Raw genomic sequence first — 115,343 nt, 5'->3', positions numbered from 1 at the left:
ATGTGTTCACCAAAGAAGTTGCGGCCTGGGCCGGCATCGATCATGCAAAGATCCACGATGTCAAGGAACTCCCCGTTGGGGATAAGATGGAGCCGGAGTTTGGCTCTTTGCTCCATGTAAGGGGAATACCCCTGATGGTTATAAGAACGCTGGATCGCGCCCAAGGGAGTCAGTACATAGTTGTTCCAAGGCGAATCAGCTACCGGGCGATTTGTATGCACGAGAGACTGACTGGAGGATATCGGCTCTTGAACCGACTTCGGCATGGCCCCCGTGACGATGGCGAGGGAATCACCGTCAGGATGAAGCATCTGCGCCAACCGCGTGGCGCCATCGGTCCTTCCCGCATCGACAAGAAGGATGAGAAACTTGCGCCAGAAGGACCCGATATAGGTTTCACTCGATTCCAAATCCCCTGGTCCTGGGCGCATCCCCAACGCCAGCGATTCAGCCTCGTTAGTGCAGCCTACACGGACTAATGCGGCAAGGTAGTCCTGCACTCTGAACAGGGGGGGATTTCCATACGGCAGTTTTATAATGCCCTGATGGTGCCATTTTACCGAATCAATCGATCCCTCAGGCGGGAAGGTCTTATTTAGAACCTTGTACTGGGCCTTGATAATGATGGGAGCGACGGGCAGTTTCTTACGCTCTTGGGAAAAAGGTGAGAATCTCACCTCAAACAGCCCAGCCTGGGAGGTGGTCGACTGGTGGTCTTGCGGCAGCCCTCGCCCCAGGATCAATCCAAACACCGCATTTTCGCCTCTCATCGTTATTCGGCAAGGGTTCTCGAGGGGCATCTCGTCAGCCATGATGGAGGCCAAGTCAACGGCAAGATCGACTTCAGGCCTGGCCAGATCGCCAAGGCTAGCTGTGAATCCGAGCCGCTGCATAGCAATCACTCCATAGCAACACACCATGCGCAACAACGGATCTTTGCTCCCGTGGAGATGCCGCAGGTAACCAACGTAGGCCGCCACGCATGCGGGTGTGGATGTGACGGACATATAGACAGGTGATTGAACGGTGGCAATCACCGTCTCCACTGATTCAGGACAGATCCACTTATTTGTGGCCAACCGTGCGACGAACTGATCCACGGCCTCTGTCAACAAGGCGGCCTGGGCCGGGGGATCATCCGGCCGGAACGACTCGAAATGCTCGACACGATCCAACCACGTACCCCAGTAGTACACCGCAGGACAGCGCACCTCTCCACCCCCGTCATAGCCCTCCTTGCTCAACGGAGGAAGCGGGGAATACAACGCATCAAAGGCGTGCAACCTCGTCCTGAACAAGTCCTCCTCCTGGTCCTGTAGAAGTTGCCATGCGGATTGATCACCGGCATTGGCTACTGAACTCCGACTTCGCCCATGATAAACACCGTTCGGAAAATACCTCCATGCTTGCAGGACTGGCCACGTGGAGCGGTCATTCACATTGGTAACCGGAATCGAATGCCAATATGGAAAAGAGCGCTCAGAGGCAATGACCTGATAGTACTCCGCCAACACTTCCGCCGCGCGTCCCAGGGACTTCGGGTTGTCGGGTTCGGCGCTCGCGAGTATTCCTGCCAACTGAAGCCGGTTGTTCTGGCTTCGCTGAAGGGCATACGCGCCCTCGGCCAGTTCAAGCGCCCTTGCCCATTCCCCCGAGGTCACCAGTGCCTGCGCACGGGCGGATAGGAGCGCCGCCTCATCTTCGGCCCGCGCCGGTGCGCCGACTGCCCCCTGCAGAGGTCCCAGCATAACAGTTTGGATGTTCTGTGCCATCGTATGCGCAACAGCGGACAGGTTGGTCAGTGACACCCGCATCACCAGACTTGTCACGGACGCACCGCTGACGCGGCGCATCTGCAGCGAAATGTCAGCATCACCGGAGGCCCCAGCACGACGGACGCTCGCCTCCGCAATGACCACCGACAACCGCAAGGCTTGATCAAGGCCGCTGACATGGCTTTCGTCGCCCAGCGTGGCTAGGTGCGCACGGTCCAGAACGGCAAGTCGGGGCGATGCCAGGAGATCAGGTCCGACCAGCACCGATAGGGCTGCCGCCTCATACGCCAGCCGTCCCTCAGTCTCTTCCGTCCCCGCGCCCAACCATGCCACATAGTGCGCCGAACTGCCCAGCGTCACCTTCTTCTGCAGTGCATTGGTCAAGGCCACTTCAATCGGCAACGATGACACTGCCTTCGTGTCCGCTGATGCCACAGTATCGCACAGCACAGCGCCGCTCCGCGCTTCAGTGACTCGCAACCTTATCGCCTTGGGACTTATCAAACCCGGCTCCACAAAGGCGAAGACATCCGCAGGCAACGCCATCTGGATGCGAGCGGCATAACTTTCGGAACTTCCCGCGTCCAGCGCCTTCTCGTGCAGGATATTCGCCAAACTGGTGCGGTCCACCGTCTCGCAGCCCTGCCATTTCGCCACGCGCTCAAGCAACTCAGCGGAAACCAGTTCGACATGGGCACTCCTGCCGACCGGCACAATCGCTATACGCACTGGTGATGCCATGCTCCGCGAAACGGTAAACGCCATGAATGCCATCAAGGCAGCTCGAAGACATTTCCAGAATCGGAAATTTCTAGGGATGCCAGCTATGTGGATGTGCATGATGATCCTTCCCGACCATTGTTGTTACGCAGCGATCCTTCGCATGGAACAACGGTTGTTCGTCGATTTACTTCTTCTCCAACTTCGGCAACAACCGCTCCGCGATCTGGGCGGCGGCTTCTTGGAGGGCGGCTTTGCCGGCGATGAGCTCTGTCAGGTCGACCGTCACGACCGCCTGGCGATCGGTAGCGATAATCTTATCGGTGGCGCGGTCGATGGCCTTGATCTCCACCCGGGCCTTGACGCTGACGATGTTGCCGCGGCGGGTGGCAAACTCGCTGAAGCCTTCACCCTCGATCACTATGTCCGCCTTGTTTTCATCCGACTTCGAATCAAGTACTGTGAAACCTGTTTCCTTGCAGAACAGAATTAGTTCCGTCTCTGCCGCAGGGTCAATCGTAGCCAGTCCGACGTGGCGTTCGTGGACCCTTATGATGACCGTGGGACGTTTGGCGTCACCCAACGCCTTGTTCACGGCGGCAATACGGTCGGCAATGGGAACTTCCTTAGCCACCAATTTATTGGCATTACTAACGATCGAATCTCCCACCTGCTTGGCCAGTTGTTCAACAAGCGGCCCGATCTCATCACTGGTCCGCCCCTTCACGGATTCCCCCAGAACCCGACTGGTCTCCGTACCAATGATCTTGGCCACCAAGTACATGGTCTTGTCAGCTTCGATAATGGAACCCGTCACCAGAATCTTTGCCCCGGTCAGTTTCCCAACCTTGACAGCCTGATCCGGCGAGACCATGCCAGACATATTTAGTTCATGTTCATCGAGTGTCTTCCGGAGATCTTGCCGATCCACCAGATAGAGATCCGGATTGGTCACCAGTTTGGCAAAAAGGATGTCGCTCACCTTTGCGCCGTAATCCTTGACTCCCGCGCCCCGCTCCTCAAACGCAAAGATAGCCGTGGGGTAAATTGCGGGCACATCGGCCGCAACCGCCACCAGTCTCAACCCAAAAACTGCTGCCACAAGAATTAACCATATTGATTTCATAACTTTCTCCTATTCCTCTATCAGTTTGTTGCCAGATACCCGTTCCAAAACCTTTACTATCAGAAACCGTGGCGTGGGCGATTCCACCCACGAACTCATCATGCTGAACCCACAGACTACAAGTCTTCCACGCTCCTTGGCGAAGGTAAATTCAACCCAAGGCCAGGCGCGCTCTCCCTTGGCAACTTCCGCGACTACCGGACCCCGATCGCCTCTGAGTTTCAGTCCGCTAAGGACCACAGTCCCTTTAGTTTTCCACGCGACCGCATCCAGCCGCTTATCCAATTCTGTAATGATATCCGCGTGGCGGAACATCACACTGTCGGGCTGCTGCAGATCGGACGCCTCAGTCATCGGTAACGCACATTCGCCGTCCAGCGGTGCGAGGCATAGAATACGCCAACCAGTACTTGCCGCTTTAAGCAAACTATCCACCAATCCCCGGTAATCCCTGAATGAAACGCCTTCCCCAATCACCAGAAGGCCAGGGTGTGCGCCCGTCAAGGCGGCTACATTCCGGATTTCCGTGAAAGGAATCTTGGCCTCAGTAAACAACTTGGCTGTTAACCCCGTCGGATCAAACAAGGAAATATCCAGCGTCTTGAACCATTCCTCACGGCCGAAGAACGTCTCGGGGAATATCCATATGGGTTTCTCGACACGTACAATTTCCCGCCCGGCCTCAATTGCCATAACGGAGAGTCGGCTCTGAATGATCACTCCCGGCTTGACCACCGGCATGGATATATGAATTTCAATACTCGCAGGAATCACAGGAGTGACATTTACGGCTGATTCACCCCTTGCCACTGTTCGCCCTTCAACCGAAAGCTGCCATGCAAGCCGACCATTAAAGGTTTCCGCCCCGGAAACGGTTAGATGGAAAACACTTTCACTACCTCCAAACACATTCGACCAGGGTTCCTCCACAGCGATAGAGAGGCCATAGGGAGCCTTCTCGGACGCCACCGAGACGAGGCCTGCGGCTTCACCCATATGGCCGATAGTTCCAAAGGAGACCAGAATTAGCCAACAAGTCAGAGAAAGCGATTGGAAGTTCATGATTTACGCCCTTTTACTCTGCACAACGCTTCAACCGTCTGGAACACCTTTGTCTCTTCATTGCCCACCCGGGAATATGACACCTCAACGGGCTCACCCATGCCGATGACTGTATCAAACCTTGAAGATATCACCGTAGGCTTTTCAAGCATGATTGAGGTATCCACCGCCACTTTTCCGTCAGCCAGTGGATACACCCACAGGGTTAATTTGTTGTTCGACTGACGGCTGGGCGTAACTTCAACAAGGTCCTCCCCTCGGATAACCACATCCGTTGACCATGCCCGCCTCCATGTCTTTTCACCTCTTACCCGCGTGACCATGACCAACCTTACCAGCATGGCCGGAGTATCAGGAACCGGGCTGTTATCATCCTGCTCCACGCCTAACCCCACCTCGCCGTTGGATTGGGTGATCCATCGTAATTGTTTGGGGAATAGCCGCGATGTTTCTGCAAAAAGTTTCCGTATAGCATCTACCTGGGAGGAGCTGGGCGTCACCAGCTGTGCAATCCCGGTCACGCCAAAGCCCTCGGGAACTGGAGCCTGCGAACGACCCGCCCATATGGCAATTCCAAGCACCGCTATTAACGCGCCCGCCAAGGTGTACAGGGCTTTTCCCCACAGAGAGGCAACAGACGAAACATCCGCCTGATGCGCGAGATAGCGGGTTTGGGCCGTATTAACGGCAATCTGATTCGACAGGCGCTCGAGATGTTCCACCGGGGGGGTATGGCGTGCCGCCCAGCTTTTCAATAAATTATTAAATTCAGATTTCATGTATTCCATCCTCTTCAGACAACATCTTGCGCAATAGTTTACGCGCATGGTGAACTCGCCAATACATTGTAGCCATCAGGCAATGGTCAACCTGGGCGGCCTCCTTAATGCTGAATCCCTGAATGGCCGTCAGGGCTATGGCCGCCCGTAATGGCGGCGACAGGGATTCCAGCGCTTTCGTGACACGGGCATCGCTTTCCATTCCCATGATGGTTTCCGTCGGACTCCAACTCTTGCCTCCTGGGGAATCAGGTGGGTTTTCACGATGTTCCACCGGATTCCGGGTCCTCCGTTTCAGGAAGTTGTGAGCTATATTCATGGCGATACGGTATAGCCAGGTCGAAAACGCAGACCGCCCCTTAAATCTATGAATATTGCCTACGACCTGCTGGAATACGTCCTGGGTCAGTTCGTCCGCATCCGCATCGTTGAGCACCATAGGGTAGATCATCGCCCTCACCTTACCAACGTACCGACGGGTCAATGCATCGAAATACCGCAATTCTCCGGATTTCACATACTTTTCAAGCAATTGTTCGTCAGCGATGTCGTCCATATTCATTCCTGATAACCTATTAGACAATCAAATCACATAAATATTTGAAAGAAATGCAAGACCGCGAAATAAAAGGCCCACGAACGCATACGCGTGGGCCTTCTAATACCTGCGGATGACCAAAACACGATTACAAGGGTATCCACACAGGGTCGTTCCTTACAGGCCTGATTCAGCATGGTTCCAACGGAGCGGAACCCTCCATTGCTACCGCCAGCACGGCGGTTATTACATGTGTTTCGCGTGAATTTTCGATGGACAATTTAAACCTTTTTCATCTTTACATCGCAACTTGCTAAAACTCTGTTTATAGGTTTTAGCACAGGATCAGTCATTGGATTTTTTTACTTTATTGACAGGTGGCCGAGTGGGGACCTTCAAAGCCGAAATAGCTCCCCTCGCCTTCCAAAGCGCCGCCGGCATTGGTTGGGACAGGCACCTGCGGCGCGGCTGTTGAGCTGTCAGATTGTTGAAACGAAAAGAGAAAGGCCCGCGTGTACGCGCGTAGGCGGGCTTTCGGTTATAACCCGGACCACGCAAGGATCAACTCCTCATAGCTACTCTCCCAAAATGGAGGGCGCTGCTCAGTCAGCGCCAGCGATCAGGGCGACACAAGCAGGCAACAACACCGGAGTCCAGGATGGACTCAAGATGGGCCGCTATAACGACACCGGCGCTGACAGAGCAGCGCCCTCCATTGAGGAGACGCAAACCCAGCAAACCTCTCACAGCCTTCCTGGGAAAGCGGAAATCCGGGCAGATTGAGCGTTGCTGTCTTGAGTTGATTGGACTACGCACCTGTCCCCGGTTTTCCTGAAAAGTAGTCTTTTATCATGTACCAGACATGTTAAATTAACGTCATGATTACGAGGGTTATAAGCAAATCAGGATTGAAGACTGCGTCCCCACACCAGGACTTATCCTATTGGCTTGGCAAATCCCGGGATGAGCGCGTGAGCACGGTCGAAGTATTACGACGGCAATACCATGGAAATTCAGCCAGACTTCAGAGATTTGTTCAAGTTGTTCAGCGATCACGGGGTTGAATATATCATCGCGGGCGGTGCTGGGTGAATGTTGATAACGAAAAGCACCGGCTAAGGGGACGGCTGAGGGCGATCCTGCGAAAGCGAGCACACCTGAAAGGGCGGGGTCGTGGACGCGATCATCAGCGATGGAACAATGCCTACTTTACGGAACATGGGTACTTCAGTCTATATGATGCCTATGTGAAAACACGCCAGTCCGCAGGCCTGATTCAGACTTGCTTGATCTATTGCTAAAACTCTGTTTGCAGGTTTTAGCATATGATCAATCCTCCTCGATATTCCGGCGGTCAACGCTAAGGCACACCAGGGCCTAATTTCCAGCGGCGAGACGCCGCTGCCACTTTGGCGGCCATGAAAGCACACAAAGACCGCGAAGGGAGCAATAGTTTTGTCTGCGGCGCTAACACTAGGGCATTGAATTTCAATATTTATCAACACCGCGGCTGCGACGTACTCGTCACAGCCGCCTTTGCGAGCTTTGCGGCCTTCTGTTCAAATTCTTAATCTTTCGGTTTCACTCGTCCAAAGGGTGATATCCAACTGGTTCCGACGGAGCGGACCCCTCCATTAGATGAAAAAGGTATCGGCGAAAATAGTGTTGTTCAATCCCCCGTTCGCGAACTATCATGCGCCCCGCTTATGAAAGTATTACTAGTAGCTGGAGTCGGTGAACGCCCGGAAGCCCACCTCTTTCCTGAATTGGCCGCCCGGGGAGTTCAGGTGGACCTCCTGTGCGACACCACGTCCCCTTACTTTGATCCCCTCAAAGCGGCCGGCTTCCCGATGACCCACAAGAAAATGAAGGCCCGGCTGGATCTCGCCGCCATCCGGACCATCCGCCACCTGCTCAAAACCGGCGGCTATGATATTGTCCACGCCTTCAACAGTCGCGCCCTCTCCAACAGCCTCATTGCGTCCATAGGCATCCCCGTCAAACGGATCGGCTATTGTGGCACCATGGGCCACCTCCGGCGCTGGGATCCCTCCTCCTACCTGGCGATCTTGAACCCCCACGTGGATCGGATTGTCTGCGTTTCCAAAGCCGTTCAAAGCTATCTCAGCTCCCGGGGAATCCCCCAGACCCGCTTAAAGCAAATTTACAAAGGCCAGGATCCGTCCTGGTTCAAGGCGGCCCCCCGTTCCAGTCTGCAGGAATTCGGCATTCCCGACGGAGCCGTGGTCATTGGCTGCATTGCCAATATGCGCCCCATCAAGGGCGTGCCGGTGTTGATCGAAGCCTTGCGCCAGCTGGCCCCGACCTTGCCCGTTCATCTGCTGCTGGTAGGCCAAACGGGAGACGCCGAAGTCAACCAGCTGATCGGCAACAGCCCCGTACGCGAGCGAATCCACCTGGCGGGCTTCCGCATGGATGCCCCGCAATTGATGGGGGCCTGTGATTTATTCGTGATGCCGACCCTTCAAAATGAAGGCTTTTCAAAAGCCGTGATCGAAGCCATGTGCATGGGGGTCACCTGCATCGTGTCCGCCGTCGGGGGCATGGTGGAAATGATTGAGCATGACCGGACGGGAAAGATCGTCCCGCCCGGGGATGCCCGCGCCCTGGCCGACGCCATCCAAACCTATGCGGTTGACCGCCCCCTTCGCCACCAGCATGGCTTGAACGGCCGCCAACGCATTGTGGCGCAGTTCCCGTTTTCCAGAACGGTTGATGAAACCATTCAACTTTATGAATCACTCTGCTTGCCTTCAACGAGGCGCTTATGACACAAATACCGTCTTTATCAGGAGATTGAACAATGGAATTTCTTGCGTCACTGTTTCAGCTGAATGTCGACATCATTGAACACATGGGGTATCCCGGCATCGTGTTTCTGATGACACTGGAAAGTTCTGTCTTTCCGATCCCCAGCGAGCTGGTTATGCCCCAGGCGGGCTACCTGGTCTCAACCGGCGCGATGAGCATGCCGCTGGTCATCTTCCTCGGGGTGTTGGGCAGCTGGCTCGGGGCCCTGCTGAATTACAGCGTGGCCATGTGGCTGGGCCGCCCTTTCTTCCTGAAATACGGGAAATATTTTTTCTGCCCGCCTGACAAATTCGCCATGGTGGAACGTTTCTTCCACGCGCACGGGGAGATCAGTACCTTTACCGGCCGGTTGATTCCCGTTGTCCGGCACCTCATTTCCATTCCCGCCGGCTTGACCCGCATGAAAATGTCCCACTTTCTGCTTTATACCGGCATCGGCTCCGCGATCTGGGTCAGCATCCTGGCCTATATCGGCTTTCTGTGCGGGAAGAACCTGGATCTCATCAAGAAGTATTCCCACATCTGCACGATCAGCGTCATCCTCGGCTGTGCCCTTCTCATCGCCATTTACGCCTGGCTCCACAAACGACGCCAGGCCAAGTATGGAAAGGCGACGCCGCCCCAATGACCCCCATCGGCCCCAGCCTTACCAATGAGCAATGCCAGGACCTTCACACCGCCCTGCGCACAGAATGGCTGGAGACCAATGGCCTCGGGGGATACGCCTCGAGTTCCATTCATAACTGCAATACCCGGAAATATCACGGCCTGCTGGTCGCGGGGTTGGCAGACCCGGCGGGCCGCTTTACCCTGCTTTCCAAATACGAAGACTCCATTGTCACCGACGCGGGTGAATTTGCGCTTTCGAGCAATTGCTATCCCGGCGTCATGCACCCTGACGGACACCGGCGTTTGATCGGATTCCATCTGGCGGAAGGGCCCGTGTTCCACTACCAGATCCAGGGGATGATGATCCGGAAACGCATTTTGATGGTGCAGGGACAAAACACCGTGCTGGTGGAATATCAGCTGGAGCAGGCCGAGCACCCGGTCACCCTCCGCCTGAACCCGTTACTGGCCTTTCGCCGTCATCACGAATTGAAGCAGGAGGATGCCTATATCCACACCGTCCCGACCCTGCTTGCGGACGGAATCCGGATCCACCCCTACGATGGCTTACCGCCCCTCTTCATCCAGGCCAGTCACTCCCCGACCTTTGCCTCGCGCCCCGTCTGGTACCGGAATCTCGAATACTTCCTGGAAGCGGAGCGGGGTTATGATTATCACGAGGACTGCTTCTGCCCCGGTCCCCTGGAGATCACCCTGCACCCTGAGCAACGGGTCATTATTTCGGCGTCACTCTCGAGCCAGCCGGACTTGCACGCCCTGTGGGAGACCGAAACCCGCCGCCGTCTCGCCTCTACGCAGGCGGCCGAGGCCGTTGCCCATCACGTGGGAGACACCGATATCACCCAGCCCCTGCCGGCCCTCATCCGCAGTGGCCTGCCCTTTACCATCCGCACCCCGGGTACCGCCCGGGCCACCATCATTGCCGGCTATCCCTGGTTTGATGATTGGGGTCGCGATACCCTGATCAGCCTGCCGGGCCTCACCTTCTATTCCGGCCGGCCGGAACTCGGAATTGAAATCCTCAAGGCGGTCGCCCCGCATGAACGGGACGGCCTGATTCCCAACTGCTTTGCCGCTGACCCGGAACACCACGCCTACAATTCGGTGGATGCCTCGCTGTGGTACTTCTGGGCGGTTCAGCAAATGCGGGAATGCACTCAGGACCGGAAAACGCTTCAGGAGATCCTCTGGCCGGTGTTGAAACGCATTGCCACCCGTTTCATGGCCGGCACACACTATGATGTCTTTATGACGCCCGAAGGGCTCCTGCACGCCGGCAACCGCCACACCCAGCTGACCTGGATGGATGCCACCTCCTATGGCGAACCGGTGACCCCCCGCTACGGATTGGCCGTTGAACTGAATGCGCTCTGGTATAACGCCCTGGTCTTTTGCGAGGCCCTCGCCAAAGACTTCAACGAAAAACTCCCCTGGCCCAAAGATCTCACCAAACGGCTCAAGGCGGCCTTCGTCGCCACGTTCTGGTTGGAAGGACCCGGCTATCTGGCCGATTCCCTTGCCGACGGCATTCTCAACGAAGCCATTCGCCCGAACCAGATTTTCGCCGCCTCGCTCCCCTTCTCCCCGTTGAGCGCCCCGCAGCGCAAGCGGGTCGTCGAAACCGTCTGGAGGGAATTATTCACGCCCTACGGACTGCGAACCCTCTCCCCGCATGATATTGCCTACCGCGGCCGCTATGAGGGCGACCAGCCCACCCGCGACGCCTGTTATCATCAAGGTACCGTGTGGCCCTGGTTGCTGGGCCACTACGGTGAGGCGGTCCTGAAAACCAGCCGCAGCCCCGCCAAGGCGGCCCGGGAGCTAACCCAAAGCCTGCAACCCCTGCTGGACTACAGCCTGACCGGGCGGGGATTAATCAATGTCCCTGAAATTTTTGACGGGGACGCTCCCCAGCGCCCCAACGGGTGTCCCGCCCAGGCCTGGAGCAGTGCCGAATTAATCCGGCTTTTTACGCTTTGCGGACGCGCCTGTTCCCGATAAGATGCCCGCACATTTTTATATAAAGGAAAAACGAGATGAAGACGGTAAAATCCAAAACGGCCATCAAACCCAAAGCCAAAGCCCCTGTCGCCACTGCGAGCAAGCCCAAAAAAGCCACGCCCGCGGCAGCCCCTGCCAAGGCGGCCCCTGCCAAGGTCAAAAAATCAGGCATGGACCTGGCCGACATCAAAGCGAAAGCCCAAGCCATGGGCGTGAACCCTGGCAAGTTGAAAAAGGCAGAACTTATTTTAGCCATCCAGTCGGCTGAAAAAAACACCCCCTGCTTTGGTACAGGCACCCCTGCCTGCCCCCATATGGTCTGCTGCTGGAGAATCGACTGCATCATCTGAGGTATCCACCCGTATGCGAATCTTGATGTTCGGCTGGGAGTTTCCACCTCACATCAGCGGAGGTTTGGGGACAGCGTGCTATGAAATTACACGCACGCTCTCCCATCACGGGGCAGAGATTGTATTCGTGGTTCCCCGTGCGGAAGGGCCCGCCACCAAGACGCATGTGCAATTGGTGGCCGCCTCTGAGTCCACCTTGGAATACCCGCCCACCACGGATGAATTTTTCGAACGCCTCAACATCAAGCCGTTCGACTCCATTCTGCGTCCATACCTGAATGACGCCGAATACCTTACCGTCCTGAACGCCGCGACGGAACGGGCCGTTGAGCACCCGGCCCAGCCCAGCGTCATCGTGCCCCCGGCCCATTATGGCCAGAACCTCATGGCCGAAGTGGCGCGCTATAGCGAGGTCGGGGAGGATCTTGCGGCGGGCGATGATTTCGACCTGATCCATGCGCATGACTGGATGACTTTTCCCGCCGCCATCCGGGCCAAACGCGCCACGGGTAAACCCCTGGTGGTGCATGTGCATTCGCTGGAATATGACCGCAGTGGGGACCACCGCAACCAGGGCATCTTCGATATTGAAAAGCTCGGGATGCAGGAGGCCGACCACGTGATCGCGGTCAGCCATTACACCCGCAACCTGATCCTGGACCAATACGGGATTCCGCCCGAAAAGGTCAGTGTGGTTCATAATGCGGTCTCCCGCCGGAACATCGGCAAAGTCTATCATGTCGCCCGCCCCCGTAACGAGAAGGTCGTCCTGTTCCTGGGGCGCATCACTTCACAAAAAGGGCCGGACTTCTTCATCGAGGCCGCTGCCCGGGTTCTGGAAAAAATGTCCAATGTCACGTTTGTGATGGCCGGTTCCGGCGACATGCTTCCCCGTATGATCGAGCGCGTCGGGGAACTCCGGCTCGGGCGTCATTTCCATTTCACAGGCTTCCTGGGTGGCCATGATGTGGAGCGGATGTATGCCATGAGCGACCTGTATGTCATGCCCAGCGCCTCTGAACCGTTCGGGCTCTCGCCCTTGGAGGCCATGCTTTATGATGTGCCTGTCATCATTTCAAACCAGGCGGGGGTCAATGAAGTCCTGCCACATGCCCTGACCGTAAACTTCTGGGATGTCGCCGATATCGCCAATAAGATCCTGGCCGTCCTTAAATACCCCGTGCTGTCCCACGAACTTCTCCGTAACGGCCGCAAGGATCTCAAAAACATCCGGTGGGAAGTGGCCGCCGCGCGCATTCAACTCATTTACAACAAGCTTCTCAGCTAACCCCCATCATGCCCTCCGTCTGCCTCATCCTGAAAGTCCATGAACCGCCCCGGCTGCGGCATTATTCCTTTTTTGATATCGGTGAATCTACCAACTACACCGATGAGACGGCCACGTGCGCGCAGCTGGATAAAATCGCGACTCAATGTTACCTCCCGGCCACCCGGATCCTGCTGAAACAGATCAATGAATACCGGGGTGATTTCCGTCTGGCCGTTCTCCTGTCCGGAGTGGCCCTCACCCACTTTGAACGGTTCCAGCCGGAGCTCCTCACCCAATTCCGACATCTGGCCGAATCCGGTTGCGTGGAATTCATCTGCGAGCCAAGCGCCCATTCCCTCGCCTTCCTTTTCTCCAGGCCTGAATTCCGCGAACAGGTCAAATTGCACCGGCAGCAACTTCACGCGCTGCTCGGGGTAACCCCCGGTACACTCAACTGTCATGCGCTCAACTACAACAATGATTTTGCCCTTGAAGCCGATGCCTTGGGGTTCAACGTCATTCTGGCCAATGGGACGGAGGGGCTGCTGGACGGCCGCTCACCCCATCGGGTTTATCAGCCGGCCGCCTACCCGAATCTCAAAGTGTTGTTTGAAACCAACCTGCTGGCGGACAATATCGCCCGGTTTTCATCTGCTTCCAACGCCTCGGATAAACCGCTCTCTGCCGGCAAGTTCATGAGTTTCCTTTCCCAGAAACAGGGGGATGTGGCGGCCCTATCGGTTAACCTGAATACCCTCGATGAACATCCCTTAGGGGACGCCGGGGCGCTTGAATTCCTGCACGATTTCCCCGGTGCGTTGCTGGCCTATAAAGGGTTCACCTTTGAAACTCCTGCGCAAACGGCTCACTCCACCCCGCCCTGCGGGTCCATCTCCATCCCGGGATTCACTTCATGGGAAGCGGCGGAACAGGAATCCCACGACTTGATCGGTAATGAGATGCAAAAGGATGCCCTTCACGGTCTCTACCTGCTTGAGAAAGAAGTGAAGACCCATCCCGATCCCGCCATTCTTTCCAGTTGGCGGCAGTTACAGGTGTCAGACCATTTCCGGTACATGGACACCAAACAGCTCAGCGAACCTCATGGGAGCGCCCCCTCCAACCCCTATCACTCTCCCTACGACGCCTATATCAACTTCATGAACATCCTGACTGATTTTTCCGAGCGCCTCAGCGTCCGCTAGTGTCTTGTCTCCGCTCTTTCACAACCCACTTGACTCTCATCAACTAAAGTAATAATTGTATCGTTACTAATTAATGCCTGAGCAAAAAAGGACCCCTATGAAAACGTTAATCAAGAGTGCGTTATTGGTCGGGATTTCACTGGCGGCCTCCATCAGCCAGGCGGGTGGGTTTGTCTGGCTGGAGGGCGAGGCCGGGAAATCAAATGTCGCGGTCCAGAGTGGTGAAACGGGAATCGGGATCCTCTCAGGCGGTCAATGGCTGCAATACTCCGTTGAAGAAGGCAAAATTGAAAAAGACATTCCTGCTGAAGGGATTCTGATTCAATACCCCTTCTCGATCACCCAGGCGGCCTCCTATGAAATCTGGAACCGGATCGGCTATGAATTCGTCCGCTCATCCTTCGACTGGAGCCTTGATGGCGGTGAATGGAAAACCGCCCATCCTGACGACCTCACCACCGATCTGATGGAAATTTCGTTCTTCCGCGAAGTGGCCTGGCTGAAACTGGGCGACCTGAGCCTGCCGGCGGGACCGCACACCCTGACGATCCGGCTCCCCAAAAACAAAAAAGAGAATGGCAAGTTCAACCGCATCCTTTACGCCAGTGATGCCATTTGCCTTCACGAGGGCCCCTTCCACCCCAACTCCAAATTCAAGCCGGATGAAACCGGGCGCACCGGGCAAGATGAAGCCGCTTCCCGGAATGTCTTTGTTCTCCCCGATGCCAAACCCGGCGAACGCTCCAGTATTGCCTTGGGCGGCCAATGGGAAGTGACCCGTGATGACGAACAGATGCCCGGTGAGGTGGCCGAGCCGATCAAAGGCCTGCCCACCCACACCGCCTTTACGGCCATCCCGGTTCCCTCCGACAAAAACAAAAGCCGACCGGACCTCGTTTTCGCCCACCGGCTCTGGTACCGGACCCGTGTCAATGTGCCGGCCTCCCTGGCCGGGCGGAGCTTCATGATTGATTTTCCGCTGAACAACCTGAACACCACCGTCTACGTCAACGGGACCTACTGCGGCTTCGAGAAGAACCCCTTCTGCCGGTTCTCGGTGGATGTCACCCGGGGTATCAAGCCCGGTCAGGTGAATGAAATCTGGGTGGGGATCCGGGACACCTGGTATGCCCGGTCTGCCGATCCCGCCCGCCCCCTGAAACTCCGCAAGACCTTCAATGTCCCCATCCGATTCTTTTCCAATGGGTTTCAGGATCTCGATTATCCCGTATGGAACTGCCCGCAAGCGGGCATCCTGGCCACTCCCACGCTCAGTGCGGCGGGCCGGATTTACGTGTCAGACCTTTTCGTGAAGCCCTCGGTTGCACGGAAAACGCTCGATACCGAAGTCACCCTCAATAATACCACCGACACCGACCAGACCGGTGAAATCCGCCAGGAAGCGCTTGACGGGGAGACCGGCAAGGTGGTCAAGACCTTCAAAGGCCAGCCTTTCACCCTGCCTGCCGGGAAAAGCACCACGCTGACCCTCAGCGGCTCCTGGACCGACCCCCATCTCTGGTGGCCCGACTCCCCCACCCTCTACCGGCTCCGTACGACCCTCGTGAAAGGGGCCACCCTTATCGATACCCATGAAATCCCCTTCGGGTTCCGCGAGTGGGTCATCCAGGGAACCCAGTTCACGCTGAACGGAGTGCCCTGGCGGATGTGGGCGGACGTCAGCCCCTCAGGCTCAACCACCAACCAGTGGCTGGCCAGCTTCACCAACCGGAATATGCGCACTCACCGGTTTTCCACGGCGGGTCAGGCCGCCAATGACCCCCATTGGTACGGGATGGAACCCCACACCGCCCTGGATTTCTTTGATCGCAACGGGGTGGTTATCCGCCGGAATGCCACCCTTGATGGCGAGACCATCGGCTCGAATTTTATTGAAAGCGACCCGGTTACCGTCAAGCAGCAGGGAGGTTCAACCATCAAGAAAGCGCTCATGAAAAACTGGCTTGAGCAGTGTGTCGCCCAGGTCAAGGGAGAGCGCAACCATCCCTCCATCCAGATCTGGAGTATTGAAAATGAGTTTGCCTTCATCAACCTGATCAACCTGCTCGGGAACAGCCCGGCCATGGATGAGTATGAGCGTGAAATCAAGAAAACCCATGACGCCGTCATGGCCATTGATCCCACGCGAAGCGTCATGACCGATGGTGGCGGCGCGATGAAGGAGAATACACTTGGCGTTTGCGGCGACCACTACCTGGCCACCCTGGACACGCGCTATCCCGACCTGGCCTATGAGCCCTTCGTTGAGGGAGCGGGCCGCGGCCGCTGGCAGTGGGACATGAAACGCCCCCGCTTCATGGGTGAGGATTTCTTTGCCACCGGGATGGATCCGGCCGACTTCGCCGCCTGGGGCGGCGAGGTTACCTTCCAGGGTAAAGCCGCGATCAAGGATGCCGTGGCGACCTGCTATCGCATGCTGACGGAGGGGTACCGCTGGGGTGGCTACTACGCCGCCTGGCACTTCTGGCTTTTCGGCGAAGGGGGCGAAGCCCAGTGGGTCGCCAATGCGCCCCGCGCCGTTTTCTGCCGCCAGTGGGACTGGACCTTCGGTTCCGGACAAACCATCAACCGGACGTTTGGAGTGTTCAATGACACCCAGTACCCGGACCCGCTCACCTTTACGCGAACACTGACCGTAAAGGGGAAAACGGTCTACTCCAAAACCACCACGCACAAGATCGCCCCGGGCTCGGTCGAGAAATTTGATGAACCGATTACCATGCCTGCGGTAAAGGCGCGTACTGAGGGCGAACTGCGACTGGAGCTGACCGTGGCCGGGAAACCCCTATTCCACGACGTTAAGGCCGTCTCCATTCTCCCCCCGGCAGTCTTCACACAAAAGATCAAGAGCGATGCGCTGGCCGTCTTTGATCCTCAAAACTCGGTCATTCCCTTCCTGACCACGGCAAAAATTCCGTTCACGCCATTGACCGCCCTGGCCAACCTCCCGGCCAACGCCCGGGTCCTGCTGATCGGGTCCGATGCGCTGGCCGCCTCGGACAGCACATCCCCGGCGCTGGCGGCCTATGCCTCCAGTGGCCATGCGGTGATCGTACTCGACCAGACCTTCCCCTTGAAGTACCAGGCATTGCCCGCAGAGATGGAACCCGTATCGAACGCCAAGGAGGTGTGGGCCGCAAATGGACGGACGGGATATATTGAAGATAGCTCGCACCCGGTCCTGCAGGGGTTCGCGGATAAGGATTTCTTCACCTGGAACGGCCCTGACTCGCTCCTTTACCGGAACGCGTATGTGAAGCCGGAAAAAGGCGGCAAAAGCCTGATTCAAGTGGGGCCGCGGCTCGGCCAGACCGCACTGGTCGAAATTCCAACCGGTAAGGGCCTCATTCTGCTCAGCCAACTCAGGATGGGAGACCGGCTGGCGTCCAATGCGGTGGCCCGGCAGATCCTGCTGAACATGATCTCCTGCAGTCTGGTCTACAAACAGGAATTCGCCGCAGTGTCGGCCTTCATTCAGGATGAGCAGTTGGGCAAGGCCCTGGATGCCATGGGCCTCCAGTATGCCAAGGCGGCAGATCCCCTGGCAGCCATCAGCGACCCGGCCCGGAAAATTGCCGTGATCTCCGCCACCCCCGCCAGTCTCGCCACTTTGGCCAAGGCCATGCCCACGATCGAGGCCTTCTGGAAGCGCGGTGGAACCATCATTTTCCATGGACTGACACCCGAGGGATTAGCTGACTACAATAAAATTGTAGGGGTCGAACATGTCATCCGGCCTTTCATCCGGGAACGCGTGCAGTTCCCCGCCATACGGAATCCCCTCACCGCCGGGCTCTCCAGTGGGGATATCGTGATGCTTTCCGGCAAGCGGGTATTCGGGTTCCGCGAGGAGGAGTTCACGGTGCCGGATGAATTCACCTATGTGGTGGACTATGACGAAATCGCGCCCTTCGGCAAGAGCGACTTTGCCAGCTATGACAAGATCGTCAACGGTTTTATCGGCGCCGACGGGTGGCCCCAGATTATTGATTTCGGCATCCCGGAGAATGATCAACCCTTCCCCATCAAAATCACCCTACCGAAGGCGGAAACCATCACCGAGATCACTTACGATCCGTCCGTGAATTACAATCCCACGACGAAAATCGCCCTTCTCTTCGACGGCAAAGACCGGCAGGAATTTGTCCTGCCCCCGGATGGCGACCCACGGACCTTTGCGGTCACGCCCCCGCGTCAGGCCAGGGAACTGACCCTTGAGTTGCGTGAGTGGCAGGTTGACCCGGCCAAGACGCATAATGCCGGGATTGACAACATCTGGATCAAAGTCCAGCGCAGCCCGGAATTCCACGCCACCGTGAAGCCCATGCTCAACGTGGGCGGTATGATGCAGTATGTCAAGGGGCCCGGCGGAGTGGTCCTGTGCAACCTGAATTTCCAGGAGAACGAGGCGGTTCCCCTGAACAAAATCAAGAAACGCAACGTGCTGGCCACCGTCCTGCGCAACCTCAAGGCCTCTTTTTCCGGCGGAAAAACCGTGATCGTGGGCGCCAACCTGGCCTTCACCCCCGTGGATATCCACACCAAAGCCACCACCTACAAGGATGAGCGCGGCTGGTTTGGCAACAAGAGCCGTACCTTTGCCGGTTTGCCGGCCGGGGTCAACAAGATGGCCGGCGTGAAGTTCAGCATCTACGAGATGCCCACCTCGCCGGTACCCCAGGTGCTGATGCTGGGCGGCAATGGCATCCCGGGTAATCTCCCGGCCCAGATTACCGGCATCCCCGTTAACCTGAAAGCCGACGCGCTCTTCTTTCTCCATACCGCCCGTATCGGGACACGCCTGACTGACAAGGATCGGCGCGAGAAAAAAGCATACCTCATGTTCAAGTACGTGGTGACGTATGCGGACGGGCAAACGGCTGAGGTGCCGATCCGCTCGGAGATCGATATCGAAAACTACGTCCAGAAAATTCCCGCCACGCTTCCCGGGGCGCAAACGTCCTGGATCCTCCCCTATGAAGCGAGTGATGAGAAGGCCGTCGCCTATACGAAACAGTGGAACAACCCGCGGCCGGAGGTGGAAATCCAGTCTGTAGATATCATCCCCGTCGATCCCACGCGGGGCATTCCGGTTCTGCTCGCCTTGACGGCCGCCCGGACGGAATAACCCCTTTCAATAAGTCATTAAGGAATAAATAATCATGAAACGAACCTCTGCTTTTGTTCTATTTCTCATGGTGGCACTCGGGTTGTCCTGCTCGGCCAGTCTGGCCGGCTGGGAAATCCCCTCCATCATCAGTTCAAACATGGTGCTTCAACAGAATAGTGATGCGCCGCTCTGGGGCTGGGATGAGCCAGGGACCACGGTCACCGTCTCCTTCCGGGAAAAGACCGTTACCACGCAAACCGGATCTGACGGGAAATGGCAGCTCCGGCTCCCCACCGGCAAAGCTGGCGGACCCTTTGTGCTCCACATTAAAGGGTCCCGGGAGTTAACCCTCGAAGGGGTGCTGGTGGGAGAAGTCTGGGTTGCCGGCGGGCAGAGTAATATGTGGTGGCATGAAGGGGGATGCAAAGAGGCGGCCCGGGAGCGGGAGGACGCGGATTACCCGATGATCCGGATCTGGGATGCCAACACGTCTACCAATCAGGCCGGCTGGCCGTCGGACACCACACAGCGGACGGTCAAGGCCGAATGGACGCCCGTCTCCCCCGGCATGGTCGCCAACACGCCCGGCGTGCCATTCTTCTTCGCCAGGGAACTCCATAAACTATTGAAGGTCCCCGTCGGCATTGTCCATATCGCCGTGCCGGGTCAGGCCATCGAAACCTTCCTGAGCCCCTCCTTCATCACGGCCAATCTCCCCCTCGCCAGGGAGCAGAGCGAGCACCAGAAGCGACCCGCCCCCTCCTGTTTCTATAACGGAATGGTGGCGCCCGTGGCACCGTATGCCGCCAAGGGATTCCTCTGGTGGCAAGGTGAGTCCAACGCCGACCGGCACCTGCAATACCGGGGCCTGTTCACGGGGTTGATTGATGACTGGCGCCACGCCTGGGGCGAGAACGACGCCCCCTTCCTGTATGTCGAGCTGGCCAATTTCCTGAAACCCCAGGTTAACCCCGTTGAAAACGATCAATGGCCCGCCCTGCGCGACGCCCAGTCCTACGCCCTGGCACTTGACCATGTCCATGCGGTGTCCGCCATCGATATTCTGGGCCCGGCTGAATCCCCCTTCAATATTCACCCGCCGAACAAACAGCTCATCGGGCATCGCCTGGTCTTGGCGGCACGGGCCAATGTCTATGGAGAGAAACGATTAGTCTGGTCCGGACCGCGTTATAAATCGGTAGAGTTTGATGGCAACCGGGCCATCCTGACGTTCACTCATATTGGAGGCAAACTGATGTCAAAGGACAGCCTCGAGCTCAAGGGGTTCGCCCTGGCCGGCGCGGATCGCCAGTTCAAATGGGCCCAGGCCCGCATCGTGAGAAATACCGTGGTTGTGTCCTCGCCGGAAGTGCCGGTGCCGGTGGCGGTCCGTTATGACTGGGCCAATAATCCCATCGGGAACCTGGTCAACAAGGAAGGCCTCCCCGCCTTCCCGTTCCGCACCGACTCCTGGAACCTTGTGGAGAAATAAGGAGTTACCCGAACACTTCCCGCTGGCCGGGAATCGAATCAGCCGCCCCCTTGCGGGTGACCGACAGGGAGGCCGCTTTACAGGCAAAGGTCAGGCAGGCTTCCGGGGCAAGCCCCTTGATCAGGGACGCGGCGAAATATCCGATAAAGGTATCACCCGCCGCCGTGGTATCCACCGCCGTGACTTTCGGGGCCGGCACCGTCCATTGCCGGGTCCCGCTCTTCAGCATGGCGCCTTTTGAACCGAGCGTCATTAAAATCTGCGCCGCGGGAAATTGCCTGGCCAAAGCCGATAAGGCCGGTTTCCCGGCCCTGGCCCCGGACAAATCTGCCGCCTCAATTTCATTTACGATAAACAGATCCACGAGCGACAGCGGGTAGCGGAGGATGTCGGGGGAAAACGGTGCAGGGTTAAACCAGATTTTCATCCCGGCCTGATGCGCCAGGGTCATGATCTCGGGAATCGCGTTGATCTCATTCTGAAGCAGAAGGATGTCGCCCCGGCCGAAACGGGCCAAGGTGTCACGGATGTCCTTCCGGGTAATGGCCCGATTAGCACCGGGAAAAAGGACGATGGAGTTCTGCCCGCCATCCGCCACCTGAATAATCGCATGCCCGGTGGGGCCGGAATCCTTCCGGACATTTTCCACATCCACGCCTGCTTCTTTGAGAATCCGGACAATCCACTCGCCGTCCTTGCCAATCCTGCCGGCGTGGTAGACCGGTGCACCGGCCCGCCCCAAAGCGATGGACTGGTTGCTCCCCTTCCCGCCTGCAAACTTTTCCAGGGACGTACTGGCCAGCGTCTCTCCGGGCTTGACGATGTGCGGCAGACGGTAAACCAGATCAATATTGATGGAGCCGAAATTCAGAAGTTTCATCAGGACACCTTTACGCTGTTGAACCCTATTATACCTTTTTCAAAGATCAGTCCAGCCCCGCCACATCCCAGTTTGCGATCTTCGCCTTCGAGGATTTTTTCACCATCACAGAATGCGGTGATTTTCCGCCCTTTGCAGACCAGACGCAACGCATGCGGCTGGTCGAGTTTCCAGCGGCAGGTGGTTTCGGCCAAAATTGAATCCCCATAGTAGCGCTCGATCAATTGTAGTTTGTTGTCATGGGTGCGGACGAGGGCGATATAACGCTGCAGTCCCTGATACCGGACGAGAATCCCCCCCTTGTCGGCCAGGTGAATCTTCACGCAAGCTTCGAAGGTATAGTCCTTCCAGCCAGTCGTGCCGGTCACAAGGAGGCCGCGCTCGCTGTTTTTTCCGGCATGGGTGAAGTCACCCGGATCATCCGAAAAGGTCCCCCCTAGATGGTCGGCATGGCGAATCCAGCCGGGGGCATCCCCGTCCCGGGGAATCTGGGATGGGAATTCAACTTTGGCTTTTCCTGCACAGGTGACGCTATCCACAAACAGCTCACCCTGAGTCGAGGCCGGGGAGCTGATTTCAATGCCGACATCAATGACCGCGCACCCCTTGGTGTCCGGGACCGTCATGGAGAGGGTGAACGGCGCCGTGGGTTTAAGGAGGGTCGATTTTCCGAAGACAACGGTCGTTTCCGTCCATTTACCGCCCGTCAGGACTCTGAGGAACAGCCGTGCATGAGTGGCATGCTCAAGGGCGCTAGCCGAACCGGTCATCTTCACGGTCATCCCGGAATACAATTGGGGGGTGGAGACGATCCCATACCCGGCCACATCCGGTCGGGCCAGCACCGGGGTTGAGACCCGGGCCTGTCGTCCGGCATCCACCGCGAAGGCGATCCGTAGCGAACGGCTCCCGAGGCGTGAATGGCCTGCCACATTTTCAACGATCGCGGTGTTCCGGCATCCATAGGGATCGGATTCCGTCATGTAGCCATGCCGGGCACCGGGCAGGTCAAAATGATGCCAGGCCCCTTTTTTCGGAGGCGGGACGGCCCCCCACCCCATGACCTTCCGGCCGATACGGGCGATGTGAAGCGCCTCCGTGAGGCAGTCACTGGTGCTGCGGGTGCCTTCGGCGGTAGGAAGCAGAATCCGGTCCGCAAAGGGGCCCTGAAAGTCATAGCGGGCGTTGAGCCCTTTCAGCCCCACTTTAACCCCCATGACCGAGCCGACGTTGGCCGCATTACAGTCCGTGTCCCAGCCCGCCGTGTTGATGATGCGCTGGGCTTCATAGAAATCGTCCGGGGCATAACACCAGGCCATGACCATGATGGCATGATTCGGGATGACATGGCAGTTGCCCCCGTACTTGTGATAGCCGTATGATTTGTCGATCCGGGCAAACGTTTTATGCCAATCGCGATCCGCCTTGCACCAGGCACGCACATCGCGATGGACTCTGGCAATCAGGCAGTTTTCAGGGATATGACTGACCCCGATCCGGAGCAACTCATTCATCCGCTTTTCAGTGAAGGCAGCGCTCACCATGGCGGCCACGACGACCGCGGCATAAACCGCCTCGCCATCATGCGAGACGGAAGCGGCCTTGCGGGCCAACCGGGCGGCCAGTTCGGGTTTCGCCGGAGCGACCAAACCAAAGGCATCGATGAAAATCTGGGCGCCAATCTGTTCCGCTACCGTGTGTCCGTTCAAGGCGATCGAGCCTGACGCCGGGGATTTAACCCCCGCCTTGAGGCGCAGAAAGGCCGTATGCTCGGTGGAAAGCCCCAAGCCACCCCACCAGAGGATGGTTTTGTGCTCAAGAATATAGTTAAGCCAGGTGTCGCCAAAGAAATCACCGGGCGTGTCCTGATAGAGCCCGGAATCCTCAAGCGCCCGAATGAAGGTGAAGGTCCCGGAGATATCGTCGTCCGAGACAATGAGGGGTTTACCCAGATCCTCATGGACATAGCCGCTGATCATCCCCCATTTTTTTTCGAGCTCCGCCTTTGGCCAGCCTTCAAAGGGGCGCCCCATATAGACGCCAATGACTTTTCCCAAAACGCCCGCATAGACAAGTTCTTCATAGTTTTTCATGATCACCTCGCCAGTGTTTTAAAATTGATGGTCACCCATTATTATGTTTTCTTTTACTCACTTCTACGCAAGAATAAGCAAATACTATGCATAAACGACCAAAGAGTCCCTATCTGCTTCAATATGCGCCGATTGAACTGCCCGATGATTTCCCGATCAACGGAGAAGGGCCTTTTGCCCAGCAAGATAGTCCGATCACCTTCCTGCATCTTCACGATCATTTTGAATTAGGTTACTGTTTTGACGGGTCAGGCGTATTTGTGGTGGAAAATAAAGTGATGCCCTTCAATGCCGGCGATGTGGTGGTCATCAATCCTACCGAGATGCATCTGGCCTCCAGTGCGGCGGGAACGGTGAGTCACTGGAGTTTCCTGACGTTGGACCCGGCCCGGTTGATTACCGCGCCTTTAGATGAACAAAAATACCTGAGGGTTGAGACGTTGGCGGGACATTCATTCCGGAATGTGATGACCCCGCTCGACCATCCTGGATTGGGGGAACAGGTCAAATCCATTGTCATGGAGCTCAGGGAGCGCCGTGACGGATACCGCTCGGCGGTCCGGGCTAAAGTCTGGGAGGTCATGGTCCGCTTGCATCGAGGCATCGATCTCCATGATCTTCCTCCCCGTACGGTGTCACGACATACGGCCATGGACCGGGTGGCCCCCGCCTTAGCGCATGTGGCCGGACATTACGCGGAACCCATCTACATGGATAAATTGGCGCGGTTATGCCATGTCAGCGAAACCCATTTCAGGAGGCTGATCCGGGCGGCCACCGGCGTCTCGCCTCAGGACTACCTGACGCACCTGAGGCTTCAGATGGCCGCCTCCCTGCTGATCAGCACCGACAAACGCATATTGGATATCGCCTTGGACACCGGGTTTGCAACTCTCTCAAGCTTCAACCGGTATTTCAAAAAGGAACTGGGTGCTTCGCCCAGGGAATGGCGCCAAAACCGGAAGGAAGGGGTCAGCCGACCTGCTTCAGCCCCTCTTCCCCCATCAGCCGGCCCAGAAGCGCCGGAACGGCCTGTTCGGTTCTCAAAATACGCGGGCCAAGTGTGATGCCTTCAAATCCACCTGCGGCCAGAAGCCCCAGTTCATAATCGGTGAACCCGCCTTCAGGCCCAATGGCCAGAGTCACCGGACCAGGCAGGCCTACCGGACAGAGGCCCCCTTCTCCCGGATGGGCCACCAGACACCGGGTTCCCGCCACCAGGGACGGCAGGTCATCTTCCACAAAGGTTTTGAACAGGGGGTGCAGGGTGACTTGCGGCAATACCGTATCGCGGGCCTGCTCCAGCCCGAGCACCAACTGCCGTTGCAGTTCAGCTGCGTCCAGCCAGGGACTTTTCCAATAGCTTTTCTCCACCCGGTAGGCGCCGAACAAGGCGATCCGCTTAACCCCCATGGTCGTGACGCACTGAATGATGCGACGGAAACATTTGGGACGCGGCATCGCCAGAAGCAGCGTTACCTGAAGCGGCGCAGGCGGTGGCTCCGTCAACGTCACCTTCAGTTCGACCCCTTTATCCGACATCGCGGTGATGGTGCCCGTTCCCAGCCGCCCGTTCAAGACGCCGACGCGCAAGGCTTGTCCGGTTTCGGCCCGAAGCACCTGCTGGATATGCTCCAACCGGGGGCCGTTCAGAACCACCGTATGCTCACTAATAAAGTCTTCCGGGAAAAGGAGGATCAGGTTCATAGGTTCGAAAATATGTCGCAAAACGAGTGTACATGCCACCTTAAACGTCTAGAATCCGCGGATGCCGCCAGTTCATTCATGTATCATGCCTCTCACCCTCCGGGGGGTGTGTTATGAGCCTTCGCTCTTCTGTGCTCCGATGGCGGGCATCACCCATAGTGCTTTCCGACGGCTGCTGGCCGATTTCGGAGGGTATGGCGCCCTGTATACTGAAATGCTTTCAGCGAAAATGGTTGTCCATGAAGACCCGGCAACGTCTCCCTGGTTGAAGCGCCGTCCACAGGAAAAACGGGTCATCTATCAATTACTGGTCACGGAAACCACCCGGTTGCCGGCCACCCTTGCCCGCCTGGCGCCAGCCTCGCGGGATGGCATCGACATCAATCTGGGCTGCCCGGCCGCCACGGTTCAACAGCAGGGCGGAGGGTCGAACCTGTTCGACGATCCAGCCCGGCTTCGCGACATCATCCACACCATCCGGCACGATTTTAACGGCCCTCTGTCCGTTAAAATCCGTCTGGGCCGGTCCACTCCTGATTGGCGCACCGTGCTGCATGACCGGCTGCATCTGCTCGAGGACGAGGGCGTTGACGCCTTAACGCTTCACCCCCGGTTTGCGGAAGAATCCCTGAACCGGTTTCACCCCCGGCATCTCTGTTACGCTGAACTGGCGGCGGTGACCCGCCTCCCCATTATCGCCAACGGGGACATCACCGGACGCGACTACCTGCAAATGAATGAAGCCCTCTTTGCTCCAGCAGCAGGACTGATGATCGGCCGGATGGCCGCGGCGCGTCCCTGGATGTTCGCCCAGTGGCATGAGCCGGAGCTGCGCATTGATCACCATGAAGTATGGACCCGGCTCTGCCGCTACATGGAAGATGATTTCGACCCGCTCAAAGGGCTGATCCGGCTGAAGGTCTTTACCCCCTACTTCGCCCGGAACTTTGCCTTTGGCCACACCCTCTTTGCCGCCATCCAAAGCGCGACCGACTGGTCAACCGCCCGGGCCCGGGCCGATGACTTTCTGTCATCCCAACCCACCCTGAACAAAACGATCTCATTGAGTGGATTATAGAGTCGCACCTCATTCATCAAATGTCACGAGTCCGCTTTCGCGCAGGCTGAGGAAATCTTTTGATTTCCCCCCATGTTTACGCCCGACAATGACATGATCGAGCACCTTGATCCCGATGACCTGGCCCGCCTGCACCAACTGCCGCGTCAGCTTCACATCTTCGGCAGAGGGCGAAGGGTCCCCGGAGGGATGATTATGGACCAGCACCAGGGCCGCCCCACCCATCTGGATGGCGCTTTTAAATACCTCCCGGGCGTGAACCAAACTCGCATCCAGAATGCCCTTTGAGATTTCCTGCGGGTTTCCTTTCAGCCGGTTCCGGGTGTCAAGGTTCAGGGTCCAGAACCGTTCATGATCAAGCCCCCGCGCCTGCTCCCGCATCAGGTCGGCCGCATCCTCAGGGGTTCTCACCAGCCCACCGCGTTCATCCCGGGTCTCCTCAGCCATCCGCCGGGCGAGATCCAAGGCCGAACGGAGGATCTGCGCCTTGACCTTCCCCAGCCCCTTGAATGATTTTTCCCCGGCTAACTCCTCGACCGGGGCACGCGCCAAGGCCGTCAGGCTCCCGTATTTGAATAAAATCCGCTCCGCCAGATCAACCACATTCAGGCCACGCGAACCGGTCCGCAGGAGAATCGCCAGAATCACTTCATCGGAGACATGCTCCACCCCCTGCCGCGCAATCGCTTCGCGGGGGCGTAACCGTGCCGGCAGGTCACAGATCCGGTAACATACGGCGGCCTGATCCGGTTCCGGAACGGCATATAACTCACAGCTAAACGGGCTCTCTTTATCCATGGAGGGATAATTTAGTATAATATAGTTATATTTAAAGACAAATTAACAGAAAACCGGCTGGGGCCCGTGGCGCTGCCAATCTGCGGCGATCCCGGCGGCGGCCGCTTCAAAATCAGCTCCGGGCATCGTCACCCACGACACCTCCATCTGATGCCGGAACCAGGTCATCTGCCGCTTGGCCAACTGCCGCGTGCGCTGGATGGTAAGCTGGATCGCCGCCGCCCGGGTCAGCCCCCCTTGCAGACAGCGCAGGGCTTCCGCATAGCCGATGGCGCCCGAGGCCGTAACAGAGAGAGCCCCGTAGCGGGTGATCAGTGACCGGGTCTCCTCCAGCAAGCCGGCTTCATACATTTCATAAACCCGATGTTCGATCCGTTTCACCAGCACTTCACGGGGAACGTCAATTCCCGTCACCCGTGCCGCGTGCGATGCCTGGCGGCACCACGATCGGGGCGGGTCCGGGAAGCCGGACTCGATCAGTTCAAGAGCCCGCATCAATCGCCGACTGTTGGACGGATCCGCCAACCCCTGCAGCCAGGCAGGATTCCGGGCCCCCAGGGCCAGCCGGAGCCCTTCCGTGCCTTCCCGCTCCAGTACCGCCTGCCAACGGGCCCTGACCTCGGGAGACGGATCAGGCAACTCATCCAGGCCATTGAGCAGGGCCTTGATGTAGAGGCCCGTTCCCCCGGCAATGATCACCGGGACGCCCCGGTCCCGTGCCGATTCAAAGCACCGTCTGGCCTCAGGAATAAAGCGCGCGACACTAAACGAGTCAGCGGGGTCAACCAGGTCCACCCCCCAATACCGCACGCGACTCCGATCGTCCGGGGACGGTTTGGCCGTCCCGATGGTCATCCCTCGATACACCAGCATGGAATCGGCGGAAAGAATGTCCGCTCCCATCGTCTCGGCCAATCGTTGTGCCACCGTCGTTTTTCCAGCGGCCGTGGGACCGACCAGGAAAAACGCCTGAGCATGACACACGGAGGGGTTCATCAGGAAGGCGCCTGATCATCGTGGACGAAAAAAGAAGAGAGCATATACAGGCCGACCCCGATACAAATGGACGAGTCGGCGACATTGAAAGCCGGAAAATGATGGTTTTTCCAGTAAAAATCGAGAAAATCGACCACATACTGAAACCGGATGCGATCAAATAAATTGCCGGCAATCCCCCCCAGCATCAGGCCGAGGGAAAGCCGGTGAATGAGGCTGTCCGTCAAAAAAGTTCGCCGGAAGAGGATCAGCAGGACAAGCACCACGGCGGACAACGCCACCAGAACCCCGTTCCAGCCCCCCAGCATCCCCCAGGCCGCACCAATATTGCGCACATAGGTCAGACTGAAGAAACCGGGAATCAACACCAGGCTATCACTGAGCTGAAATCGGAGCGTCACCAGATATTTAGTGATCTGGTCGAGCAGAACAATCGCAATACTCAGTAATAACACCTGCATCATGAGCCTGTGAGCGAGCCACCACGCCGCAAGAGACCGTACGCGCGGACCAGTCCGGCTATTCTGATTCTTCAGGTTCAGAGACATCGGGCGTCTGTTCCACACCTTGAGCCAGGGTATCGCCAAACGGGCGGAACCGGGAACGTCCCTTTTCCTGCTCGGATTGACAGCGGATACACATCCGGGCAAAAGGCAGGGCGTGCAGGCGGGGCTTCTCAATCGCACAGCTGCAGCCATCACAGAACCCATAGGTGCCTTCGGCAATACGACGAAGCGCATTATTGATCTCAAAGACTGAATCATGCTCACTGCTGACCAGGTTCAGGGCGAACTCCTTGTCAAAATCATCCGTCCGGTCTTCAGACGAAGTGTCGTCAACATACTTGAGGGAATCATCCGATTGGGACGAAATCTGACCGGTCAAACGGTCGCGCATCTTGATCAGGACATCTTTCAGCTGCGCCAGGACTTTCTCATCCAGAGGCGACTTGCGCACCGGACGGGATTCCGTTTTCGGGGCACCGGCCTTGACGGCCTTGAAGGCCACAGGCTTGGAAGGGGCCACCAATATGGCCACCGGCTTCTTTACACTGGCAACAGGCTTGGCAGCGGGTTTCTTTGAACTTGTAACAGGCTTTGCCGCAGGTTTAACAGCGTGTTTCACTGTTTTAACTTTTGCCGCAACCGATTTTGCAACCACTTTACTTGTCTTAGCCGTTTTTTTTGCCATAAGTCTCTACCGCCCTTTCAACCCAGCTCAATCTTTGGTTCCGCAGAAAAAAGCACGCCTAGATATCAAACGAATCCCATGCTGTCAACCTCGCCATCAGCCTTTGGCCCAGGCGAGAATGTCGGCAGCAAGCGCACCCACCTGAATGATCCGACATTTCTCATTTTCCTTATCGCCCGGGATTTCAAGTTCATCCCCGCCGCGATGTCCCGCCAGCACTTTGCCCAGCTTGCTGCTGCAGGAAATAATACCCTTCTCCGTATCCTGATCCCATTCTCCGAGAATGCTGAAGGTCTGCCTCTGGCCATTAGTCATCTCAAGCACCACCGTGGTGCCCATCCCCGCGACCTCGCAGGTGCAGTTGGCAAAATCAGTGCCATGCACCAGTTTGAGATCCAGATCGAGTTCAGCGCTGCGGTGCATGAGAATGCCCTGCTGCTCCTTGGCCGTCTTGTATTCGAAGTTTTCACGAAGATCCCCATAGCTCCGGGCCACCCCGATATCACGGCTGTTCTTGGGAATATCCTCATTCACGATCTTCTCCAGCAACTTCTGGCGCTGCCGGTAGGACCGCCAGGACGTCAGCCCGTTCTTCGGGGAGGCCGCCTCAGCCGCCTCAGACTTCGCATCGGTCAACAAGGAGACCAGGTCAGGAAACACCCGGACAATACGGCCGATCATCGCCTGGGTATCCACGGGGATCTTGCCCATCACGGCGCGCAGGTAGCGGATAAAGCTGGTCCGCTGGACGTCATTCATGGCTTTTGAGGCCACTTCCAGGAATTCGCGTTGCTGGACCAGTTCGCCCAATTGGTTGGCCGCCCGCAGCCGCTCCCCGTTATAGGTCTTTTCCATGGCCGGCAGGATGTGGAACAACAGATCGCCGGTCGTGCCCAAGCCCCAGGCCTCAAGCCGATCGGGCCGTTTGGCCAACCATAACAGGACTTCCACCCCGGCCTTGCGCATTCCGACCAGTTCCTTGAATACCGCCGCACAGGCTTCCTCCTGGCCGGCCTCCATCATAAACGTCACGCAGGTATTGAGCACATTCATGACCATCGTGGGAATCGAGCCCAGAATGGTGTCGTAGAGGCGGGCGCTATCCTGATCAGCCAACAACTTCAGGAGCGCCTCGAGCCGCTTGGAACTGACGGCCATCGCCGCCGCCATGAAATTGACCGGGTCGATGAGGGTGTCGGCCTCCCGCTTCCAATCCACTTGTGAGGGGGGCACATTCCACTGCCGCGCGGCTACGACAATCTGCACCCGGATATTCATATCCTTGTCGCCGAACCCCAGCATCAGGAAGGCCAGCCGGTCGCCGACCACCTTCAGTTTGGCCTCGTCCAGTTCCGCCGGCTTGGCGTTATCCGCCAACTCGTTCAGGCGTGCGAAAATCCCTTCCGCCGTCCGCTCGCTTGCCAGTGAGGCAAACCAGACACCATCGTACGCCTGCGCTTTTTCAAGGAGGATGATCGGTTCGCTGCGCTTTGAGGGGATCACCACCAGCGGATCCGCCTTCAACACTTTCCGCGCGGAGTCCCAGAAGATTTTCCAGGCGTCCGGCTTGATGATGCCGTCGGAAAGAATCTCCTGTAAACGGGCGGCCGTCAGCGGCCCGTAACTGCGAAGGGCGATGCGCACCACCTCCGCGGCTTCCGTCTCGGCCAGAGCGGCCAGGGTCACGGCATCCCGGTATTTACGGGCCAGCAGATGCTCATCTCCCACCGGCTGAAGCGTTTCAGCCGCATAGGCAAAGGACATCTCGTGTCCCATCTTACGGGTAAAATCAATGGTCACCCGCTCATAAAACGAATCCACATTCTTGACCGCACCCACCCCCCAGGTCTTATCCACACACAGCATCCCGGGCTTCAGCGACTGAAGAATGGTGAGCCGCCGGAAACACTCGGCCAGCCCCACCCCTTTTTCAAGCCCCATGTTGGTGACAAATTTCTTGCGAACGGGGTCATTCCGGTAGATATAGGCCAACCGCTTGCTGCACACTTCACGAAACGCCGGCACGCCGCTATTCCAATTGGCCCGCATCCCGAGCACGTTGACGGCTTCATCCAGCTTGCCCTGCTCAATCAACGCCTCTTCCATCAGCTCCGCCCAGCCACTCGTTTTGGCACCCATCCCGCCGCGGTGCAATTCCCTCAAGGCGTTCTGCATATCCTCAACGGGCATGTTTTCGCCGGCGACCTTGGCCAAAAACCACTCTTCAAACTGATCTTCCCCCATGGGGATGTGTGCTAAAGCGTGCATAATTAGTCTTACCTCTCATTAAAGGGCGGATGTTTTAGCACATCCCCCCCCGTCGGTACAAGCCACAATGAAAAAGAGTTCAGCCGGCAATCTGGATCCCCAACAGGCGTCCAATCCCAAAGGTCACCAGCGCCGCCGTCAAACCGAAAATGACCTGCCGGAATCCGGAGCCCCACACACTCCGGCCCGTGACCAGCGTAATGGCCGCTCCGATCACAAACAACCCCACCCCGCTCAACGCGGCACTCCACACCACGGCGTGCCACCCGCCCGTGAAAAAGAACGGGAGGATCGGGATGATTGCCCCGACGGAAAACAGAAGAAAGGAGGTAAAGGCCGCTTCCCAGGCCGAGCCCCCTAAATCATCCGGATCCATGCCCAATTCCTCACGGCTCAAGGTGTCCAGCGCATGGGCCGGATCCGACAGCAGATGGTCCGCCATCAGTTTGGCCTGCTCGGGGGGTACCCCCTTCGCCTGGTAGATCAATGCCAGTTCCTCCCGTTCCGCCTCGGGCGCCTCCGCTAATTCCTGACGCTCAATATCCAGTTGCTTCTCATACAATTCCCGCGAACTTTGCACGGATAACCATTCCCCCAGGGCCATGGAAATGGCGCCGGCCAACAAGCCCGCCAGCCCGGAGATCAAAATCATGCGCGACTCCAGCGCCGCCCCTGCCACCCCCATGACCAGACTCAGGATGGAGACCAGTCCATCATTGGCCCCCAACACCCCCGCCCGCAAGGCATTCCCCCCCATGGAGCGATGGCGCCCCTCCAGGCGCGCCACGGCACTCCCGGCCAGGCCTTTCCCTTGCCCGGCCAGCATCTTGAAAATGCGGGCATGTGACCGCTCGTCATTCGGCATTCCCGTGCGGTTCACTTCCGGCTGGTTGTCATAATTCGATCCGGCCCCCTGCTCAATTCCGGCAATAGTCGGGAGGACGAACCTGACCCCGAACTGCTTCGCCATCCAGCCCAGCACCCGCGTCCGCCAGTTGACCGTCCAGGCGGGAATGGGGGCCCCCGACTCTTCAAGCCGCTTTTCCCAGACGGCGGCATGTTTGCCTTCCGATTCCGCGAGTTTCCGGTAGAGGCTGGCCAAATCCGGATTCAACTCCACTTTTGCCAGCTGCTGATAGAGCGTGATCGCGTTCCGCTCATCCTTGAGATTATTCCGATACCGCGTGATATCCGCTTGTGTTGCCATAAGGTTCCTTGCCTCCGGACGCGACTGCACCCGGACCCTCAATCTGAACAGAAGCGAGCCCTTCCCGCAAAGACTATTTTCAACGCCCGGCTTCCACCCATTCCCGAAGAAGAAAACTCGACACTCCCCGCTCCCCTCTACATAATCCCGCCATGATCATCTGTTTGAAAGACTAACCATGAATCTCATCCGCCAAACCATTCCGCAGCTCACCCCCCGTTCCCTCCCGAAAGGTGAGGCGGGGATCGTTCAGCGCTCTTTCCCGTTCGGTCAAAAAAACTTTTTCCGGCTGTTCCACGATGAACCCCTTTCCCTGACGGTTTCCCTGAAACAGGGCAATTCGCACGCGCCCCAGGTGCTCCTGCATACAGATATCGGGGCCAAGGCCCCCGGTGAATGGCTGGATATCCCTTTCTCCACGACCGATAACCGGGAATTCCAGCTCTCGATGATCCTCCCCCGCTGTGGCCTTTACCGGTTCCGGATCAAATATTCATTAGACGGCGGGGATCAATGGTTCTGGGACCGGGTGCCCCACTCCTACGTCATGGTCGATCCCCCCTCCATCCGCACCGTGCGCCTGTATACGCTCATTCCCAGCGCGTCCGGAACGATCTCCGATTGGAAGCAGCTCATCCCCTCCATCCGTGCCATGGGCTTTGATTCGATCCACCTGCTCCCCATCACCCAGATGGGATTCTCCAACAGCCCTTACGCCGCCAGTGATCTCTTTGACGTGGACTCACGCTACCGGGATCCTGCCGATCCCCGCAGCACCCTGGAGCAATTCGAGGATTTCGTCCACGCCTGCCACGCCCAGGGGATGCGCCTCTGCCTTGACCTGGTCCTGAATCACATTTGCGTGGATAGCCGGATGGTGGCCTCCTGCCCCGACTGGATTATTGCCGACGATGCGGAACCCGACGGGCTGAAGCGCGCCGGCTGCTGGCACATGCAAAGCTGGATCCGCTGGGAGGATCTGGTCCTGCTGAACTACGACCATCCCAACACCTTCATCCGGCACGACATCCGTGACTACATGACGCAATATGCCCAGTTCTGGTCAAATTATGCCGCCTACACCGGGGGCATGGTCCGCTTCGACAACCTCCACAGCAGTAACAATGATTTTGTGGCTGACCTCAGTACGGCGCTCCACACGGCCTTCCCCAATCTGTCGATTCTAGGCGAATATTTCACGGATGAGGGCACCCTCGAGCGAACCGTGCCGGAATGGGGCATCAACATGCTGCTGGCCAATAGCTGGGAATATCCGTTCGGGCCCCAGCTCCGGCATTACATCACGTACCTGCACACGGTCGCCGGGCGCCTCCGCCATCTCTGCGCCATCACCACCCATGACACCGGCGTTCCAGCCCAACTCTTCGGCGCGGAAGAGTCCGCCATTCCCCGCTACGCCATCTGCGCCCTCTATACGCTCGGGCAAACGGGAATGGTCCAGGGGGTTGAAGCTGGAGTGAAGGATCGCATCCCCTTCATCGGACCGGCCCGGAAAATCGACCTGCCGCCCATTCCCGGGATCCGTGATGCCATCGCCAGAATCAACGCCCTCCTGGCCGAACGCCAGGTCTTTAAACAAAGGGGGAATATCACCTTTGTGGACAAGGGGCACGAGGCCATTCTCGGCGCCTATCGCCGGGATCTCACCCGGCAGCAGCCCGGAGTGCTGCTCTTCTCCAATCTCGACATTCATCATGACCAGACCCTGGTCGCCGACCTTTCCCACTGCGGCCTGAACTTCCCCCTGACCTTGAAAGACGTGTTCACCGGGGAATCCCTCACGCTTCATGAGCCGACATTTTCCATTACCGTTAAACCCTGCGACGCAAAGGTCTTTGAACTATGAACCCGTCCCTGCTTGCCTCCCTCGTAATCAGCCTCGCCCTCACGGCCCCGGTATTCGCCCGCCTGGGGGATACGCCTGAACAGTGCAACCAGCGGTACGGCGCCAAATACACGGAAAAGGGTGGAGACGGGTTCTGGACCGCGGAACGGGTCTATGAAGTGAACGGCATCCGCCTGACCTTCCGCTTTCTCCCCGCCAAAGACGGCTTGTCACGGGCGGCCTATGTTGACTACAAGCCTGCCAAGGGGAAAATGTCGGAGGTCCAGATCCAGACCTTACTCGAAACCGTGACTAAAGACTGGAAGCCCCTGACGGAACTGCGCGACGAAAAGAAAACCGAATCGAAAGCCGCGTTGGAGGCGGAGAAAGCAAAGCCGCTCCACGGGACTAAAAAGTTCGTATCGATCGAATCCAGCAGCGGATCCGACAAACGCAAAAAAGAGAAGGACGAGAAGGAGCGGGAGGAGTACCTGACGACCCTGGCCGCCAAGAACAAACTGATCAATGAGTCAAAGGACCGCATCCGCACCACGGCTGAATGGTATGAACCGCGCACCGGCGAAGCCCTGAACTGCTGGAGCAGCCCCACCGCTTATGCCGGAAGCAGCCCGCAACGGGTTGTCATCTTCACCAGTGAGTATTTGCGGCAACACGAAAAAGGGGCGGAGACCATCGCCCGGGATAAAAACATGCCCCCGCCACAGGACAACACGGGATTCAGCGGGTTCTAAACCCGCAGGATGGCACCCCCTAGGAGAGTCGAACTCCTCTTAACAGGTTGAGAACCTGCTGTCCTAACCGATAGACGAAGGGGGCACAAGGGTCTAACAGAAGCCGCGTAATCTATATGGCGGGCCCGCCAGCGTCAACCGCTTTTTATCAGTCCGCCTGAAAACAAAAAAACGCGGGAACCGACCTTTCGGCCCGTTCCCGCGAAATCATCCATTATGCGCTGATGAGCGCGGTTGGATTACCGGCGTCCGCCGAACCCACCACCGCCGCCACCACGACGATCGCGATCGCCACCACCGAAGCCACCGCCACGGCTGCCACGATCACCGCCGCCGAACCCGCCGCCGCCACCACCGCCAACGCGGGGAGCCTGGGGACGAGCTTCGTTCACGGTCAATGCACGGCCATCAACGTCCGTACCATTCGTGCCTGCAATGGCCGCCGCTGCCTCAGCGTCGGTCGACATTTCAACAAAGCCGAAGCCTTTGCTGCGACCGGTCTCCCGATCCATGATCACGTCCGAGGACATGACTTTGCCAAAAGCGGAGAACACCTGTGTCAGTGATTCGCTTGTGACGCTGTAACTCAGGTTGCCGACATACAATTTCTTACCCATCTTTCGATTCCCTTCTTCCCGTACTCTTGGACCCCTTCTTTTTCTTTCCGGTTCCTGTGGAAAGGGGTTCAACCTGAACCCTCCGGCCTGATGGCTCCACGCCTACAGCGCGTCACCTCTGGCCGACCCCATCAGCCTACGAACATCGTACGCCTTTGGGTTAGGAAGACCGAACAGTAGCGGCAAGCAAATGGCTTTCTTTCCACCCCCAGCCGACTTCTTCGACAACCAAATTAGTGAAACGCTACCGAAAACGGCAAACGAAGTATATACAATTCATTAGGGGGTAAAAAGATTGTGAGTCCCCTGCCGAATGATCGGGGATTTCCTGATGGTGATATCAGGTATTTTTGATCCGCATAACGCCTGCCCTGCATGCGATAGTTAACCTGTAAGGGAAAAGCGATATGCGTGAAATCATTGCCAAAATACTAGGGGCGGAGGCAGAAGGAAAAAAGATTGTTGAGACCGCCAAAATGGAGGCGGAGCATATTTTAGCCGAGGCTCGGGTGAAGGGGCAGGAAACGTCAGATCGACTCCGCAAGGAGACGCAGCTCGAAATTACCCGGGCGTTGGAGGAATGTACCAAGGCGATCCAGCAGGAAGAGGAATCCGCCCTTGCCCGTGCTTCCGGAGACATGAGTGCCCTGTTCCCGCTTGATCAGCCCGCCCGGGAACAGGCTGTCCTGGCGGGCCTTCTCAGTATGGTCAGGAGTCACGACGATGATCCGAACCATGGAATCTAATCTGGATTATCTTGCCGCCCGTCTCCATGGACGGCGCAGCCGACTGGCGGAGGGTAGCCGCCTGGATTCGTTGTCACGCCTGAAAACCATTTCCCGCCTGGCCCAGGTGATCCTGCCCGGCGCCACGGTGAAAACCGTGCCCGACGCCCAACGGCTCATGGTGGCGGGATTGATTGACGAGATGGACGACCTCCTGCCACAGCTTACCGGCGCCAGAGCCCGCCTGATGGCGTGGATGTTAACGCAATTTCAAATGACCAACCTGAAAATCATGATCAGGGGCATCCACTCCCGCACCCCTCCCGAGATCCTCGCCCGGCACCTGATCACCCTTCCCCGACACCTGTCTATGAATAACGAAGCCCTGGCGAAGGCGCCATCACTGGAAGCGCTCATCCCGCTCCTCCCTGAAGACCTGCCGGGCAGAATGATGCGCGACGCCTTAGTCGCTTCAGGGAAACCCCGTGAGCCATTTTTTATCGAAACGAGACTGGATCAGCACTTCTTTCAGGAGGAACTTTCGAGAGTTGATAAATTACCGCCCCATGAGCGCGATCCGGTTGCGGCCCTGGTGACGCAGGAGATAGACCTTTTCCATCTGATGCTGGTCCTCAGAGGCCGATTCCATTACGACCTTGCCCCAAAAGCGCTGGCCGGCCTGCATGTGGCGGGAACCCGGCTCACCCAGCCCCTGTTTGAAGCCATGTTATCAGCCCCTACCCGCCTCGCCGCCGCAACGCTCACGGTCGGTCTGGCGCTGGAGGCCCTTCCCGCCTCTGTTAATGCCCCGGCGATTGAGGCACTCGCCTGGGCCCGCTATCTAAAAATCGCCAACCGGATGTTCCGGCAGAGCTTTACTGAGTTCGGGCTCATTGCCGGATATATGGCCCTGAGACGGATGGAGGTCGCCAATCTCATCACCCTCTCGGAGGGGATCAGGGCGCAACTCGGGGATGAAACCATCCGGTTGCATATAATCCCCCCGTCTCATCCGGAGGCGCTCTATGTTTAAGCCGTTCCCCATGGTGCGAATCCATATCCTTCTGCTGAAAGAAGACGAGCGGACGGTGCTGTTGAGCCTGGGAAAACAGGGGATCCTGCACTTGACCCGGTCTGAAGCAGGTCCTGGGATGGCCCCATTCCCGCCGGCCGACGTAACACCGGAACTTGACCATTGCGACAAACTTCTGGAACGGTGCGGGGAACTGGAACAACGGTTAGGTCCCTTTGGAGCGCCGTCCCGCAATCGAGTGAACACCGATGTAGTGCGCCCCGAACTTACGCCTCTCCCCGCCCTGGAATCGGCCGTAACCCGATTGCGGTCCATCGAAGAGCAGGCCGCCCGCCTGTTTGATGACCGGCAACGGTTGCTTGCCCGGGAAAAAGAATTGGACGCCGATTGTGAGCGGGTCTCCAGTTTCCGCGAACTGGAGATTCCGCTGGACCAGCTGGGCCAGTTTTCATTTCTTCATTTCATCACCGGCCGTCTACCGGAAGACCATCCTCAAACTGACCGGGCGCGGCTGGCGCAGTTGGCTCCGCTACTCCCTCTTCCCGACATCGCGGGACGGCCGTCATTTCTCATCATCACCACCCCCCTGAATCGCCAATCCCTGGAAAGACAGCTACAGCAAATGGACTTCCGTCAGGACTCATTCCCTGACGGCCAAGGGCTGACGGCCAATACCCTGTATCTGGAGCGGGACGGCGAACGACAGCAACTCAAGCGTGACCTTGAACAGACCGATGAGGCCCTCCGGAGGCTGGCCCTGGGAACTGAGTTGCAGCTGAAAACCAGTCGCCAGCAGATCTCCCTCGAGCGGCAACTGCTTGAGGCAAAACAGCATTTCGCCTGTACCGGAACCGCCGTTTTGCTCGCCGGCTGGCTACCCGCAGACACCATCCGTTTCGTGAATGAGGATCTGATAGAGCTCACAAAAGGGCGGTGTGTGGTTGAAATGCATGAGCCGGATGGCTGCGCGGGAGAGCAGGTTCCCGTATTACTCTCCCATCGCGGCTGGCTGCATCCATTCCAGAACATGGTGACGGCCTTCGGCCTACCCGACTATGCCGAGTTGGAGCCCACCGTGTTGGTCGCCATCAGTTATCTCGCCATGTTCGGCATGATGTTCGGTGATGCAGGCCAGGGGGCCGTTCTGGTCATCGCCGGACTGCTCCTGCGGTCTGCCCGTCGGGCGGCGTCATTCCGGGATGCCGGGCGAATTCTGCTGGCAGGCGGGCTATCGAGCATTATTTTCGGTGTGTTGTATGGCAGTTATTTCGGCATTCCAACCCTCAAACGATATGCCCTCTGGCGGGATCCCCTCGAAGGCGATCCGCTCGCCATCCTGGCGACGGCCATCGGTATGGGCGTAATGGTGATCAGCATCGGTCTCATTTTGAACATCATCAATCGGCTGCGGCGCAAAGACCTATTAGACGGGGTGCTCGGGCGATTTGGCCTCATTGGCCTCCTGTTCTATTGGGGGGCACTTGCACTCCTGATTCATCGGACAGAATTTCAACTCCACCCGCCCGGGAGGTGGGCGACCCTTGTTTTGATCGTCCTGCCGTTAGCGAGTTGGATGCTCACGCCCCCCATTCACGAATTTCTGAACCGTGCCAAAGGGGTGGCGGCTAGCCGGGACAGCCTGGTGGTGATTTTCGCGGAATCCTGCGCCAGTGCGTTGGAAGGGGTGATTCTCTATCTGGCCAATACGGTCAGTTTTGCGAGATTGGCCGCCTACGCCATGAGTCATGCCGCCCTGCTGATGGCCGCCTTTGCCGTAGCGGATGAACTGGGGCGTGGCTCAGCGGGGGGTAAATTTCCGGGCCTGGTGGTGATCATCCTGGGCAATCTGATCGCGCTCATTCTGGAGGGAGTCATTGTCGCGGTACAGGCGTTACGTCTGGAGTATTACGAGTTCTTCGGAAAGTTTTTTTCAGGACAGGGCCATCCTTACACGCCTTTCAACCTTATCTCGGAGTCAACCATAACGAACCATAGGAGGAGATGATATGAACATCCTATCGAGTAACCCCACCAAAGGATTATTGCTGGTAACAGGAGTGCTGGCCGCCTCAACGGCGATCGCGGGAGAGACTCCGGTGGCCCAGACGCTATCAGAGACCGCCCAGGTTTACCGGAGCATCGGGTTGGGCTTTAGTGCTGCCCTTACCATGAGTTTGAGCGTCATCGGGGCGGCTTATGCCGTGGCCCGGGTGGGATCTGCCGCCATGGGCGCAGCGGCGGAAAAGCCGGAACTGCTCACCCGCAGTATCCTGTTTGTCGCCTTGGCGGAAGGGCTGGCCGTATTAGGGTTCGTCATCTCCATCATGATTCTCCAGAAGCTCTGAACAGGAAATCCTTCATGAAATACTACTGTATTGCGGATGAGGATACGGTGCGGGGATTCCGGCTGGCCGGCATCGACGGACAAACGGTAGCCGTTCCCGCAGAGGCGGCACAGGCCTTTGAAAGCGCTCTTAACCGGCCTGATATCGGCATCATCATTTTGGCCCAGCAGGTGGCCGCCCCCCTTCGCACACAGATTGAGGCCCACCGGCTGGCCCGGGAGCGCCCCCTGATTGTTGAGATTCCCGGCCCGGGCGGCGGGCTCCCCGGTCATAAAACCCTGCTTCGCTCGGTTCAGGAGGCGGTGGGCATTCATATTGATTTCAAGAAGGAGCCACTGAGTGACCCCCATCGACCAAAATGATGGCGAAAGCCTGTGCCTCGACATTCTCAAGGAGGCGCAGGCGGAAGCAGAACGTCTGGTTGCCCGCGCCCGGCAGGACGCGGAATCCCTGCTCACCACCACCCGTGCCGCCGGGGAAAAGGCCGGACAGGAAAGACTGGACGCCGTCGCGCAGGAATGCGCCCGCCGCAAAGAAAAAATGCGGGCCTCCCTGCCGGTTGACTATGAACGGCTCCGGGCCGCCTGTATCGAAACCCTGTTGAACGTGATCCATGACGACATCCGGAACCGGCTTTTAAAAAAGGAAGGATTTGATTACAGGGAAACACTGGTTGCCTTAGCCGCCACGGCCATTGACCGGATGGATGGCACGGAATTTGAAGTGGCCTTATCGCCCGGTGATCACGACTTGATCGCCCATCTCGAGACCGCGATCCTCCAGCATACTCTAAAAACCGGACTTGAGATCCGGGTTGTATCCGATCCGGCCATCCAGGAGAGCGGACTCATCATTCGCGATCGTGCCGGCCGCCAGTTGTGGGATAACCGGCTTACGGCGCGCCTGGACCGATGCTGGCCGGAACTCCGGCTGCGGCTGGCCGCCATGATTCCCGGGGTGTTGAAGCCTGCAGACAAAGGAGCTCCTCCTCATGACGCCCTCACCCCATAATCCCCACGCGATCGTCGCCCGGGTCAGCGGCCCCGTGGTGACGGCTACCGGATTGACCGGAGCGCAGATGTATGAAGTCGTGCATGTGGGCGAATCCGGGTTGGTTGGCGAGATTGTGCGGCTGAATGGCAATCAAGCGACCATTCAGGTTTATGAAAATACCACCCTGCTCAAACCCGGTGCCCCCGTCCATTGCACGGGTGCACCTCTCTCAGTCTGGCTGGGCCCGGGCCTCATCGGGAATATATTTGACGGCATTCAGCGACCGCTTCCGGCCATCCGGGACCGGCACGGGGCCTGGTTGGAACGCGGCGAGAAAGTGGAACCCCTGAATCCCTCAAGCCAGTGGACTTTTGAGCCGGCGGTCAGGACCGGTGAAAAGGTGGGCCCCGGCCAAACGCTTGGCTTCGTTGACGAGACCCCGCTGGTCCGTCACCGGATTATGGTGCCGCCGGACCAGTCGGGAACCGTCCGTTCGGTGGTTGATAAAGGCATTTACGGGCTGACCTCGACCGTGGCGGTTCTGGATACTCCGGCGGGTGCGCTTGAAATCAGTTTGCTCCAAAAATGGCCTGTGCGGATTCCGAGGCCAAACCGGGAACGCCTCCCCATTACCCGCCCCCTGCTCACCGGCCAGCGGATTATTGATACGTTTTTCCCGCTGGGCAAAGGCGGATGTGCCGCCATCCCGGGCGGATTTGGGACGGGTAAAACCATTACCCAACATCAACTGGCCAAATGGTCGGATGCCGACATCATCGTATTTATCGGGTGTGGTGAACGGGGGAATGAAATGACGGAGGTTCTGCGCGAATTCCCGAAAATCACGGACCCGCGAACCGGTCGACCCTTGATGGAGCGGACCATCCTGATTGCCAATACCTCCAATATGCCCGTGGCCGCCCGTGAGGCGTCCATCTACACGGGAATCACGTTGGCTGAATATTACAGGGACATGGGGTTAAACGTGGCCGTCTTCGCCGATTCCACCAGTCGCTGGGCTGAAGCCCTGCGCGAATTGGCGGCACGTCTAGAGGAAATGCCGGCGGAAGAGGGCTTTCCGGCGACGCTCCCGACCCGATTGGCCCAATTTTATGAGCGGGGCGGTGCCGTGACGACCCTGGCTGGGGCCGCAGGCTCCATCACGATCGTGGGCGCAGTTAGCCCGCCCGGTGGTGATTTTTCCGAACCCGTCACCCAGCATACCCAACGCTTTGTCCGCTGTTTCTGGGCACTCGACACCGAGTTGGCCAACGCCCGCCATTACCCCTCCATCCATTGGATCCGGTCCTATTCTGATTATATTGAGGACGTCAGTGAATGGTGGAAGCAACGGGATCCTGATTGGATTGACTTGCGGACTGAAGCGCTCACCCTCCTCCAGCGCGAAGACCGGCTGCTTCAAATTGTTAAACTGATCGGGGCGGATGCCCTGCCCGATGCGCAGCGGTTGATTTTATTCGTGGCCGAAATCCTGAAGGATGGCTTCCTGGCCCAGAGCGCGTTTGAGGAGACCGATCAATACTGCTCCCCTGAACGGCAGGCGGCCCTGCTGAAGATCATCATGATCGTGTATGGCAAAAGCCGGGACCTGATTCTGGCGGGGGTGGCCCTGGAAAAAATCCAGGCACTGGGCTCGCTGGGGTCCCTTCTCCACGCCAAATCGACCTATGGGAACGAAGCCCTCGATGCGCTTGAAGGATTATCACAGAAAATTCAAGGAGAACTGGACGCCCTGGTGGCCCACACGGACCCCGTCCCCGCCCCCTCGTCAGGAGTCATCCCATGAACCCCGTACCCCGAATAGCATTGCAGGACCACGGCCTCACCTACATCGGAGCGGCGCGGATAGAGGGCCCCCTGATAGTGGTAGAGCGGGTAAGCGATGCGGGATTTGACGAGATGGTCGAGATCAGTGATCCGGCCGGACACAAACGACTGGGCCGTGTGCTGGACATCTCCGGGACGCGGGCGCTCGTACAGATTCTTGAAGGGACCACCGGGCTGTCCCACCAAACCTTACGCACCCGTTTTCTGGGGGAAAGCTTCCGGCTGCCTGTTTCCCGAACCATGCTGGGCCGCATGTTTGATGGACTGGGACGCCCCCTGGATGGAAGCCCGCTCCCGCTCTCCGCAGATCTCCGCGATGTCAACGGGCTACCCATCAATCCGTTTGCCCGTGAGTACCCGCGCGAGTTTATTCAAACCGGATTATCCGCGATTGACGGCATGAATGCCTTGGTCCGGGGCCAGAAGCTCCCCATTTTTTCCGGTAATGGGCTTCCCCATGACCGGGTGTGCGCCCAGATTATCCGACAGGCACGCCTCCTGGAAAGCGGGGAGGATTTTTCAATTGTGTTTGCCGCCATGGGCGTCAAACACGATGTCGCTGATTATTTCATCAGGAACTGCGAGGAGTCCGGCTCCCTGTCACGGGTGGCGGTATTCCTCTCCCTGGCGGATGCCCCGAGCGTGGAGCGATTACTCACCCCGCGTCTCGCCCTGACATTGGCCGAACATCTGGCCTTCGATTGCGGCCAGCATGTCCTGGTATTGCTGACCGACATGACCAACTATTGTGAGAGCCTGCGCGAAGTGGGAACGATCCGGGGTGAAATTCCCGGACGCAAAGGCTATCCCGGCTATCTGTATTCCGATCTGGCCAGCCTCTACGAACGCGCCGGCCGGATTGAAGGCTCAACCGGGTCTATTACCCAGATTGCAATCCTGACCATGCCCTCTGATGATATCAGCCATCCCGTTCCCGACCTGACCGGATATATCACCGAAGGACAGATCGTCCTTGATCGAGGCCTCTTTCAACGGGGCGTCTATCCCCCCATTGCCGGACTGCCCAGCCTGTCACGCCTGATGAAGGACGGGATCGGAAAAGGGTATACCCGCGAGGACCACCCGGCCCTGGCCAGTCAGCTCTTCGCCTGTTACGCGAAGGTGAAACGGGTCCGGGCCCTTTCAGAAGTGATTGGCGAGGAAGCCCTGAGCGATCTGGACCGGCTCTACCTGAATTACGGCGAGACGTTTGAACATCGGTTCCTTTCCCAGGGTGAACATGAAAACCGGTCGATCACCCACACACTCGATCTGGGCTGGGAGATCCTGTCCCTGCTCCCGAAGGAGGAATTACACCGAGTCAGTGAAGCGTTGCTGAACCAACATTACCAGGCAAAGGATCAAGCGGTAGCCAAATGACTATCCTCAACATTGCACCGACCAAGTCCGCCCTGCTTGCCACCCGGCATCAACTGGATGTGGCGGTGGAAGGCTATGATCTGCTTGAGCAAAAAAGACAGATCCTGGTGTTTGAACTGATGACCCGGTTGAAGCGAGCCACAGAAATTGAGCGTCAAACGGACCAGGCGCTTGCCCTGGCGTTCCAGGCCTTGCAGGACGCTGTCCTGGAGGTGGGATCCGTTACACTGGAGCAGGCCATACTGGCGATTCGCCAGGGTCATCAGGTGAACTTGACCACCACGCACCTGATGGGATTACGCCTTCCCCGAGTGACGGTCCATCATGAGTTGTTGGGCCTGCCTTTTGGTATCAGCGGGACCACCGCCCAGACCGACCTGGCCATGAGTCGATTTGCCGGGCTCCTCCCCTTACTCGCGGAGCTGGCTGAATTGCAGAACGTCATCCTGCGATTGGCCGCAGAACTCCGGAAAACACAAAGGCGGTGCAACGCCCTCATCAAAATCTTCATCCCCGATTACCGCCAGACCATCGGGGCCATCGCCGCCTCTCTCGAGGAACGGGAGCGCGAAGCCTTTATCATTGTCCGGATGATGAGGGATCGCCTGGCTCAATCGGCCGAGCCACCGTCTTAAATGAGGCGGGTTCCCTGTGAATCAACCGTTGTCACCCAGCTCTTGGAGGCGAAGCCCAGCGAATTGAAGGTCAGCACCATCTGCTTTTCGATGGTTCTGGCCTTCTGAAGGTTATCGGTAATGGCAAACATGGTGGGGCCGGATCCGGAAATGGCCACCCCGTCGGCACCGGCTTTAAGCGCGTTCCGTTTCACCTCATCAAAGCCCGGGATCAATTTGGAGCGGACGGGCTCCACAATGACATCATTCAGACACCGGGAAAACAGGGAGTAGTCATTTTTCGCAAAGGCCGCTGTGATCAACGCCGTATTGGCCATGTTGGCAATAAACTGTTCCATGGGAACCATCTTCGGAAGTAGTTTTCGGGCTTCCCGGGTAAGGACCACCACATTCGGCGTCACCAGCACAATTTTGAGACTTCGAATCGAGCCGATACGGGTGACATCGAGCGGGACACAGCACCGGGTCAAGGTGGCGCCCCCCATCAGGGCCGGCGCGGTATTGTCGGCAAAAAAACCGCCCGACACGATAGCTTCGGCCTCGGTCGCGGCGAGAATCAATTGCTCCAGGCTGAGCTGATTGCCATAGAGGACATTCGCCGCGAAGGCGCCGGCCGCCGCAGAGGCCGCGCTGGATCCTAGCCCGGAGCCGATCGGCAAGCCCTTGTGGAGGGTGAGCTCAATGCCCCCTTTGATATTGAGATATTTGAAAACATTGGCCGCCGCGAGGGCCGCGGTGTTTTTCCTGGGATCCGCGGAAAGCGGAACCGGCGAATGCACGGCGGCAATACGGATTTTACCGCCGGACAAACGCCGGGCTTCGACCACATCTCCGAGATTTTTAACCGCCAACCCCAGGACATCGAAGCCGGGGCCGATATTTCCGATCGTTGCCGGAGAAAAAACTTTGATCTGCTTCATGGCGCCCATCTTCCCAAGGAGCGCCACCGGTCGCAATCAAAATTTACCGGATTCAAACACAGATGATGTTGTTGGTTGACCCCAGCTCGCTGACGGCCAAAGGCGCGGTGGGATCCGCATGCCATTCCCCATCAATCACATATTTGTACTGGTATCTCCCCGGGAGGAGTTTGACGGATTTCGAAAACTGTCCGCCTCGCTTGATCATGGGGTCGGCCTGGGAATTCCAGTCGTTGAAGTCCCCGGCCAAAAACACACTTTTCGCATTATGCGATACCCCACATTTGAAGGTAGTCGTAACATGTCCCTTGGGTTTTGATTTCTTCACAGCCGAACTTTCCTTCATATGCGCCTCCTTTTTGCGTGTGTTACCCTCATCCCTGCTTACCACTCCACCCGACGCCGCCTGACTCGCGGCCTGCGCCGGATGCTTAGACTCCGAAGAGAACTTTTCCCGGATCGCCCGGATCGCCAGTTGAGCGTCGCGCCCCCTCGCCGACACATAAAGGCGCGCCCCCCTTCCCGCCCCGAGCGTAAGAATGCCCAGCAGGCTTTTGGCACTGGCGATTCGTCGGCCACATTTCACCATGATTTCAGATTCGAACATGTTGGCGACACTCACGAGCAGACCCGCCGGCCGCATGTGCCACCCCAGAGGATTTTCAATCGCCAGCGTGGTGGAAAATTCATTGTTCTGATTCATGGTTCCCGCTCCTTTATTACGTATGCACAGCCGGCGCTGCCCATCCTGGTTTCTGATTGATACCGACGCTTCTGAAACTAAACTATTTGCGGAATCTGACAAGCAGGAGAGTCCTGATTCTCACATCAGGGAATCCCTGATGGCCGGGGGCATGGGGTCAGGCTTAAAAATGATGCGAGCGTTGAACCAATCGAGGGTCAGTAAATGGCCACCAGGGTCAGCGAAATGTCTATATATTTCGGCCCGGGCCAAAGAACGTCCGTGTCCGGGATATCAGCACAAGAGGTCCTTCACCACTATCACAAACAGATCCCTGAATCGCTAGCGGCTGAAACCGATCCGCCAGTCCAGCTGGCTGGACTTGTCTTAAGTCAATCCACCAAAACGACTTACGTTATAATTTGTTCTCGCCATATTTGATTTCCCCGGTTCAGAGAGTCGTAACATCTTATTCCGTTGAAAAATCCCTCCGGACGGCGAGGCCGCCGTCCCATAGATATCAAGCTAAGGCCCTATGAATCTGGAACGAACGAGGGTTACCAGACTGCTCCCGAGTGAGTCTGACTTCAATAGAGAGAAAATACAGTTGTCGAGTTGTCAGGTTGTTGGGTTGTTAAGGAGAAAAGAGAAGGCCTGCAGGTAGATGTGCGCGTGGGTCTTCCGAAGGACCCAGGAATGGAGAACTGGATGACGGTGGCGTGGCGACAGGGAGCGGAGAATGCGATGAGGAAGGCCCGCATACACATGTGGGCGGGGTTTTTGAGTTTGCGGCAAGTGGCGGCCGACGTCTCGGCGGCCGTTTAAGCGTAGCGCTAGAGGCAATCGTTCGCCGGGACGTCGAACGCCACCTGTGCTTCGCGAGGAGGGGCCGTTCGGGTTAGGCTGTTTGTTCTGGGAATTCTGATGGCTAAATATGGTGCATAACAAATGTGTAATGTCGAGATTATGCGCACATTTGTTCGCCTGAGATCCATCCTTGCTTCACACACGGATCTCACTCAACGATTGGACGATCTTGAGCGCCACTATGATGAACAGTTCCGCGTTTTTTTGAAGCGATCCGCGAACTCATGACCCCTACAGATCCCCCACGAAAGCCAATTGGTTTTGCGGATTTGCTGTTGTCTTGACTCCTCTAAATCCAGTATATTGTCAGCTCATTTAATTCACTGAGGAGCATTATGAGCCTGAAAAACAACGAGATCCTTGAGTATCATGTCGGCGGCAAAATCGGTATGCGGGTCACCAAGCCCCTGAGGGGACCGGATGACCTCTCCCTCGCTTACACCCCTGGAGTGGCATTACCTGTCAAGGAAATCGCCCGCGATCGCGAATCCCTCTACCGTTGCACGGCAAAGGAAAACCTGGTGGCAGTGGTCTCGGACGGCACGGCTATTCTGGGACTCGGCGACCTCGGGGCCGAAGCCAGCATTCCCGTCATGGAAGGAAAGGCCGTTCTCTTCAAGGCGTTTGGCGACGTGGATGGATGGCCCGTCCCGGTGAATCATTGCCGCATGAATGGCAAAGACACCGGCAAAACCGACCCCCAGCGGGTCATTGACACGGTCCTGGCGATCGCCCCGATGTATGGCGGCATCAATCTGGAAGATATCGCGGCCCCGGCCTGTTTCGAAATTGAGGATACCCTTGACGCCATGCTGGACATCCCGGTCTTCCACGATGACCAGTGGGGTACGGCGGTGATTACCCTGGCGGCGGCCATGAACTACTGTCATATTTCACAACGCTCCATGGGTGAGTTGAAAATTGTCATCAACGGGGCCGGCGCGGCCGGGATCCGGATCTGTGAGATGCTCAAGGCGGCGGGCGCCAAAACCGTCATGTTGTGCGATACGAAGGGCGTCATCCGGAGTGATCGCAGCGATCTCAGTGGCAAAAAGAAGGAACATGCCTTCGCCACCTCGGCCAGTACCCTGACGGAGGCCTTGAAGGGCGCGCATATGTTTGTCGGTGTTTCGGCCGCCAACTGCCTTAAACCCGCCGACGTGTTGTCCATGGCGGCGTTGCCGGGAATTTTTGCGATGGCCAACCCGGACCCTGAAATCCGGCCGGAAGACGTGGCCGCCGCCATGGGGAATAAGCCCTATGTCATGGCCACCGGCCGCTCGGATTATCCGAATCAGGTCAACAATGTCCTCGGCTTCCCCTTCCTTTTCCGGGGAGCATTGGATGTCCGGGCCCGCACCATCAACCTGCCCATGAAAGTGGCGGCGGCGGAAGCCCTCGCCGCCCTCGCCCGGCAGCCGGTTCCCGCCGAGGTCAATAAACTCTACGGAACGGAGCTGACCTTCGGGCCGGGGTATATTATCCCGAAACCTTTTGATCGCCGGCTGTTCCTGGAAATTCCAGCCGCCATTGCCCAGGCAGCGGTGGCCTCCGGTGCGGCGCCAAAACGGGATCTGAGCGGCTACCGCGCCGAATTGAAGGCGCGTGATCAGAAGCGGTCTTTTCTGAATTCATGAACCTGCCCCAAACACTCACGATCGGTCCTCTGAAATTCGATACCCCGATTCTGTTTGCCCCTCTGGCCGGCTACTCGGACTTCGCCTTCAGGATGAGCCTGCGCGCCCTGGGCGGGGTCGGGTTTGCCTATACGGAGATGTTGAGCCCGGCCAGCCTGCTGATCGGGAAGGCGCAACGGCTGAAATCCCTGACCGCAACGTCAGCGGAGGATCTGCCGCTGGGCCATCAGATCTATGGGGCCCACTACGACACCCTCTGTGCCGGCGCGGTCCTGCTTGAGCAACGGGGGGCCCAGCTCATCGACATCAATATGGGCTGTCCCCAGCGTAAAATCTCCGTTCAAGGGGCCGGCGCCGGACTGCTCCGCGACCCCAAAGAGGCCATCCGGATCGCCGCCGGGGTCGTTCGGTCCGTGCGGATCCCCGTGACCGTCAAGCTTCGCCTCGGGTGGGATACCGAGACCCTGGTCGCGCATGACATGGTTCCCGAACTGGAAGCCGCCGGGGTGGCGGCGATCACCATTCACGGACGAACCCGATGTCAGGGATTCAGCGGCGAAGCGGACTTGCAGGGAATCCGGACGGTGGTGCAGGCGGCCAAACGGATCCCGGTGATCGGGAATGGCGACATTGCCTCGCCGGCGGCGGCCCGGCGGATGTTCGAAGTGACCGGGTGCGCCGGCATCATGCTCGGGCGTGGCCCGTTGAAAAACCCCTGGCTGATCCGTGATATCTGGAATGAACTGCGCGGTCTGCCGGCCGAACCGCCCCCCGGTCGCGATGAATGGATCGATTTCGCCGGGGCTCATTTTGAGCGGATGATTGAACTGTATGGGCCCCTGGGCGCCACCCGGCTTTACCGGAAATGGATTCCCCAATATCTGCGCCGGATGCTGGCCGGCCGCCGTCATCTGGTGGAAATGATGCAGCTGGAGGATGCCGTCGATATGCGGCAGGCCATTGAGTCACTCCGGAAAATCCGCTCCATTGAGAGTCCGGACCGGACGCCGGAGCCGGAGGAAGCCGCGCTCGCCCTGACGGACGCGGAGTCGTCGGACGGGGAATAGCCTGGGAATTCCGGTGCCTGAAAAGTAAAAAGGCGCGAAGTTTTCACTTCACGCCTTTCAACAATGACCAAGCGACTGCTCGCCGAGCCGTTATCCCTTGACCACTTTGCCGGAACGGATGCAACCCGTGCAAACCGTCTTACGGGTCACGCTGCCACCGGTTTTCACGCGAATCTTCTGAAGATTCGGCAGGAATTTCCGCCGGGTAATTCCCGTTGTGTGCAAGCCGATACCACCTTTTGCCTTGGCCAAACCATGACGTACAATTCGATTGCCCGTGCTAATCGTTTTACTGCAAATTTCACATGCCCTACCCATCGGTCGTCTCCTTGAATTAATGAGTGGCGAATATAGATATCTCCCCCACCTGACGCAAGATAAAAATCGCGCCCAACGAAAGTTTACGGAACCGGCTTACTGCCAGGCACCACATTCCCTGCGGGAATGAACACTTCCAACCGGGTGGAATCGAGCTGGGCCCCGGTTTCCCAATCCATACGCAGACGGGCGGCACGGGGTAACAGCGTCCGGCTGGATGACTCCCAGTTATTGGTCCATCCCGATTCAGAAAGGACGGAGACCTCGAACGCGGTGACATGCTCCAACAGCGTATTGCTGACGGCCGGGGCAAGCGCGTTTGAGCCCCACAAGCTCTGACTTTCACGCACCAGCGCCCCTGCCGGTCCGGCTCCTGATGAAATCAGGCTGTAACGGAGCCGCATGACTTCCATCCCCGAAAAATCGGATTCAGGGGAAGGAAGATGGCCCCGTGAAAAAGCAAGGACTGACTGTTGCGGGGCATTGCTTTCGATGAACACACTCTTCAGGATGAATGCAGGAATATTAGAGGAAGGGACCTGCGCGCACTGGCTTAAATCCTGCCGGAGTTGTTCCAGCACGGCATACGCCGGTTCCAGGCGACGGCTCTGCTGACGGTGCAAGGAGCCGGTCATCGTGCGATACACGGAAACAGCGGCCACCAGAATCAAGCTGGAGACAGAGAGGGCAACCAGAATCTCAACCAGCGTCATGCCGGCCTGCCGCCTGCCCCCGGCCAGCATCAGTTGAAAAACATCCTGCTGATGAAAAACACCAGGGCTGCCACGACCAACACTACCAGCGCGATCGTCAAGATCACCCACGGCTTCCGGTTATCTTTGCGATTTCCGAATGGGGACGCCGTGTGGAAGTTCTGGGGAATATGAACCGGCTCGGCCGTGATTTCAATTTTAGCGGTATCGGAGGCCGCTCCGCTATCCACTTCAACGTCCTGGCCGTCAAACATCAGTTCCACACTGCCGACCTGAAGGATGTCCTTGGGGCGCAACCCAATTTTCGTCACGCTGGCGCCATTCAGACGCGTGCCATTCGTAGAGCCGAGGTCAATGAGCGAATATTTGTTCCCATCCCGGACAATGCTGCAGTGCCGACCGGAAATGGAGGGGTCATCAATCGGAATTTGATTCTGGGTGGTTCGCCCTATGAAGGATTCATCATGGGTCAGCTCATATTTCCTACCTTTTACCGCACTCGACATTCCGATCAGGACAGCCATAGAAAATCCTTTCACCGAGAACTTAAAGCGATAAATAATGTCACGATTGCCGCCGGGTGTCAACTTGAGGCGCCCGCATAAAAAAACTGAAAGCGCCGGCGGCGGTATACGCCCAGCACTTTCAGTTTTTCAGGCGGGAGCATCTCCCGGCCAAACGCCCGGTCGATCAGGCCAGTTTTTTAGCCAGATCCGCGGCGGAGGCGGCATCAGCCGCATACCCATCCGCCCCGATTTCATCGCAGAATGCCTGCGTGACGGGGGCTCCCCCGATCATCAGCTTGACCTTGCCGGCCAGATCGGACTGCTTGAGCGCGTCCACGACTTCCTTCATATTCGTCATCGTGGTCGTCAGCAACGCCGATGCGCCAATCAAGGTGGCATTGCTCGCCCTGGCCACCTCGATGAACTTGCTCGCCTCCACATTGATCCCGGCGTCCACCACCTTAAACCCGCCCCCTTCAAGCATCATGCCCACCAGATTTTTGCCGATGTCATGAAGGTCACCCTTCACGGTCCCGATCACCACGACGCCACGAGGCTCCACCTTGGCGGCCGCCAAGGCCGGCTTCAACACTTCCATACCGGCCTTCATGGCCCGTGCGGCAATCAGCACTTCCGGCACATAGACTTCGTTCTTCTTGAACCGCGCCCCGATGATGCTCATTCCACCCAGCAACCCGTTATTCAAGATGTCCGCAGCGCCGATGTTCTCGTTCAATGCCTGCTGAACCAGCGTTTTGACATCATTGGCCTTGCCCTTCATCAAACTTTCCTTGATCTGCTCCAAAACTGCGCTCATCGAATACTCCTTTTGTTTGCGGTCATGCGTTCAAGACTTCCAGAATGCTCGAAACCCTAGCATTCCGGCGGGTTGAGAAATAGTGAGTTGCGGCTTATAAATACAACGTTCTTGCTGTATCTTGAGATTAATTTGATCAAACGGGCCGAAACGGCCGGCCTCTTCGCTTGACGTATCCACGATAAATAGAGATATTCAGGATGTTTTAAGGAATTCAGCTTTTTTGGTTTTTTGATCCCAAACGGAAAAATACGCACTTCTTGCTGTTATGCCTGATATTTCCAAACGACTTCTGCGCGATGTCTCCCGGGAGGTGCGACGGACCACCGGGGTTCGCCCGTTCTTCATGGAGTTGAACGGGGGAACAGATCCTGAGACCGATCCGTTTACCTTAACGATCCTGAAACTGAAGAAACTCCGTATCTACGCCCTGCATGAAAGCGTGACGATGGGCTGCCCGTATTTCTTTGAAATCATGCCGGGGCTGGGCAGTTGGATGGTGGCACTCGAACACCGAAGGATCATCCATGGCGCGTTGCTCGGCGGGGAGGTGCTTTTCAAGGAATCGCCCCTCTCTGAGGCGGATTGCACCCGGACCCTCCTGTCATGGGGCCTGTCCGAGGCTCAGGCTCACGACTATTATGTCAGCCGCCCCGTATGTTCTATCCAGGAACGGAACGAGGCCGCCGCCTGTCTTGAGCGCACCTTCTATCAAATGAGCGGGTGGAAGGCGGTCCAGCTTGAAGAAAACCGCCTGCGCCGGCAGCAGCAGCAGCAGATTGCCGAAGCCATTGAAGATCAGCGGCAACGGGGGGCGGAGACCTCCTACCCCTTTGACAAGGAGCGTATTCTCCTCTCCCATATCCGGTCAGGTGACCGGACGGGGGCGAGACGGGTACTGAACGAAATGCTGGGGGCCATGTATCTGACCACCCCCAAACTGGTGGTGTTGCGCGCCCGCGCCATTGAGATGATGGGCTACCTCACGCGCGCCGCCGTCGAGGATAGTCCGATTCTCGAATCCCTGATTGAGCGGAATCACCAATGGATGGAGCGACTGATCCGGGCACGTGATTTTGAAGCCTTGTCGCGTGTGCTCACCGATGCCCTGAACGACTTTATCGAGGGGATTTACGTGCACGGCTTCAACCGGTCAAATGCCCATGTCACCCGGGCCCTTGACTATATTACCCGCAACTATATGAAGCCCATCCGCCTCAAGGACATCGCCCGGGAAGTGGGGCTGAGCCCCTACCGTCTGGCCCATGTGGTCAAAGAACACAGCGGAAAAACCCTGTTGCAGATGATTATTCATTCCCGGGTTCAAAATGCCATCCAATTGCTGGGAAACACGAATAAGTCCTGTACGGAAATCGCCTATGAGGTGGGATTTAATGATCAGAGCTATTTCATCAGGCACTTCAAGCGGCTGACCGGCATTACCCCCGCCCGCTACCGCCGGACCCGTCTTATCCCTGAACCCCACCCTCTTTAATCAACCCCTTTTCTGAATTTACGGGTATTTTGCGTATATGCTTGAACTTCCTATTCCACTCATGCAAATATATCGTGATTTTTTTAACGACTAACTCTTTGAGGTATTACTATGTCTGCATCTTTATCACTGCGTGGACCGGGAAATGTACTGGTCCTCAATGCCGGAAGTTCATCGCTTAAGTTCACCATGTATGCCATGGACAATGAGAAGATTCTCGCGAAGGGAATCGTGGAGCGAATTGGCCTGAACGAGCCTTTCTTGAAATATGAACGTTTTGACGGAAGCTCCTTTAAGGAGCAGGCGCTGGTATCCACCCATGCGGAAGCCCTGAAACTGGTCTGCGCAAAACTGGTGGAGAAAGATGTCGGAGTCCTGAACAGCCTGATGGACGTCGAAGCCATTGGCCACCGCGTGGTTCATGGGGGTGAAAATTTCCATGACTCGGTGATTGTGACCAATGAGGTGAAGAATAACATCCATGAATGTGCCGCGCTGGCCCCGCTTCACAATCCCCCCAACCTCGGCGGGATCGAGGCCTGCGAACTGGTGTTTAGCGGGATCCCGAATGTGGCCGTCTTCGATACTGCGTTCCACCATTCCATGCCCGCCTCCTCGTATCTCTATGCCATTCCTTACGACTATTACGAAAAGTTCGGTATCCGCAAATACGGGTTTCACGGCACCTCCCACAAATTCGTCTCGTATGCCACCGCCAATCTCCTGAACGCCCCCCTGGGTGAACTGAAACTCATTACGGCGCACCTGGGCAACGGCGCCAGCATCACGGCGGTGGAACGTGGCAATGTCCTGGATACCAGCATGGGGATGACTCCGCTGAACGGGCTGGTCATGGGGACCCGGTGCGGGGACATCGACCCGGCAGTGGTACTCTACCTTGCCCGCCGCGGCATGACCCCCGATGCCATCGATAAACTCCTGAACAAATGCAGCGGACTGCTGGGTGTCTCCGGAATCGGGAGCGGGGATATGCGTGATAATATCGCGGCCGCCGAGGCCGGGAATCTTCAAGCCCAACGTGGGATCCGGATGTTTGTTCAACGGCTGGTCTCTTATATCGGGTCCTACTTCACCCTCCTTAACGGGGCCGATGCCGTGGTGTTCACCGGCGGTATCGGAGAGAATAGTTCCTATATCCGGGAACATACCATCCGCAAACTTGAATCGCTGGGCTGCTTCCTGGACCCCGAGAAAAACAATCATGCCATTGGACGGCCCGCCATTATCAGCACGCCTGAGAGCAAGCTGAAAGCGATCGTCATGCCGACGAATGAAGAGTTGATGATCGCCCGGGAAACCGTCCGCCTGCTCTCGGTTCCGGCCAAGTCCGCCATCCCCTGCCCCGCCTGCGTTAATCAATAATACTATTTGAAAGGTTCACCACTTATGTCACTCCTCGATACCCTGATCCCGAAAGCTCGTGCTGCCCGTCGTACCCTTGTCCTGGCCGAAGGTCATGATCCTCGCGTCATGCAGGCGGCGGTCAAGATTGCACAACAGGAAATTGCCAAAGTCATTGTGCTGGCCACCCCGGAGGACGTCTTGAAATCGGCTGCGGGCATCTCCTTTGCCGGACTCCCCGTGACCCTGCTGGATTACCCCAACTCCCCTGATTTCGAGCGGATCGCCCTGGCCTTGTTCGAGCTCCGCAAGCACAAGGGCCTGACGCTGGAACAGGCCCGCACCCTCCTGAAGGATCGCCTGTATTTCGGAGACATGATGGTTCGCCTCGGACTGGCGGACGGCCTGGTGGCCGGCAGTATTGCCTCGACCCCGGACATGGTGAGGGCGGCCTTTCAGTGCGTCGGCACCGCCCCCGGCATCAAAACCGGCAGCAGTTTCTTTGCCATGGAACTGGCCAAGCCCACTCCTTCGGGCGACTCGGTTCTTCTTTATGCCGATTGCGGGGTCAATCCCGACCCCACTGCCGAACAACTGGTGGATATTGCCTTGGCCACCATTGCCTCCCACAAGGCCTTGATCGGGGGCCAGGCCCGGGTGGCCATGTTGTCGTTTTCCACGCGTGGCAGTGCGCAACATCCCCTGGTTGACAAAATGATCAAGGCCACGGAGTTGACCCGCAAGCGCGTGGCGGAACTGGGCCTGGATGCCGTGGTCGACGGTGAGCTGCAGGTGGATGCCGCCATGGTCCCCGGAGTAGCGGCCAAAAAGTGTCCGGATAGTCCCTTGAAGGGCGCGGCCAATATTTTCATTTTTCCTGATCTTCAGGCGGGCAACATTTCCTACAAAATCACCGAACGGCTGGCCGGGGCCATCGCCTACGGCCCCATTTTACAGGGTCTCGCCAAACCGGTGAATGATCTATCCCGCGGTTGCAGCGCCGACGATATCGTCGGGGTCGCCGCCATCACGATTTGTCAGTCCTTAAGTTAAACAGTTAAGCCCCCAAAGGAGGGTAATCACCATGTTTTTTGATCCCCTGTATTTTTTGTTTATCGGGCCCGGCATGGTGTTGGCCCTGATTGCCACCTTCAAGGTTAAAACCACTTTCGCCCGCTACTCGCAAGTGATGGCCGCCTCCGGCATGACGGGGGCCGAAGCCGCGCGCCAGATGCTGGTCCGCAATGGGGTCACCAATGTCAAAATCGAACGGGCCGATGGGTTTTTGAGTGATCATTACGACCCCACCTCGCGCACCCTGCGTTTATCAGAGTCGGTTTACGATTCCCCCTCCCTGTCCGCCATCGGCGTGGCCTGTCATGAAGCCGGCCATGCGTTGCAACATGCCTCGGCCTATGTCTGGCTCGGGCTCCGGTCGTCGCTGGTCCCCGCCACGCAGTTCGGGAGCATGGGCTCCTATATCTTCTTCCTGCTGGGCATGTTCATGCACAACCCCAAAATGATCCTGATCGGCATCGTCCTGTTCAGCGTCACCGTGGTGTTTTCGCTGATCACCCTGCCCGTCGAATGGGATGCCAGCGCCCGCGCCAAGCGGCTCATGGTATCGTCAGGCATTGTCAGCCTCCGCGAACAGGAAGATGCCGGACGCGTCTTGAATGCGGCCTTTCTCACCTATGTGGCCTCGGCCATTACCGCCCTGCTCACCCTGCTCTATTACCTCTACCGTGCCGGCCTGCTTGGCGGCAGACGCAATGATTAAGGAGCCCACCCCAATGCCAAACGTTCTGGTTCCGCTCGCCAATGGCACGGAGGAAATGGAAGCGGTCATTGTGATAGATATCCTGCGGCGGGCCCAATGGACGGTCACGGCCGTGGGCATAGAGCCCGGTCTCCTGACCGCCTCCCGGGGCGTACGGCTGATGCCCGACACCCTGTGGGCTGACATTAATCCGGCCGATTTTGATATTTTGATGATTCCCGGCGGTGGCCCGGGTGTGGAGCAGTTCCTGAAGTTCCCGCCATTACTGGAGACCATCCGGCAGTTTTGCCAGGCGGACAAGTGGGTGGGGGCGATCTGTGCGGCCCCGCTGACCCTCCAGGCCGCAGGGGTCCTGAACGGGAAAAAGGCCACCTGCCATCCAGCGGTGGCCAGCCGGCTGACGGTGACTCCGCGCCTCAGCCAGCCCACCGTGGTGGACGGGCATCTCGTGACCAGTCAAGGGGCCGGTACCACCTTTGATTTTGCGTTAACCCTGGTGCGGCTGGTGGACACTCCGGCGAAGGCCCAGGCCATCGCCGAAAGCATCGGGCTTAATATTTAATCGGGGCAAAGAGATTATATCCGCCCAGTTTCTCGCGCCCGTTCAGGAAGCCGAGTTCAATCAGGAAGTCGATTTCCTCGACTTTGCCCCCTGCCCGCTCAATGAGCTTCGCGGAAGCCAGCGCGGTGCCCCCTGTGGCCAGCAGATCATCCACCAGCACCACCGGCTCACCGGGCGTGAAGGCATCCACATGAATCGCCAGGGTGGCGGATCCATATTCGAGATCGTAGCTTTCCTCGAACGTCTGATAGGGCAATTTCCCCTTTTTGCGAATCGGCACAACGCCCGCCTTTAATTTATAGGCCAACGCTGACCCGAAGAGGAAGCCGCGGGCATCAATCACCGCGATTTTGCGGATTCCCTTGTCCCGATGGCGCTTGGCGAAGAGATCGACGGCGGCCCGGAACAACTTCGGATCCTTGAGAATCGGGGTGATATCCTTGAAGATGATGCCCGGCTGGGGGAAGTCAGGTACATCACGAATCGCCGCTTTCAGTCTCCGTATACTCATTATGATTGCCTCCTTGAACACGCAGCCGATCCCGGCGCCACACTCATTTAACACATACCGTCCCGTTGGGAATGGGGGCCATAATAGAAGAGGTTCCGGTCCTGACGCAACACAAACCCGCGCCTTCCGGAGGGCCCTGTTCCCCACCCCGGCGCCCCCCTCCTTTTCCCTTGAAACCCTCCCCCTCTCGTGGTATCACTTCCCCCCATTAACGAGAACTGAAACACCGTAGAAGGAGGCTTGACGGCCCATGGGTTGGTTTACCAAAGCAAAGAAGACAGCCGCCAAACTGGATTCCCCCGTAAAAGAGGAAATCTGGATTCAATGTCCATCGTGTAAGGCCCACATTTATAAGGATGAGTGGGAAAAAAATCTCAAAGTTTGTGACCGTTGCCATTTCCATGAACGCTTAACCTGGCAGGAACGTGCGGAATTACTGCTGGATGAGGGCTCTTTTGTCGAATTGAACGCTAAGATCAGCTGGAACGATCCCCTGAAATTCTCTGATTCCAAGGGGCCCTACGCCGAAAAGGCGGCTGAAAACTGCGAAAAGACGGGGATGAAGGAATCGGTGGTGACCGGGGCAGGCAAAATCAATGGCCTGAAGGTCTCTCTGGCGATCATGGATTTCCGTTTCATGGGTGGCAGTCTGGCCAGCGGAACAGGGGAAAAAATCCTTCTGGCCGCCATGTATGCCGTTAAGCATAAATTGCCCTTTATTATCGTATCGGCTTCAGGAGGGGCACGTATGCATGAAGGCATTGTCTCGCTGATGCAGATGCCGAAGACCTGTGCGGCCCTGGCCCAGTTAAGGGACGCCAATCTTCCCTATATCTCCATCATGACAGACCCCACAACTGGCGGGGTATCAGCAAGTTACGCCATGGTGGGTGATATCCATATCGCCGAGCCCCGCGCCCTCATCGGGTTTGCCGGACGGCGCGTCATTGAGGAGACCATCAAGCAGAAACTTCCGGAAGACTTCCAAACCGCAGAATACCTCGTAGACCACGGTTTCGTGGACATGATCGTGCATCGCAAAGACATGAAAGAGATGCTCTTCAAGATTCTGAAATACGCCGGCTGCCGCTGAGGTCAGCCTTGGCAGGTCGAACGTACACTCGAACCCCCTAACAGATGGAGTAACGATGAGTCTGGAATTTGAAAAAGAGGTCGCTGATATCGAGGCTAAAATTGAGGAATTCAAGGCCAAAAACCCTGAACCGACGGGGGCACTGGTCAAGGATCTCAACCGGCTGGAGCTGGAGCGGGCCGAGAAGCTCAAGGAAACCTACGCCAACCTGACCCCCTGGCAAACCGTGCAGGTCGCCCGGCATCCGGACCGCCCGCTGATCCGTGATTTCATCAAGGGACTCTGCTCTGAATTTATTGAACTCCATGGGGATCGTCTTTTCGGCGATGATCACGGCATGATTGGCGGGTTTGCCATGATTGACACCCATCGGGTCATGGTCATTGGCCATCAAAAAGGCCGGGACCTGGATGAAAAAATCAAATGCAACTTCGGGCAAGCCTGCCCTGAAGGGTATCGCAAAGCACTCCGTCTGATGAAATTGGCGGAAAAATTCCACATTCCCGTGGTGACGTTTATCGATACCCCGGGCGCGTTTCCCGGCCGTGATGCCGAGGAGCGGGGCCAGGCCGAGGCAATCGCCCGCAATCTACTGGAAATGTCCGCGTTGAAAACCCCCGTGATCGCGCTGGTCACCGGTGAGGGCGGCAGTGGCGGCGCCATCGGAATCGGCGTGGGCGATGTGGTGCTCATGCTCTCCAACGCCGTCTATTCAGTGATTTCGCCGGAAGGCTGCGCCTCCATTCTCTGGCGTGATGGCACCAAGGCGAACGAAGCCGCAAATGCCCTCAAAATTACCGCCAAGTCGTTACTTCAACTGAAGATTATCGACGAGATCATCCCTGAGCCGGTGGGCGGGGCTCACCGCAACTATGAGGGGACCATGAAAGCCACGCGCAAAACCCTCCTTAAGCATTTAAGCAGTCTGGAGAAGATCGCTCCTAAAAAACTGACCAGCCGTCGATTTGAAAAATTCGCGGCGATGGGACGCTTTAAATAACTTCACTTTAGAAAGGAAAGATTATGGCTAAGAAAAAGACGATTACTGCTCAGGATATCATTCGCGACAGCGCCAACCATATTCCCCTGCGGATCACCGACACCACGCTCCGGGATGCCCACCAATCCCTCTGGGCCACCCGGATGCGGACCAGCGACATCATGAAGATCATCGATGTCGTCGATAACGTCGGCTATTACTCCCTTGAAGTGTGGGGCGGCGCCACCTTTGATGTCTGCCTCCGGTTCCTCCGGGAAGACCCCTGGGAGCGCCTGCGCCAAATCAAGGCGCATGCCAAGAAGACCCCCCTTCAAATGCTTCTGCGCGGTCAGAATATCCTGGGCTACAAGAACTATGCCGATGATGTCGTCGATCGCTTTGTGGCGTTGGCGGTGGCCAATGGGGTTGACATCTTCCGTATTTTCGACGCCCTGAACGATTCCCGCAACCTGGAACAGGCCATTAAATGCGTCAAGAAATATGGCGGTCATGCCCAGGGAACCATCAGTTACACCGTCAGCCCGGTCCATACGGTCGATCTCTATGTCAAGGTGGCGAAAGAACAAATCGCCATGGGCATTGATTCGCTCTGTATCAAGGACATGGCGGGCATCCTGACCCCCATCGCGGCCGAGCGCCTGGTGTCCGCCCTGGTGCGTGAGACCAAAATCCCGATCCAGGTTCACTCCCATGCGACCAGCGGAATGGCCTCCTCCACCTACGTGGAAGCGGTTCGTGCGGGTGCAGGTGCCATTGACTGCGCCATTTCCCCCATGGCGGGCTTTTCCTCGCAACCGCCGGTTGAGAGTATGCTGGCCATCTTCTCGGAGACCCACTATCACGCCAACCTTGATCAGGATGCGCTCCGGCAGGTCTGCAAATTCTTTGTCGAACTGGCCCCGTCCCGCCAGCTCCGGGCGCACGAATCGGATAATATCATCGACCCGGAAGTGCTGCTGCATCACATTCCCGGGGGGATGATCTCCAACCTGCGCGGCCAGTTGGCGCAGCAGGGTGCCCTGGACAAGTTGGACCAGGTGTTCGAAGAACTGCCGCGCGTCCGGGCCGACCTCGGGTACCCGCCCCTCGTCACCCCGACCAGCCAGATTATCGGCATTCAGGCCGTGATGAACATCCTTTCCGGCGAACGCTATTCCCTCGTCGCCCAGGAGGTCAAGGATTACGCCCTGGGGCTCTATGGCCGGTCCCCCGCCCCCATGGATAAAGCCGTCATGAAGAAAATCCTGGGGAACGAAAAACCCATTACCGGTCGTCCGGCAGATCTGCTCAAGCCCATGCTGCCTGATGCCACTGAAGGGGTTGACCCCAAGATGATCAAGAAGGAGGAGGACATCATTTCCTATTGCCTCTTCCCGGAAGTCGCCCTTGATTATTTCAAATGGCGTGCCCTCCCGCCGGAACAACGTCCGCCCATTCCGGCCGATGTCGAACTGGCCAAGCAACAGGCTGCTGAAAAACCGGCACCTGCCCCGGCGGCGTCCGCGGCGATCCCGTTCCTTGCCACTTCGGATTACGAGCAGATCGGGCACCTGGTCGACAAGATCAGCGCATTGAATTTCTCTCAAATCACGATCCAGCACGGCGGCAGCGTCATCAGCATCAATGGTGCCGGCGTGACGTCCGGCCCCTTGCTCACCCAGACTGCCCCTGTGGCGGCGGCGCCCGTTACCACGGCGGCCGCACCCAAGGCGGGCGGTTCAGCCCCGGCTCCCGCCGCCGCCCCTGTGGCCGCCAAGCCGGCGGTCGTGGCCGGCCCGAGCATTAATGCGCCCCTCAATGGTACATTCTATCGCTCGCCGGGTCCCGGCAAACCGGAATTCGTCCAGAATGGCGATATCGTGGAAGAAGGCGCTACCGTCTGTATCGTTGAAGCCATGAAACTCTTCAACCCGATCAAGGCGCCCTATAAGTGCAAGATTGTCTCCCTGCTGATTACTCATGGGACACCGGTTAAAAAGGATGAACCGATGATCAGCATCCAGAAGGTGTAAGCGACGGATCTCCCATGAGCACTGGACTGTTTGAAATCGGCGCCGAAGGAGTGGATGTACAGCGGATCATGGCTGACATCCAGGAAACGGTTGCCGCCAAGATGCAGTCTGGCGCTTATGCGGGAGCCCAACTGGCCCGTGCCGAACGCTTTAACCTGATGAATATGAAGAAAGACGAAAATTTCTTCGACTTCTATATGGAAAGCCTGCGGGAAGCGGTTTTCATCGACATTAATGACTTTGAAATCCGCGAACGGCGGGCCGCATTGGCTCCGCTTCTGGTCAAATTGAAAAAAACGATCTGGAGCCTGCTGAAGTTCTACACCTATCGGCTCTGGTCTCAGCAGAATCAAGTCAACGGCCTCTTGTTATCCGCCACGGAGGAGGTTGACCGGAAATACCGCGATAAAATCAAAGGCCTCGAGGCCCGTCTCGTCAAATTGGAGTCCCAACTCCCCCCCGGTTGATGTCCACCCCTCCCCGCATAGCTTTTGTCTCACCCCGCTTCTCTGAAGGCCCGACCGTCGGCGGGGCTGAAACGCTACTCCGTCAGCTCGCGCAGCGGCTGGTCGCCAAAGGGTGGGAAGTCGATTACCTGACCACCTGCGCCCGCAACCATTTTACCTGGGAAAACGAAATCCCGCCCGGCCGCGTTTCGATTGCGGGCATTACGGTGCATTACTTTCCCGTCGATTCCGGACGTGACCTGGACACTTTCATCACCCTGCAAAACCGCATCAGCCGGAATGCGGAGTTGACCCGTGATGAGGAATTGAACTGGCAACGGAACAATGTGAACAGCCGGGCACTCTATGACTACCTCCAGTCTGAAGGGCACCGGTATGACCGGATCATCATGGGCCCGTATCTCTTCGCCCTGGTCTATTTCGCCAGCCAGATTCATCCGAAAAAGACCCTGCTCCTTCCTTGCCTGCATGATGAGTCATTCGCCTACTTGAAAATCGTCCGGGAGATGTTCTTGAATGTCAAAGGCTGGATATTCAATGCGGAGCCGGAACGGGATCTGGCACAACGCCTGTATGATCTTGACCTCGCCAAGGCGCATGTCGTCGGCATGGGAATCGAGGGGTTTACCGCTGATCCGGCCGCTTTCCGCCAGCGACATCAGCTGCACAGCCCGTACATTATCTATTCGGGTCGCCGGGAGCCGTTAAAAGGAACGCCCATCCTGTTGGACTATCTGGATATCTTCCGGGAGCGAACCGGGGTGGATATGAAATTAGTCCTGACGGGAAGCGGCCCCTATGATCCACCGACCCGGTTGGCACCTCATATTCTGGACCTGGGCTTTGTCACCGAGCAGGAAAAGCATGAGGCCATGGCGGGGGCGGTCGCCTTCTGTCACGCCTCGGTTAACGAAAGCTTCAGTATCGTGATTCTCGAGTCCTGGCTGGCCGGCACACCGGTTCTGGTCCATGGGGCGGGCGCAGTCATGCCGGACCACTGCCGGAAATCAAATGGAGGCCTGTGGTTCAAGAACTATCCGGAATTCGAGGAAGCCCTCTCCCTGTTGTTAACCCGGCCCGCCCTGCGGGAGGCCATGGGAAAAGCGGGCCAACGCTATGTGCATGAAACCTATTCCTGGCCCTCGGTGGAAGCCAGGTTGATGGCGGCGCTGAGCTGACCCACCCCCTCCCCGGTTACGTGCCCGATACGCTGCTCAGGACTTCGCTGATGCGCAGAAGCGAACGCTGAATCGACTCCACTTCACGCCCGATCACTTCGAAACGCAGGGCATTTTCAGTGCGGCCGGTTTCCAGGGAATCTCGGCGTAACGTGATGGCTTTAATCTCTTCCTCCAGCTCCATGATCCGCTGTTGTGAGTTGGAGATCACTTCGCGCATATGGATCAGGCGAACCGCCTTGTCCGCATCCGAACTATCAATATCCGAGACATCCATGCCTTCAGGAATGGGGATCTCGATTTTATTATCGCAGTCAGGACATGCAATGGTCAGTCCGGCACCCCGACAGTCAATGGCGAGGCTTTTGCCGCAAAACGGGCAATCAAAAACAATATCAGAATCCCGGATATCGTTCGGGTCTTTGGGTTCCTTAGCTTTCGTCATAGTCATAGCCTCCTGATTTCCGTATGCCTACCACTTTCAACACCAGTAATCCATATAATTAAATTCAACCGGTTACGACCCTTCGCAGAAGGGTTACCAGCGCCTCGTATTTATAAGGTTTCTGAAGAAATCCGGAGGCGTTCCAGTCAGGAAACTTCATCGCCATGTTTTCCTCCATATAGCCGCTGCAGAGGATGATTTTGGCCGCTGGATCAATCTGCCGGATCCCGTCGAAGGCCTCTTTCCCATTCACGTCCGGCATGGTCAGATCCAGCATCACACAACGGATGCGATGCTGATGCTGCTTGAAAATCTCGATCGCCTCACTCCCATCCTGGGCTTCCAGGACAGAAAATCCGCTCCGCTCAAGCAGGCGATGCGCCAGGGCCCGGATCGTCGGCTCATCATCTGCCAGCAGAATCGTGCCTTCGCCTCGCCAGTTCAGTATATCCACATCAGGCGTGGGGTTCTGTTGGCCGCTGGCCCGCCGGCCGATTGGGAGGATAATCCGGAACTGCGTCCCCTTTCCTCGCTGACTGGTCACATCGATGGCTCCATTGTGACCTTTAATGATCCCCAGCACGGCCGCCAGTCCCAATCCGCGCCCGGTAAACTTGGTTGTAAAAAACGGATCAAAAACACGCTTTACCGTGGCGTCATCCATCCCGCAGCCGGAGTCAATCACATCCATAAAAACATATTTTCCCGTTTCCAATTCCTCTTTCAACCACAGGGCGGCGATCATCTGCTGATCATACTGGATCACCCCTGTACGGACGGTTATCTGCCCGCTTTCTTTGCCGATCGCTTCAGATGCATTGATGATGAGGTTCATCAGGACCTGTCGCATCTGAGTCAGATCCCCATCCACCGAGGGAATGCCCTGCTCGAGTTCATAGGTCATGTGAATTCGTTTTCCAAGTGACACTTTCAGCATGCTGGTCATATCCCGGACCATGTCATTCAGTTCAATGCCCTGGACCGTGGCATGGCCACGTCCGGAATAGATCAGCATCTGCCGGGCCAGTTCTGCGGCACGACAGGAGGCCTTGTCAATGTCCTGTAAATATTCATAAACAGGTGTCCCTTCCGGCGTTTCAAGCCTCGCCAGCTCAACATTCCCGAGGACTGCCATCAAAATGTTATTAAAATCATGAGCGATCCCCCCCGCCATCAGTCCGAGGCTTTCAAGTTTCTGCGACTGTTGCATCTTCTCCTGCAGATCGCGCTGCTCACGTTCCATGCGGAACCGTTCGGCGATCTCTTTGGACAGTTCTTCATTTTTACGGGATAGGGCCTCGGTTCGTTCGCGTACCCTGAGTTCCAACTCATCGTGGTCTTTTTGCTGGGCCGCTGCGGCCAGTTGGCGGGCATTATTGTTAAGGGTATGCACCACCTGGTCCGCCATTTCCGCGAGAAAGCGCATCTCGTCCGTCAGCCAGTTGCGACATCGGCTGGTCTGCACGGCTGTCAACCACCCCGTCAACCGGCCCGAGACCCTTAGCGGGGCCACCAAAACGGCGCGGACCTCCCGGCCCCACTCGTCTCTCATGACTCCGAAACGCTCATCCTTCTGGAAATTGGATGAGGGCGTGACGCGCCCGCTCTCCATGAGGTTAAGGAAGGGGGACCCTTCCGTAACGCAGGAAAATTGCCCTGAACTGTGCGTCCCTTTTCCGGCCAGATAGATATTCTCGGCCCGGAATTGCTCATGGTCCTTTCCCTTCAGCCAGAGCTCGACGCGCTCAACGTCAATCACCTCCGCAGTCACTTGCGTCACTGTCCGGGCCATCATGAAAATATTCCCATCTGCAACAAACGGGGAATTGGCAAGGCCCAGCAGGGCGGATTGCTGAAGCTGCATCCGCTGCCCGGTCGCGTGCTGGACCTGGGATTCCTCAATTTCCCGCTGCCACATCACCGCAAATAACAGGAGCAGCAGAATAGCCCCGCCTGTCAGAAGGAGCCTCAACAGGCGTGCGCGAGAGATATCGGACAACCATTGGCCCCCTGATGTATCAATGCCCAACACGGCAATGATGGCGCCCGTGCTGGCATCATGAATCGGCGCATAGCCCGAGATAAACATCCCCCAGGCATCATGATAGGGGGCGGACACAAGGGGCTTTCCGGCCTTGAAGACTTGCAGAATTTCCGGTGGCGCGTCGGCATATATTTCGCCAGGGACGGCATTGGACTTAGCCACCTCCGCATCGTATCGGTGCGGCTCAACGTCCAACAGGAATCGCAAGGTGTTCTCCCTTAATGCCATCAGGTAGACATAGCGGATGGCGGGGTCGGCTTCGCAAATCGTATCGCACTGCCGCTGCAAGTGGAGATAGGCCGGAGACCGCAGATCCGATAGGTTGCCGTTTAATTCCAGAACCTCCCGGGGATTAATAGCGGCAGCCCCACTGCGGGACAGGGACTGAAGGCGACGGGCATAGTCTTCGCGACATTGGTGGTCAGCGCGTTCGACTAAAATCCAACCCGAAACCATCACCAGACTGACGGACAGGATCGTCACCAACCGGACATAGCTGACCCGCCGGGTGAAATCAGCCTGATGGGTACGGAATCTCCACCGGTCGTAATCATACCAGATGGCCAGCACCATCAGGGCCGCCATCAGGCATCTCGCGAGCTGGACAGGGACCCCGGTTGCGTCCATGAACCAGTGTGAATTGATGTGATTGGCCGGCCAGAAATGGGCGGGAGGGCCAATCAAGCCCGTGCTCAAGGCATAGCCGGCCATCGTCAGGGAGGCGGCGATATGTTCAAGCCGCTGAACCGGCTCGTCATGACGTATCACCACTCCATTCTGCCAAAAAGCCAGGGCGGCCAACAGGCCTCCAGGCAAACCCAGACAGATACGGATCAGGGAAAGGAAGTCTTCCGGTGCAAACTGAACCCCATATATAATCACCGAAACGAAGGGAATATAAATCCAGATTCCGGCTTTCCATTTCCAGTGGAATATGACGCTCCGCCGGCCGAATTCAAAGAGGCAGAGGAAGGAGCCCGTCAAAACGGCGCCACGGAGAACCGGGAACCAGGCGGAAGCCCCTACGACCGGGAATAGCATCTCCAGCCATTCATACAGCCCGTGGATGATCCCGAACGCACATAAATACCGCCACTCAGGGCCGGCGCCTCGCCGCCGCGCCATCGAGCCGGCCATCATGGCGAGAAAAATAAACGTCATCCCGTAGATCAGGTAGACAAAGTCGAGATGTTCGGTCAGGAAAACTCTCACGCTGGACGCACGCTTTCTTAAAAGACCTGATGGCCAAGCTCGTCAACGCACCCTGTAACGTACCAACCCTACCCTTTTCCGGCCCTTATCCAAGCCTAAATCTCACTGGAGCGCGCGCTTGAGTTCCGCCAGATTCCGCTCCATGAGCGTAATGTAGGCATTGGTGGAGACCGGGCCGGACACCACAGGATCCAACGTGAAGATTTCCGCGCCCGTCTCGCGAGCGATCGAGGTGGCCACCTTGGCCGGATACTGGGGTTCAACAAAGAGGGTTTTCACGCCACTGGTCCTGATCAACTGAATCAGGGCGGCCATTTCAGCCGCAGAGGGAGAGGAACCGGGTTCGCGCTCGATCACCCCGGCGATCGTGAGATGGAATTCATACGCGAAATAAGGAAAGGCTTCGTGAAACGTAATGATCTTGTGCTGCCGGACAGAACGCAGGGTCGAATCCATCTCCCCTTTCAGCCTTTCCAGACGCCGGATATAAGCCGCGGCATTTTCCCCATACTGGGCCGCATGAACGGGATCCCAGCCGGCAAGGGCCTCCGCCATCCTGTGAACCTGCCGGATGTGAAGGGTCGGGCTGACCCAGACATGGGCATTCGTGACCCCGCCGGCTACCATCAAGTCTATTCCGGCGCTGGCATCAATAATTTTCAAGCCGGGCCGGTTGAGCGCACGGCACTCCAGAAAGGACTCCAGCCCCGCGCCGTTCACCACCAAGGCCTCCGCTTTGGAGAGGACGGCCATATCACGGGTGGTCAGTTGGTAATCGTGCAGACACCCCGCCTGCGAGTCGGCCAGGGAAACCACCCTGACCCCATCCACCCCGCCCGCGATATTCATCAGGGCGATGTACATGGGATAGAAGGTCGCCACGATGGTGCGCGGCGTCCGGGTGACCTCGGCCCCGCTTCCCGGCCGGAGCGCCAGGAGGATCAATACGACCACAATCCATTTCTTCTGCATGCCGCAGACTTTACCCTCAACAGGAATTGCTTGCCAAGTTATACCTTCATCACGACAATGACGCGTAAAGAGTTCATCATTCACAAAAGAGATAGGCATCCAATATGAGTGACAAAACATTTGTTCTCGATACCAACGTCCTGCTTCACAACCATACCTGTATCGAATCCTTCGCCGATAACACGGTCATCCTCCCCATGCCGGTCATTGAGGAACTGGACAAGTTCAAGAAGGAAACCAATGAACTCGGCCGCAATGCCCGCGGCGTCATCCGTCGCCTCGATGCCTTGCGCGAACGGGGCCGACTGGGCGAGGGCGTCAAAATGGAAAATGGCGGAATCCTCAGGATCATGGTCGCCCCGAGCCCCGCCAAGGACTCCGGGCTGGAGGATGAGATTCCCGACAACAAGATCATCCGGGTCGCCTACTGGCTTCACAAGCAGGGGGAGAAGGTCTTCTTTGTCTCCAAGGATATCAATGCCCGGATCAAGGCTGATGCGCTCGGCATTGAGGTGATGGATTTTGAAAAGGAGAAGATTAATTTTGAGGAACTGTTCTCCGGCTACCGGGAAGTGACCGTCAACCCCCGGGTGATCGATGAGTTTTACGCCAACCACAGCGTGGAAATCCCGGATCTCAACCTGCTCCCGAACGAGTTTGTGAATCTGATTTCCGAAGGTTCGGAACATCTCACCGCCCTGGGCCGGGCCGGCGGGAACGGCACCATTATCCCCATGAACTCGAAAATCGACAGCGTCTTCCACATCAAGCCCCGCAGTCGTGAACAGCGCATGGCCCTGGAACTGCTGATGGATGACTCCGTTCACCTGGTCACGCTGGTGGGCAAGGCCGGGACAGGGAAAACCCTGCTCGCCCTCGCCGCGGGCCTGGAAAAAACATTAACCCAGAAGCGCTATGACCGCATTCTGGTGACGCGCCCCATCATGCCCTTTGGCAAGGATATCGGGTACCTGCCGGGTCACAAGGAGGAGAAACTCGCGAATTGGATGATGCCGATTTTCGATAACCTGACCTACCTCATGCTTAAAACTGGCGCCAACGACCAGCACAAGAATACGGTTCGCGACCGGATTGACCACCTGATGCGGGACGAAATTATCGAACTGGAGGCGCTCACCTATATCCGGGGCCGCTCGATTCCCCGGCAATTCGTGATTGTGGATGAGGCGCAGAACCTGACACCGCATGAAGTCAAAACCATCATCAGTCGTTCCGGGGAAGGCACCAAGATGATCCTGACCGGTGACCCCTATCAAATCGACAATCCCTACCTGGATGCCAGCAGTAACGGGTTGGCCTACGCCGTGGAACGGATGAAGACCCAGTCGATCCACGGCCATGTAACCCTCACTAAAAGCGAGCGGAGCACCCTGGCGGCCATTGCCGCCAACCTGCTGTAAGATGAAATGTAACCAATGAACAAAACAGAATTAGAAGCCCTTTTCGCCACCCATTCCGACCGCTTTATCCAGGAGTGGCAGGCATTCCTCAGATTCCCGAGCGTCAGCATCAGCGAAAAACACCAGCCGGATTGCGCACACTGTGCCGATTGGTTGATGGCCCATCTGGCCGGCATGGGATTCAGCACCCGGCTGATCCCCACGGCCTCTCATCCGCTGGTCTTCGCGGAACGGGCCGGCGCCCCCGAGGCGCCCACCGTCCTGTTCTATGGACACTACGATGTGCAGCCGGAAGACCCGGTGGCACTCTGGAAAACGCCGCCCTTCGAGCCCACCCTGATCAAGGGGCGTGTCTATGCCCGCGGGGCCCAGGACAACAAGGGCCAGCTTTTCGCCGCACTCAAGGCCATCGAAATGCTGATCAGGAATGATGCACGTCACGGCACCATTAAGGTTCTGATTGAGGGTGACGAGGAGACTGGCAACATGCAGGTCCTCAAGGTGCTGGATCAGGTACGGACCTTGTTGAAAGCGGATCTCGTGATGGCGGCCGATACCAGTGCCGTCAGTTCCGGTGCCCCGACCATCACCATGGGGCTGCGAGGGATCGCACATATGACGCTCGTCGTGTCCGGGCCTCACCATGACCTGCATTCCGGGGTGCACGGGGGCCGCGTCCCCAACCCGGCGATCGGCCTCTGCAAATTAATCGCCTCACTGCATACCTCCGACGGACGTGTGGCCGTCGAGGGATTTTATGATGAGGTGGAGGCCCCTTCGGACGAAGAGCGGACACTGGCCAATGCCAACCCGCTTGACCCCGCATGGTACCAATCGGTCACCGGGCTTCCGCCCGTGGCCGGCGAACTGAATTTCACCCCGGTCGAGCGCACAGGCTTCCGCCCCGCCATCGACATCAACGGACTCCTTTCCGGATACGGGGGAGTGGGCAGCAAAACTATTATCCCCGCCAGCGCCATGGCAAAACTCTCCGCACGTCTGGTCCCCGGCCAGAAATCCGCCCGCATCCTTGAACTGATCACGGAGCATCTCCGCAGACACCTTCCGGCCGGCCTGAAATTGGAGATTACGGAACAGGGCATCGGCGGCCCCGCCTTCCGCGCGAACCTGTCGTCCCCCACCGTTCAACTGGCACGTCAGGTCCTGGGTGAGCTCTCCGACTTACCCACCGCCTTTCTCTGGGAAGGGGCGTCGGTGCCGATCCTCTCTTATCTGCCGCAAATCGCCGGCGGCGAGGCCATTCTCGTGGGATTCGGCAGCGAAGAAGACAACATCCACGCCCCGAATGAATCCTATTCCCTTGAGCAATTCCGGCAGGGATTCCTCTATACCGGGCTCTTCCTGTCCCGCCTGGGACAGTCGCGCCAGGCAAGGTAACCCCCTCATGAATCCCTTACGCTCCGGACGAATTTATGAACGGCAGGCCGAGGTGGTCTTGGCTTTGCTTGACGAGGCGCGGATCGCCGTGCAGGCAGGTCACCCCCTTGACGCCCTGCTGTCCCGCTTTTACCGTGAACATACTGAGTTCGGCTCCCGGGATCGGCGGCTCATTTCCGGTACCGCCTTCTCCTACTTCCGTTGGAAAGGCTGGCTAGACCGCATAGCGCCCGACATCAGGGTGGCGGCGGTTTTCGCCCACCTGCTGGACTCAACCGAACTCCATCCCGCCATGGCCGGGTTGGCCACCACGTGCGCCCTCTCGGAAGCCGTCATGAGCCCGATGGGTGCCATGACGCTGGAGGAAAAGGCGCAATCCCTGCGGGAAAAGACGGGGCATACACTGGATGCCAACCAACTGATTCCCGATTGGGCCGGGCCCCTGCTCCCCCTGCCGGACCCGCGCATCCTCAACGCCTTCCAACACTCGCCGCCCACCTGGCTGCGGGTAAAGCCGGATGCGCGAGCCGCCATGCTCGCCGCGCTGTCGGACTTGAAAGCCGAGCCCATGCCCCACCCTGTGATCCGTTCCGCCATTGCGGTTACCCGGGGCATCAATCTGCGTTCCCTCCCCCGCGCCATAAGGGATCAAGTGGATATCCAGGATCTGGCCTCACAAGTGACCACCCTGATCTGTCAACCCCAGCCCGGCCAACGTTGGTGGGACGCCTGCGCCGGATCCGGCGGTAAAACCCTGCATCTTGCCGAACTCGCCGGTCCTTCCGTCTCGATCCTCGCCACCGATATCCGGCCGACGATTCTGGAAAGCCTGGAGCGCCGACTGCAGGAAACGGGCACCCGAACCGTCACCGTGGCACAGTGGGATGGCTTGAAAGAGGCCCCGCCGCAGGAGCCCTTTGACGGCATTCTCCTGGATGCGCCCTGCTCAGGGATTGGAACGTGGCATCGCAATCCGGACGCCCGGTGGCGACTCACCGCGGCACGGGTGGCTGAACTGGCCGATATCCAGGGCCACTTGCTCAGGGCTTGCGCGTCCCGCGTGAAACAGGGGGGCGTGCTCGTCTATGCCACCTGCACCCTTACCCCGCTCGAAAATGACTCCATTGTCACGCAGTTTCTGGCGACCACCCCGGAATTTCAACTGGACCCCTTCACCAATCCGATGAACCGGATGCCCTGCCCCGGCAAACTCCAAATCATGCCCTGGGAAGGCCCCTGCAACGGCATGTTTGTCGCGAGATTGAAAAAAGAGCCGGTTACGTGAAGAATCAGCACGACCTGCGACTTATCGCTTTCATTGATGCTCAAGCCCTGCTATAGAGCTTGAGCATGAGCAACCCTATCACGCTATTAAATGTGGCGGCCGCCGCCGGAGTCTCGGAATCAACGGTCTCGCTGGTTATGAACGGAAAGGCCGCCAGCCGCCGGATCTCCCCTGCCACCCAGGCCCGTGTCCTTGCGGTGGCCCGACAGCTTGGCTACCAATCCGACCCGACCACCCGCCGTTTTGCACTTTGCAAGGGCAAGCCAACCCGGCCGACGGTTCCGCCGGCCGGGATCTCAAATGGAAAATCTCAGATGGCAGAGGGGGAAGGAAAAAAGAGCCGGCAGATTGGAATCCTGCTTTCCGTCGTCAGCCAATCTGATGTCATTGCCCTGATCCCCGGCCTTGAGACAGTTCTCGCGGCAGAGGGCTACACGCTGACGATCTTGATTACCCCTACCGACCCGACGGCGATCCGGGAGAGAGTGTCACGTTTGCTGACGGACCGCGTTTCCGGCATCCTCGCCTGCCCCAGCGTCTATGCCGCCGTCTCCGCGATCGTAGCGGGAACATGCCCTGTCATCGTCCTGTGGCAAGGGGCCGGTAAGGCGATGTTGTCAGGTCTTGGAATTCCAATGGAGGGCGCCGCTCCGTCGGCGCCGGTGTCGGCGGCAACGCCTGTCATTATCCCGGCTCAGCCCATGACTCCACCAAAGCCGGTGTCTATACCCGTGCCGACACCGGTTGTCTTGGCTACGCCTAATGACACGGCGCCGACAGAGCGGCGCCCTCCATTATTTCAAGAGCCAGAGCCTCCGGTGCTGGCGCCAATAACGGAAATTATTCCTCCCCCAGCAACTCAGCAACCCAGCAACCCAACAACTGAATCTCCCCCAGCCCCGGAAACTCAACAACTCGACAACTCAACAACCGACTCCGCACCGGTAGCTCAACTCACGAGGAAAGGCTCACACCGACAACTTGAGCTAAACCTAGGGCCCTGGCAAACTGCCGAAAGCGAATACGCCTGACTAATGCTCAAGCCGTGTTCACAGGCTTGAGCCATTTTCTTCTTGTAGCCATCCAAAATAATAACATCTAAGGTTGTGAAAATCCACGGCACGCTTAACGTCACGGAAACCTTCCTGGAGAACTAACACTAATTCCTTGTGAGTTGCGTCACGTTGCGACTCACCTGCCTCAAACACATTATGCAAATTTCGATCCGCCCATCCTTTATCTGATCGAGAATAAACTCGTCACCGCTCGCGGATGATTTTTGAATTATTTCGACACATTACCCCTGACCGGATCACCGTCACGGAAGACGCCCTGATTTTTGTTCAAGTTTCTTTTCTTCCGACTTCACTCGACGTTCCAGTTTTTTAATATCTTCTTCAGGGGGCAGTGCTTCAGGTTTTATACCCCGTTGGCCCAGCATTTGACGCACGCTGGTATTATTCTGGATATGTTCATGAGTGATCGCTGATTCCCCTTGCAGATCGGCCTGCTGCACATTGTGGTTCGTCATTTCGGTTGCCAGATTTTTCGCAGCGATGGTTAATGTCGGCAGGAAATCCGCCAGGGGGCGGGCGTCAATGATGCCGAATTTTTCTTTCATTGCCATAGTGGTATTTCCGCCAAATAACGCGGAGTCGCCTTTGGAACGTATACGCCCGAACCCCGCCTCATCTACGCCTCGCTCGAAAATATTATCCGAGAGGGCTTTCTCGGATGCTTTGAGTTTATTTCGGGCCTCCATGCGCCCTAGAAGACGGATACGCTCTTCAATCACTTCCTGTTTGCGGGTCTGAACTGCAAAATAACTTTGAGCGAATGCAATGGGCTCTTTTCTTGGATCGCCATTTTGTGCAATGAGGTAGCAGGCGTAACGCGTGAGCATGAAATCCTCGATCACCCGCCCGGCGCCACTACCAATAGGAACCATTTTCGTGACGCCACGAAAATGGTTTTTGGGATCAACCCCTGTAGTCTGGCACGACTCGATGGCTCGTTGAATTGCAGTGAGAAAGTTCTCCCAACGGGCATAGCCCAAAGGTTCCTGCAAGTCTCGTGCAAACCAGAACTCAACCTCCCCATCCTCTGGATGGTTTCGGACGAGTGCGTCAAAGTTTCGCTGCATTTGATGGATTATTTCAGTATTCATAATATCCTTTACCCACCAGTATATCCAATCCCGGCCGCCCCGGTCTATCTGCACAAGAACAATTTTTAATCAGCGAAACCGTGAGGACACTTCCCCGTATGGTTACTCACAACTTGACCTCCCCCTTCATCCGGAGCCAGTATTCGGTCACTTGGTTGGGATTCAGTCGTTTTCTGTTGAGCTGTCCGAAGGCGCCAGTATGCGCTTGGCACCAGATTCTGCTTACACCGATATCAAAGGGACTATCGATTGCGTCACCCACCTTTTTAACTTAGGATTGTCCCTGCGCCTCTCTCAACGCATTGAAGGTGACAAGGCCCAGGCAAATAAACAGTTCAAAAACAAGCAGCTGTTCCCTTTCCGGAAAAAGGCCACGCACCATGGGGCCAACCTTGTCCAGCGTGAATCGATCGGAATCGAAATCGGGGTGTAGCGCAGAGCGGCCTTTATCCTTTGCCCGCCGACAGACCTCTTTTACAAGAGATTGCCTCAGAACACGTTCTGACTCGCATCCCTGCGCGACTATGTCGCTGCCCGGCCACCCACCGTAAAGCATATCGTAATCGCCACTATCAAGGTATCGCCGTATTTGCTGGTCCGGGGTCATGGATAAGGAACATATAATTAAACGCACTTCAGCTCAACGTCCCTTTGCCTCACTACGAACTTCAAAGGCCCGCGTATACGTACGCGGGTCTTTGAGTTTGCGACGGGTGGCGGCCGGCGTCCCCGGCGGCCGATTAAGCGAAGCGCTAAGGGCGAATCGTTCGCCGAGACGGCGAACGCCACCTGAGCTTCGCGCGGAGTTTGGATTCTTAAACCTATCCGAGGAATCCCTATTGGCATGGCGCCGACAGAGCGGCGCCCTCCATTCAAGAACTAGCTCCGCCAGACCCTGTGCTCAAGCCCTATTTGCAAGCTTGAGCATCACTTCTAGCAACCTGCATTCCCCGGCGGTTAGAGGATCAGCATGCAATCGCCATAGCTGTAGAACCGGTATTGCTCTTTGACCGCTTCGGCATAGGCGTGACGGATCAGGTCGGTGCCGGCTAAGGCGCCCACCATCATGATCAGAGTGGATTTCGGAAGATGAAAATTGGTCAACATAGCATCCACCAGTTTGAATGGGTATGGCGGCGTGATGAAAATGCGGGTGCGTCCGCTGCCTGGGCTGATCTCTCCCACCGCGGTCGCCGCCGTCTCCAGCGTTCTGACGACGGTACTCCCCACCGCGACCACCCGCCCTTTACTGAGCTTGGCCTGCCTGATCGCCTGCGATAGTTCGGGGGTGACCTCATACCGCTCCGACTCCATCTGATGATCGGCAATCAACTCGGTTTTCACCGGCTTGAACGTCCCCATCCCCACATGCAGGGTCACCGTACCATGGGCCACGCCCTGCTGGTTCAGGCGCTGCAATAAGGACTCGGTAATGTGCAGCCCGGCAGTCGGCGCGGCCACCGCACCCGGCGCCCGGGCATACACGGTTTGATAATAGATCCGATCACTAGATAAGGTCGCCTGATCCGGCACCTTGGGCCGCTTGATGTAAGGTGGCAAGGGCGGAATGCCGACCTCTTCCAGAACGTCCAAAACGGAACCCTCACAGTGAAGCGAGACCATGATGCCCACGTCCCCGTCCCACTCCATGACTTCAGCGTGAATCCGGCCCTCCGCCATAATCAGGTGTGTCCCTGCAGCAGGACGTCGGGATGACCCGCACAGGGCATGCCATTGGCCATTTTTCATGTCTTCAAGCAGGAGGAGCTCGACCCGGCCGCCCGTTTTCTCCTTATGTCCATAAATCCGGGCAGGTATCACACGGGTATCATTGAGCACTAAGAGGTCATTGGCCTTCAGGAAGTCAGGCAGATCGCGCACCGTATGATGTGCCAGGGTTCCGGTGGCGCGGTTCACCACCATCATGCGGGCGGACTCACGATCCAGACGCGGCTCCTGGGCAATCAGTTCAGGGGGCAAAACAAAATCAAACTCGGAGGTCTTCAGGTTGGTATTCATCACTCTTTTCCCCAGCGTTCCCATGGCCGGCCAAATGACTGGTAATAACGGAGAACGGTCTTTACATAAGCCCGGGTCGTGGGATAGCTGATGACCTCGGTAAACGCCTGCGAGTTCGTATCCGTCAGCCGGTCCCAACGGACCGCATTGGAGCGGCCGGCATTATACTCGGCCAGTGCATAGGGAATGGGATCCGCCTCGGTATTCCAGCGCCGGAGCGCACGGCCCAGATACCAGGTCCCCGCCAGAATGTTGGTGCCGGGATCCATCAGGCTCTCCGGATCGAAGGCGGGCACCTTCTCCACTTTGGCCCATTCCCGTGCACTCCCCGGCATGATTTGCATGAATCCCAGTTCACCGGCTTTGCCGCGGCACAGGGGATTAAAGCGCGTCTCCCGCCAGATCACGGCCGCGATCAGCCGGGGGGGAACCTGATAACGGGCCGCGGCGGCATCAATCCACTCACGATGGCGGTAATAGCCCATCTCGTATCGATAGGCCAGAAAGCCGGCGGTGATCAGGCAAACCAGTAGCCCGGAAATGAGAAGAACGCCCTGGGTGGCCCGGGTCACTGCGCTCATCCGCCGAGGCTGCCGATATAACGTTCCGCCTCAAGCGCAGCCATACAGCCGGTCCCCGCCGCCGTAATCGCCTGCCGGTAATGGGCATCCTGCACATCGCCTGCGGCAAACACACCGGGAATATTCGTGACGGTATGCCGGGTGACCAGGTACCCCGTCTCGTTCATATCCAGGATCCCCTTGAAGGGCTTCGTATTGGGTTCATGGCCGATGGCCGCAAACATGGCCATCACAGGAATCTCGGTCACGGCGCCGGTCTTGAGGTTTTTCAAACGCAGCCCGGTCACCTCGTTACGTGACACATCCAACACTTCGTCCACCACGGAATCCCAGTGAATCTCGATTTTCGGATGGTTGATGACGCGGTCGGACATGATTTTCGAGGCACGGAATTCATGCCGCCGGTGGATCAACGACACCTTAGAGGCAAACCGCGTCAGGAACAACGCCTCTTCCATGGCCGTATCGCCCCCACCCACCACTGCAACGGGAACATCGCGGTACAGGGCACCATCGCAGGTCGCACACGCCGAGACCCCGCGCCCCATCAGCTTGGTTTCCGACTCGATCCCCAGATACATGGCCCGGGCTCCGGACGCGATCACCACCGTCAACGCCTCCAGCACCTTGCCATCCTCGAGCACCAGTTTCCGTGAGTTGCTGGTAAAATCCGCTTTCACCACTTCGCCGGAGATAAACCGTGCACCGAAACGTTCCGCCTGCTCCCGCATCTTCATGACCAGCGTGCTGCCATCAATCCCCTCGGGAAATCCGGGAAAGTTCTCCACATCGGTGGTGGTGGTCAACTGCCCGCCGGGCTGGATCCCTTCGATCACCACCGGCTTGAGATTGGCGCGCGCCATATAGATGGCGGTGGTCAGGCCGGCCGGGCCGGTTCCGATAATAATTACATTTTCCATAATCAGGTATACCGTAAGATTTCTTCAACGGTCGTATAGCCGTCGAGAATATTTTTAATTCCATCCTGCCGCAACGTGCGCATTCCCAGCTGAATCGCCTTGTCCCGGATCACCAGCGTGGGCTGCCGCTGATTGATCAATTCCCGGATCGGATCGGAAATGCTCAGGTACTCATAAATCCCTTTTCGCCCTTTGTACCCGGTATTGTTGCATTGACCGCAGCCGGTTCCGTAATAGAAATTCTGATCCCCCACATCCTGACGCGTCAGCCCCAACCGCTCCAGCATCTTGTCTTCCGGCTTAAAGGCCGTCTTGCAACTGTCGCAGACCTTACGCACCAGGCGCTGGCCGACGACCGCCTCCATGGTGGAGGAGATCAAATAGGGTTCCACTTCCATATCAATCAGACGGGTGACCGCGCCAGCGGCGTCATTTGTATGGAGGGTACTGAAAACCAGATGCCCGGTGAGGGAGGCATGAATGGCGATATGCGCCGTGGTCAGATCCCGGATTTCACCGATCATCAGCACATCGGGATCCTGACGCAGGAAGGCGCGCAACACCCGCTCGAAGGTATTGCCGATGGCATCATTGACGGGCACCTGAATGATCCCGTCGATCTCGTACTCAACGGGATCCTCCGCGGTCAGCAACTTCGATTCCGTGGTGTTCAAGCGTCGCAAGGCGGAATACAACGTGGTGGTCTTGCCGGATCCCGTGGGACCCGTCACCACGATAATACCGTTGGGCTTGTCCAGATCGAGCAACAGTTTTTTAAGGATGTCATCCGGCATCCCCAGGTTGTCGAGATCCAGCGACACGACGCCGCGATCCAGAACACGGAGCACCACGCTCTCACCAAACTGCGTGGGAAGGCAGGACACACGAAAATCGATCTGGCGCCCACCGATGGTCAATTGGATACGGCCATCCTGGGGCAGCCGCCGTTCCGCAATATTCAGGCCGGACATGACCTTCAACCGGGAAATCACGGGAAGTGCCAACCGTTTGGGGGGCGGCGCCATTTCATACAAGGCCCCGTCCACACGATACCTGATCTTGAATTCATTCTCAAAGGGCTCAAAATGGATATCCGAGGCCCGGTCCTGCACCGCCTGATACAACATCAGGTTCACAAACCGGATGACCGGGGCGGAGCCGGCCGCTTCCTCAATGCCCCGGGTATCCTCGGCGGTGGCATTCAGCTCAAGGTACTTGTCGGCCTGGTCAATTTCCGATTCAAGCGCGTTGAGCATGTCGCTGACCGAGGTGCTCTCATCCCCGTAGAGCTGGTTGACATGCGCCCGGATATCCTCCTCGCGCGCCATCACCAGGGAGATGTCCTTCGTCAGCACAAAGGAGAGTTCGTCCATGGTGGACGGACTCATCAGGTCACAGGTCGCCAAGGTCACGGAATTGATGCCCCGCTCGACAGGGACGACCATATACATCCGCGCCACACTGGCGGAGATGGAATGAACGACTTCCGGGGGGATATCGGTCGCCGCCAGGTTCACCACGCGGGTCCCCAGGCTTTCGGCAATCATCTTCAGGAGCGTGTCCTCGGGACACACATCCATATTGATGATGATATCCCGCACGGGCTTGCCGCTACGTTGATGCTCCTCGCTAATTTCCTGGAGCTGTTCGTTAGTCACCAGGCCATGTGACTCCAGCAGCTGAAGAATCAGTTCGTTGTGATGAACATCCGGCATAGGTCAATTACCTTTTCTTGTTCTTATGAGCCTCTTCCAGCTTCAACACGATGGACTCCGGGTCCTGGGACTTGGTGATCAGATCCTCATAGGTGATCCGTCCCGCCTGATACAGGGCCATCAGGTGCGCATCCAGGGTAATCATCCCCCACTTGGCGCCCGTCTGGATTTCCGAGGTGATACGATAGGTCTTGCCCTCCCGGATCAGGGATTGAATGGCAGGCGTGGAGATCATGATTTCAAACGCCGCCACCCGGCCCGGGGCGTCCGCCCGCACCATCAGCAACTGCGAAATCACCGCCACAAGTCCCGACGCCAGCTGGGTCCGGACCTGGGCCTGCTGCCCCATGGGAAAGGCATCCACAATCCGGTCGACCGTACGGGCCGCCCCCGTCGTGTGCAGGGTGGCGAAGACCAGATGACCGGTTTCCGCCGCCGTAATGGCCGCCATCATGGTTTCCAGATCGCGCATTTCACCGACCAGAATCACGTCCGGATCCTGACGCAGGGCCCGGCGCAGGGCCTCACCGAACGAGGGCACGTCGACCCCGATTTCACGCTGGGTGACGACGGACTTTTTGTGCGGATGATAATACTCGATGGGATCCTCAACCGTAATGATATGGAGGTCGCGCTCTTCATTGATGAGGTTCAACATGGACGCCAGCGTCGTGGTTTTGCCCGAGCCGGTGGGCCCGGTCACCAAAATCAACCCGCGGGGCCGGAAGATCAACTCCTTGACCTGGGGCGGCAACCCGATGCCGTCCAGCGACATCAGCTTGGTGGGGATCTGGCGCAGGACCATGCCGACGTTCCCCTTGGCCTTCAAGACGCTTACCCGGAAACGGGCGACGGTACCGAAGCCGAACCCGAAATCCGTGCCCCCACCCTCCCTGACGCGTTGCTGATGATCTTCCGAGGTGATGCTCTTCATGAAGCGCTCGGTATCCTCCGGCTTCAACACCGAGGCATCAATGGCCTGCATGCGGCCATGCAGACGGAGCACCGGCGGAACCCCCACCGTGAGGTGCAAGTCCGAGGCCCCTTCATCCACGACCAACTGGAGCAGTTCGCTCATCTCAATCTGGCTGCTATCAATCATTAGAGGGCATCTCCCATGGTGGCTCGCAACACTTCGTCCAAGGTCGTGGTTCCGATCACCACTTTCCGCAACCCGTCCTCACGCAAGGTCCGCATTCCCAGTTCGCGCGCTTTCTGCCGGATCTCGATCGAGGAAATTTTGCCGAAAATCATGCGCTGGATTTCATCATTGATGATGAGAATCTCGAAAATCCCCGCCCGGCCTGAATAGCCGGTCAGCGCGCACTTGTTACAGCCACGCCCGCGATACAGCTGGACCCCGGCAAACTGCTCGGCGGCGGCGCCAAGCAGCAGCAATTCGTTCGCCGTGGGTTTATGCTCCTCGCGACAATGCTCGCAGACCGTCCGGACCAGCCGCTGGGCGATAATGGCGCGCACGGAGGAGGCCACCAGGAACGGCTTCACGCCGATGTCCTGCAGTCGCGTAATGGCGCTCGGGGCATCGTTGGTATGTAGCGTACTGAACACCAGATGTCCGGTCAGCGCCGCTTCGGTCGCAATCCGGGCGGTTTCGTTATCCCGGATTTCACCGATCATCACGATATTCGGGGCCTGACGCAAAATCGAGCGGAGGGCGGAGGCGAACGTCAGCCCGATATCCTCCCTCACATGCACCTGGTTGATACCCGACATCTGATATTCAACCGGGTCCTCTACGGTGATGATTTTGCGGTCGGGCTTGTTGACGAAATTCAAACACGCATACAGCGTGGTGGTTTTGCCTGAGCCGGTCGGCCCCGTGACCAGGATGATGCCATCCGGCAACCCGATCAGGCGGGTAAAGGTCTCCTGGTCGTCCGCCAGGAATCCGAGTTTGGGCAGTCCGAGCGCCAGGTTCTGCTTGTCGAGAATACGCATGACGATACTCTCCCCATGCCCGGTGGGAACGGTGGAGACACGCAAATCCAGTTCACGGCCCTTAACGTTCACCTGGATACGGCCGTCCTGCGGAACCCGCTTTTCAGCAATCTTCATGTTCGCCATGATCTTGACACGGCTGATGATCGCCGCCTGCAGACGCTTGGGCGGACTGTCCACCTCCTGCATCACCCCGTCAATCCGGTACCGGACCCGGAAGCGTTTCTCCAGGGGTTCAAGATGGATATCAGACGCGCGGTTCCGGTGGGCTTCGTAGATGATCAGACTCACCAGCTTGATGATGGGCACATCGGACTCGGACACATCGACATCTTCGCGCAGATCCGCGCGGCCGGAACTCACCATGGCCACCGTGCCCTCGGTGAGCTGGTCAATCATGGTCTCCATCGAGGCTTCGGTCGCATAGAAACGGTCCAGCGCCACCGTGATTTCGGCCGGCAGGGCCACCACGCCCTCGATGTCGCATTTCAGCAGATAGCGCAGGCTGTCCAGGGTGTCGACTTCCAACGGATCCCCGATGGCCACCGTCAGCACCTTGTCATGCTTGGACACCGGCATGACCTTGTATTTGCGCGCAATCTCGACCGGCACGGCGGCAATGGCCTCGGGGGGAATGTGCAGGTTCACCAGGCTGATCATTTCCATGCCGAACCGGCTGGAAAGAACGGATAGAATTTCTTCAAAAGAGAGGACCTTGGTGCTGATGAAGGTATCCACCACGGTGCTATGCATCGGCATCTGCCGGCGAGCCGTCTCAACCTGCTCGTCAGTGATCAGGCCCTCTTCCTTAAGAACCTCCAGAACATATTCGTCGTTTGAGGTCAAATCACAATCCTCTCAGATCTAATTGGATGACGCACTGCACAACCCGGAAACACAGGACTCTACCACCATCCCGTGTACCGGTCAATTGGACAACTTCTTTTCCAGCAGACTCGCGGCCATCTGGGGGTTGGCTTTCCCCCTGCTCAGCTTCATGACCTGCCCCACCAGGAATTTCATCGCGGCCGCCTTGCCGTTCCGGAAATCTTCGACGGATTTGGGATTGTCCGCAATCGTCTGATCCACCACGGCCTCAATCGCCCCGGCATCACTGACCTGGGCCAGACCCCGGGCGGCGACAATCTGTCCCGCCAGCCCGCCGTGCTCCAGCATGATGGCAAACACCTCCCGGGCGGTATTGGAATTGATCACCTTGGCATCCGTCAGGTCAACCAGCTCCGCCAGCGCCGCCGGCGGGATGGCGAAGGCGTCAATGGAAATCCCCTTTTCAGTGAGCGTCCGGAGCACATCCGTCATCACCCAGTTCGACACCGCCTTGGGGTTGCGCGAGACCCGCGCGGCCGTTTCAAAGTAATCCCCCACGGCCTTGTCCGCCGCCAGCACCTGGGCGTCATAGTCGGGCAGCCCGAATTCGCTGACGAACTTTTCGCGGCGCTGGGCGGGCAACAAGGGGAGCGCGGCGGCCCAGCCGGCCACCAGCGAGTCAGGCAGGGCGATCGGCATCAGGTCGGGTTCCGGGAAATAGCGGTAGTCATGGGCATCCTCCTTGGTACGCATCGAAAACGTCTGCCCCTTGTCCACATCCCAGCGCCGGGTTTCCTGGCGGATGAGCCCGCCGCCGCGGACCTCCTCCTGTTGCCGTTCAATTTCATAATGGAGGGCGTTATAAATCCCCTTGAAGGAATTCATATTCTTGATTTCCACCTTGGTGCCGAAGGCCGCCTGTCCTTCGGGCCGGACGCTGACATTCACGTCGCACCGCATATTGCCCTCTTCCATATTGCAATCGCTGACCTCGGCATACACCAGGATCTGCCGCAACGTCTGGAGATACGCGAGGGCCTCATCCGGACTTTCCATATCGGGTTCCGAGACGATTTCCATGAGGGGGACCCCGGCCCGGTTGTAATCAATTCCGCTCCAGGTGGCATAATGCATGTTCTTCGCGACATCTTCCTCCTGGTGTATGCGCGTGATGCCGATCCGTTTGGCCTGGCCACCCACCACAATGTCCACCCCGCCGCCGAGGCAGAGCGGTTGGTCGCACTGGGTGATCTGGTAATTCTTGGGCATGTCGGGATAGAAATAGTTCTTCCGGTCGAACTTGCTGAAAGGATTGATGCGGCACCCCAGCATCAACCCGGAGATCACCGTCCAGCGGATGGCCTCGCGATTCATGACCGGCAGGCTCCCGGGATAGCCCATGCACACGGGGCAGACGTGCGTGTTGGGCGCGGCCCCGAAGTCGGTGCTGCAGGCGCAGAACATTTTTGATTTCGTCTTCAGCTGGACATGGACCTCCAGCCCGATGGTTACCCGGTAAGTTGTCATAATCGCCCCTGTGTTCCTGCGTTCTCCATGGCCACGGCCGAGCGCCGGGTCCGCCAATCGGTAGCCTGTTCAAAGGCATACCCCGTCCGCAGAATGGCCTCCTCGCCCAGCGCCGGGCCCATCACCTGAAGGCCCACGGGCAGCTGCCCGGCTGCCATGCCGCAGGGAACCGACAAGCCGCAAATCCCCGCCAGATTGACGGGCACCGTGAAGATATCCCCGAGATACATCTGTAGGGGGTCCGAGGTGTTCTGGCCAATCCGATAGGCCGGAGTGGGCGCCACCGGCGAGAGAATGACGGAGCACTGTTTGAACGCCGCCTCGAAATCGCGGCGGATCAGCGTGCGCACCTTCTGGGCGCGCAGATAAAAGGCATCATAGTAACCGCTGCTCAATACATAGGTCCCCAGAATAATCCGGCGTTTCACTTCCGGACCGAACCCTTCCGCCCGCGTTTTCTTATAGAGATCCAGGGGATCGGTCGCCCCTTGCGCCCGATAGCCGTAGCGCACGCCATCAAAGCGGGAGAGATTGGCGGACGCTTCCGCCGGCGCAATGATGTAGTAGGTATCCACAGCGACACGGGTATTCGGCAGGGAGACTTCCACCACCTTGGCCCCCAGGGTGCGGCACACCTCAATGGCCTCCTGAACACAGCGTTCCACCTCCGCATCAAGCCCTCCCACAAAATATTCCTTAGGCAGTCCGACCGTTACCCCTTTCAAATCCTTGGTCAGGGCGGCCTGATAGTCAGGAACCGCCGCCGGCAGGGTCGTGGAATCGGCTTCGTCCAGCCCCGCCATGATCTGCAACAGCAGAGCGGCATCGCGGACATCCTTGGTGATCGGCCCGATCTGGTCGAGGGACGAGGCATACGCCGTCAGTCCGTAACGGGAGATCCGGCCATAGGTCGGCTTCAGCCCGACGCACCCGCAAAAGGAGGCGGGCTGACGCACCGAGCCGCCCGTATCGGAGCCCAGGGCCGCCACACACTCATTGGCCGCCACCACCGCGGCGGAGCCGCCGCTCGAGCCGCCGGGGACACACTCCAGGTTCCACGGGTTACGGGTAATGCCATAGGCTGAGTTTTCCGTGGAGGAGCCCATCGCGAACTCGTCCATATTGGTGCGCCCGACAAACACCGCGCCCTCCGCCCGGAGCCGGGCAATGGCGGTGGCATCATAGGGCGACACGTATCCCTTCAGGATTTTCGAGCCACAGGTGCAGGGCTGGCCTTTGACGTTCAGGACATCTTTAACGGCGATCGGGACCCCCAACAGGCGTCCTTTCGCGCCCCGGGCACGGGCGGCATCCGCCGCACGGGCCTGTTCCAGGGCATCCGCCTCATCCAGCGTCAGGTAGCCATGGATCCGGCCATCGGTCCGGCGGATGGCCTCCAGCACGGAGTGCACGACCTCCTCCGACCGGCATTCGCCGCGCTCCAGGCGCTCGAGAACTTCATGAATCGTAAGGGTGTTCAGCATGGGGCTCACTCCACAATGGTTGGGACCATGACCAGTCCGGCGGATTGCTCAGGCGCGTTGTTCAAAATCACATCCCGGTCCAGCCCCGGCCGCACAACATCCTCCCGGAAGACATTCTGAATGGGCGTCGCATGCGCCATGGGCTCGACCGCATCCACGTTCAACGCGCGCAGCTGGTTGAAATGCTCGACGATATGATCCAGCTGGGATTGAAACTCCACCACTTCCCCATCCGTCAGGTTCAGGCGCGCCAGATTGGCGACATAACGGACATCCATCTTCTTCGCTGATTGTGCTTTATCGTCAGTCATAAGCAAATTTACGCTCCAGGCCCTTTTGGCTCAAAAGCCTGCATTCTCCAAAACATCACTAGCCCTGTCAACAGCCGTGCTTGAAAAAATGGAGGCAAATGCTGACCGGAGGCCGCATGCCACTACCGTAGCGCTTATACTTAGACACACAGCCGGACGAGAAAGATTTACCACGGAGACGCGGAGATTTGGAGAGAGCCGGAAATGCAAATGTGGCGTTTATTTCGTCCCCATGAGTACATGTGGCCGAAATAAACGCCACGGTTTCCTTGAGGAATACAGGAGTGCTTTTCGATGCCTCAAATAACTCACCGCAGGCAAGCTCACGGCACGGCAGGTCATCTTTAATTCCTCTTCCTAAGTGATATTTCTCCAGAAAACCGGCGCGGGATTTTTAATTTCGGTACTCCGGAATTACAAATGCCGCGCCATTATATTTGTATTCTCTCTCTAAAATCTCCGCGTCTCCGTGGTAAAATCCTATATCCTCACCGGGTTTTAGAAGCGCCTGCCCTGATCCGGTGCGAACAACCCCTTGACTCTTTAGGGATCTGCCGCAATAAATGGGGCGATGAATGCCAAACCAGTCATTGCGTTGACGATGGGCGACCCTGCCGGCGTAGGCCCCGAACTCTGCCTGCGCATGCTCGCTGACCCCGCAGTGCTGGCATGTTCCACCCCGGTCATTTTCGGCGATGTCAGGTTGCTGCGCCGGGTGGCCTCCGCCACGGGGCTTCCGCTCCCCGGTAGCGCAGCCCTTCGCGACCTTCCCTGCGACGGCTTGGATGCCGTCATCCCCGGCACCCTTTCTTCCGCGTGTGGCGCGGCGGCATTCCGCTTTATTGAGACGGCCATTCAAGAAGCCATGGCCGGCCAAGTCCAGGCCATCGTCACCGCCCCGATCAATAAGCAAGCCCTTCATCTGGCCGGTGTCCCCTACCCCGGCCACACGGAAATGCTGACCCGCCTGACCGGTGCCAGCCGCAGTTGTATGATGCTCAGCTCCGAAGCCATCACCACCAGTCTGGTGACCACCCACACCTCCCTGGCCTCGGTCCCGGGCAAGTTGAGTATTTCCGCCATTCTTGACACCATTCAGCTTACGGCTGAAACCATGCGGCGGTTACGCCGACATGAACCCCGCCTGCTCGTCTGCGCCCTCAACCCCCACGCCGGCGAACACGGCCTCTTCGGGGATGAAGAGGCGCGTTTCATCGAGCCCGCGGTTGCTCAAGCCCTGCTACAAGGCTTGAGCATTGAAGGACCGATCCCACCGGACACCGCGTTTTTACCCGACCGGCTCGCCCGCACGACGGCGCATATCTGCATGTATCATGACCAGGGGCTGATTCCCTTCAAGATGCTGGCCTTTGAGACCGGCGTCAATATCACCCTCGGCCTGCCGATTACCCGCACCTCACCCGACCATGGCACCGCCTTTGATATCGCCTGGACAGGCAAAGCCAATCCGGCCAGTATGCGCCAAGCCGTTTTGTATGCAGTTAAATTAGCCAGTTAAGAAGGAGATCCTATGAAAGTCGTTGCATTTAATGGAAGTCCGCGTCCGGACGGAAACACCGCGCTCCTGATCAAGCAGGCCTTTACAGTCCTCCAACAGGAAGGGATCGAGACCGAACTCATTCAGGTGGGGGGCCATCTCCTTCATGGCTGCGTGGCCTGTTACCAATGCGGGATTAATAAAAATGGACGCTGTGTGCAGGAGGATCCGGTCAATGAATGGATTGAATCCATGCGGGAGGCCGACGGCATTATCCTCGCCTCGCCGACCTATTTCGCGGATGTCACCTCGGAGCTCAAGGCCCTGATTGACCGGGCCGGCTTTGTGGCGCGGGCCAACGGAGGGCTCCTGAAGCGCAAGGTGGGCGCAGCCGTGGTAGCGGCCCGCCGGGCGGGCGGTATCCATGTATTCGACACCATCAACCATTTTTTCCTCATCCAGGAAATGGTCGTGCCCGGCTCCTGCTACTGGAATATGGGATTTGGCCGCGACAAAGGCGAAGTCTCCCACGACGAGGAAGGGCTCAAAACCATGACGATTCTCGGCGAGAACATGGCCTGGCTCTTGAAGAAAACGCGCTGATGATACGCGAAACAGGTTGTGTGGGAGGGGACCTCAGCAATGGGGCTCTCTATCCCGAAGGCAATTGATTTAATTCAGTTTTGACGGATCAAACAATCTGGAGCTGTGATATACCGTAAGAATTTCTACGCAATACCCGCGCAACCTATAGACAATTCGGTAATTGCCGAGAATGACTTCACGAATGTCTGGATTGGTCACTTCGGGCACTACTCTTCCGATCTTCGGAAAAATCGAAATCCGACCAACAACATCCAATATATCGGTGGCGAAGAGGCAGGCGTACTCCGGCGAGTCATGGGCAATGAACTCAGTGATGGCTTGCAGATCATCTGAAGCCTGCTCAGTCCACTTCACCTCAGCCATTTAGCCATCTTCTCCCTGACCTGGCCATGGGTAATGGTTTTCCCGGCATCCGCTTGTTGGATGCCGCGCTCGACCTTTGCCATGAATAACAACCGTTCCATGACATCCTCAATCGAACTGTCTTCAGGGAGATCCTGCACAGCGTGAAGTACTCTGTCTTTAGTTGTCATGGTTAAATACTAGCATTTAGGTTAAATTCCGCAATAACATCTCTGCGCCAACGGCTACGTGTTATATCGTAAACTATTTCAACTATTTCCCTATCACTGGGTGTTTTCCTCCGAATTCATCAACCGCTTTTTGTGCCATAGCGCGCAGGAAGGCCGCGTCATGGCTTCCGATGGCATCGGGAACGTAAGTGATTTGCGAAGTATTCCGCCCGTAAAGGAATGCAAACCAAACACATGCCTGCAGATACTGGCCGCGCAGATTCAAATGGATCGTATCGCGCCAGATCTCCAGTTCGGTGGTCTCGCGGTTCTTGTGATAGCCCATGGCTCCAACGACGTCGCCCGCCTGACTCGGCAGATCTGGCCAGCGAAGGGTCTTAAGTACCGCCGGGTCATACGGGACAAAGTTGTACCCCTGATGAATCCGGGTCAATTGGACTGCATAGCCGGAGGGGATAATTCGGAGATCACCGAGTTCGCGGGAGAGTTTGCGGTACGCCTGGGTCAGGCGCTCATACATGCCGTCCTGGCCGATCCCCCACTCTCCCCCTTCGGGCAGGCGCGGATCGTCGGCACGGTAGGCCCAGGTCTGCTGGATTACGATCTCTGCCTGCGGAGCGAACTTCCTGACATAAGCGCAGAGATTGCCGGCAAACGGCTGATAGGTTTCCGGCCGCCAGCTGGCGTGACTCGCCTGCTGGATGGTGACGATGTCCCACGGTTTCTGCGCAAGAATCTCACGGAGTTTGGACCGGCGGTCATGGTACATCCGGCAGTTGGGATCCCGCTCCTCGTCCTCGACGTAGCCCCAGTGGCGGTGGAGTTCGCAGCCACCATGGTTGGCGCCCTCGAACTGGAGCCAGCATCCGGCTGACTCGACAATAGGCTGCCAGTAGGTGCGCAAACTGTCCGTGAAACTGTTTCCGATCGTCAACACTCTCAACCGGTCAGGGGCGATATTCATGTTACACATCATTTCCTATTTGAATTTCTTTCCGCCGCAGGCGCTATCAATGCATTTATATTGCCCACCTCTTCTTTAGCGGATATAACGTAGCACATCTGAAGATACATCTGAAAGGAACATCATTATGAGCAAAGCCGTATTAATTCTTCTGGCCGTTGTGGCCGTCATCGTCTTCATGTTGATCAGCATTTACAACAAGCTGGTGGCGCTCCGGAATCTTTTCAAAAATTCGTTTGCGCAAATTGACGTGCAATTGAAGCGGCGCTACGACCTGATCCCCAACCTCGTGGAAACCGCCAAGGGGTATCTCAAGCACGAACGCGGAACCCTGGAAGCCGTCATCACCGCCCGTAATCAGGCTTATTCCGCCAGCCAGAAAGCGGCGGCCAATCCGGCCGATGCCGCCGCCATGCAGGGGTTGATGCAGGCCGAAGGCCAGATGGCGGGTGTGCTGGGTCGTTTGATGGCCATTTCCGAAGCCTATCCCGATCTGAAGGCCAATCAGACCATGCAGCAGTTGATGGAGGAATTGACCTCCACCGAAAACAAAATCTCCTTTGCGCGTCAGGCCTATAATGATGCCGTCATGATGTATAACAATGCGCGCGAAACCTTCCCCAATGTCCTGATCGCCAACTCCTTCGGCTTCACCGCCGCCCAGTTGTTTGAGATCCAGGTCCCCGCAGAACGCGAAGCGACGAAGGTGCAGTTCTAGTCATTAATGACCACCGATCCGATTTGCGGGATGACGGTTGATGAAGCCACCGCCCTTTCCGGCGAAAAGGACGGCAAGGTCTGGTATTTCTGTCATGATTCCTGTCGCCGGAAATTCCTCGGCCTTCCGCCGGCCCCTCCCTCCGGCAAGCCCCCTGCGACCGCCTACTTCTGTCCGATGTGCGAAGGGATTGAAAGCGAGGTCCCGGCCACCTGCCCGAAATGCGGCATGGCCCTGGAAAGCAGCGGGCTCGCCGCCTCGGAGGATACCGCTGAATTCGATGACATGATGCGACGGCTTAAATGGGGCCTCTGCTTCGGCCTCCCGTTGCTGTTCCTCTCCATGGGCCCGATGCTCGTTCCCTCGCTGCACTCGCTGCTTGCGCCGGACCTGTCCCGCTGGGGGGAACTCCTGCTGGCGCTGCCGGTCGTCCTCTGGTGCGGCCGCCCCTTCTTTCAACGGGCCTGGCTGTCACTGCGCACCCGGAACCTCAACATGTTCACCCTCATCGGCCTGGGGACCGGCGCGGCGTTTTCGTTCAGCCTGCTGGCGATGCTCGGCCCGGGTTTTTTCCCGGACTCGTTCCGGCACCATGGGGTCATCCCGGTCTATTTTGAAGCCGCCTCCACCATTATCCTCCTCGTCTTATTGGGACAGGTCATGGAACTGGGCGCCCGCCGGAAAACTGGCACAGCCATCCGGGAACTGCTGAAGCTCGCCCCCACCTCCGCCTGGCGGGTCCAGGATGGAACTGAACAGGAAATCCCCCTGAGCGACGTGCACCCGGGCGATCTCCTGCGCGTCCGCCCCGGCGGCAAGATCCCGGTGGACGGTGAAATCACGGAAGGCCAGGGTGCCATTGACGCCTCCCTGTTGACTGGCGAATCCGATATCCTGGAGGCCGGACCCGGCACGCCCGTGGCCGCCGGCACCCTCAATCGGGCCGGTGCCTTTCTGATGCGCACGCAGAAGGTCGGAGCGGACACCCTGTTCGCCCGGATCGTTCAGCGCGTGGCGGAGGCTCAACGCAGCCGGGCCCCCATCCAGCAGCTCGCCGATCGCGTCGCCGCCATGTTCGTGCCCCTCGTAGGCGTGGCGGCCATCGGCACATTCGTGATCTGGGCCTGGGTTGGCCCGGAACCGCGTCTCGTCTTTGCCCTGATCAGCGCCGTCTCCGTACTGATCATCGCCTGTCCCTGCGCCATGGGGCTGGCCACCCCCATGGCCGTTATGGTCGGCATCGGCCGCGGCGCCCGCGCCGGAATCCTGATCCGCGATGCCGCGGTTCTCGAACAGTTGCATTCGGTCGATACCATCGTGGTGGATAAAACAGGCACCTTGACCGAAGGTAGACCCGTCGTGGTGAACTTCTCACCGGCGGATCCCCGGCTGATTCAACTGGTCGCGTCCGTGGAACACCTCAGCGAGCATCCCATTGGCCAGGCGATTGTGCGTTACGCCCACATTGACCTCCTGCCCGTAGAACACTTTCAATCCATCGCCGGCGGCGGAGTGTCGGGGATCGTCGCAGGCCAACACGTGGTCATTGAAAAAGCAATGCCCGGGGAACGGGATTCTCTTGATGAAGCTCAGCACCATACTCGCGTGGTCATTAAACTCAACGGAGCGGTCGCCGGACAGATTTCCCTGACCGATCAGATCCGGGCAACCACGCCCGCCGCCATCCAAGCCCTCCATCGCATGGGACTGCAGGTCATCATGCTCACTGGGGATAGTCAGCAGGCCGCCGACAGCGTAGCCCGCGAGTTGGGGATTGATCAGGTGCATGCCGGGATAACCCCCGCCGGGAAATACGACTTCATTAAAACGCTGAAAGCCACGGGACGCACAGTGGCCATGGCTGGTGATGGCATCAACGATACCCCCGCCCTGGCCCTGGCCGACGTGGGCATCGCCATGGGAACGGGTACGGATGTCGCCATGGAAACCGCCGGAGTGGTTCTGGTCAAGGGGGATCTTCAGGGAATCGTGCGGGCCATTCGGCTCAGCCGGGCGGTGATGACGAATATCCGCCAGAACCTTTTCTGGGCCTTTGCCTATAACCTCATGGGCGTCCCCATTGCCGCAGGCATCCTCTACCCCTGGACCGGAATGCTCCTGAATCCCATGGTTGCAGCCGTCGCCATGAGCTTCAGCTCCGTTACGGTTATCGCCAATGCCCTGCGCCTCCGGGGCTGCCGTTTATAATGTCTCAACACTGCGTCATTTCGCAGTTATGAGACATTGTTCACTTATTTGACACACTTTTAGTCGATCCCCTTCTTTCCTGTTTCTCAATAATGAAGCCTATTGTAGACAAATATAGGTCTATTTCGAAAAATGGCACAGTAAACGCTACATAGCCACCGAAAGTATTCAAGGAGTCTATGAGCACTGAAACAAATTTTAAAATCGCCATACCTGACCCCCGCAAATCAACCGCTACGGCGATTATCGTTTTCGCCCTGACCGTGCTTCCGCCCCGTCGGAGTCATGCCGAGGATTCAGTGGATGCCAAGTTCATGTATTATCAGGAGGATAAGGATCGCATCAAGGTCCTGGCTCCTGAAATCTCGGTGCAGCAGGAAACCGATACGGGCTGGATCATCAAATTGGATGGGATCTACAACTCCATTTCAGGGGCTACTCCCACTGGCGCGCCCCCTACTGCCCCCGCTCCCGTGAATACCGTTCGTTCGGCACCAACCGCCTCCTCCAGCAGCCCCACGCCCACCGCCCCAACCGTGACGACTGGGGGAGGAAATGATCGCACGCCGGAAGGCGAAGATGATGCCTTACTCCTAAGACGCAGCAACTTCCCGGCAGCCCGTTACTCGGCTGTCACGGCGGCGACCCCCGCGCCCGCGCCCACCCCTGCCCCTGCGCCATCCGGGACCACAACAGCCACCCCCGCCCCCTCCAGCACACCAGCCAGCAGCGGGGCCTCATCATCATCAACGACTCAGCAAGCGGCGCAACCGGCCAGCAGTTCCCGGATCCCCCTGGCGGATTTTGAAGATACCCGATGGGCCTTCAATATCGGGCTTTCCAAACGGGTCGGCGACCATACACCGGGCGTTCAGGCCTCCTATAGCCAGGAGTCGGATTACCTCTCGACCGGGCTCAGTCTTCAGGACGCCATTGAGTTCAATAAGAAAAACACCATCCTGGCGGTGGGGGGCGCCTATACCCATGACTCGCTGACCCCGGCCAACGGACGCCCCAGCGAGGCCAAGGATTCCATTGATGCCCTGCTGGGCATTTCACAGGTGCTGACCAAGACCACGGTGCTCACCGCCAACTTCACCCACGGGCAGGTCTCGGGGTTCATCAGTGATCCCTATAAACTCTCGGAAGTGAATGGACAGTTGGTCTATGAGAACCGGCCGGACAGCAAAACCAAGGAGATTCTCTATGTCGGCCTGCAGCAATTCATCACCCCGCTTGACGCCAGCATCGACCTTGGTGTGCGATACTATACGGATTCCTTTGGGATCAATGCAGAAACGTTTTCGCTGGCCTGGTTCCAAAAAGTCACCCCGGGCTTTATCATCAGCCCCATCGTGCGTTACTACACGCAAACGGCGGCGGACTTCTATGATGTGCGGTTCAGCGGCACCCCTGAATTTTACAGTTCGGATTACCGCGTTTCAGACCTGACCTCCATTTCCTATGGCGTTAAATTCATCTGGATGCCATCGGCCAAACTCACACTGGATGCCGGGGTGGAGCGTTATGAAATGTCCGGGAATGACGGCAAGACGGATCCGGAAATGTATCCCACCGCCCTGCTGTTCCTGGTGGGCGCGCATATGTCATTTTAAGGCAGGATTTTTATATGTCAGCCAGCGACTATACCAAACATACGTTTAACGCGATGGGCACGGTCTGCCAGCTTCAGTTCCAAACTGATTCGACGGCAGCGAGCAACGCGTTTATCACCCAAGTGACCAGCTGGGTTTCGGGCTTTGAGGCGAAATTCTCGCGCTTCCGGCCCGATAGCCTGATCGCACGGATCAATGCCGCCGCCGGGCTGGGCGCCGTGGATCTGGATGAGGAGTCCGAAAGCCTGTTTGCGCTCTGTGACTGGTTCCACTGGTCGACCCACGGTGTATTTGATCCCGCCGCCCTGCCTCTGATCTCTCTCTGGGATTACCATCTTCCGCATACCACCCTACCCGACGAGGCCGCGGTCCACTCCGCCCTCGCCCTCTGCGGCTGGAAGAAAATCCAGCGGCAGAAGGGATCATTCGCCCTGCCGGAAAAAGGGATGGGCATTGATGTCGGGGGGATCGGCAAGGAATACGCCGTCGACCGGGTATTCGAAATGGCGAATCAGGCCGGGATCCAGAATGTGCTGGTGAATTTCGGGCATGACCTGCGGGTTCAGGGCGAGCCGCCGGAGACAGGGCCCTGGCGCATCGGGTTGGAGGACCCCAATGACCCCGGCCGGTGCTGGGGGGGCGTGGTCATCCGGAACCGGGCGGTCACCACCTCGGGCAATTACGCGCGCAAGGTCACCATCAACGGCGAGACCTTTGGCCACATTCTAGACCCCCGCTCCGGACGCCCCGTGAATAACGGGTGTCAATCGGTCAGCGTGATTGCACCCACCTGCACCGAAGCCGGCATCTTGTCCACCACCGCCTTCATTCTGGGCGGGGCGGCGGGCCAACCCTTTCTCGACAGTTACTACCAGGTCGAGGGCTGCGTAAATGAACAGAAAAGACAATACTTAACCAGGAGATTCCATGAATACCTCATCCGCGATTAGAACACTCACCACGCTGGCCACCCTCGTCGTTCTCGCCATCGGCCTCACCGCCCAGGCGGGCTGGAAAGCCGGGTCTTCCCTGCCCGACCTGTCTCAATTCAAGTTGGAGGGGACGGTCCCCGCAGACTTGAAGGCGAAAGTGGTGCTGATCGACTTCTGGGCCTCCTGGTGCGGCCCCTGCAAGGCCTCATTCCCCGTTCTGGACAGCCTGCAAAAAGACTACGGGTCCCGGGGTCTGGTGATCATTGCCATTAATCAGGATCAGACGAGCGCGCTGATGAAGTCTTTTCTTGAAACGCATCCCGCCACCTTTCTCGCCCTGCGCGATGCGGGCAATCTCCTGGTGGCGGCGGCCGACGTGCAGTCGATGCCGTCGTCCTTCCTGTTTGACCGCTCCGGCAAAATCCGGTTTCTCCACACCGGCTTTCACGGCGAGAAAACCACGACTCAATACAGGGAAGAAATTGAACGGCTGCTGGATGAAAAGGACGGGCTCAAGAAATGAAACAACGCTTACTCATACTCGGACTGATGACGATGGGGCTGTTCTCACTGACCGGTTGCGGCACGGTTCAACCCTGGGAGCGGGGGACCCTGTCGGACTACACCATGCGCCCGGACCGGGATCCCCTGACGGATTCCATGCGGGAGCATGTCTACTTCACCCGTGAATCCGCGGCCGGCGGGCGCGGCGTGGGCGGCGGCGGGTGCGGTTGCAACTAACCCCGTATTGACTCGACACATGGGGGCCCACCCGCCATAATGCGGCCCATGCAACCACAAGAATTTATTGTCCGTCCGGATCAAGCCGGAATGCCGCTTCAGGATTTTCTGGCCCAGCGTCTGACCTTGTCCCGGAACAAGGCCAAAGGCCTTCTGGATGAGCGGCTGGTATTTGTCAATGGGCGCCGCATCTGGATGACCCACCATGAAGTCCGCCGGGGCGATAAGATCGAGGTGATGGTCCCCTCCAAGCAGGCGGCCAAAAAGGCCAAACCGCTGGTCATCCTCTATCAGGACACCGAATACATCATTGTCAACAAACCGACCGGCCGCCTCTCGAACGGACCGGATAGCCTGGAATCGGATCTTCAGACGCTGTTGAAGATGCCGCGCCTGCAGGCCGTACACCGGCTCGATCGCGACACCTCCGGCTGCATTCTGATCGCCAAGTCAAAAGAAGCATTTGATAAAGCCGTGGATTTGTTCAAGAAGCAGGAGATCTCCAAGGTCTACCACCTGCTGGTGATGGGCGAGATCAAGGACCGCGAACGCCGCATTGATTACCCCCTCGAAAATGAGCCGGCCGTCACAAAGCTTTATCATGTCTCCAGCAATCCCCTGGCCAGCCATCTCAAGGCCTCGATTGAAACGGGGCGGACCCATCAAATCCGCAAGCACCTGGCCTACATCGGGCATCCGGTGCTGGGCGACAAAATCTATGCCGTCCGCGGGGCCATTCCGGAAGACCTCCGCATGATCGACCGGCAGATGCTGCATGCCATGAGCCTCCGGTTCAACTCGCCCTACAATAACCGCTCCATCCGGGTCGAAGCGCCGCTCCCGAAGGACTTCACCCTCTGGATGAAGCGCCTGGGCTTGCGATAAGGAACACTCTTCTCGTCCACAGGATGAATATTTCACCACCCGCTTCGCTTGAGACACGGAGACACAGAGAATTCAAATGTGGCGTTTATTTCGCCCATGGGAGTACCCATGACCAAAATAAACGCCACGGTTTCTTGAAGGAATACGTAGAGCAGAAAAAGTTATTAATACCCCCTCCTCTTTCTCATGGTATTGCTCCAAGGAACCGTTGCGGGATTTTTAATTCGGGTACTCCGGAATTACAAATCCCGCAACATTCTCTTCTTGCTCGCCGGCATTCTCTGTGTCTCCGTGTCTCAAGCGAAGCGGGTGGTAAAATCCCTCTTTTCCTCTTGTTGGTGTTGGGGGTCATGCTCACGGGTTGTAGTCCAGCCGGGAACACGCCGATGGATCCCCTGCGCGCCACCACGGTGGCGGAGGCCGTGGCGCAATCCAATACGGTTCAAACCCTGGATTTGTTCTACCGCCGGCTCCATGGATTCCCACCGGAAATCCTCACGCTCAAGAACCTGCAACAGCTCAATCTGCGCACCTGCACCCTCGGACGGGTGCCGGATGAACTGGCCACCCTCTCGCAGTTGACCCGGCTGGATTTAGGCCAGACCGGCCTGACCAACCTCTCCCCGGCCGTAGGACAACTCACCCGGCTAACCCATCTCTGGCTCAACGATAACCCGCTCCCCGCCCTGCCCCGCGAAATCGGGACCTTATCCCAGCTCCAATATCTGAACGCGGATCGCACCCAACTGACCGAGCTCCCGCAGGAGCTCGGCTCCCTCCCGAATCTGAAATGGTTGAGACTCAATCACAACCAGCTCACCGCCCTGCCGGCGGAGATGAGCGGACTGGCGAAAAATCTCAAAGTGCTCTATCTTATCGGCAACCCGATTCCAGAGCAGGAACAGAAGCGGATCCGGAGCTGCCTGCCAGGATGTAACGTGATCTTTCGCGCCGGGCCGTCAGGTGAAAAATAACAGCAGGAGGGAAACGTATGAAAACAGCAAAACTTCGACTTGGAGTGAATATCGACCATGTGGCCACCCTGCGTCAGGTCCGCGGCACCAGCTATCCCGATCTCGTGCAAGCCGCCCGGGTCTGCGAAGTGGCCGGTGCCACAGGCATCACCGTTCATCTGAGGGAAGACCGCCGCCATATCCAGGACCGCGATGTCTTTGCCCTGCGCAAGAGCATTAAAACCCGTTTGAATCTGGAAATGGCCAATCACCCCGACATTGTCGCCGTGGCGCTGAAAGTCAAACCCGATGAGGTCTGCCTGGTGCCGGAACGACGCCAGGAACTGACCACGGAGGGCGGGTTGGATGTGGCCGGCCAGGCCCGTCGCCTGCGACCCACGATTCAGCGGCTGTCGGACGCCGGCATTGAGGTGAGTTTGTTCATCGCCCCGGATCCCCGGCAGATCGAGGCCACCGCCCGGCTGGGGGCACCTGTAATCGAGTTGCATACCGGCACCTATTGCGATCTCAAGGGCGCGGCCGCCCGGCAGGAACTTAAACGGCTCTGCGAAGGGGCACGACTGGCCCACCAGCTCGGCCTGATCGTCAATGCCGGACACGGAATCAACACGGCCAATACCCACGGCATTCTGGACATCCCGTTCCTCAACACCTTGAACATCGGACACAGCATCATCTGCCAAGCCGTATTCACCGGACTTAATCGTGCGGTGCGGGAGATGTTGGAGGCCATGCGCCCCTACCGTGGAGGCCGGGCCTAATGGCAGAATCCGTCATCGGCACCGGCGTGGATCTGGTGGAAAACGAACGCCTGCACGTTCTGCTGGAAAAGTGGGGCGACCGGTTCAAGTCACGGGTATATCTGCCCACCGAGCAGGCCTACTGTGAAAGCAAGGCCCAGCCCTGGCTTTATTATGCCGGACGGTTTGCCGTCAAGGAGGCTGTCTCGAAAGCATTTGGAACCGGCATTGGAACGGAGCTCGGCTGGCTGGATATGGAGGTGGTAAAGGATCCCGTTTCCGGAGCCCCATCCATCGCCCTGAGCCCGCACGGTCAGCTGCTTGCCGACAAACAGGGAGTGATTCGCGTGCTCATCAGCCTGTCCCATACCCATAATTTTGCCGTGGCCCATGCGCTCCTGATTGGCGAAAAACGAGGTGAACCATGAAAGCTGTCACGTCCGCCCAAATGAGGGAACTGGATAAGATTGCCACGACGGAATTCGCGATCCCGAGTTTCGAATTGATGCGGCGGGCAGGCGAAGGGATCGCCGGCACCGTGAGTTATCTCGCCGAGCGGATCCGCGGGGGCGACGCCTTCATCCGGTTCATCGCCGGGCGGGGGAACAACGGGGGCGATGCCTTTGCCGCCGCGTTGCTGCTCCACGAGGAGGATTTCGACGTCGAAGTCCTGCTGGCCGGGTCAGCGTCCGACATCCGGGGGGATGCCCTCCGCCATCTCGGCAAGATGCGGGCTGCCGGAATTCCCCTGATCGAGCTTCCCACCAAGGAAGCCTGGATGGATGCCCTGCAGACCGCGGGAAGCGGCGAGATCATCGTCGACGGCGTGCTGGGCATCGGGGCCAGCGGACCGCCCCGCGGCCCCATTGCCGGCGCCATTCATTACATCAATAGTATTTCCGAGGACAATCTGGTGGTTTCCATTGACGTGCCCTCCGGGTTGAATGCCGATACCGGCGAAGTCCCCGGCGAGGCGGTGATCGCGGATGTTACCGCGACGATCGGCATGCCCAAAATCGGTCTGCTCACCCAACAGGCCATTCCCTATGTCGGCACCCTGGATGTCATTGGCATCGGCATTCCCATGGAATTGACCGCAACCTACGACTCGCCCCGCCATCTGATTACCGGCTGGGACGTCCGGCAGCGCATGCCCAAGCGCTCACGCCTGTCGCATAAGGGTGACTACGGCCATGTGCTGATCGTGGGCGGTGCCACCGGTTACGCCGGGGCCCCGGCCATGGCCGCCATTGCCGCCCAGCGCTCCGGCGCAGGTCTGGTCACGGCCCTGGTACCGCGCCCCATCTATCCGGTTGTGGCAGGGAACATGCTGGAAGTCATGACGCATCCGGGTGACGAAACGACGGCGGGCTCCCTGAGCGCAGCCACCTGGGACCAATGGCGGGAGCGCATCAATGAGTTTTCGGCGATCGTGGCCGGCCCCGGCATGAGCCGGCATCCCGATACCACATACTGGATTCATCAATTGCTGAAGGAATGCCGGCGGCCCCTGTTGCTGGATGCCGATGCCCTGAATGCGCTGGAGGGCAATCCGGAGCGGCTCGCCAATGCCAAATGCCCGGTCGTCATCACCCCCCACCCCGGCGAACTGGCCCGCCTGCTGGGGTGCACCACCAAAGAGGTTCAAGCGAACCGTGAAGCAGCCATTCAGGATGCGGTTCAACGCACCAACGCCGTGGTGGTCCTCAAGGGGGCCGGCACCCTGGTCGCCCAGAAAGGGCAGCCTTTGCACATGAATTTGACCGGGAACCCCGGCATGGCGACGGGCGGCACAGGCGATATTCTCGCGGGCTTTATCGGCGGGCTGATGGCGCAAGGCCTCTCCCCGTTTGATGCGGCCTGCGTGGGAGTCTTCCTGCACGGGCGCGCCGGTGACAATGCCATGTGGGTCCGCTCCCAGGCCAGCCTGACCGCCACCGACCTGCTGAAAGAATTCGGGAATGTGTTCCGGGAAGTCACGATCAGGTGATCCCCCCATGAAACATACCCATGACCGTTCCCATTCGCTGCCCATGACGTGGCCCAGCCCACCTCTGAATATTGCCCTGGTCGAGCCGGAAATCCCCCCGAACACCGGCAATATCGCCCGGCTCTGCGCCGCCACCGGGACCCGCCTGCACCTGATCGAACCCCTGGGGTTTCAACTCACCAGCGCGCATGTGCGCCGGGCGGGCCTCGATTACTGGGATTCCGTAGATATGACGCGACACGCCTCACTGGCCGCCTTTCAGGCCAGCCAGAGCTCACCCCGCTGCTTCTACTTCAGCACCCGCGCCAAACGCGCCTACACCGAGGTCACCTATCGCGCCGGCGATACCCTGGTTTTCGGCAGCGAGTCGAAAGGGCTGCCGGATGCACTGCTCGATGCCAATGAGGCGAATACCCTGGGCATCCCGATCCTGACTGACCACGTCCGTTCACTCAATCTTGCCAACGCCGTCGCCATCGTGGTGTACGAGGCCCTGCGCCAAATATCGAAAAAGCATTGCACAACAAGCATTACGAGGGTTGTGCATTAAATCAGCGCACTCCGGAAGTTGGATTAATTTTCCCGTGAAACTCCGCGCGAAGCACAGGTGGCGTTCGACGTCCCCGGCGAACGATGGTCTCCCGGATCTACTACTTCAACGCCGCCCCGGAGGCGGGGAGGAGTTCGATGTGAGCAGAACTTTCAACTTGATGCGTATACCGCCATCGTATACATTACTGACATGACAGAGCTGGTAAACGTGCCGGATTTCGAGGGGTTCGATTGGACCGGGGGGAATGCCGAGAAGAATTGGAAGGGACACCACGTTACCCCATTTGAGGCTGAACAGGTGTTCTTCAATTCTCCGCTGCTTGCCGGGGAGGATGATGCGCATTCCCACCACGAGAAACGTTTCTTTGCCTTGGGGCAGACGGATGAAAGTCGGGAATTGTTTGTCGCGTTTACGATCCGTGGCAAAAAATTGCGCGTTGTGTCGGCTCGGGATATGAGCCGTAAGGAAAGAAAGGTTTACAGGTCATGAAGAAGCAAATTCCAAAATTCAAGAACGAGGATGCAGAACGGGAGTTTTGGGCGAACCATGATTCCATAGATTATGTTGATTGGTCCCGGGCGAAGCGGGCGGTGTTCCCGAATCTAAAGCCCTCCACCAAGACCATCTCATTGCGTTTGCCTGAATCGATAATTGCAGCGCTTAAAGTTTTGGCCAACAAGCGTGACGTACCTTACCAATCGCTGCTCAAAGTATTCTTAGCTGAAAAGGTTGAGGCTGAGTTGCGACATGGTCATGCCAAGACAGCATGAGCCGAATCAGTCCTTTTCGAGGATACTGACGCGTGATTTTCTTCAAATAGTTTTATTATTCTGGCTTCTGACTCCTGAATTCTGGATACTACTTCTTCATACAACCTATCAAACGTCAATCCCTCTCAAGGAGATTCCAATGGATTTGTTCAAGTCATACAAGCTGGGTGTCATTGAGTTGAAGAACCGCATCGTCATGGCCCCAATGACCCGCAACCGGGCCATTGACAACCTGGCCAGCAAACTGGTGGCCGAATATTATACCCAACGGGCCGGTGCCGGCTTGATCATCACGGAGGGAACCTCGCCCTCGCCCAACGGCCTGGGGTATGCCCGTATTCCCGGCCTCTATTCTACCGAGCAGACCGTTTCGTGGCGGCAGGTGACCGCCGGGGTCCATGACCAGGGCGGACGGATCTTTCTCCAGATGATGCATGGCGGACGGGTGGGCCATCAGCTCAATCTCCCGCCAGGCGCAGAATTGGTGGCCCCATCGGCGATCGCCGTGAAGGGGAAGATCTGGACCGACGCCCAGGGCGAGCAGCCCTATGACCTGCCGCGCGAGATGACCCCCGATGATATCCGGAAGGCCGTTGCTGAATACGTCCAGACGGCACGCAATGCCATCACCGCCGGCTTTGACGGGGTTGAAATTCACGGGGCCAATGGCTACCTGATCAATCAGTTCCTTGATCCCGTTTCCAATCAGCGGAACGATGCCTATGGCCGGGACCATACCGGACGTAATCGCTTCGCCCTGGAAATTGCGACGGAAGTCATTGCCGCCATCGGGGCCGCCCGCGTCGGGATCCGCCTCTCCCCGTACGGCGTATTCAATGACATGGGCGGTGCCTATGCGGGAATCGCGGAACAATATACCGCTTTGTCGGCAGCGCTGGGCCGTCTTGGCCTGACCTATCTTCATTTGGTCGACCACTCGTCGATGGGCGCGCCGAAGCCCCAGCCGGAGACCGTCAACGCCATGCGCCACGAGTTCCGTGCCGCGGGGGGCCGCATCATCCTCTCTGGCGGCTATGATCGGGACCGTGCAGAAGCGGATTTAAAGAGTGGCGCGGCAGATCTCATAGCCTTCGGCCGGCCGTTCATTGCCAATCCGGATCTGGTGAAGCGGCTCAAGGCAGGCATCCCTTTAGCCACCCCCGACATGTCTTCGTTCTATACCCCCGGCCCTAAGGGCTATACGGATTATCCCGTCTCCTGAGAAGGTCGTCGGCCATGAGGCGACTGCAAAGGCGGGATATGCCTTTTCAGGTTGATATCACCTGAATGCCCTGATCCTGAAGAATTGATTGCTGCCTGCGCCAATCCCAGGGCACACAACCCCGTTTGTGATGCCCGTTGGCGGCATATTGGTGAATACAACAGTCCACTGATTGGAGGCCAAATCCACGGCGCACTCAACGTATTGGAAAGCGCTTGTGCCTCCCATCCAGACCAGATCGAAGTCATTTGTGACCACCCCGACACTTATAATGGCCAGACGGGAGGCAGGGTTTGTCGGATTAAGGTCGGCATTATAGGAGTCGAGCGTAGTGAATCCATTGAGATTTGTAAGACTGGCGATACCGGCCAGCGTGGGATCAAAACCATACTGAATAGCCCAGCCATCGGGAATCCCATTCGTAGCCGATGACCATTGGGTTGGGATAATGCCATACTGGTATTCCAGAACATCCCTGACACCATCCCCATCATGGTCACTGCTGGTGGTGACGGCGGAGAGGCTACCGAAATGGGCGCGGACCCAGGAGTCGGGAATACCGAGCCCCGTGGTGTCGGTAGTGGTGCCGGTGTAGGTTTCAATCGTGCCTCGCGGCGTCAGGTCTTTTCCCTGGAGGCCGGGATAATTGGTGGGATAGCGGTACACCCGGAAAACCGCATTCATGAATTGGTCGGTACGGGCCTCATCCGTCGGCGGAATAGTACCCTGGGCCATTACCGTGGTGGAAACAGGAGAGTTGTATTGCCAGACGGTTTGACCTGCGGGTGTAACTTCAAACAACTTCCCCTTGATACCTTCGCAGATGAGGGTATTCCCGTTCGGCTGGCGTTGACAGCCTGAAATTTCCGAAGAGTAGAAGTTGGAAACCGGGCTGCTGGTATAGGTCCAGGCGGCCGTGCTGGGCCCGAAAGCAACATTCAAGGAAAGGCTATAGTTCCCAGCAACATCCACCGGTGGGACGACCTCATTGATAGCTGAATAACCGCGCCCGATCCCGTTGTTGAATATCAGGATGTTGCCTGCGCCGGGGCAGTTGGTTGCAATCCAGTGGGTATGATGCTGCTGGTAAAGGATCCGGTTGGTACTGGCGCCCCGGTCATATTGCTCGGGGTCGCCCCAGCGGTAAAGGATATCGCCACCCTTGTTGTAGCGCCCACCGGCATGGCTGGCGGCCTGCGCCGTGGTGTTACTGTGGTCAATCACAAATAACTCATTATTTCCCCGGAAACTGAGCATGACCTGGTCAAGTTGCGGATTATAGTCGATCCCGTTTACATGATTCCAGAACTGCGGGATCTTGATACCGGGTCCGTTGACGTCCAGGAGCTCAGGATGGGCAGAAACCACCCCGTAGTTCGACTTCGAGGGGTTTTGATCCTGGATCAGATGGTCCCAGATGTGCCATTCCCAGACGACGGTTCCGCCGTAAGGCCGGGTGGGAATCACTTCGACCAGGCAATCGGGAAGCATATAGCCCTGGGTAAAGATGCTGGAGTCCAGCAAGTTGGTGCTGAAACCGGCCGCCATGACCTCGGCCAGTGTTTTCTTTTCGGCCACGAGCATCAGGACATTACCATTGGGTAGCACCTTGAAGTCGTGGTGGTGAATGTAGTATGTGCTGTAGTAGTCGATGGCCCACACCAGGTTTCCGCTCCAGTCATATTCCTCAATGCGGCCGCCCTCGCCGCCACCGGTGGAGGGGCCGCCGCTGGTCACCATACAGGCCCGGAACAGGTGTCCATTTTCCATCAGGTAGGAGGCGCGGCCCGGTTCGTAGGTGCTGGTCCACTTGTGGACGTATTGCCCCTCATTGTTAATGAGGTAGGTGTTGGTCTGGTGCATGGGAGCCATCAGGGTGTAGCCGGGATAGGCGTTGGTGGTATTCAGGAACAGGCCGACTGTCTGGGTAAGCTTTTCAGCACGCATGATACGGAACCCGACATGGAACCAGGCGCCATTGGGATCGTCGAGACCGGTGGCGGGATCGGGACCGCGGAAGTAGGAAGGATCGCGGTTCGCGACCCGGCCATGGCCGTAATAAGTCTGTCCGCCGCCATTGTACCAGTTGCCGCCACGCAGGCCACGACAGGGGGTGCCATCAGGCATGTTGGAGCCTATGGTGGGGCCGGGTGGATTGGAGATGATATTGCCGGTCACGCAGTTCGTATAATAGTCAGTTTTGTACCAGTCATTGACCCATTCCCAGCAATTCCCTGACATGTCGTAAAGCCCGTAGCCATTGTCGCCATCGCGGGTCTGGTAGGTGATCTGGCTGCCAGGCCAGTTGAAATCCGCTTTACTCCTGAGCGCACCATTATAGAAGCCGACGGGAGTGGTATGGGGATAGGTACCGGACTCGTATGGGTCGCCCGAATCCGACCAGTTGGCCCGTGCGCCGTCGATGTTCGAGTCGTTACCCCAGGGGAAGATGCAGTAGGGATTGGTATGGGCGCCGCGTGCGGCGTATTCCCATTCCGCTTCCGTGGGCAGGCGGTATCCGTTTTTTGTGAAATCCGTATCGCCGGCCACATTGGTGTAACAGGGAGTTAAGCCCTGGTTCTGGCTGATCCAGTTGCAGTAGGCGATGGCACCGAACCAGCGGATGCCGGTTATGGGGTGAAGGTCACGGCTCTCCCGGACGACGAAGGTGTTGTTGGAATACTGGATCGGACTGTAGGGATAGGAGGCTACGGTGTCGCTGTAGATGTTGGTTCCGTCAATGGCGTAGATGAAATTCGAACGCACCTCGATCAAGCCCTGGTAGAGCATGGTGTTGAGGTAATCGCAGTATTCCCGGCACGTGACCAGGGTAGTGGCCATGTAGAGCGGGCTGATGTAGACAGGATGGACCGGAAGTTCATCTGTCGGATGGCCGGGATCGATATAGTTGAAATGATCCCCCATCTGGTAGGTGCCTCCGGGGATACGGACAAATGTCGCGGTGAACGTGCTGGCGATATTAGTCAGTCCACCCCGCACGAGCCGGACAAGATAGTTTGAACCCTTGTCGGCGTAACTGGTGACGCCATACTGGCAATCGAGGAACCAAGCCTGGTTGGTCGTGCCATGGAGGCTGGTTGAAGACCAGTAGCGGGAGGAGGTGATATCGGGAAAATAGGCAGCGCTGACAGAAGGCAACACCAAGGTTTCGTCATTGAGGGAATGCAACTCCTTGATGTTAGGGAGCCGCCAGTCGCTGAAGCCGCCGAGCAGGTTGGTGAGCGCGTAGTTAAGGGCGCCTTCCCAGTTCTTCGTGGCCGGAATCTCAGCTTGCTGCCAGGTTAGCCCGGTATCGGTGTCCGTGACGGTGCCATTACCGTTATCGGTGAAATGGTGCTGGGTTGCGGGAATGGACGCCCCACGCACGCAGCGGGCGTGGATTTTTCTGGTGCCACCTGCGCCTACGGCTTCGGTTTTGAGGTGGTTGCCGATGCCGCCGCCGGAATTGGCAACCCAGATGACATTGGAGTCGTTTGCCTGCGTGTCACGACTCCACCAGTATTCCGCGCCGGTGCTCGGGAAATAGTTCGTATTGAGAGCGGGATTGCTGGCGCCCTGGCGGATGATACTGTAAAGCTCATGGCTGGTGGGGAGCCTCCAGTCTGAATAGCCGCCGAGGGTCAGCGTGGATGGATAATTGGCAGCAGTTTCCCACGTCTGGGTGCCGCTGTCACCCTGCTGCCACATGAGGCCGGTGACCTTGTCGCTGATGGTGCCATCGCCATTATCGGTATAGGCGGGGGGATGGATCGTGTAGTCGGAGTCCTCGCCGTACGTTGACGTATAATCGGTCGTCTGGCCGGTATCGGGCAAATGCAGCAGGCTGGAGACATTGGTTGGCGCGGGGGTGCTGACAGTATAGCCGTAATTGCTGGAGGGCGCGCCGGCGGGACTACTGGTACTGGCCCCTAAATTGTCCATGGCGGACAGGTAATAGTGAACGGTGGTGCCGGACGGGTAGGTGCGAATGGAGGCCCCATAAATGCCGTCACCGGACGCGCCATCCTGATGAAAGCCATCATCATAGAGGATGGTATTGGTCCAACTGGATACCCCGGAAAGGACTTTGACAGAAATCTGGTCCAGGTCCACCCGGTTGTCGGTCAATCCTCCGCAGAACTGGAAGCGCATCGCCAGATTGCTGACGAGTTCTGAAGTCTGGAGGTCGTAGTGATAGAGTTGCCAGGTGTGGTTGCTGCCGGTCAATTCACTCAGCCTTGTGACGAATCCGGTCCCACTATTGAGCTGCAGGGTCCAGCCTGAGGTACCGGCCTGGGAAAGTGCCTGAAGGCGGAATTCAATGAACCCGGAGTTGCCTCGGGTATCGATGGGACTGGTCGGGACGATCATGGAGTCCGTGAGATTGATGGTGCCGATCTTGAATTCCATGCCGTTGGTGTTACCGCTGCCATAGTTCGCGCCAGCTCTTTGCTCGAAAGGTGAGCCGCCGATAGCGGTTACGGTCCACATATTGTCGCAACCATCACCGGTCCAGGGTTTAATGGGCGAATATCGCATGGTTTCCGTGAAAACAGTGTTTGTAGCCAGACTTCCGCCTGATCCCGTTCCATAGAGCAACGAGGCTGAGGCGATGCCGTCATCATCATGGATAGCGGCCGTCACCCAGACGGTATCGTTGCTGGTTGGAGCAGCGGGAGTGAGGGTGACTGCGGTGATGACGGGTGAGTTGGTGCCGCTTGGCCCGCTGGAAGCGCCCATAAGGCGCATCCGGAGGGAATATAGTGAGCCTGAGTCGGTGGTGATGAACAAGGTCTTGCGGTCGCTTCCGCCGAATTCCAGGTTGGTTGGGCGCTCGACACCGGGCACGCTGATTTGCTCGACTTGGTTGCCGCTGGCGTTAAAGACCAGTACGGCCTTTTCTGCCAGATAGAGGTTGCCTTCGCTGTCCAGGGTCATGCCGTCGCACTGGACATTCGCAAACAGTGTTTTGCTGGATAGCGTACCGTCGTTATTGATGCTGTAGCAGTAAACCATGCTGGCGCCCCAGTCGGCAATATAGAGGGTCTTGCCGTCAGGTGTGCCAACCAGACCATTGGGTCTAATCATGTCACTGACCACACGTGTGGTGTTACTGGTAGCCGGGTCGAACAGATAGACATGCTCCCCGCTCTGGATGTTGGTGTGCCCGAAAAAAATAGGGTCGGTGAAATACAGTTTACCGGCAGGGGTCACCCACAGGTCATTGGGTTCATTGAAATGCTGACCGCCAAAGGTGCCGACCAATGTCGAGATATTCGTTTGAGGGGTGATGGAGGAGATCCGGCCATTGTCGCCTTCACAGGAGAGCAGGTTCCCGGCTGGATCGAAGGCAAGCCCGTTTGCACCACCGGAATTAGTGAGGAAGAGAGAGAGCTGGTTGGCGATCGACCATCGGAAGATACAATCCGCAGTAATATCCGAGAAGAAGATGTTGCCGCTGGAATCGGCCACCGGGCCCTCCAGGAAGTTAAGGCCCGAGACCACCTGAGTGAGAGTGCCCCCTGCGGCCATGACGCTCTGGTAGACGGTATAAGACAGGGCATTGGAGGGGGCATTTGCAGGGCTGTTGGTGGCATTGCCGAATTCGTCCTGAGCCGAGAGATAATAAAGCACCCGCGTGCCGGTGGCATATGCCGGAATCGTGGCTCCGTAAACGACGCCTGTCCTTGCCATGGGAATGGTATTGGTGGTGCTGCCGATGATGGTGATGAGGGATACCGCCGCAAGGGGGCTATTGGTGGAGACGCTGGCCGTGACCCAAACGGTGTTAGTCGCGGCAGGGACAGCCGGGGACACGGTGATATGGTTGATGGTGGGTGTGGAAATATAAAACGCCGCCCCGCCGGTGATGGTGTTCGTGCCGACAAGGGTGCGGCCTGACAGAGCTGGGTGAGTCGAGCTGTAGCGGGTCGCGCGCCAAACCGGGTTTGCGAGGGGCCAGTCATCCCGCTTATAGGCAATGATGCCGTTGGTTGTTACCGGGTTGATATATTCCCAGACGACGGATCCGGATGGGGTGATTTCGAAGAGATGGCCCTCGCTGGAGGAGCAAACGAGTGTGTTGGAGTTTGAAAGGCGTTGCGCACTACCGCCGATAGGGCTGAAAAAGGCCTGATTCGCCATTGAATAGGTTATGGCCGTGACCTGGCGTGAGATGTTTTTTTTCTGTTTGTCGGTATCGTGGCCCGGGGCCGACCAGATGTTATAGCCGGCAGCGGGCGGATTCACATAAGAACCGGTGTCGTTGGTACTCGCATTCAGGTAGCCATTGATTTCGAAGAGATAGGATTGCGGGGTGGTCTCAAACAAGTCCTGTCCATTGTTGAAGACAAGAAAATGACCGGCCCCCGGCACCCCGGGTGGAATCCAGTTGGCCTGGCTGACCCCACCGATCTGCTTGTTGCCGGTGATCGAGGTGGTCCAGTTCAACTGGATCGAGGGGGCACTCCCCTGGCCGTAGCGGGCTGGATCCCCAAACCGGTAGATGAAGTCACCGGCCGTGCCGGCCGCCAGCGCGATACTGCCCGCCGGATTGTTGCTGACGAACGTATTGCCGTGGTCGATAACGTAGAATTCACCCCCCTCGGCGGAGATGACGATTTGATCCAGATTGGTGTTGTAGTCGAGCGAGGTGCAGTGCAGCCAGTCGTTGGTCAGGGGGCGCCCTGCCAGATTCAGGTTGATCTTTCCGGGCGCATTGGAGACCGATGTTACATAATTGGATTTTGAGGCGCTGAAATCCTGAACCCCGTGATCAAAAAAGAACCACTCCCAGACAACAGTCCCGGCCGGATTGACTTCGACAATGGCATCTACGGTAACATCGGAATAAGCGCCATTCGCAGGATTGCAACCAGCCGCGATGCATTGGTTAGAGGTGATGGTTTTGTTGGCAATATAGAGGGTGGTATTAGTCCCGAGCTTCTTGTTGTAGATTCTCAGGAAATCCTGGTGCGGGAAATAGTTAGTCCGGGTTTCCGTGTAGAACCACACATTGCTACCGGTCCAGTCCAACTCCTTCAGGGTCGTGAAGCCATCGATATCACCATTACCGGCATCCAGCAGGTTCCCGGTATCCAGCAGGCGGGGATTGATCCCGAGCGGCCAGGTGTGGACGACATAGCCTTCCATGTCGAGGAGATAGCTGACTCCCTGGGCGCCAAATAGCGTGTAGCCATCACTGGTTTGGGTTTTATCCCAGTAAAGCAGCTGGGTGGGACCTTGCAGGCGCTCGTACGCACTGACAGGGAGAGTGAGGCAGGCGAGAAGCAGGAAAACGCCGGATTTCCGAAGGGCTATTGATTTGATTTCATGGCGTGACATAAGAGGGTGTCCTTCCTGTAATGGTGCTGCCGGGAATTAAGGTGCGGCCCGCAAGAGGCGGATCGTTAGTGGTGTAGCGGAAGGCCCGGAAGATGGAGTTCCCCATGGGCCAGGTATCGCGCTTGAATTTCAGGATGCCGTCCGAACTGACCGGATTGATGAATTCCCACACAGGCTCGCCAGCGGGGGTAACTTCAATGATATGTCCCTCGGTGTCGGCGCACACCAGCGTATTGCTGTTGGCCAGGCGCTGGGCGCTGCTGCCAATGTGGCTGAACATGCCGTGGACGGCCTTTGAATGGTAGAACCAAACAATCTGACTGGACAAGAGCCGGGGGGCCTTGTCAGTGCGACGGTTCGGCTGCCAGGTAAAATAGCCGGCATCCGGGGGATTGACGTAGGTACCGACATTATTGGAACTGGCGTTCAGATAGGGATTGATCTCGAGGACATAGGACTGCTGCGTATGCTCAAACAGGTTCTGGGAATTATTGAATATCAACAGGTTCCCGGCGCCCGGGAAGTTAGTGGGGATCCAGCTGACATGGTGGGCACCGCCGATTTGTTTATTACCGGAAGAGGATTCAGTCCAATTGGTTAAAAGGGAGGGGAAGTTGCCCTGGTTGTATCGGGCAGGATCGCCGAACCGGTAGATGAAGTCGCCGTTGGTGCTGGCCGCCAGCGCGATGCTGGCCGCGGGATTGTTGCTGACAAAGGTTTTGCCATGGTCGATGACGTAGAATTCGCCGCCTACCGAATTGATGACAATCTGATCCAGGGACTGGTTGTAGTCCATGGAGTTGCAATGGAGCCAGTCACGCTGGACGGGACGGCCCGGCAGGTTGACGTTGAGGCGTCCGGGCGCACTGGCGAGGGAGGCGACGTAGTTGGATTTGGCAGGGTAAAGGTTCTGGGCCAGATGGTCGTAGAAGCCCCATTCCCAGACAATGTTGCTGCTCATGTCGACCTCGACAATCGTATCCATCTGCGCGTTGGTATAAGGGGCATTGACATTGGTGGCGCACCCGGCCGCGATGCACTCGTTGTAGGAAATGGTCTTATTGGCAATGTAGAGGGTCGTATACGCATTGAGCTTCGGGTTGAAGATGCGCACGAAATCATGATGGGGTACGTAAGTGGAGCGGCTTTCCGTATAGGACCAGACGTTGGAACCCGACCAGCTGACTTCCTTGAATCCGCCGAACCCGCTCGGGTCATCCGCCGAGGCATCAAGGACATTGCCATTATCCAACAGGTGCGGGTTGGTACCGACCGGCCAAGTGTGAACCACGTGGCCTTCCATGTCGACCAGGTAACTGATGCCACGGACGCCGAAAAACGTGTACCCGTCGGCCGTTTGTGTTTTATCCCAATAGAGAAGTTCCGTGGGCCCCTGAAACGCCTCGTAGCCGAAAGCCACCGTCACGAGAAACATATAACTGATCAGTGCGGTTTTCATAATGTGCTCCCTGCTGGCATTGAGTAGGTATCGGCCACAGCCCCGTCAGGATGGACGTAATCGACCCTGATAGCGCGTGCGGAGACAGCGCCCCGGAGATAACCGGAACTCCCCAGGGTCCTGCCGCTCAGGTAACCATATTCCGCCGCGCTCCGGGTGTCGCCCCGGGGATCACCGGGCTGGGGCACTTCCTGATACACCATGCCATCGCGTTCCTGCCGGGCGTAGAGATGGTCATGCCCATGGAACACAATGGACACCTTGTTTTTTACAAGCAGTTGGTGAATCGGCATGGGCCAGCCGGGACGATTTTGTTTGAACCCGTCCGTCCCATCCGCATTCTTGCCGCCCCATTCATAAAACGGTGCCGCCTCGGCACCACCCCTACCCTGCCGGTCCAACCCGCCCACAAGGTTATGAATAAAGACAAACTTGAACGTCGCCTGGCTTGCCTCAAGCGTATGCTTGAGCCATTGATACTGCTCTGAACCCAGGGTCACTTTCCAGTTGGAGTCGTCACGACGCAGGCGAGGGGTATACCAGTAGGGATCCAATACGACGAACAAGGCGTTTCCATACTCCCAGGCATAATAGTTATGATTACTGGCGCAAAGCGGATCAGGGAAATAGCGTTGACGCATGGCTCGAGACCAGATGGCAAGATTATTGGTCGTGCCGTCGAGATACCGGCCGCTTTCCCCATCGTGATTCCCCGGCACCAGATGAACTGGAACCTGCAATAGGTCAAAATATCGGCGCTGATCAAGGTATTGCCTGGTCGCCTCTTCCCGGTTCGCGAGTTTCTCACTCATGAACGTATCCCCCAGATCAATGTGGAACACAGGCTTGTCTGCAGAGGCCGTCACCAGCGTCCGCTGATACAACCCACGGTCAGTATTGTAATCCAGATGAGAGTCGGCGGTGATCGTAAAAAGGAACGCGGGGGCCGTTCCCTCTGCAAACACCCCGGCGGCGCAACACATGACCGTGAATAGTATCCGTAACATCGTCTTATCCTCCGTTCTTCACTTTGCACTAAACAGGAAATCCGTATTTCCAATCGTTGGATTCCGGATCGGATCAGAGTACAGAAATGGCCCCTTGGGCTCAGTCGGATCAATTTTCCGCAGGGAGGCGAGTTTTGTTTTCTGTTGCGCCGTCAGCGTCTGGCCGACCTTGCCAAAGGCGGTGGCATAAAAGTACGCCATCTCGCCATCAAGCTCGCCATAGCGTCGCGACAGGGCGAGGACAGTGTCTTTATCGGCGGTCTCGCCTTTCTGGAAACGCCGCAATTCCGCCGATATCGCCCGACGTGTTTTGACGATCTCCGACAGATCCTTGCGCTGCAGGTCAATGAGATCCGTGATCCATTTCCGCTGGGAACCCGTCAATGTGGCTAGGAACGCCTCACCGCTGTCCCCCGTCAAGGTGGTACTGATTGAGTAATCTTTCTTTCCCATGGCCGGGGCGGTCTTCATGCCGAACCCACCAAAGTACATTCCATGCCGTTCCGGACAGAAGTAGGTGTCGGCATCCAGCGAGCCTGCATACCAGGCAAACATTTCGCTGGCATAGGTCATTACAGCCACATTAACGGTATGGGGCATACTCCTCTTGTCGAGCTGATCCGCCATATCCGGCCAGGTCCGGGAATCGCCGAACTTCAGCTTGGCCAATGCCGCCTTCTGGGACTCCGAGAAATGGTGGATGATCCCGCCCATGACTTTGGCACGATCATAAGACAGCCGGCCGTCCAGTTCGTACAGATCGGCCGACAGCTTGATCACCGCGCTCTTATCCAGACCATTGCTACCGGCGGGAAGATCCCCCTCCAGATTACGGCGGAAGGCCTTGATCAAAGGGAGTCGCTTTTCGGCGAACGTCCGGATGTCATTCTCCTGCTCTTTGGCCAGCGCCAACAGCTGAGCTTTCTGGTTATCATCCAGCACGGCCAGCATGTTGTTGGCAATCGTCGTCAGGAATGACGTGTTATGCCCTCCCTCCTTGGCGTCGATATCCCGCATGTACTGGAAGCCGAAGTAATCAGAGACCTTGCCCGGCGGCAGAAAGGTGTCGTACCCGAAATCACCGGTCAAAAAGGCCAGCCCATCGAAGGCTATTGTATGGAGCTGAGCCCGATCGGATATTGCTTGTTCCAGCGAGTATCGCTTCACGTTATCACGTGGTTGAGGTCCCCGCGGCAGACGCTCCTGCGCCAGCCCGCCTAATCCAAGCCCCATCACCATCACCGTTCCGACTATCATCGCCCCTTTCATGATCTTTCTCCTTTTTGCGGTTAACCTTACTTCGTCATAATGCAGTAGCGAAAAGCCACTTCCCCGTCCGTGTGCAGGTCCGTCACATCTATTTGAAGCCATGACCGGATGTATTCCACGGTCACCTTGTCGGGAGTGACGGTTACCCGAACCCGGCCCGAATTGGGCAGGATATTGCCGGACCGGAACGCTTCTTTGAAATAGAGCGTATAACTGGGATCCGCCGGCTCGGGCAGGGTCTGATACACCACGCCATCCAATGACTGACGGGCAAACACATGGTCATGGCCTTGGAAGAAAATGGTCACACCGTTGGTGGCCATTAATTGATGAATGGGCATCTCCCAGTCTGGCCGCATCCGCCCGAACTCATTAACTCCTTTGCGGTTCTCCCCGCCCCATTCACCCAGACTGGCATTCTCGATGCCACCGCGTCCGGTCCCCAGCACATGGTGCGAGAAGACGAACTTGAATTTTGCATGACTGGATTTCAGCGTTTGCGAAAACCACTTATACTGGTCCGCGCCGAGCGTGACCGACCACAAATCCTTGGACTTTTCGCCCCCACCAAAAGGATTATCCACGGGCTTGGTGGAGTGCCAGTACGGATCGATCACCACGAACAATGCATCGCCCCAGGTCCATGCATAATAGTCCCGCAAAAGACCAATGAAGGGAACGGGTTTAGTATCCCCCGTGTAGAAGCCATCCGGGGCAGGCTGCGGGAAATAGGTGT

General features: G+C 57.7%; 99 protein-coding genes and 1 tRNA gene (2 of these 100 cut by a window edge). 56 read left to right on the top strand and 44 right to left on the bottom strand.

The features are described 5' to 3' along the window. The 5 genes from WCS52_03670 to WCS52_03650 all read right to left on the bottom strand — a co-directional run. Window positions 1–2,504: the 5' portion of a hypothetical protein gene (locus WCS52_03670; protein ID MEI6166270.1), read on the bottom strand. Its footprint begins 2,062 nt before the window's first position; the window shows 2,504 of its 4,566 coding nt (coding positions 1–2,504); its start codon is at window positions 2,502–2,504; its stop codon lies beyond the left edge, outside the window. Window positions 2,505–2,682: 178 nt separating this feature from the next. Further along, window positions 2,683–3,621, bottom strand: coding sequence for a CsgG/HfaB family protein (locus WCS52_03665; protein MEI6166269.1), 939 nt, complete (start codon window positions 3,619–3,621; stop codon window positions 2,683–2,685). A 9-nt stretch (window positions 3,622–3,630) separates the two neighbouring features. Continuing rightward, the gene (locus WCS52_03660) at window positions 3,631–4,617 is read right to left on the bottom strand and encodes a hypothetical protein (protein MEI6166268.1); all 987 of its coding nucleotides are present in this window, start codon (window positions 4,615–4,617) and stop codon (window positions 3,631–3,633) included. A 62-nt stretch (window positions 4,618–4,679) separates the two neighbouring features. After that, the gene (locus tag WCS52_03655) at window positions 4,680–5,462 is read right to left on the bottom strand and encodes a hypothetical protein (protein MEI6166267.1); all 783 of its coding nucleotides are present in this window, start codon (window positions 5,460–5,462) and stop codon (window positions 4,680–4,682) included. Further along, window positions 5,452–6,018 (bottom strand): RNA polymerase sigma factor, encoded by a 567-nt coding sequence (locus WCS52_03650; protein ID MEI6166266.1) that lies wholly within the window; start codon window positions 6,016–6,018, stop codon window positions 5,452–5,454. Before WCS52_03650 ends, WCS52_03655 begins: the two co-directional genes overlap by 11 nt. A 1,688-nt stretch (window positions 6,019–7,706) precedes the next feature. Between WCS52_03650 and WCS52_03645 the strand changes: the two genes are divergently transcribed. From WCS52_03645 to WCS52_03610, 8 genes are all read left to right on the top strand, one after another. Beyond that, the gene (locus WCS52_03645; protein MEI6166265.1) at window positions 7,707–8,792 is read left to right on the top strand and encodes a glycosyltransferase family 4 protein; all 1,086 of its coding nucleotides are present in this window, start codon (window positions 7,707–7,709) and stop codon (window positions 8,790–8,792) included. 32 nt (window positions 8,793–8,824) lie between these two features. Continuing rightward, on the top strand, window positions 8,825–9,460 hold the full coding sequence (locus WCS52_03640) for a DedA family protein (protein MEI6166264.1): 636 nt from the start codon (window positions 8,825–8,827) through the stop codon (window positions 9,458–9,460). Continuing rightward, on the top strand, window positions 9,457–11,463 hold the full coding sequence (locus tag WCS52_03635) for an amylo-alpha-1,6-glucosidase (GenBank protein MEI6166263.1): 2,007 nt from the start codon (window positions 9,457–9,459) through the stop codon (window positions 11,461–11,463). Before WCS52_03640 ends, WCS52_03635 begins: the two co-directional genes overlap by 4 nt. A gap of 35 nt (window positions 11,464–11,498) precedes the next feature. Next, entirely contained in the window at window positions 11,499–11,813 is a 315-nt protein-coding gene (locus WCS52_03630) for a Rho termination factor N-terminal domain-containing protein (GenBank protein ID MEI6166262.1), read from the top strand. Window positions 11,814–11,826: 13 nt separating this feature from the next. Next, on the top strand, window positions 11,827–13,101 hold the full coding sequence (locus tag WCS52_03625; protein ID MEI6166261.1) for a glycosyltransferase family 4 protein: 1,275 nt from the start codon (window positions 11,827–11,829) through the stop codon (window positions 13,099–13,101). An 8-nt stretch (window positions 13,102–13,109) separates the two neighbouring features. Beyond that, window positions 13,110–14,288: an alpha-amylase gene (locus tag WCS52_03620; protein ID MEI6166260.1), complete on the top strand. Its 1,179-nt coding sequence runs from the start codon at window positions 13,110–13,112 to the stop codon at window positions 14,286–14,288. A 97-nt stretch (window positions 14,289–14,385) separates the two neighbouring features. Continuing rightward, window positions 14,386–19,437, top strand: coding sequence for a glycoside hydrolase family 2 TIM barrel-domain containing protein (locus WCS52_03615; protein MEI6166259.1), 5,052 nt, complete (start codon window positions 14,386–14,388; stop codon window positions 19,435–19,437). Window positions 19,438–19,471: 34 nt separating this feature from the next. Further along, a complete protein-coding gene (locus WCS52_03610) occupies window positions 19,472–20,911 on the top strand; it encodes a sialate O-acetylesterase (protein ID MEI6166258.1) in 1,440 nt (479 codons plus the stop codon). Between the two features lie 4 nt (window positions 20,912–20,915). Here the strand turns inward: WCS52_03610 and WCS52_03605 are convergent, their stop codons facing one another. Together WCS52_03605 and WCS52_03600 are read right to left on the bottom strand one after the other, a co-directional pair. Further along, window positions 20,916–21,791: a ribokinase gene (locus WCS52_03605; GenBank protein MEI6166257.1), complete on the bottom strand. Its 876-nt coding sequence runs from the start codon at window positions 21,789–21,791 to the stop codon at window positions 20,916–20,918. Then, the gene (locus tag WCS52_03600; GenBank protein ID MEI6166256.1) at window positions 21,791–23,884 is read right to left on the bottom strand and encodes an ADP-ribosylglycohydrolase family protein; all 2,094 of its coding nucleotides are present in this window, start codon (window positions 23,882–23,884) and stop codon (window positions 21,791–21,793) included. Before WCS52_03600 ends, WCS52_03605 begins: the two co-directional genes overlap by 1 nt. Before the next feature lie 86 nt (window positions 23,885–23,970). Between WCS52_03600 and WCS52_03595 the strand changes: the two genes are divergently transcribed. Beyond that, window positions 23,971–24,951, top strand: coding sequence for an AraC family transcriptional regulator (locus tag WCS52_03595; protein MEI6166255.1), 981 nt, complete (start codon window positions 23,971–23,973; stop codon window positions 24,949–24,951). Here WCS52_03595 and WCS52_03590 read toward each other — a convergent pair. Then, window positions 24,857–25,591, bottom strand: a complete 735-nt coding sequence (locus tag WCS52_03590; protein ID MEI6166254.1) for a 16S rRNA (uracil(1498)-N(3))-methyltransferase — start codon at window positions 25,589–25,591, stop codon at window positions 24,857–24,859. The genes WCS52_03595 and WCS52_03590 overlap by 95 nt on opposite strands. A gap of 85 nt (window positions 25,592–25,676) precedes the next feature. On the opposite strand from WCS52_03590, the gene WCS52_03585 reads away from it, so the two are divergent. Then, the gene (locus WCS52_03585) at window positions 25,677–26,669 is read left to right on the top strand and encodes a tRNA-dihydrouridine synthase family protein (protein ID MEI6166253.1); all 993 of its coding nucleotides are present in this window, start codon (window positions 25,677–25,679) and stop codon (window positions 26,667–26,669) included. Window positions 26,670–26,678: 9 nt separating this feature from the next. Here the strand turns inward: WCS52_03585 and radC are convergent, their stop codons facing one another. From radC to WCS52_03555, 6 genes are all read right to left on the bottom strand, one after another. After that, window positions 26,679–27,467, bottom strand: coding sequence for a DNA repair protein RadC (radC, locus tag WCS52_03580; GenBank protein MEI6166252.1), 789 nt, complete (start codon window positions 27,465–27,467; stop codon window positions 26,679–26,681). 42 nt (window positions 27,468–27,509) lie between these two features. Next, window positions 27,510–28,463, bottom strand: a complete 954-nt coding sequence (gene miaA / locus WCS52_03575; protein MEI6166251.1) for a tRNA (adenosine(37)-N6)-dimethylallyltransferase MiaA — start codon at window positions 28,461–28,463, stop codon at window positions 27,510–27,512. Beyond that, window positions 28,463–28,927 carry a signal peptidase II gene (gene lspA, locus WCS52_03570; protein ID MEI6166250.1) on the bottom strand — a complete coding sequence of 155 codons (465 nt, stop codon included), beginning with the start codon at window positions 28,925–28,927 and terminating at the stop codon, window positions 28,463–28,465. The genes miaA and lspA overlap by 1 nt, the downstream gene beginning before the upstream one ends. Before the next feature lie 55 nt (window positions 28,928–28,982). Then, window positions 28,983–29,654 carry a TraR/DksA C4-type zinc finger protein gene (locus WCS52_03565; protein MEI6166249.1) on the bottom strand — a complete coding sequence of 224 codons (672 nt, stop codon included), beginning with the start codon at window positions 29,652–29,654 and terminating at the stop codon, window positions 28,983–28,985. Window positions 29,655–29,750: 96 nt separating this feature from the next. Continuing rightward, window positions 29,751–31,922, bottom strand: a complete 2,172-nt coding sequence (locus tag WCS52_03560; GenBank protein MEI6166248.1) for a GreA/GreB family elongation factor — start codon at window positions 31,920–31,922, stop codon at window positions 29,751–29,753. 79 nt (window positions 31,923–32,001) lie between these two features. Next, a complete protein-coding gene (locus WCS52_03555) occupies window positions 32,002–33,129 on the bottom strand; it encodes a VIT1/CCC1 family protein (GenBank protein ID MEI6166247.1) in 1,128 nt (375 codons plus the stop codon). A 178-nt stretch (window positions 33,130–33,307) separates the two neighbouring features. Between WCS52_03555 and WCS52_03550 the strand changes: the two genes are divergently transcribed. Together WCS52_03550 and WCS52_03545 are read left to right on the top strand one after the other, a co-directional pair. Beyond that, window positions 33,308–34,996 carry an alpha-amylase family glycosyl hydrolase gene (locus tag WCS52_03550; protein ID MEI6166246.1) on the top strand — a complete coding sequence of 563 codons (1,689 nt, stop codon included), beginning with the start codon at window positions 33,308–33,310 and terminating at the stop codon, window positions 34,994–34,996. Then, window positions 34,993–35,727 carry a hypothetical protein gene (locus tag WCS52_03545; protein MEI6166245.1) on the top strand — a complete coding sequence of 245 codons (735 nt, stop codon included), beginning with the start codon at window positions 34,993–34,995 and terminating at the stop codon, window positions 35,725–35,727. Before WCS52_03550 ends, WCS52_03545 begins: the two co-directional genes overlap by 4 nt. Before the next feature lie 10 nt (window positions 35,728–35,737). Here the strand turns inward: WCS52_03545 and WCS52_03540 are convergent. Both WCS52_03540 and WCS52_03535 read right to left on the bottom strand, forming a co-directional pair. After that, window positions 35,738–35,812 (bottom strand) — tRNA-Glu (locus tag WCS52_03540). A 154-nt stretch (window positions 35,813–35,966) separates the two neighbouring features. Further along, window positions 35,967–36,344 (bottom strand): RNA-binding protein, encoded by a 378-nt coding sequence (locus tag WCS52_03535; protein MEI6166244.1) that lies wholly within the window; start codon window positions 36,342–36,344, stop codon window positions 35,967–35,969. Window positions 36,345–36,751: 407 nt separating this feature from the next. Here WCS52_03535 and WCS52_03530 point away from each other — a divergent pair, with 407 nt between their 5' ends. Genes WCS52_03530 through WCS52_03490 form a run of 9 tightly spaced genes read left to right on the top strand, consistent with a single transcriptional unit; the run spans window position 36,752 to window position 45,303 of the window. Beyond that, window positions 36,752–37,090, top strand: a complete 339-nt coding sequence (locus WCS52_03530; protein ID MEI6166243.1) for a hypothetical protein — start codon at window positions 36,752–36,754, stop codon at window positions 37,088–37,090. Then, window positions 37,068–38,102, top strand: coding sequence for a V-type ATPase subunit (locus WCS52_03525; GenBank protein ID MEI6166242.1), 1,035 nt, complete (start codon window positions 37,068–37,070; stop codon window positions 38,100–38,102). Before WCS52_03530 ends, WCS52_03525 begins: the two co-directional genes overlap by 23 nt. Next, window positions 38,095–40,107, top strand: a complete 2,013-nt coding sequence (locus tag WCS52_03520; protein MEI6166241.1) for a V-type ATPase 116kDa subunit family protein — start codon at window positions 38,095–38,097, stop codon at window positions 40,105–40,107. Before WCS52_03525 ends, WCS52_03520 begins: the two co-directional genes overlap by 8 nt. Before the next feature lies 1 nt (window position 40,108). Further along, the gene (locus tag WCS52_03515) at window positions 40,109–40,447 is read left to right on the top strand and encodes an ATP synthase subunit C (protein ID MEI6166240.1); all 339 of its coding nucleotides are present in this window, start codon (window positions 40,109–40,111) and stop codon (window positions 40,445–40,447) included. A 14-nt stretch (window positions 40,448–40,461) separates the two neighbouring features. Then, the gene (locus WCS52_03510; GenBank protein ID MEI6166239.1) at window positions 40,462–40,809 is read left to right on the top strand and encodes a V-type ATP synthase subunit F; all 348 of its coding nucleotides are present in this window, start codon (window positions 40,462–40,464) and stop codon (window positions 40,807–40,809) included. Then, window positions 40,787–41,458, top strand: coding sequence for a V-type ATP synthase subunit E (locus tag WCS52_03505; protein MEI6166238.1), 672 nt, complete (start codon window positions 40,787–40,789; stop codon window positions 41,456–41,458). The genes WCS52_03510 and WCS52_03505 overlap by 23 nt, the downstream gene beginning before the upstream one ends. Beyond that, a complete protein-coding gene (locus WCS52_03500) occupies window positions 41,439–43,247 on the top strand; it encodes a V-type ATP synthase subunit A (protein MEI6166237.1) in 1,809 nt (602 codons plus the stop codon). Before WCS52_03505 ends, WCS52_03500 begins: the two co-directional genes overlap by 20 nt. Then, window positions 43,244–44,668, top strand: coding sequence for a V-type ATP synthase subunit B (locus tag WCS52_03495; protein MEI6166236.1), 1,425 nt, complete (start codon window positions 43,244–43,246; stop codon window positions 44,666–44,668). Before WCS52_03500 ends, WCS52_03495 begins: the two co-directional genes overlap by 4 nt. Next, entirely contained in the window at window positions 44,665–45,303 is a 639-nt protein-coding gene (locus tag WCS52_03490; GenBank protein MEI6166235.1) for a V-type ATP synthase subunit D, read from the top strand. Before WCS52_03495 ends, WCS52_03490 begins: the two co-directional genes overlap by 4 nt. On the opposite strand, the gene WCS52_03485 is transcribed toward WCS52_03490, so the two are convergent. Further along, window positions 45,300–46,223, bottom strand: a complete 924-nt coding sequence (locus WCS52_03485; protein ID MEI6166234.1) for a homoserine kinase — start codon at window positions 46,221–46,223, stop codon at window positions 45,300–45,302. The two genes, WCS52_03490 and WCS52_03485, sit on opposite strands and share 4 nt — an antisense overlap. Window positions 46,224–46,275: 52 nt before the next feature. Beyond that, window positions 46,276–46,926 carry an HPr family phosphocarrier protein gene (locus WCS52_03480; GenBank protein MEI6166233.1) on the bottom strand — a complete coding sequence of 217 codons (651 nt, stop codon included), beginning with the start codon at window positions 46,924–46,926 and terminating at the stop codon, window positions 46,276–46,278. Window positions 46,927–47,601: 675 nt separating this feature from the next. On the opposite strand from WCS52_03480, the gene WCS52_03475 reads away from it, so the two are divergent. The 3 genes from WCS52_03475 (at window position 47,602) to WCS52_03465 (ending at window position 50,476) form a co-directional block, all read left to right on the top strand. Beyond that, a complete protein-coding gene (locus WCS52_03475) occupies window positions 47,602–47,730 on the top strand; it encodes a hypothetical protein (protein ID MEI6166232.1) in 129 nt (42 codons plus the stop codon). 377 nt (window positions 47,731–48,107) lie between these two features. Next, entirely contained in the window at window positions 48,108–49,409 is a 1,302-nt protein-coding gene (locus WCS52_03470) for a malic enzyme-like NAD(P)-binding protein (protein MEI6166231.1), read from the top strand. Beyond that, window positions 49,406–50,476 (top strand): tRNA-dihydrouridine synthase, encoded by a 1,071-nt coding sequence (locus tag WCS52_03465; GenBank protein MEI6166230.1) that lies wholly within the window; start codon window positions 49,406–49,408, stop codon window positions 50,474–50,476. Before WCS52_03470 ends, WCS52_03465 begins: the two co-directional genes overlap by 4 nt. Before the next feature lie 90 nt (window positions 50,477–50,566). Here the strand turns inward: WCS52_03465 and rpmB are convergent, their stop codons facing one another. The 4 genes from rpmB to WCS52_03445 all read right to left on the bottom strand — a co-directional run bounded on the left by rpmB (window position 50,567) and on the right by WCS52_03445 (window position 52,830). Beyond that, entirely contained in the window at window positions 50,567–50,794 is a 228-nt protein-coding gene (gene rpmB, locus WCS52_03460; protein ID MEI6166229.1) for a 50S ribosomal protein L28, read from the bottom strand. An 83-nt stretch (window positions 50,795–50,877) separates the two neighbouring features. After that, complete coding sequence (locus WCS52_03455) at window positions 50,878–51,537, bottom strand: type II secretion system protein GspJ (protein ID MEI6166228.1); 660 nt, start codon at window positions 51,535–51,537, stop codon at window positions 50,878–50,880. Continuing rightward, window positions 51,537–52,031, bottom strand: a complete 495-nt coding sequence (locus tag WCS52_03450; protein MEI6166227.1) for an FHA domain-containing protein — start codon at window positions 52,029–52,031, stop codon at window positions 51,537–51,539. Before WCS52_03450 ends, WCS52_03455 begins: the two co-directional genes overlap by 1 nt. Window positions 52,032–52,197: 166 nt before the next feature. Then, window positions 52,198–52,830 (bottom strand): corrinoid protein, encoded by a 633-nt coding sequence (locus tag WCS52_03445; protein MEI6166226.1) that lies wholly within the window; start codon window positions 52,828–52,830, stop codon window positions 52,198–52,200. Window positions 52,831–53,098: 268 nt separating this feature from the next. On the opposite strand from WCS52_03445, the gene WCS52_03440 reads away from it, so the two are divergent. The 5 genes from WCS52_03440 (at window position 53,099) to WCS52_03420 (ending at window position 58,029) form a co-directional block, all read left to right on the top strand. Further along, complete coding sequence (locus WCS52_03440) at window positions 53,099–54,325, top strand: AraC family transcriptional regulator (protein MEI6166225.1); 1,227 nt, start codon at window positions 53,099–53,101, stop codon at window positions 54,323–54,325. Window positions 54,326–54,436: 111 nt separating this feature from the next. Then, a complete protein-coding gene (locus WCS52_03435) occupies window positions 54,437–55,708 on the top strand; it encodes an acetate kinase (GenBank protein ID MEI6166224.1) in 1,272 nt (423 codons plus the stop codon). Window positions 55,709–55,732: 24 nt separating this feature from the next. Next, entirely contained in the window at window positions 55,733–56,740 is a 1,008-nt protein-coding gene (gene pta, locus WCS52_03430; GenBank protein ID MEI6166223.1) for a phosphate acetyltransferase, read from the top strand. Between the two features lie 31 nt (window positions 56,741–56,771). Beyond that, window positions 56,772–57,467 carry a zinc metallopeptidase gene (locus WCS52_03425; GenBank protein ID MEI6166222.1) on the top strand — a complete coding sequence of 232 codons (696 nt, stop codon included), beginning with the start codon at window positions 56,772–56,774 and terminating at the stop codon, window positions 57,465–57,467. A 13-nt stretch (window positions 57,468–57,480) separates the two neighbouring features. Beyond that, window positions 57,481–58,029 carry a DJ-1 family glyoxalase III gene (locus WCS52_03420; protein MEI6166221.1) on the top strand — a complete coding sequence of 183 codons (549 nt, stop codon included), beginning with the start codon at window positions 57,481–57,483 and terminating at the stop codon, window positions 58,027–58,029. Here WCS52_03420 and WCS52_03415 read toward each other — a convergent pair. Next, entirely contained in the window at window positions 58,019–58,540 is a 522-nt protein-coding gene (locus WCS52_03415) for an adenine phosphoribosyltransferase (GenBank protein MEI6166220.1), read from the bottom strand. The genes WCS52_03420 and WCS52_03415 overlap by 11 nt on opposite strands. A gap of 250 nt (window positions 58,541–58,790) precedes the next feature. Here WCS52_03415 and accD point away from each other — a divergent pair, with 250 nt between their 5' ends. The 5 genes from accD to WCS52_03390 are packed head-to-tail and all read left to right on the top strand — an operon-like array spanning window position 58,791 to window position 64,290. Further along, window positions 58,791–59,633: an acetyl-CoA carboxylase, carboxyltransferase subunit beta gene (accD, locus tag WCS52_03410; protein MEI6166219.1), complete on the top strand. Its 843-nt coding sequence runs from the start codon at window positions 58,791–58,793 to the stop codon at window positions 59,631–59,633. A 55-nt stretch (window positions 59,634–59,688) separates the two neighbouring features. Then, window positions 59,689–60,633: an acetyl-CoA carboxylase carboxyltransferase subunit alpha gene (locus WCS52_03405; protein MEI6166218.1), complete on the top strand. Its 945-nt coding sequence runs from the start codon at window positions 59,689–59,691 to the stop codon at window positions 60,631–60,633. 23 nt (window positions 60,634–60,656) lie between these two features. Beyond that, a complete protein-coding gene (locus WCS52_03400) occupies window positions 60,657–62,645 on the top strand; it encodes a pyruvate carboxylase subunit B (GenBank protein MEI6166217.1) in 1,989 nt (662 codons plus the stop codon). A gap of 14 nt (window positions 62,646–62,659) precedes the next feature. Next, window positions 62,660–63,112, top strand: coding sequence for a hypothetical protein (locus tag WCS52_03395; protein ID MEI6166216.1), 453 nt, complete (start codon window positions 62,660–62,662; stop codon window positions 63,110–63,112). Continuing rightward, window positions 63,112–64,290 (top strand): glycosyltransferase family 4 protein, encoded by a 1,179-nt coding sequence (locus WCS52_03390; protein MEI6166215.1) that lies wholly within the window; start codon window positions 63,112–63,114, stop codon window positions 64,288–64,290. Before WCS52_03395 ends, WCS52_03390 begins: the two co-directional genes overlap by 1 nt. Window positions 64,291–64,306: 16 nt before the next feature. Here the strand turns inward: WCS52_03390 and WCS52_03385 are convergent, their stop codons facing one another. The 3 genes from WCS52_03385 to WCS52_03375 form a co-directional block, all read right to left on the bottom strand. Then, a complete protein-coding gene (locus tag WCS52_03385; protein MEI6166214.1) occupies window positions 64,307–64,735 on the bottom strand; it encodes a hypothetical protein in 429 nt (142 codons plus the stop codon). Window positions 64,736–64,799: 64 nt separating this feature from the next. Further along, the gene (locus WCS52_03380) at window positions 64,800–67,991 is read right to left on the bottom strand and encodes a response regulator (GenBank protein MEI6166213.1); all 3,192 of its coding nucleotides are present in this window, start codon (window positions 67,989–67,991) and stop codon (window positions 64,800–64,802) included. A 102-nt stretch (window positions 67,992–68,093) separates the two neighbouring features. Further along, complete coding sequence (locus tag WCS52_03375) at window positions 68,094–68,963, bottom strand: metal ABC transporter substrate-binding protein (protein ID MEI6166212.1); 870 nt, start codon at window positions 68,961–68,963, stop codon at window positions 68,094–68,096. 104 nt (window positions 68,964–69,067) lie between these two features. On the opposite strand from WCS52_03375, the gene WCS52_03370 reads away from it, so the two are divergent. From WCS52_03370 to WCS52_03355, 4 genes are all read left to right on the top strand, one after another. Continuing rightward, window positions 69,068–70,384 carry a PhoH family protein gene (locus tag WCS52_03370; protein ID MEI6166211.1) on the top strand — a complete coding sequence of 439 codons (1,317 nt, stop codon included), beginning with the start codon at window positions 69,068–69,070 and terminating at the stop codon, window positions 70,382–70,384. A gap of 15 nt (window positions 70,385–70,399) precedes the next feature. Then, window positions 70,400–71,782, top strand: coding sequence for a M20/M25/M40 family metallo-hydrolase (locus tag WCS52_03365; GenBank protein ID MEI6166210.1), 1,383 nt, complete (start codon window positions 70,400–70,402; stop codon window positions 71,780–71,782). A gap of 7 nt (window positions 71,783–71,789) precedes the next feature. Continuing rightward, window positions 71,790–73,067, top strand: coding sequence for an RsmB/NOP family class I SAM-dependent RNA methyltransferase (locus WCS52_03360; protein ID MEI6166209.1), 1,278 nt, complete (start codon window positions 71,790–71,792; stop codon window positions 73,065–73,067). A gap of 65 nt (window positions 73,068–73,132) precedes the next feature. After that, window positions 73,133–74,098: a LacI family DNA-binding transcriptional regulator gene (locus WCS52_03355; GenBank protein MEI6166208.1), complete on the top strand. Its 966-nt coding sequence runs from the start codon at window positions 73,133–73,135 to the stop codon at window positions 74,096–74,098. 287 nt (window positions 74,099–74,385) lie between these two features. Here WCS52_03355 and dinD read toward each other — a convergent pair whose 3' ends face one another. Beyond that, window positions 74,386–75,234, bottom strand: coding sequence for a DNA damage-inducible protein D (gene dinD / locus WCS52_03350; protein ID MEI6166207.1), 849 nt, complete (start codon window positions 75,232–75,234; stop codon window positions 74,386–74,388). A 199-nt stretch (window positions 75,235–75,433) separates the two neighbouring features. Here dinD and WCS52_03345 point away from each other — a divergent pair, with 199 nt between their 5' ends. Beyond that, on the top strand, window positions 75,434–75,667 hold the full coding sequence (locus WCS52_03345; GenBank protein MEI6166206.1) for a hypothetical protein: 234 nt from the start codon (window positions 75,434–75,436) through the stop codon (window positions 75,665–75,667). A 524-nt stretch (window positions 75,668–76,191) separates the two neighbouring features. Here the strand turns inward: WCS52_03345 and queA are convergent. The 9 genes from queA to gatC form a co-directional block, all read right to left on the bottom strand. After that, the gene (queA, locus tag WCS52_03340) at window positions 76,192–77,253 is read right to left on the bottom strand and encodes a tRNA preQ1(34) S-adenosylmethionine ribosyltransferase-isomerase QueA (protein ID MEI6166205.1); all 1,062 of its coding nucleotides are present in this window, start codon (window positions 77,251–77,253) and stop codon (window positions 76,192–76,194) included. Next, on the bottom strand, window positions 77,253–77,834 hold the full coding sequence (locus WCS52_03335) for a lytic transglycosylase domain-containing protein (protein ID MEI6166204.1): 582 nt from the start codon (window positions 77,832–77,834) through the stop codon (window positions 77,253–77,255). The genes queA and WCS52_03335 overlap by 1 nt, the downstream gene beginning before the upstream one ends. Next, window positions 77,831–78,754 (bottom strand): thioredoxin-disulfide reductase, encoded by a 924-nt coding sequence (gene trxB, locus WCS52_03330; protein MEI6166203.1) that lies wholly within the window; start codon window positions 78,752–78,754, stop codon window positions 77,831–77,833. The genes WCS52_03335 and trxB overlap by 4 nt, the downstream gene beginning before the upstream one ends. Before the next feature lie 2 nt (window positions 78,755–78,756). Beyond that, window positions 78,757–80,469: a GspE/PulE family protein gene (locus tag WCS52_03325; GenBank protein ID MEI6166202.1), complete on the bottom strand. Its 1,713-nt coding sequence runs from the start codon at window positions 80,467–80,469 to the stop codon at window positions 78,757–78,759. Window positions 80,470–80,476: 7 nt separating this feature from the next. After that, a complete protein-coding gene (locus WCS52_03320; GenBank protein MEI6166201.1) occupies window positions 80,477–81,571 on the bottom strand; it encodes a type IV pilus twitching motility protein PilT in 1,095 nt (364 codons plus the stop codon). Next, entirely contained in the window at window positions 81,571–83,274 is a 1,704-nt protein-coding gene (gene gspE, locus WCS52_03315; GenBank protein ID MEI6166200.1) for a type II secretion system ATPase GspE, read from the bottom strand. Before gspE ends, WCS52_03320 begins: the two co-directional genes overlap by 1 nt. An 81-nt stretch (window positions 83,275–83,355) precedes the next feature. Beyond that, window positions 83,356–84,783 (bottom strand): Asp-tRNA(Asn)/Glu-tRNA(Gln) amidotransferase subunit GatB, encoded by a 1,428-nt coding sequence (gatB, locus tag WCS52_03310; GenBank protein MEI6166199.1) that lies wholly within the window; start codon window positions 84,781–84,783, stop codon window positions 83,356–83,358. Beyond that, window positions 84,780–86,267: an Asp-tRNA(Asn)/Glu-tRNA(Gln) amidotransferase subunit GatA gene (gene gatA / locus WCS52_03305; GenBank protein MEI6166198.1), complete on the bottom strand. Its 1,488-nt coding sequence runs from the start codon at window positions 86,265–86,267 to the stop codon at window positions 84,780–84,782. Before gatA ends, gatB begins: the two co-directional genes overlap by 4 nt. 5 nt (window positions 86,268–86,272) lie before the next feature. Next, complete coding sequence (gene gatC, locus WCS52_03300; protein MEI6166197.1) at window positions 86,273–86,578, bottom strand: Asp-tRNA(Asn)/Glu-tRNA(Gln) amidotransferase subunit GatC; 306 nt, start codon at window positions 86,576–86,578, stop codon at window positions 86,273–86,275. Between the two features lie 571 nt (window positions 86,579–87,149). On the opposite strand from gatC, the gene pdxA reads away from it, so the two are divergent. Beyond that, window positions 87,150–88,097 (top strand): 4-hydroxythreonine-4-phosphate dehydrogenase PdxA, encoded by a 948-nt coding sequence (gene pdxA, locus WCS52_03295; protein ID MEI6166196.1) that lies wholly within the window; start codon window positions 87,150–87,152, stop codon window positions 88,095–88,097. 12 nt (window positions 88,098–88,109) lie between these two features. Beyond that, window positions 88,110–88,679 (top strand): flavodoxin family protein, encoded by a 570-nt coding sequence (locus tag WCS52_03290; protein ID MEI6166195.1) that lies wholly within the window; start codon window positions 88,110–88,112, stop codon window positions 88,677–88,679. A gap of 69 nt (window positions 88,680–88,748) precedes the next feature. Here the strand turns inward: WCS52_03290 and WCS52_03285 are convergent, their stop codons facing one another. The 3 genes from WCS52_03285 to WCS52_03275 form a co-directional block, all read right to left on the bottom strand. Continuing rightward, the gene (locus WCS52_03285; protein ID MEI6166194.1) at window positions 88,749–89,045 is read right to left on the bottom strand and encodes a type II toxin-antitoxin system RelE/ParE family toxin; all 297 of its coding nucleotides are present in this window, start codon (window positions 89,043–89,045) and stop codon (window positions 88,749–88,751) included. After that, the gene (locus tag WCS52_03280) at window positions 89,033–89,215 is read right to left on the bottom strand and encodes a hypothetical protein (protein ID MEI6166193.1); all 183 of its coding nucleotides are present in this window, start codon (window positions 89,213–89,215) and stop codon (window positions 89,033–89,035) included. The genes WCS52_03285 and WCS52_03280 overlap by 13 nt, the downstream gene beginning before the upstream one ends. Window positions 89,216–89,297: 82 nt before the next feature. Beyond that, window positions 89,298–90,179: a DUF4886 domain-containing protein gene (locus WCS52_03275; protein ID MEI6166192.1), complete on the bottom strand. Its 882-nt coding sequence runs from the start codon at window positions 90,177–90,179 to the stop codon at window positions 89,298–89,300. Between the two features lie 127 nt (window positions 90,180–90,306). On the opposite strand from WCS52_03275, the gene WCS52_03270 reads away from it, so the two are divergent. From WCS52_03270 to WCS52_03200, 15 genes are all read left to right on the top strand, one after another. After that, window positions 90,307–90,897, top strand: coding sequence for a LemA family protein (locus WCS52_03270; protein MEI6166191.1), 591 nt, complete (start codon window positions 90,307–90,309; stop codon window positions 90,895–90,897). Window positions 90,898–90,903: 6 nt separating this feature from the next. After that, window positions 90,904–93,105: a heavy metal translocating P-type ATPase gene (locus tag WCS52_03265; protein ID MEI6166190.1), complete on the top strand. Its 2,202-nt coding sequence runs from the start codon at window positions 90,904–90,906 to the stop codon at window positions 93,103–93,105. A gap of 179 nt (window positions 93,106–93,284) precedes the next feature. Continuing rightward, window positions 93,285–94,721, top strand: a complete 1,437-nt coding sequence (locus WCS52_03260; protein MEI6166189.1) for a DUF3570 domain-containing protein — start codon at window positions 93,285–93,287, stop codon at window positions 94,719–94,721. 14 nt (window positions 94,722–94,735) lie between these two features. After that, window positions 94,736–95,671: an FAD:protein FMN transferase gene (locus tag WCS52_03255; protein MEI6166188.1), complete on the top strand. Its 936-nt coding sequence runs from the start codon at window positions 94,736–94,738 to the stop codon at window positions 95,669–95,671. After that, window positions 95,649–96,176, top strand: coding sequence for a TlpA disulfide reductase family protein (locus WCS52_03250; GenBank protein ID MEI6166187.1), 528 nt, complete (start codon window positions 95,649–95,651; stop codon window positions 96,174–96,176). Before WCS52_03255 ends, WCS52_03250 begins: the two co-directional genes overlap by 23 nt. After that, window positions 96,173–96,394, top strand: a complete 222-nt coding sequence (locus WCS52_03245) for a DUF4266 domain-containing protein (protein MEI6166186.1) — start codon at window positions 96,173–96,175, stop codon at window positions 96,392–96,394. The genes WCS52_03250 and WCS52_03245 overlap by 4 nt, the downstream gene beginning before the upstream one ends. 48 nt (window positions 96,395–96,442) lie before the next feature. Further along, window positions 96,443–97,279, top strand: coding sequence for an RluA family pseudouridine synthase (locus WCS52_03240; GenBank protein MEI6166185.1), 837 nt, complete (start codon window positions 96,443–96,445; stop codon window positions 97,277–97,279). A 350-nt stretch (window positions 97,280–97,629) separates the two neighbouring features. After that, window positions 97,630–98,253 (top strand): leucine-rich repeat domain-containing protein, encoded by a 624-nt coding sequence (locus tag WCS52_03235; GenBank protein ID MEI6166184.1) that lies wholly within the window; start codon window positions 97,630–97,632, stop codon window positions 98,251–98,253. Window positions 98,254–98,270: 17 nt separating this feature from the next. Next, entirely contained in the window at window positions 98,271–99,014 is a 744-nt protein-coding gene (pdxJ, locus tag WCS52_03230) for a pyridoxine 5'-phosphate synthase (protein MEI6166183.1), read from the top strand. Then, window positions 99,014–99,421 (top strand): holo-ACP synthase, encoded by a 408-nt coding sequence (gene acpS, locus WCS52_03225; GenBank protein ID MEI6166182.1) that lies wholly within the window; start codon window positions 99,014–99,016, stop codon window positions 99,419–99,421. The genes pdxJ and acpS overlap by 1 nt, the downstream gene beginning before the upstream one ends. Further along, window positions 99,418–100,983, top strand: a complete 1,566-nt coding sequence (locus WCS52_03220) for an NAD(P)H-hydrate dehydratase (protein ID MEI6166181.1) — start codon at window positions 99,418–99,420, stop codon at window positions 100,981–100,983. Before acpS ends, WCS52_03220 begins: the two co-directional genes overlap by 4 nt. A gap of 7 nt (window positions 100,984–100,990) precedes the next feature. Next, window positions 100,991–101,533, top strand: a complete 543-nt coding sequence (locus WCS52_03215; GenBank protein MEI6166180.1) for a tRNA (cytidine(34)-2'-O)-methyltransferase — start codon at window positions 100,991–100,993, stop codon at window positions 101,531–101,533. 192 nt (window positions 101,534–101,725) lie between these two features. Continuing rightward, window positions 101,726–102,025 (top strand): BrnT family toxin, encoded by a 300-nt coding sequence (locus WCS52_03210; protein MEI6166179.1) that lies wholly within the window; start codon window positions 101,726–101,728, stop codon window positions 102,023–102,025. Beyond that, window positions 102,022–102,306, top strand: a complete 285-nt coding sequence (locus WCS52_03205) for a BrnA antitoxin family protein (protein ID MEI6166178.1) — start codon at window positions 102,022–102,024, stop codon at window positions 102,304–102,306. The genes WCS52_03210 and WCS52_03205 overlap by 4 nt, the downstream gene beginning before the upstream one ends. A gap of 139 nt (window positions 102,307–102,445) precedes the next feature. Continuing rightward, complete coding sequence (locus WCS52_03200) at window positions 102,446–103,528, top strand: alkene reductase (protein ID MEI6166177.1); 1,083 nt, start codon at window positions 102,446–102,448, stop codon at window positions 103,526–103,528. A gap of 57 nt (window positions 103,529–103,585) precedes the next feature. Here WCS52_03200 and WCS52_03195 read toward each other — a convergent pair whose 3' ends face one another. The 5 genes in view from WCS52_03195 to WCS52_03175 are tightly spaced (at most 26 nt apart) and all read right to left on the bottom strand, a layout consistent with a single transcriptional unit that may run on beyond the window. Continuing rightward, the gene (locus WCS52_03195) at window positions 103,586–110,872 is read right to left on the bottom strand and encodes a DUF1566 domain-containing protein (GenBank protein ID MEI6166176.1); all 7,287 of its coding nucleotides are present in this window, start codon (window positions 110,870–110,872) and stop codon (window positions 103,586–103,588) included. Further along, window positions 110,859–112,331, bottom strand: coding sequence for an aryl-sulfate sulfotransferase (locus WCS52_03190; GenBank protein ID MEI6166175.1), 1,473 nt, complete (start codon window positions 112,329–112,331; stop codon window positions 110,859–110,861). The genes WCS52_03195 and WCS52_03190 overlap by 14 nt, the downstream gene beginning before the upstream one ends. After that, entirely contained in the window at window positions 112,328–113,338 is a 1,011-nt protein-coding gene (locus tag WCS52_03185; GenBank protein MEI6166174.1) for a metallophosphoesterase, read from the bottom strand. Before WCS52_03185 ends, WCS52_03190 begins: the two co-directional genes overlap by 4 nt. A gap of 18 nt (window positions 113,339–113,356) precedes the next feature. After that, window positions 113,357–114,607, bottom strand: coding sequence for a hypothetical protein (locus WCS52_03180; GenBank protein ID MEI6166173.1), 1,251 nt, complete (start codon window positions 114,605–114,607; stop codon window positions 113,357–113,359). 26 nt (window positions 114,608–114,633) lie between these two features. Next, window positions 114,634–115,343, bottom strand: partial view of a metallophosphoesterase gene (locus WCS52_03175; protein MEI6166172.1) — the 3' portion only. It continues 769 nt past the right edge of the window; 710 of the gene's 1,479 nt are visible here — the last part of the coding sequence; the start codon falls outside the window, past its right edge; its stop codon occupies window positions 114,634–114,636.

It is taken from the genome of bacterium, from assembly GCA_037128595.1.
Taxonomy (GTDB): Bacteria; Verrucomicrobiota; Kiritimatiellia; order CAIKKV01; family CAITUY01; genus JAABPW01.
This window is presented reverse-complemented; position numbering and strand designations above follow the sequence as displayed.

Bases quoted from the DNA above. Each gene is read 5' to 3' on its own strand.
- WCS52_03365 (MEI6166210.1), top strand. From the start codon at position 70,400: ATGAACAAAACAGAATTAGAAGCCCTTTTCGCCACCCATTCCGACCGC.
- pdxJ (MEI6166183.1), top strand. From the start codon at position 98,271: ATGAAAACAGCAAAACTTCGACTTGGAGTGAATATCGACCATGTGGCC.
- pta (MEI6166223.1), top strand. From the start codon at position 55,733: ATGTCACTCCTCGATACCCTGATCCCGAAAGCTCGTGCTGCCCGTCGT.
- WCS52_03490 (MEI6166235.1), top strand. From the start codon at position 44,665: ATGACTATCCTCAACATTGCACCGACCAAGTCCGCCCTGCTTGCCACC.
- WCS52_03475 (MEI6166232.1), top strand. From the start codon at position 47,602: ATGGAGAACTGGATGACGGTGGCGTGGCGACAGGGAGCGGAGAATGCG.
- WCS52_03425 (MEI6166222.1), top strand. From the start codon at position 56,772: ATGTTTTTTGATCCCCTGTATTTTTTGTTTATCGGGCCCGGCATGGTG.
- WCS52_03445 (MEI6166226.1), bottom strand. From the start codon at position 52,830: ATGAGCGCAGTTTTGGAGCAGATCAAGGAAAGTTTGATGAAGGGCAAG.
- WCS52_03245 (MEI6166186.1), top strand. From the start codon at position 96,173: ATGAAACAACGCTTACTCATACTCGGACTGATGACGATGGGGCTGTTC.
- WCS52_03385 (MEI6166214.1), bottom strand. From the start codon at position 64,735: ATGACGAAAGCTAAGGAACCCAAAGACCCGAACGATATCCGGGATTCT.
- WCS52_03400 (MEI6166217.1), top strand. From the start codon at position 60,657: ATGGCTAAGAAAAAGACGATTACTGCTCAGGATATCATTCGCGACAGC.
- WCS52_03420 (MEI6166221.1), top strand. From the start codon at position 57,481: ATGCCAAACGTTCTGGTTCCGCTCGCCAATGGCACGGAGGAAATGGAA.
- queA (MEI6166205.1), bottom strand. From the start codon at position 77,253: ATGAATACCAACCTGAAGACCTCCGAGTTTGATTTTGTTTTGCCCCCT.
- WCS52_03640 (MEI6166264.1), top strand. From the start codon at position 8,825: ATGGAATTTCTTGCGTCACTGTTTCAGCTGAATGTCGACATCATTGAA.
- WCS52_03545 (MEI6166245.1), top strand. From the start codon at position 34,993: ATGAACCCGTCCCTGCTTGCCTCCCTCGTAATCAGCCTCGCCCTCACG.
- gatA (MEI6166198.1), bottom strand. From the start codon at position 86,267: ATGCTGAACACCCTTACGATTCATGAAGTTCTCGAGCGCCTGGAGCGC.
- WCS52_03275 (MEI6166192.1), bottom strand. From the start codon at position 90,179: ATGAATATCGCCCCTGACCGGTTGAGAGTGTTGACGATCGGAAACAGT.
- WCS52_03185 (MEI6166174.1), bottom strand. From the start codon at position 113,338: ATGTTACGGATACTATTCACGGTCATGTGTTGCGCCGCCGGGGTGTTT.
- WCS52_03615 (MEI6166259.1), top strand. From the start codon at position 14,386: ATGAAAACGTTAATCAAGAGTGCGTTATTGGTCGGGATTTCACTGGCG.
- WCS52_03280 (MEI6166193.1), bottom strand. From the start codon at position 89,215: ATGACAACTAAAGACAGAGTACTTCACGCTGTGCAGGATCTCCCTGAA.
- trxB (MEI6166203.1), bottom strand. From the start codon at position 78,754: ATGGAAAATGTAATTATTATCGGAACCGGCCCGGCCGGCCTGACCACC.
- WCS52_03345 (MEI6166206.1), top strand. From the start codon at position 75,434: ATGCGCTTGGCACCAGATTCTGCTTACACCGATATCAAAGGGACTATC.
- WCS52_03495 (MEI6166236.1), top strand. From the start codon at position 43,244: ATGAACCCCGTACCCCGAATAGCATTGCAGGACCACGGCCTCACCTAC.
- WCS52_03200 (MEI6166177.1), top strand. From the start codon at position 102,446: ATGGATTTGTTCAAGTCATACAAGCTGGGTGTCATTGAGTTGAAGAAC.
- WCS52_03590 (MEI6166254.1), bottom strand. From the start codon at position 25,591: ATGAACCTGATCCTCCTTTTCCCGGAAGACTTTATTAGTGAGCATACG.
- WCS52_03515 (MEI6166240.1), top strand. From the start codon at position 40,109: ATGAACATCCTATCGAGTAACCCCACCAAAGGATTATTGCTGGTAACA.
- WCS52_03395 (MEI6166216.1), top strand. From the start codon at position 62,660: ATGAGCACTGGACTGTTTGAAATCGGCGCCGAAGGAGTGGATGTACAG.
- WCS52_03240 (MEI6166185.1), top strand. From the start codon at position 96,443: ATGCAACCACAAGAATTTATTGTCCGTCCGGATCAAGCCGGAATGCCG.
- WCS52_03450 (MEI6166227.1), bottom strand. From the start codon at position 52,031: ATGGCTGTCCTGATCGGAATGTCGAGTGCGGTAAAAGGTAGGAAATAT.
- WCS52_03650 (MEI6166266.1), bottom strand. From the start codon at position 6,018: ATGGACGACATCGCTGACGAACAATTGCTTGAAAAGTATGTGAAATCC.
- WCS52_03210 (MEI6166179.1), top strand. From the start codon at position 101,726: ATGACAGAGCTGGTAAACGTGCCGGATTTCGAGGGGTTCGATTGGACC.
- WCS52_03195 (MEI6166176.1), bottom strand. From the start codon at position 110,872: ATGTCACGCCATGAAATCAAATCAATAGCCCTTCGGAAATCCGGCGTT.
- WCS52_03510 (MEI6166239.1), top strand. From the start codon at position 40,462: ATGAAATACTACTGTATTGCGGATGAGGATACGGTGCGGGGATTCCGG.
- WCS52_03205 (MEI6166178.1), top strand. From the start codon at position 102,022: ATGAAGAAGCAAATTCCAAAATTCAAGAACGAGGATGCAGAACGGGAG.
- acpS (MEI6166182.1), top strand. From the start codon at position 99,014: ATGGCAGAATCCGTCATCGGCACCGGCGTGGATCTGGTGGAAAACGAA.
- radC (MEI6166252.1), bottom strand. From the start codon at position 27,467: ATGGATAAAGAGAGCCCGTTTAGCTGTGAGTTATATGCCGTTCCGGAA.
- WCS52_03610 (MEI6166258.1), top strand. From the start codon at position 19,472: ATGAAACGAACCTCTGCTTTTGTTCTATTTCTCATGGTGGCACTCGGG.
- WCS52_03320 (MEI6166201.1), bottom strand. From the start codon at position 81,571: ATGATTGATAGCAGCCAGATTGAGATGAGCGAACTGCTCCAGTTGGTC.
- dinD (MEI6166207.1), bottom strand. From the start codon at position 75,234: ATGAATACTGAAATAATCCATCAAATGCAGCGAAACTTTGACGCACTC.
- WCS52_03600 (MEI6166256.1), bottom strand. From the start codon at position 23,884: ATGAAAAACTATGAAGAACTTGTCTATGCGGGCGTTTTGGGAAAAGTC.
- WCS52_03255 (MEI6166188.1), top strand. From the start codon at position 94,736: ATGTCAGCCAGCGACTATACCAAACATACGTTTAACGCGATGGGCACG.
- WCS52_03525 (MEI6166242.1), top strand. From the start codon at position 37,068: ATGATCCGAACCATGGAATCTAATCTGGATTATCTTGCCGCCCGTCTC.
- WCS52_03415 (MEI6166220.1), bottom strand. From the start codon at position 58,540: ATGAGTATACGGAGACTGAAAGCGGCGATTCGTGATGTACCTGACTTC.
- WCS52_03500 (MEI6166237.1), top strand. From the start codon at position 41,439: ATGACGCCCTCACCCCATAATCCCCACGCGATCGTCGCCCGGGTCAGC.
- WCS52_03220 (MEI6166181.1), top strand. From the start codon at position 99,418: ATGAAAGCTGTCACGTCCGCCCAAATGAGGGAACTGGATAAGATTGCC.
- WCS52_03360 (MEI6166209.1), top strand. From the start codon at position 71,790: ATGAATCCCTTACGCTCCGGACGAATTTATGAACGGCAGGCCGAGGTG.
- WCS52_03595 (MEI6166255.1), top strand. From the start codon at position 23,971: ATGCATAAACGACCAAAGAGTCCCTATCTGCTTCAATATGCGCCGATT.
- WCS52_03585 (MEI6166253.1), top strand. From the start codon at position 25,677: ATGCCTCTCACCCTCCGGGGGGTGTGTTATGAGCCTTCGCTCTTCTGT.
- WCS52_03370 (MEI6166211.1), top strand. From the start codon at position 69,068: ATGAGTGACAAAACATTTGTTCTCGATACCAACGTCCTGCTTCACAAC.
- gatB (MEI6166199.1), bottom strand. From the start codon at position 84,783: ATGACAACTTACCGGGTAACCATCGGGCTGGAGGTCCATGTCCAGCTG.
- WCS52_03555 (MEI6166247.1), bottom strand. From the start codon at position 33,129: ATGGCAACACAAGCGGATATCACGCGGTATCGGAATAATCTCAAGGAT.
- WCS52_03605 (MEI6166257.1), bottom strand. From the start codon at position 21,791: ATGAAACTTCTGAATTTCGGCTCCATCAATATTGATCTGGTTTACCGT.
- WCS52_03180 (MEI6166173.1), bottom strand. From the start codon at position 114,607: ATGAAAGGGGCGATGATAGTCGGAACGGTGATGGTGATGGGGCTTGGA.
- WCS52_03290 (MEI6166195.1), top strand. From the start codon at position 88,110: ATGAAAGTCGTTGCATTTAATGGAAGTCCGCGTCCGGACGGAAACACC.
- WCS52_03260 (MEI6166189.1), top strand. From the start codon at position 93,285: ATGAGCACTGAAACAAATTTTAAAATCGCCATACCTGACCCCCGCAAA.
- WCS52_03440 (MEI6166225.1), top strand. From the start codon at position 53,099: ATGCCTGATATTTCCAAACGACTTCTGCGCGATGTCTCCCGGGAGGTG.
- WCS52_03235 (MEI6166184.1), top strand. From the start codon at position 97,630: ATGCTCACGGGTTGTAGTCCAGCCGGGAACACGCCGATGGATCCCCTG.
- WCS52_03480 (MEI6166233.1), bottom strand. From the start codon at position 46,926: ATGAATCAGAACAATGAATTTTCCACCACGCTGGCGATTGAAAATCCT.
- WCS52_03620 (MEI6166260.1), top strand. From the start codon at position 13,110: ATGCCCTCCGTCTGCCTCATCCTGAAAGTCCATGAACCGCCCCGGCTG.
- pdxA (MEI6166196.1), top strand. From the start codon at position 87,150: ATGAATGCCAAACCAGTCATTGCGTTGACGATGGGCGACCCTGCCGGC.
- WCS52_03375 (MEI6166212.1), bottom strand. From the start codon at position 68,963: ATGCAGAAGAAATGGATTGTGGTCGTATTGATCCTCCTGGCGCTCCGG.
- WCS52_03655 (MEI6166267.1), bottom strand. From the start codon at position 5,462: ATGAAATCTGAATTTAATAATTTATTGAAAAGCTGGGCGGCACGCCAT.
- WCS52_03325 (MEI6166202.1), bottom strand. From the start codon at position 80,469: ATGCCGGATGTTCATCACAACGAACTGATTCTTCAGCTGCTGGAGTCA.
- WCS52_03550 (MEI6166246.1), top strand. From the start codon at position 33,308: ATGAATCTCATCCGCCAAACCATTCCGCAGCTCACCCCCCGTTCCCTC.
- WCS52_03635 (MEI6166263.1), top strand. From the start codon at position 9,457: ATGACCCCCATCGGCCCCAGCCTTACCAATGAGCAATGCCAGGACCTT.
- lspA (MEI6166250.1), bottom strand. From the start codon at position 28,927: ATGATGCAGGTGTTATTACTGAGTATTGCGATTGTTCTGCTCGACCAG.
- WCS52_03625 (MEI6166261.1), top strand. From the start codon at position 11,827: ATGCGAATCTTGATGTTCGGCTGGGAGTTTCCACCTCACATCAGCGGA.
- WCS52_03190 (MEI6166175.1), bottom strand. From the start codon at position 112,331: ATGAAAACCGCACTGATCAGTTATATGTTTCTCGTGACGGTGGCTTTC.
- WCS52_03285 (MEI6166194.1), bottom strand. From the start codon at position 89,045: ATGGCTGAGGTGAAGTGGACTGAGCAGGCTTCAGATGATCTGCAAGCC.
- WCS52_03665 (MEI6166269.1), bottom strand. From the start codon at position 3,621: ATGAAATCAATATGGTTAATTCTTGTGGCAGCAGTTTTTGGGTTGAGA.
- WCS52_03390 (MEI6166215.1), top strand. From the start codon at position 63,112: ATGTCCACCCCTCCCCGCATAGCTTTTGTCTCACCCCGCTTCTCTGAA.
- WCS52_03520 (MEI6166241.1), top strand. From the start codon at position 38,095: ATGTTTAAGCCGTTCCCCATGGTGCGAATCCATATCCTTCTGCTGAAA.
- WCS52_03470 (MEI6166231.1), top strand. From the start codon at position 48,108: ATGAGCCTGAAAAACAACGAGATCCTTGAGTATCATGTCGGCGGCAAA.
- WCS52_03435 (MEI6166224.1), top strand. From the start codon at position 54,437: ATGTCTGCATCTTTATCACTGCGTGGACCGGGAAATGTACTGGTCCTC.
- WCS52_03215 (MEI6166180.1), top strand. From the start codon at position 100,991: ATGAAACATACCCATGACCGTTCCCATTCGCTGCCCATGACGTGGCCC.
- accD (MEI6166219.1), top strand. From the start codon at position 58,791: ATGGGTTGGTTTACCAAAGCAAAGAAGACAGCCGCCAAACTGGATTCC.
- WCS52_03355 (MEI6166208.1), top strand. From the start codon at position 73,133: ATGAGCAACCCTATCACGCTATTAAATGTGGCGGCCGCCGCCGGAGTC.
- WCS52_03645 (MEI6166265.1), top strand. From the start codon at position 7,707: ATGAAAGTATTACTAGTAGCTGGAGTCGGTGAACGCCCGGAAGCCCAC.
- WCS52_03630 (MEI6166262.1), top strand. From the start codon at position 11,499: ATGAAGACGGTAAAATCCAAAACGGCCATCAAACCCAAAGCCAAAGCC.
- rpmB (MEI6166229.1), bottom strand. From the start codon at position 50,794: ATGGGTAGGGCATGTGAAATTTGCAGTAAAACGATTAGCACGGGCAAT.
- WCS52_03270 (MEI6166191.1), top strand. From the start codon at position 90,307: ATGAGCAAAGCCGTATTAATTCTTCTGGCCGTTGTGGCCGTCATCGTC.
- WCS52_03265 (MEI6166190.1), top strand. From the start codon at position 90,904: ATGACCACCGATCCGATTTGCGGGATGACGGTTGATGAAGCCACCGCC.
- gatC (MEI6166197.1), bottom strand. From the start codon at position 86,578: ATGACTGACGATAAAGCACAATCAGCGAAGAAGATGGATGTCCGTTAT.
- miaA (MEI6166251.1), bottom strand. From the start codon at position 28,463: ATGAACCCCTCCGTGTGTCATGCTCAGGCGTTTTTCCTGGTCGGTCCC.
- WCS52_03560 (MEI6166248.1), bottom strand. From the start codon at position 31,922: ATGCACGCTTTAGCACACATCCCCATGGGGGAAGATCAGTTTGAAGAG.
- WCS52_03565 (MEI6166249.1), bottom strand. From the start codon at position 29,654: ATGGCAAAAAAAACGGCTAAGACAAGTAAAGTGGTTGCAAAATCGGTT.
- WCS52_03405 (MEI6166218.1), top strand. From the start codon at position 59,689: ATGAGTCTGGAATTTGAAAAAGAGGTCGCTGATATCGAGGCTAAAATT.
- WCS52_03535 (MEI6166244.1), bottom strand. From the start codon at position 36,344: ATGGGTAAGAAATTGTATGTCGGCAACCTGAGTTACAGCGTCACAAGC.
- WCS52_03530 (MEI6166243.1), top strand. From the start codon at position 36,752: ATGCGTGAAATCATTGCCAAAATACTAGGGGCGGAGGCAGAAGGAAAA.
- WCS52_03250 (MEI6166187.1), top strand. From the start codon at position 95,649: ATGAATACCTCATCCGCGATTAGAACACTCACCACGCTGGCCACCCTC.
- WCS52_03485 (MEI6166234.1), bottom strand. From the start codon at position 46,223: ATGAAGCAGATCAAAGTTTTTTCTCCGGCAACGATCGGAAATATCGGC.
- WCS52_03455 (MEI6166228.1), bottom strand. From the start codon at position 51,537: ATGCTGGCCGGGGGCAGGCGGCAGGCCGGCATGACGCTGGTTGAGATT.
- WCS52_03660 (MEI6166268.1), bottom strand. From the start codon at position 4,617: ATGGGTGAAGCCGCAGGCCTCGTCTCGGTGGCGTCCGAGAAGGCTCCC.
- WCS52_03335 (MEI6166204.1), bottom strand. From the start codon at position 77,834: ATGAGCGCAGTGACCCGGGCCACCCAGGGCGTTCTTCTCATTTCCGGG.
- WCS52_03465 (MEI6166230.1), top strand. From the start codon at position 49,406: ATGAACCTGCCCCAAACACTCACGATCGGTCCTCTGAAATTCGATACC.